At 66.3% G+C, this 114,315-nt stretch carries 104 protein-coding genes, 1 tRNA gene and 4 pseudogenes (2 of these 109 running past the window's edge); 57 read left to right on the top strand and 52 right to left on the bottom strand.

Going from position 1 to position 114,315, the window contains the following annotated elements; all coding sequences use genetic code 11:
* From J6U32_RS00825 to J6U32_RS00815, 3 genes are all read left to right on the top strand, one after another.
* Window positions 1-997: the 3' portion of an enoyl-CoA hydratase/isomerase family protein gene (locus tag J6U32_RS00825; RefSeq protein ID WP_208793137.1), read on the top strand. The gene continues 110 nt to the left of window position 1, outside the view; only the last 997 of its 1,107 coding nucleotides appear in the window; the start codon falls outside the window, past its left edge; it ends in the stop codon at window positions 995-997.
* 82 nt (window positions 998-1,079) lie between these two features.
* The gene (locus J6U32_RS00820; RefSeq protein WP_208793136.1) at window positions 1,080-1,862 is read left to right on the top strand and encodes an enoyl-CoA hydratase; all 783 of its coding nucleotides are present in this window, start codon (window positions 1,080-1,082) and stop codon (window positions 1,860-1,862) included.
* A 77-nt stretch (window positions 1,863-1,939) separates the two neighbouring features.
* Entirely contained in the window at window positions 1,940-3,541 is a 1,602-nt protein-coding gene (locus J6U32_RS00815) for an MFS transporter (RefSeq protein WP_208793135.1), read from the top strand.
* Window positions 3,542-3,548: 7 nt separating this feature from the next.
* Here the strand turns inward: J6U32_RS00815 and J6U32_RS00810 are convergent, their stop codons facing one another.
* The 3 genes from J6U32_RS00810 to J6U32_RS00800 all read right to left on the bottom strand — a co-directional run bounded on the left by J6U32_RS00810 (window position 3,549) and on the right by J6U32_RS00800 (window position 7,111).
* Window positions 3,549-5,621, bottom strand: coding sequence for a neutral/alkaline non-lysosomal ceramidase N-terminal domain-containing protein (locus J6U32_RS00810; protein ID WP_208793134.1), 2,073 nt, complete (start codon window positions 5,619-5,621; stop codon window positions 3,549-3,551).
* Window positions 5,618-6,256 carry a TetR/AcrR family transcriptional regulator gene (locus tag J6U32_RS00805; RefSeq protein ID WP_208793133.1) on the bottom strand — a complete coding sequence of 213 codons (639 nt, stop codon included), beginning with the start codon at window positions 6,254-6,256 and terminating at the stop codon, window positions 5,618-5,620. Before J6U32_RS00805 ends, J6U32_RS00810 begins: the two co-directional genes overlap by 4 nt.
* A gap of 84 nt (window positions 6,257-6,340) precedes the next feature.
* Window positions 6,341-7,111, bottom strand: coding sequence for a FadR/GntR family transcriptional regulator (locus tag J6U32_RS00800; protein WP_208793132.1), 771 nt, complete (start codon window positions 7,109-7,111; stop codon window positions 6,341-6,343).
* A gap of 203 nt (window positions 7,112-7,314) precedes the next feature.
* Between J6U32_RS00800 and J6U32_RS00795 the strand changes: the two genes are divergently transcribed.
* The 4 genes from J6U32_RS00795 (at window position 7,315) to J6U32_RS00780 (ending at window position 11,726) form a co-directional block, all read left to right on the top strand.
* Window positions 7,315-8,055, top strand: a complete 741-nt coding sequence (locus J6U32_RS00795; RefSeq protein ID WP_208793131.1) for a (Fe-S)-binding protein — start codon at window positions 7,315-7,317, stop codon at window positions 8,053-8,055.
* Complete coding sequence (locus J6U32_RS00790) at window positions 8,052-9,602, top strand: LutB/LldF family L-lactate oxidation iron-sulfur protein (RefSeq protein ID WP_208793130.1); 1,551 nt, start codon at window positions 8,052-8,054, stop codon at window positions 9,600-9,602. The genes J6U32_RS00795 and J6U32_RS00790 overlap by 4 nt, the downstream gene beginning before the upstream one ends.
* Window positions 9,599-10,228, top strand: coding sequence for a LutC/YkgG family protein (locus J6U32_RS00785; RefSeq protein WP_208793129.1), 630 nt, complete (start codon window positions 9,599-9,601; stop codon window positions 10,226-10,228). Before J6U32_RS00790 ends, J6U32_RS00785 begins: the two co-directional genes overlap by 4 nt.
* 91 nt (window positions 10,229-10,319) lie before the next feature.
* Entirely contained in the window at window positions 10,320-11,726 is a 1,407-nt protein-coding gene (locus J6U32_RS00780; RefSeq protein WP_208793128.1) for a purine-cytosine permease family protein, read from the top strand.
* A gap of 496 nt (window positions 11,727-12,222) precedes the next feature.
* Here the strand turns inward: J6U32_RS00780 and J6U32_RS00775 are convergent, their stop codons facing one another.
* Together J6U32_RS00775 and J6U32_RS00770 are read right to left on the bottom strand one after the other, a co-directional pair.
* The gene (locus J6U32_RS00775; RefSeq protein WP_208793127.1) at window positions 12,223-13,512 is read right to left on the bottom strand and encodes an HNH endonuclease; all 1,290 of its coding nucleotides are present in this window, start codon (window positions 13,510-13,512) and stop codon (window positions 12,223-12,225) included.
* 412 nt (window positions 13,513-13,924) lie between these two features.
* Window positions 13,925-15,571, bottom strand: a complete 1,647-nt coding sequence (locus J6U32_RS00770) for a helix-turn-helix domain-containing protein (RefSeq protein ID WP_208793126.1) — start codon at window positions 15,569-15,571, stop codon at window positions 13,925-13,927.
* Window positions 15,572-15,580: 9 nt separating this feature from the next.
* On the opposite strand from J6U32_RS00770, the gene J6U32_RS00765 reads away from it, so the two are divergent.
* The 5 genes from J6U32_RS00765 to J6U32_RS00745 all read left to right on the top strand — a co-directional run bounded on the left by J6U32_RS00765 (window position 15,581) and on the right by J6U32_RS00745 (window position 20,949).
* Window positions 15,581-16,084, top strand: coding sequence for a nucleoside deaminase (locus J6U32_RS00765; protein ID WP_208793125.1), 504 nt, complete (start codon window positions 15,581-15,583; stop codon window positions 16,082-16,084).
* The gene (locus tag J6U32_RS00760) at window positions 16,081-17,082 is read left to right on the top strand and encodes an isopenicillin N synthase family dioxygenase (RefSeq protein WP_208793124.1); all 1,002 of its coding nucleotides are present in this window, start codon (window positions 16,081-16,083) and stop codon (window positions 17,080-17,082) included. The genes J6U32_RS00765 and J6U32_RS00760 overlap by 4 nt, the downstream gene beginning before the upstream one ends.
* A 43-nt stretch (window positions 17,083-17,125) precedes the next feature.
* Window positions 17,126-18,058 (top strand): LLM class F420-dependent oxidoreductase, encoded by a 933-nt coding sequence (locus tag J6U32_RS00755; RefSeq protein WP_208793123.1) that lies wholly within the window; start codon window positions 17,126-17,128, stop codon window positions 18,056-18,058.
* Between the two features lie 129 nt (window positions 18,059-18,187).
* Window positions 18,188-19,606, top strand: coding sequence for a M28 family peptidase (locus J6U32_RS00750; protein ID WP_208793122.1), 1,419 nt, complete (start codon window positions 18,188-18,190; stop codon window positions 19,604-19,606).
* Between the two features lie 101 nt (window positions 19,607-19,707).
* Window positions 19,708-20,949: an oxygenase MpaB family protein gene (locus J6U32_RS00745; protein ID WP_208793121.1), complete on the top strand. Its 1,242-nt coding sequence runs from the start codon at window positions 19,708-19,710 to the stop codon at window positions 20,947-20,949.
* A gap of 16 nt (window positions 20,950-20,965) precedes the next feature.
* Here the strand turns inward: J6U32_RS00745 and J6U32_RS00740 are convergent, their stop codons facing one another.
* Window positions 20,966-21,517: a dihydrofolate reductase family protein gene (locus J6U32_RS00740; RefSeq protein ID WP_208793120.1), complete on the bottom strand. Its 552-nt coding sequence runs from the start codon at window positions 21,515-21,517 to the stop codon at window positions 20,966-20,968.
* Window positions 21,518-21,593: 76 nt separating this feature from the next.
* Window positions 21,594-22,493, bottom strand: coding sequence for a LysR family transcriptional regulator (locus J6U32_RS00735; RefSeq protein WP_208793119.1), 900 nt, complete (start codon window positions 22,491-22,493; stop codon window positions 21,594-21,596).
* 117 nt (window positions 22,494-22,610) lie between these two features.
* Here J6U32_RS00735 and J6U32_RS00730 point away from each other — a divergent pair, with 117 nt between their 5' ends.
* Entirely contained in the window at window positions 22,611-24,011 is a 1,401-nt protein-coding gene (locus tag J6U32_RS00730) for an MFS transporter (protein ID WP_208793118.1), read from the top strand.
* A complete protein-coding gene (locus J6U32_RS00725; protein ID WP_208793117.1) occupies window positions 24,008-24,766 on the top strand; it encodes a 3-hydroxybutyrate dehydrogenase in 759 nt (252 codons plus the stop codon). Before J6U32_RS00730 ends, J6U32_RS00725 begins: the two co-directional genes overlap by 4 nt.
* 104 nt (window positions 24,767-24,870) lie before the next feature.
* Here J6U32_RS00725 and J6U32_RS00720 read toward each other — a convergent pair whose 3' ends face one another.
* From J6U32_RS00720 to J6U32_RS00695, 6 genes are all read right to left on the bottom strand, one after another.
* A complete protein-coding gene (locus J6U32_RS00720) occupies window positions 24,871-27,519 on the bottom strand; it encodes an MFS transporter (RefSeq protein WP_208793116.1) in 2,649 nt (882 codons plus the stop codon).
* A gap of 77 nt (window positions 27,520-27,596) precedes the next feature.
* Window positions 27,597-28,406: a YceI family protein gene (locus J6U32_RS00715; protein WP_208793115.1), complete on the bottom strand. Its 810-nt coding sequence runs from the start codon at window positions 28,404-28,406 to the stop codon at window positions 27,597-27,599.
* The gene (locus J6U32_RS00710) at window positions 28,403-29,233 is read right to left on the bottom strand and encodes an MSCRAMM family protein (protein WP_208793114.1); all 831 of its coding nucleotides are present in this window, start codon (window positions 29,231-29,233) and stop codon (window positions 28,403-28,405) included. Before J6U32_RS00710 ends, J6U32_RS00715 begins: the two co-directional genes overlap by 4 nt.
* Entirely contained in the window at window positions 29,233-29,724 is a 492-nt protein-coding gene (locus tag J6U32_RS00705) for a MarR family winged helix-turn-helix transcriptional regulator (protein WP_208793113.1), read from the bottom strand. Before J6U32_RS00705 ends, J6U32_RS00710 begins: the two co-directional genes overlap by 1 nt.
* A gap of 214 nt (window positions 29,725-29,938) precedes the next feature.
* On the bottom strand, window positions 29,939-30,580 hold the full coding sequence (locus J6U32_RS00700) for a maleylpyruvate isomerase family mycothiol-dependent enzyme (RefSeq protein WP_208793112.1): 642 nt from the start codon (window positions 30,578-30,580) through the stop codon (window positions 29,939-29,941).
* Window positions 30,581-31,076: 496 nt separating this feature from the next.
* Window positions 31,077-32,516 (bottom strand): DUF6924 domain-containing protein, encoded by a 1,440-nt coding sequence (locus J6U32_RS00695; protein ID WP_244332451.1) that lies wholly within the window; start codon window positions 32,514-32,516, stop codon window positions 31,077-31,079.
* A gap of 531 nt (window positions 32,517-33,047) precedes the next feature.
* Between J6U32_RS00695 and J6U32_RS00690 the strand changes: the two genes are divergently transcribed.
* Window positions 33,048-34,199 carry a glycosyltransferase gene (locus J6U32_RS00690; protein ID WP_208793110.1) on the top strand — a complete coding sequence of 384 codons (1,152 nt, stop codon included), beginning with the start codon at window positions 33,048-33,050 and terminating at the stop codon, window positions 34,197-34,199.
* Here J6U32_RS00690 and J6U32_RS00685 read toward each other — a convergent pair.
* Window positions 34,171-34,587, bottom strand: a complete 417-nt coding sequence (locus tag J6U32_RS00685) for a VOC family protein (RefSeq protein WP_208793109.1) — start codon at window positions 34,585-34,587, stop codon at window positions 34,171-34,173. The two genes, J6U32_RS00690 and J6U32_RS00685, sit on opposite strands and share 29 nt — an antisense overlap.
* A gap of 120 nt (window positions 34,588-34,707) precedes the next feature.
* On the opposite strand from J6U32_RS00685, the gene J6U32_RS00680 reads away from it, so the two are divergent.
* A complete protein-coding gene (locus tag J6U32_RS00680) occupies window positions 34,708-35,124 on the top strand; it encodes a hypothetical protein (protein ID WP_208793108.1) in 417 nt (138 codons plus the stop codon).
* A gap of 100 nt (window positions 35,125-35,224) precedes the next feature.
* Here J6U32_RS00680 and J6U32_RS00675 read toward each other — a convergent pair whose 3' ends face one another.
* From J6U32_RS00675 to J6U32_RS00665, 3 genes are all read right to left on the bottom strand, one after another.
* Window positions 35,225-36,004, bottom strand: a complete 780-nt coding sequence (locus J6U32_RS00675; protein WP_208793107.1) for an SDR family NAD(P)-dependent oxidoreductase — start codon at window positions 36,002-36,004, stop codon at window positions 35,225-35,227.
* Between the two features lie 5 nt (window positions 36,005-36,009).
* Window positions 36,010-36,648: a TetR/AcrR family transcriptional regulator gene (locus J6U32_RS00670; protein ID WP_208793106.1), complete on the bottom strand. Its 639-nt coding sequence runs from the start codon at window positions 36,646-36,648 to the stop codon at window positions 36,010-36,012.
* Between the two features lie 163 nt (window positions 36,649-36,811).
* Window positions 36,812-37,717, bottom strand: coding sequence for an SDR family oxidoreductase (locus J6U32_RS00665; protein ID WP_208793105.1), 906 nt, complete (start codon window positions 37,715-37,717; stop codon window positions 36,812-36,814).
* An 88-nt stretch (window positions 37,718-37,805) separates the two neighbouring features.
* Here J6U32_RS00665 and J6U32_RS00660 point away from each other — a divergent pair, with 88 nt between their 5' ends.
* Window positions 37,806-38,384, top strand: coding sequence for a TetR family transcriptional regulator (locus J6U32_RS00660; RefSeq protein ID WP_208793104.1), 579 nt, complete (start codon window positions 37,806-37,808; stop codon window positions 38,382-38,384).
* A 365-nt stretch (window positions 38,385-38,749) separates the two neighbouring features.
* Here the strand turns inward: J6U32_RS00660 and J6U32_RS00655 are convergent, their stop codons facing one another.
* On the bottom strand, window positions 38,750-39,028 hold the full coding sequence (locus tag J6U32_RS00655) for a hypothetical protein (protein WP_208793103.1): 279 nt from the start codon (window positions 39,026-39,028) through the stop codon (window positions 38,750-38,752).
* Window positions 39,029-39,263: 235 nt separating this feature from the next.
* Here J6U32_RS00655 and J6U32_RS00650 point away from each other — a divergent pair, with 235 nt between their 5' ends.
* From J6U32_RS00650 to J6U32_RS00635, 5 genes and pseudogenes are all read left to right on the top strand, one after another.
* The gene (locus J6U32_RS00650; protein ID WP_208793102.1) at window positions 39,264-39,476 is read left to right on the top strand and encodes a hypothetical protein; all 213 of its coding nucleotides are present in this window, start codon (window positions 39,264-39,266) and stop codon (window positions 39,474-39,476) included.
* A 247-nt stretch (window positions 39,477-39,723) separates the two neighbouring features.
* Window positions 39,724-39,951, top strand: coding sequence for a hypothetical protein (locus J6U32_RS00645; protein ID WP_208793101.1), 228 nt, complete (start codon window positions 39,724-39,726; stop codon window positions 39,949-39,951).
* Window positions 39,948-40,334 (top strand): annotated as a pseudogene (locus J6U32_RS27145) (recombinase family protein); the annotation flags it as partial. The gene J6U32_RS00645 and the pseudogene J6U32_RS27145, both read left to right, overlap by 4 nt.
* Window positions 40,308-40,577, top strand: a complete 270-nt coding sequence (locus J6U32_RS27140; protein ID WP_244333052.1) for a recombinase family protein — start codon at window positions 40,308-40,310, stop codon at window positions 40,575-40,577. The pseudogene J6U32_RS27145 and the gene J6U32_RS27140, both read left to right, overlap by 27 nt.
* A gap of 1 nt (window position 40,578) precedes the next feature.
* Window positions 40,579-42,048 carry a tyrosine-type recombinase/integrase gene (locus tag J6U32_RS00635; protein ID WP_208793100.1) on the top strand — a complete coding sequence of 490 codons (1,470 nt, stop codon included), beginning with the start codon at window positions 40,579-40,581 and terminating at the stop codon, window positions 42,046-42,048.
* On the opposite strand, the gene J6U32_RS00630 is transcribed toward J6U32_RS00635, so the two are convergent.
* From J6U32_RS00630 to J6U32_RS00620, 3 genes are all read right to left on the bottom strand, one after another.
* Complete coding sequence (locus tag J6U32_RS00630; protein WP_208793099.1) at window positions 42,045-42,563, bottom strand: hypothetical protein; 519 nt, start codon at window positions 42,561-42,563, stop codon at window positions 42,045-42,047. The genes J6U32_RS00635 and J6U32_RS00630 overlap by 4 nt on opposite strands.
* A 254-nt stretch (window positions 42,564-42,817) precedes the next feature.
* Entirely contained in the window at window positions 42,818-43,897 is a 1,080-nt protein-coding gene (locus tag J6U32_RS00625) for an SIR2 family protein (RefSeq protein WP_208793098.1), read from the bottom strand.
* A gap of 201 nt (window positions 43,898-44,098) precedes the next feature.
* Window positions 44,099-44,172 (bottom strand) — tRNA-Gly (locus J6U32_RS00620).
* Window positions 44,173-44,758: 586 nt separating this feature from the next.
* Here J6U32_RS00620 and J6U32_RS27135 point away from each other — a divergent pair.
* Window positions 44,759-44,972: pseudogene (locus J6U32_RS27135) on the top strand (IS256 family transposase); the annotation flags it as partial.
* A 98-nt stretch (window positions 44,973-45,070) separates the two neighbouring features.
* Window positions 45,071-46,236, top strand: a protein-coding gene (locus tag J6U32_RS00615) for an IS3 family transposase (RefSeq protein ID WP_208793097.1) whose coding sequence is annotated in 2 segments (ribosomal slippage) — window positions 45,071-45,355 and window positions 45,358-46,236 — 1,164 coding nt in all. Because the reading frame shifts where the segments join, the coding sequence is not laid out codon by codon here.
* Between the two features lie 726 nt (window positions 46,237-46,962).
* Here J6U32_RS00615 and J6U32_RS00610 read toward each other — a convergent pair.
* The gene (locus J6U32_RS00610; protein ID WP_208793096.1) at window positions 46,963-47,226 is read right to left on the bottom strand and encodes a hypothetical protein; all 264 of its coding nucleotides are present in this window, start codon (window positions 47,224-47,226) and stop codon (window positions 46,963-46,965) included.
* Window positions 47,227-47,728: 502 nt separating this feature from the next.
* The gene (locus J6U32_RS00605; protein WP_208793095.1) at window positions 47,729-48,346 is read right to left on the bottom strand and encodes a maleylpyruvate isomerase family mycothiol-dependent enzyme; all 618 of its coding nucleotides are present in this window, start codon (window positions 48,344-48,346) and stop codon (window positions 47,729-47,731) included.
* Between the two features lie 104 nt (window positions 48,347-48,450).
* On the opposite strand from J6U32_RS00605, the gene dcd reads away from it, so the two are divergent.
* The 3 genes from dcd to J6U32_RS00590 all read left to right on the top strand — a co-directional run bounded on the left by dcd (window position 48,451) and on the right by J6U32_RS00590 (window position 52,169).
* Window positions 48,451-49,026, top strand: a complete 576-nt coding sequence (dcd, locus tag J6U32_RS00600; RefSeq protein WP_014361808.1) for a dCTP deaminase — start codon at window positions 48,451-48,453, stop codon at window positions 49,024-49,026.
* 260 nt (window positions 49,027-49,286) lie between these two features.
* Window positions 49,287-50,723 carry a UDP-glucose dehydrogenase family protein gene (locus J6U32_RS00595; RefSeq protein ID WP_208793094.1) on the top strand — a complete coding sequence of 479 codons (1,437 nt, stop codon included), beginning with the start codon at window positions 49,287-49,289 and terminating at the stop codon, window positions 50,721-50,723.
* Window positions 50,724-50,834: 111 nt separating this feature from the next.
* A complete protein-coding gene (locus J6U32_RS00590) occupies window positions 50,835-52,169 on the top strand; it encodes a hypothetical protein (protein ID WP_208793093.1) in 1,335 nt (444 codons plus the stop codon).
* Between the two features lie 34 nt (window positions 52,170-52,203).
* Here J6U32_RS00590 and J6U32_RS00585 read toward each other — a convergent pair whose 3' ends face one another.
* Together J6U32_RS00585 and J6U32_RS00580 are read right to left on the bottom strand one after the other, a co-directional pair.
* Entirely contained in the window at window positions 52,204-52,974 is a 771-nt protein-coding gene (locus tag J6U32_RS00585) for a MerR family transcriptional regulator (RefSeq protein WP_208793092.1), read from the bottom strand.
* Window positions 52,975-53,033: 59 nt separating this feature from the next.
* A complete protein-coding gene (locus J6U32_RS00580; protein WP_208793091.1) occupies window positions 53,034-53,642 on the bottom strand; it encodes a TetR/AcrR family transcriptional regulator in 609 nt (202 codons plus the stop codon).
* Between the two features lie 104 nt (window positions 53,643-53,746).
* On the opposite strand from J6U32_RS00580, the gene J6U32_RS00575 reads away from it, so the two are divergent.
* Complete coding sequence (locus J6U32_RS00575) at window positions 53,747-55,318, top strand: MFS transporter (RefSeq protein WP_208793090.1); 1,572 nt, start codon at window positions 53,747-53,749, stop codon at window positions 55,316-55,318.
* Here the strand turns inward: J6U32_RS00575 and J6U32_RS00570 are convergent.
* The 6 genes from J6U32_RS00570 to J6U32_RS00545 all read right to left on the bottom strand — a co-directional run bounded on the left by J6U32_RS00570 (window position 55,302) and on the right by J6U32_RS00545 (window position 65,591).
* Window positions 55,302-56,441, bottom strand: a complete 1,140-nt coding sequence (locus J6U32_RS00570) for a PDR/VanB family oxidoreductase (RefSeq protein ID WP_208793089.1) — start codon at window positions 56,439-56,441, stop codon at window positions 55,302-55,304. The two genes, J6U32_RS00575 and J6U32_RS00570, sit on opposite strands and share 17 nt — an antisense overlap.
* 14 nt (window positions 56,442-56,455) lie before the next feature.
* Window positions 56,456-57,376, bottom strand: coding sequence for a metal-dependent hydrolase (locus J6U32_RS00565; protein ID WP_208793088.1), 921 nt, complete (start codon window positions 57,374-57,376; stop codon window positions 56,456-56,458).
* A gap of 11 nt (window positions 57,377-57,387) precedes the next feature.
* The gene (locus tag J6U32_RS00560) at window positions 57,388-59,091 is read right to left on the bottom strand and encodes an SDR family oxidoreductase (protein ID WP_208793087.1); all 1,704 of its coding nucleotides are present in this window, start codon (window positions 59,089-59,091) and stop codon (window positions 57,388-57,390) included.
* Between the two features lie 136 nt (window positions 59,092-59,227).
* The gene (locus J6U32_RS00555; RefSeq protein WP_079931153.1) at window positions 59,228-60,481 is read right to left on the bottom strand and encodes a pyridoxal phosphate-dependent aminotransferase; all 1,254 of its coding nucleotides are present in this window, start codon (window positions 60,479-60,481) and stop codon (window positions 59,228-59,230) included.
* Window positions 60,482-60,688: 207 nt separating this feature from the next.
* On the bottom strand, window positions 60,689-63,982 hold the full coding sequence (locus J6U32_RS00550; protein ID WP_208793086.1) for a (Fe-S)-binding protein: 3,294 nt from the start codon (window positions 63,980-63,982) through the stop codon (window positions 60,689-60,691).
* Window positions 63,983-64,169: 187 nt separating this feature from the next.
* Window positions 64,170-65,591, bottom strand: a complete 1,422-nt coding sequence (locus J6U32_RS00545) for a WS/DGAT/MGAT family O-acyltransferase (protein ID WP_208793085.1) — start codon at window positions 65,589-65,591, stop codon at window positions 64,170-64,172.
* A gap of 134 nt (window positions 65,592-65,725) precedes the next feature.
* Here J6U32_RS00545 and J6U32_RS00540 point away from each other — a divergent pair, with 134 nt between their 5' ends.
* Window positions 65,726-66,328 (top strand): SanA/YdcF family protein, encoded by a 603-nt coding sequence (locus J6U32_RS00540; protein ID WP_208793084.1) that lies wholly within the window; start codon window positions 65,726-65,728, stop codon window positions 66,326-66,328.
* A gap of 28 nt (window positions 66,329-66,356) precedes the next feature.
* On the opposite strand, the gene J6U32_RS00535 is transcribed toward J6U32_RS00540, so the two are convergent.
* Together J6U32_RS00535 and J6U32_RS00530 are read right to left on the bottom strand one after the other, a co-directional pair.
* A complete protein-coding gene (locus tag J6U32_RS00535; RefSeq protein ID WP_244332448.1) occupies window positions 66,357-67,034 on the bottom strand; it encodes an SGNH/GDSL hydrolase family protein in 678 nt (225 codons plus the stop codon).
* Window positions 67,035-67,366: 332 nt separating this feature from the next.
* Complete coding sequence (locus J6U32_RS00530; protein WP_208793083.1) at window positions 67,367-68,605, bottom strand: acyltransferase; 1,239 nt, start codon at window positions 68,603-68,605, stop codon at window positions 67,367-67,369.
* Window positions 68,606-69,024: 419 nt separating this feature from the next.
* On the opposite strand from J6U32_RS00530, the gene J6U32_RS00525 reads away from it, so the two are divergent.
* On the top strand, window positions 69,025-70,425 hold the full coding sequence (locus J6U32_RS00525) for a styrene monooxygenase/indole monooxygenase family protein (protein ID WP_208793082.1): 1,401 nt from the start codon (window positions 69,025-69,027) through the stop codon (window positions 70,423-70,425).
* Between the two features lie 136 nt (window positions 70,426-70,561).
* Here the strand turns inward: J6U32_RS00525 and J6U32_RS00520 are convergent, their stop codons facing one another.
* The gene (locus J6U32_RS00520) at window positions 70,562-71,530 is read right to left on the bottom strand and encodes an alpha/beta hydrolase family protein (protein ID WP_208793081.1); all 969 of its coding nucleotides are present in this window, start codon (window positions 71,528-71,530) and stop codon (window positions 70,562-70,564) included.
* Window positions 71,531-71,630: 100 nt separating this feature from the next.
* On the opposite strand from J6U32_RS00520, the gene J6U32_RS00515 reads away from it, so the two are divergent.
* From J6U32_RS00515 to J6U32_RS00500, 4 genes are read left to right on the top strand one after another with little or no spacing between them, the layout of a single operon-like run.
* A complete protein-coding gene (locus J6U32_RS00515) occupies window positions 71,631-72,563 on the top strand; it encodes an oxidoreductase (protein ID WP_208793080.1) in 933 nt (310 codons plus the stop codon).
* A 48-nt stretch (window positions 72,564-72,611) separates the two neighbouring features.
* Window positions 72,612-74,597: a TerD family protein gene (locus J6U32_RS00510; protein WP_208793079.1), complete on the top strand. Its 1,986-nt coding sequence runs from the start codon at window positions 72,612-72,614 to the stop codon at window positions 74,595-74,597.
* Window positions 74,598-74,642: 45 nt separating this feature from the next.
* Window positions 74,643-75,536 carry a DUF1295 domain-containing protein gene (locus J6U32_RS00505; RefSeq protein ID WP_208793078.1) on the top strand — a complete coding sequence of 298 codons (894 nt, stop codon included), beginning with the start codon at window positions 74,643-74,645 and terminating at the stop codon, window positions 75,534-75,536.
* On the top strand, window positions 75,533-76,645 hold the full coding sequence (locus J6U32_RS00500; protein ID WP_208793077.1) for an FAD-dependent oxidoreductase: 1,113 nt from the start codon (window positions 75,533-75,535) through the stop codon (window positions 76,643-76,645). The genes J6U32_RS00505 and J6U32_RS00500 overlap by 4 nt, the downstream gene beginning before the upstream one ends.
* Before the next feature lie 276 nt (window positions 76,646-76,921).
* On the opposite strand, the gene J6U32_RS00495 is transcribed toward J6U32_RS00500, so the two are convergent.
* Together J6U32_RS00495 and J6U32_RS00490 are read right to left on the bottom strand one after the other, a co-directional pair.
* A complete protein-coding gene (locus J6U32_RS00495) occupies window positions 76,922-78,001 on the bottom strand; it encodes an NAD(P)H-dependent amine dehydrogenase family protein (RefSeq protein ID WP_208793076.1) in 1,080 nt (359 codons plus the stop codon).
* Window positions 78,002-78,036: 35 nt separating this feature from the next.
* Window positions 78,037-79,107 carry a Rieske 2Fe-2S domain-containing protein gene (locus J6U32_RS00490; RefSeq protein WP_208795892.1) on the bottom strand — a complete coding sequence of 357 codons (1,071 nt, stop codon included), beginning with the start codon at window positions 79,105-79,107 and terminating at the stop codon, window positions 78,037-78,039.
* Window positions 79,108-79,237: 130 nt separating this feature from the next.
* Here J6U32_RS00490 and J6U32_RS00485 point away from each other — a divergent pair, with 130 nt between their 5' ends.
* Entirely contained in the window at window positions 79,238-79,879 is a 642-nt protein-coding gene (locus tag J6U32_RS00485; RefSeq protein ID WP_208793075.1) for a TetR/AcrR family transcriptional regulator, read from the top strand.
* Here J6U32_RS00485 and trxA read toward each other — a convergent pair.
* Genes trxA through J6U32_RS00465 form a run of 4 tightly spaced genes read right to left on the bottom strand, consistent with a single transcriptional unit; the run spans window position 79,864 to window position 83,395 of the window.
* A complete protein-coding gene (gene trxA, locus J6U32_RS00480) occupies window positions 79,864-80,241 on the bottom strand; it encodes a thioredoxin (RefSeq protein WP_014361789.1) in 378 nt (125 codons plus the stop codon). The genes J6U32_RS00485 and trxA overlap by 16 nt on opposite strands.
* Window positions 80,242-80,286: 45 nt before the next feature.
* Window positions 80,287-81,894 (bottom strand): glycerol-3-phosphate dehydrogenase/oxidase, encoded by a 1,608-nt coding sequence (locus tag J6U32_RS00475; RefSeq protein ID WP_208793074.1) that lies wholly within the window; start codon window positions 81,892-81,894, stop codon window positions 80,287-80,289.
* The gene (locus J6U32_RS00470) at window positions 81,891-82,733 is read right to left on the bottom strand and encodes a phosphotransferase family protein (protein WP_208793073.1); all 843 of its coding nucleotides are present in this window, start codon (window positions 82,731-82,733) and stop codon (window positions 81,891-81,893) included. Before J6U32_RS00470 ends, J6U32_RS00475 begins: the two co-directional genes overlap by 4 nt.
* Window positions 82,730-83,395, bottom strand: coding sequence for a class II aldolase/adducin family protein (locus J6U32_RS00465; protein ID WP_208793072.1), 666 nt, complete (start codon window positions 83,393-83,395; stop codon window positions 82,730-82,732). Before J6U32_RS00465 ends, J6U32_RS00470 begins: the two co-directional genes overlap by 4 nt.
* A gap of 80 nt (window positions 83,396-83,475) precedes the next feature.
* On the opposite strand from J6U32_RS00465, the gene J6U32_RS00460 reads away from it, so the two are divergent.
* The gene (locus tag J6U32_RS00460; RefSeq protein WP_208793071.1) at window positions 83,476-84,129 is read left to right on the top strand and encodes a helix-turn-helix domain-containing protein; all 654 of its coding nucleotides are present in this window, start codon (window positions 83,476-83,478) and stop codon (window positions 84,127-84,129) included.
* A 65-nt stretch (window positions 84,130-84,194) separates the two neighbouring features.
* Here J6U32_RS00460 and J6U32_RS00455 read toward each other — a convergent pair whose 3' ends face one another.
* Both J6U32_RS00455 and J6U32_RS00450 read right to left on the bottom strand, forming a co-directional pair.
* Complete coding sequence (locus J6U32_RS00455) at window positions 84,195-84,830, bottom strand: TetR/AcrR family transcriptional regulator (protein ID WP_244332446.1); 636 nt, start codon at window positions 84,828-84,830, stop codon at window positions 84,195-84,197.
* Window positions 84,830-86,059 carry an MFS transporter gene (locus tag J6U32_RS00450; protein ID WP_208793069.1) on the bottom strand — a complete coding sequence of 410 codons (1,230 nt, stop codon included), beginning with the start codon at window positions 86,057-86,059 and terminating at the stop codon, window positions 84,830-84,832. The genes J6U32_RS00455 and J6U32_RS00450 overlap by 1 nt, the downstream gene beginning before the upstream one ends.
* A 265-nt stretch (window positions 86,060-86,324) precedes the next feature.
* On the opposite strand from J6U32_RS00450, the gene J6U32_RS00445 reads away from it, so the two are divergent.
* From J6U32_RS00445 to J6U32_RS00435, 3 genes are read left to right on the top strand one after another with little or no spacing between them, the layout of a single operon-like run.
* Window positions 86,325-87,146: an SDR family NAD(P)-dependent oxidoreductase gene (locus J6U32_RS00445; protein WP_244332444.1), complete on the top strand. Its 822-nt coding sequence runs from the start codon at window positions 86,325-86,327 to the stop codon at window positions 87,144-87,146.
* Window positions 87,140-87,904 (top strand): hypothetical protein, encoded by a 765-nt coding sequence (locus J6U32_RS00440; protein WP_208793067.1) that lies wholly within the window; start codon window positions 87,140-87,142, stop codon window positions 87,902-87,904. Before J6U32_RS00445 ends, J6U32_RS00440 begins: the two co-directional genes overlap by 7 nt.
* Before the next feature lie 7 nt (window positions 87,905-87,911).
* Complete coding sequence (locus J6U32_RS00435) at window positions 87,912-89,168, top strand: aminotransferase class III-fold pyridoxal phosphate-dependent enzyme (protein WP_208793066.1); 1,257 nt, start codon at window positions 87,912-87,914, stop codon at window positions 89,166-89,168.
* Window positions 89,169-89,197: 29 nt separating this feature from the next.
* Here J6U32_RS00435 and eutC read toward each other — a convergent pair whose 3' ends face one another.
* The 3 genes from eutC to eat are packed head-to-tail and all read right to left on the bottom strand — an operon-like array spanning window position 89,198 to window position 92,801.
* A complete protein-coding gene (gene eutC / locus J6U32_RS00430; protein ID WP_208793065.1) occupies window positions 89,198-89,974 on the bottom strand; it encodes an ethanolamine ammonia-lyase subunit EutC in 777 nt (258 codons plus the stop codon).
* Entirely contained in the window at window positions 89,971-91,377 is a 1,407-nt protein-coding gene (locus tag J6U32_RS00425; protein ID WP_208793064.1) for an ethanolamine ammonia-lyase subunit EutB, read from the bottom strand. The genes eutC and J6U32_RS00425 overlap by 4 nt, the downstream gene beginning before the upstream one ends.
* Window positions 91,374-92,801 (bottom strand): ethanolamine permease, encoded by a 1,428-nt coding sequence (gene eat / locus J6U32_RS00420; protein WP_208793063.1) that lies wholly within the window; start codon window positions 92,799-92,801, stop codon window positions 91,374-91,376. The genes J6U32_RS00425 and eat overlap by 4 nt, the downstream gene beginning before the upstream one ends.
* A 161-nt stretch (window positions 92,802-92,962) precedes the next feature.
* Between eat and J6U32_RS00415 the strand changes: the two genes are divergently transcribed.
* The 4 genes from J6U32_RS00415 (at window position 92,963) to J6U32_RS00400 (ending at window position 97,714) form a co-directional block, all read left to right on the top strand.
* The gene (locus tag J6U32_RS00415; protein ID WP_208793062.1) at window positions 92,963-94,489 is read left to right on the top strand and encodes an APC family permease; all 1,527 of its coding nucleotides are present in this window, start codon (window positions 92,963-92,965) and stop codon (window positions 94,487-94,489) included.
* 34 nt (window positions 94,490-94,523) lie between these two features.
* On the top strand, window positions 94,524-95,261 hold the full coding sequence (locus J6U32_RS00410) for an IclR family transcriptional regulator (RefSeq protein ID WP_208793061.1): 738 nt from the start codon (window positions 94,524-94,526) through the stop codon (window positions 95,259-95,261).
* 160 nt (window positions 95,262-95,421) lie between these two features.
* The gene (locus J6U32_RS00405; RefSeq protein WP_208793060.1) at window positions 95,422-96,942 is read left to right on the top strand and encodes a catalase; all 1,521 of its coding nucleotides are present in this window, start codon (window positions 95,422-95,424) and stop codon (window positions 96,940-96,942) included.
* A gap of 106 nt (window positions 96,943-97,048) precedes the next feature.
* Window positions 97,049-97,714 (top strand): nitroreductase family protein, encoded by a 666-nt coding sequence (locus tag J6U32_RS00400; RefSeq protein ID WP_208793059.1) that lies wholly within the window; start codon window positions 97,049-97,051, stop codon window positions 97,712-97,714.
* Window positions 97,715-97,746: 32 nt separating this feature from the next.
* Here J6U32_RS00400 and J6U32_RS00395 read toward each other — a convergent pair whose 3' ends face one another.
* A complete protein-coding gene (locus tag J6U32_RS00395; protein ID WP_208793058.1) occupies window positions 97,747-98,055 on the bottom strand; it encodes a hypothetical protein in 309 nt (102 codons plus the stop codon).
* Window positions 98,056-98,178: 123 nt separating this feature from the next.
* On the opposite strand from J6U32_RS00395, the gene J6U32_RS00390 reads away from it, so the two are divergent.
* A complete protein-coding gene (locus tag J6U32_RS00390) occupies window positions 98,179-99,228 on the top strand; it encodes a hypothetical protein (RefSeq protein WP_244332442.1) in 1,050 nt (349 codons plus the stop codon).
* A gap of 134 nt (window positions 99,229-99,362) precedes the next feature.
* The gene (locus J6U32_RS00385) at window positions 99,363-99,803 is read left to right on the top strand and encodes an anti-sigma factor (RefSeq protein WP_244332441.1); all 441 of its coding nucleotides are present in this window, start codon (window positions 99,363-99,365) and stop codon (window positions 99,801-99,803) included.
* Between the two features lie 10 nt (window positions 99,804-99,813).
* On the opposite strand, the gene J6U32_RS00380 is transcribed toward J6U32_RS00385, so the two are convergent.
* The gene (locus J6U32_RS00380) at window positions 99,814-100,239 is read right to left on the bottom strand and encodes an STAS domain-containing protein (protein WP_208793056.1); all 426 of its coding nucleotides are present in this window, start codon (window positions 100,237-100,239) and stop codon (window positions 99,814-99,816) included.
* 287 nt (window positions 100,240-100,526) lie between these two features.
* Between J6U32_RS00380 and J6U32_RS00375 the strand changes: the two genes are divergently transcribed.
* The gene (locus J6U32_RS00375; protein ID WP_208795890.1) at window positions 100,527-101,294 is read left to right on the top strand and encodes a SigB/SigF/SigG family RNA polymerase sigma factor; all 768 of its coding nucleotides are present in this window, start codon (window positions 100,527-100,529) and stop codon (window positions 101,292-101,294) included.
* A gap of 273 nt (window positions 101,295-101,567) precedes the next feature.
* On the opposite strand, the gene J6U32_RS00370 is transcribed toward J6U32_RS00375, so the two are convergent.
* Window positions 101,568-102,746, bottom strand: coding sequence for a zinc-dependent alcohol dehydrogenase (locus J6U32_RS00370; protein WP_208793055.1), 1,179 nt, complete (start codon window positions 102,744-102,746; stop codon window positions 101,568-101,570).
* 100 nt (window positions 102,747-102,846) lie between these two features.
* Here J6U32_RS00370 and J6U32_RS00365 point away from each other — a divergent pair.
* Window positions 102,847-103,272: pseudogene (locus J6U32_RS00365) on the top strand (SDR family oxidoreductase).
* 39 nt (window positions 103,273-103,311) lie between these two features.
* Here J6U32_RS00365 and J6U32_RS00360 read toward each other — a convergent pair.
* Together J6U32_RS00360 and J6U32_RS00355 are read right to left on the bottom strand one after the other, a co-directional pair.
* Window positions 103,312-103,758: an SRPBCC family protein gene (locus tag J6U32_RS00360; protein WP_208793054.1), complete on the bottom strand. Its 447-nt coding sequence runs from the start codon at window positions 103,756-103,758 to the stop codon at window positions 103,312-103,314.
* 29 nt (window positions 103,759-103,787) lie between these two features.
* A complete protein-coding gene (locus tag J6U32_RS00355; RefSeq protein WP_244332437.1) occupies window positions 103,788-104,495 on the bottom strand; it encodes a PAS and ANTAR domain-containing protein in 708 nt (235 codons plus the stop codon).
* Between the two features lie 249 nt (window positions 104,496-104,744).
* On the opposite strand from J6U32_RS00355, the gene J6U32_RS00350 reads away from it, so the two are divergent.
* Both J6U32_RS00350 and J6U32_RS00345 read left to right on the top strand, forming a co-directional pair.
* Window positions 104,745-105,476: a GAF and ANTAR domain-containing protein gene (locus J6U32_RS00350; protein ID WP_208793052.1), complete on the top strand. Its 732-nt coding sequence runs from the start codon at window positions 104,745-104,747 to the stop codon at window positions 105,474-105,476.
* Window positions 105,477-105,498: 22 nt separating this feature from the next.
* Window positions 105,499-105,930: a nuclear transport factor 2 family protein gene (locus J6U32_RS00345; RefSeq protein WP_208793051.1), complete on the top strand. Its 432-nt coding sequence runs from the start codon at window positions 105,499-105,501 to the stop codon at window positions 105,928-105,930.
* Between the two features lie 31 nt (window positions 105,931-105,961).
* On the opposite strand, the gene J6U32_RS00340 is transcribed toward J6U32_RS00345, so the two are convergent.
* Window positions 105,962-107,734, bottom strand: a complete 1,773-nt coding sequence (locus J6U32_RS00340; RefSeq protein ID WP_208793050.1) for a glycoside hydrolase family 15 protein — start codon at window positions 107,732-107,734, stop codon at window positions 105,962-105,964.
* A 109-nt stretch (window positions 107,735-107,843) separates the two neighbouring features.
* On the opposite strand from J6U32_RS00340, the gene J6U32_RS00335 reads away from it, so the two are divergent.
* The 7 genes from J6U32_RS00335 to J6U32_RS00305 all read left to right on the top strand — a co-directional run bounded on the left by J6U32_RS00335 (window position 107,844) and on the right by J6U32_RS00305 (window position 113,002).
* A complete protein-coding gene (locus J6U32_RS00335) occupies window positions 107,844-109,205 on the top strand; it encodes a glucose-6-phosphate dehydrogenase (protein ID WP_208793049.1) in 1,362 nt (453 codons plus the stop codon).
* 10 nt (window positions 109,206-109,215) lie between these two features.
* Window positions 109,216-109,701 (top strand): SRPBCC family protein, encoded by a 486-nt coding sequence (locus J6U32_RS00330; RefSeq protein WP_208793048.1) that lies wholly within the window; start codon window positions 109,216-109,218, stop codon window positions 109,699-109,701.
* Entirely contained in the window at window positions 109,698-110,072 is a 375-nt protein-coding gene (locus tag J6U32_RS00325) for a DUF427 domain-containing protein (RefSeq protein ID WP_208793047.1), read from the top strand. The genes J6U32_RS00330 and J6U32_RS00325 overlap by 4 nt, the downstream gene beginning before the upstream one ends.
* A 78-nt stretch (window positions 110,073-110,150) precedes the next feature.
* A complete protein-coding gene (locus J6U32_RS00320) occupies window positions 110,151-110,666 on the top strand; it encodes a MarR family winged helix-turn-helix transcriptional regulator (RefSeq protein WP_208793046.1) in 516 nt (171 codons plus the stop codon).
* Window positions 110,663-111,085, top strand: a complete 423-nt coding sequence (locus tag J6U32_RS00315) for an organic hydroperoxide resistance protein (RefSeq protein ID WP_208793045.1) — start codon at window positions 110,663-110,665, stop codon at window positions 111,083-111,085. The genes J6U32_RS00320 and J6U32_RS00315 overlap by 4 nt, the downstream gene beginning before the upstream one ends.
* Before the next feature lie 49 nt (window positions 111,086-111,134).
* Window positions 111,135-111,536, top strand: a complete 402-nt coding sequence (locus J6U32_RS00310) for a DoxX family protein (protein ID WP_208793044.1) — start codon at window positions 111,135-111,137, stop codon at window positions 111,534-111,536.
* The gene (locus J6U32_RS00305; RefSeq protein WP_208793043.1) at window positions 111,533-113,002 is read left to right on the top strand and encodes a DHA2 family efflux MFS transporter permease subunit; all 1,470 of its coding nucleotides are present in this window, start codon (window positions 111,533-111,535) and stop codon (window positions 113,000-113,002) included. The genes J6U32_RS00310 and J6U32_RS00305 overlap by 4 nt, the downstream gene beginning before the upstream one ends.
* 158 nt (window positions 113,003-113,160) lie before the next feature.
* On the opposite strand, the pseudogene J6U32_RS00300 reads toward J6U32_RS00305, so the two are convergent.
* Window positions 113,161-113,475, bottom strand: a pseudogene (locus J6U32_RS00300) (HNH endonuclease); the annotation flags it as partial.
* A 387-nt stretch (window positions 113,476-113,862) separates the two neighbouring features.
* Between J6U32_RS00300 and J6U32_RS00295 the strand changes: the two are divergent.
* A protein-coding gene (locus tag J6U32_RS00295; protein ID WP_208793042.1) for an alpha/beta fold hydrolase crosses the window boundary here: on the top strand, window positions 113,863-114,315 show its 5' portion. 54 nt of this gene lie beyond the right edge of the window; only the first 453 of its 507 coding nucleotides appear in the window; the start codon lies at window positions 113,863-113,865; its stop codon lies off the right edge, out of view.

Genomic DNA, 114,315 nt, shown 5'->3' with positions numbered 1-114,315 from the left:
GGACAACGCGCTACATGCGTGGGCGACGGACGACGCGATCGAGACCGTGGTGATCTCCGGGGCCGGTGAGCGAGGCCTCTGCGCCGGCGGCGACATCGTCGCCATCCATCGCGACGGCGTCGCACTCAGCGGCGTCGACGCCGAGGGCGGCGCCCACGACGACCACGACGCCGCGTCGAGCCCGTCCGGACGCTTCTGGCACGACGAATACCTCCTCAACGAGTACATCGCGAACTACCCCAAGCCCTACGTCGCGATCATGGACGGCATCGTCATGGGCGGCGGCGTCGGGATCTCCGCCCACGGCAACACCCGCGTCGTCACCGACCGCACCAAACTCGCGATGCCCGAGGTCGGCATCGGCTTCGTGCCCGACGTCGGCGGCACCCATCTGCTCGCGCAGGTCCCCGACCAGTTCGGCACCTACCTCGCGCTGACGGCCGCACCGATCGACGGCGCCGAGGCGATCGCCCTCGGACTCGCCGACCATTATGTGCCCGCCGAGAAACTCGACGAACTCGTCGCAGCGCTCGCCGACCGGCCGGCCGGCGAGGTGCTCGCCCGGTTCTCGATCGAACCGCCCGCCGCGGGGCTGCTCGAGCAGCGATCCTGGATCGCCGAGGCCTTCGCCGCCGACGGCGTCGATGAGATCATCGCGCGATGCCGCGCCGTCGGCTCGGACTTCGCAACGAAGACCGCCGAACGGATCGCCGTGAAAAGCCCACTGGCCCTGCGGGTAGCGCTGCGTTCGCTGCGGGAGGCGAAGCACGACGCGACACTGGCCGACTCGTTGCGCCGTGAATACCGGGTGTCGTTGCGCTCGTTGCTGTTTCCCGACCTCGCCGAGGGCATCCGGGCGCAGGTCATCGACAAGGACCGCAACCCCGTCTGGCGGCCCGCCGACACGATCGACGACTCCGTGATCGACGCGTTCTTCGCGCCGCTGCCCGACGACGTCGAACTGACCTTCGAGGTCGAATCCCGCACCGGCGCCTGACCTTTCCCGGCACGAGAGGCGTCGCCGAAGCCATTGACGAACCGAAGCCATTGACGAAGAAGCCATTGACGAAGGAGTCACCATGAGCACCACCGAACCGCAGATGATCCTGATCGAGCGCCGCGATCGCGTCGGCATCATCACCCTCAACCGTCCCAAGGCACTCAACGCGCTCAACACCGAACTGATGACCGAGGTGGTCGCCGCGGTCAAGGAGTTCGACGCCGACGCGGGTATCGGGGCGATCGTGCTGACCGGATCGCAGAAGGCGTTCGCCGCCGGCGCCGACATCAAGGAGATGTCGTCGAAGACCTACGCCGAGCTGGTCAACGAGTCGTTCTTCGGTGCGTGGGATGAGCTGTCGCGCAGCCGAACCCCCATCATCGCCGCCGTGACCGGGTACGCGCTGGGCGGTGGGTGTGAGCTGGCCATGCTGTGCGACACGATCATCGCCGGCGAGAACGCCGTCTTCGGGCAGCCCGAGATCAACCTCGGCGTCATCCCCGGCATCGGCGGATCGCAGCGCCTGACCCGTGCGGTGGGCAAGGCCAAGGCGATGGACATGGTGCTGACGGGCCGGCAGATGAAGGTCGACGAGGCCGAACGCATGGGTCTGGTGTCGCGGGTGGTTCCCACCGAGGAAGCGCTCGACACCGCACTCGACGTCGCGGCGACCATTGCGTCGAAGTCGGCGATCGCGACCGCGCTGGCCAAGGACGCGGTGAACCGCGCCTTCGAATCGAGCCTCACCGAAGGTGTTCGCGCCGAACGCGCGCTGTTCTATTCGACATTCGCCACCGATGACCAGACCGAGGGGATGGCCGCGTTCGTCGAGAAGCGGGAGCCGCGGTTCACCCACCGGTGACCCGTCGGGTCACCCGACCGGGGTGACGAGTGCGGCGATACGCCGTGAAACGGGCACCTCCGTCGTAGGCTCGACGCGTGACGACGACCGATGCCATCGACAGCGACAAGGGGACGAGTCCGCCACGGGCGGCCCTGGTACTCGGGGCGCTGATTCTCGTGGCCGGTGTCGCCAACATCAATCTGTCCGTGGCCAATGTCGCACTGCCCGATATCGGCAAGGCCCTCGACGCCAGCTCGACGCAGCTGAATCTGATCGCCGTCGGTTACTCGCTGGGACTGGCGGCGTCGGTGCTGTACTTCGGTGTGCTGGGCGACCGTTTCGGCCGACGACGGTTGCTCATCTCCGGCATGTTGTTGACGTTGCCGGCGTCGCTGATCGCCGGTTTCGCGGTGGGCCCGAACGTCTTGTTCGCCGCACGCGTCCTCGGCGGGATCTCGGCCGGTCTGGCCTACCCGACGACCCTGGCGATCATCACGGCCCTGTGGACCGGTGCCCGCCGCACCGGCGCGATCGCGGCGTGGTCGGCGATCGGCGCGGCGATCTCGGCGACCGGCCCTGTCGTGTCGGGGGCGTTGCTGGAGCAATTCGCGTGGCAATCGGTCTTTTTGGTGACGTTGCCGCTCGCCGTGCTCGCGCTGGCCGGCGCGTGGTTCCTGGTGCCCGCCGACCGCGGTGACACCGCCGTCGCCGTCGACAACCTCGGCGGCGTCCTGTCGATCGTGCTGGTGGGTGCCACCGTGCTGGCGATCAACTTCGCCCCGCTGAGCACCATGCGGACCGCGGTGTGGGTGCTCGCGGCGATCGCGGTGGTCTCGATCGTCGTGTTCGTGTGGCGCCAGCTTCGGATCAGGGTGCCGCTCTACGACTTCCGGATCGCCGCCCGGCCGACGTTCTGGGTGGCGGCCGTGGGCGGCATCGTCATCTTCGGCACCCTGATGGGCGCGATGTTCGTCGGTCAGCAGTATCTGCAGAACGTGCTCGGCTACTCCACTCTCGCCTCGGGTGCGATGGCCCTGCCCGCCGCCGCGGCGATGGTGGTGGTCGCACCGCAGTCGGCGAAACTCGTGGAGTCCATCGGATCTCGCTACACCCTGCTCATCGGGTACCTGTTCATCATTCTCGGCCTGGCACTGGCGCTGATCATGTGGCACGACACCGCGCCCATCTGGTCGGTGATCGGTACCTACATCCTGATCGGCGCGGGCGTCGGATTCGCCGGCACCCCGGCGTCGCATTCGTTGACCGGCTCGGTGCCGGTCTCACGCGCCGGAATGGCATCGAGCACCTCGGATCTGCAGCGCGATCTCGGTGGCGCGATCATGCAGTCGGTGCTCGGGGCGATCCTCACCGCCGGGTACGCCAAGACGTTGACGGCGGCGATCTCCGCCTCACCCGACGCCGACCATGTCAGTAGCGAGACCCAGGCGGTGCTCACCAAATCCTTTGCCAGCGCCGCGGATCTGGCACAACGCTATCCGCAGTACTCGCACGAGATCATCACCGCCGCACGCGAGGCCTTCGTGCACGGTGACGCCCGGGCGAACGCGGCGGCGATCGTCATCGTCGGATGCGGGGCCCTGCTGGTGGCCGTGTGCTATCCGAAGGCGGCCAAGGAGCGAGAAGCGATGCGCCGCTACGCCTCCGAACGCGGGGTATCGGCCTCCGACGACACCTGAGCGGTGCTCAGGTCACCTCGAATGCCGGGCTGACGCCGACGATTGGGCGTAGACGACCGGTCGCCGACTTGACGTCACCGAAATACCGGATGCGATGACGACCGTGTGCGCCCTGCGGGATTCGCCACGTGATGGTCACGATCGATGCCGAATCCTGACCGTCGGGGCGCTTCCAGTCGAGTTCGCTTGCCGCCCCGGTGTCGTCCTCCGTGGTGATCCAGCGTCCCCCGTCGAAACGCTCGATCACGTAATAGCCGTCGGTGGGCCGGGACCCGTCGGCGGGCACACGTCGCACACGATTGCTCGGATGTGCTCCGGAGAACGACACCGAGACCGATTGTCCGGCAACGTAGGTGGATCTCGGTGCGGAGACGACCGCACCGAAGGTGGTGCCGCGGATCGGGTTGTCGGCGGGGACCGGTGCGAGGAGGTTCGGTTGCAGCCCACTGGTGTCGGCGGGTGTCGGTCCGAGATCGCCGCGCCTGCCCGCGGCCATCGTGCGGGCCAAGCGGTCGAACTCCTGCATGTAGGCGCACAACGTGTAGCGCCCGAAGAGTGTCTCGCCGCCCTCGTACTGTTGCGACAGGAACTCCTCCGGCGTCGTCACGTACTGGCTGTAGCCGTTGGCATAGCCCTGCATCAGCACGTTCTCCAGTGGCACGCGCAGTGTGTCGGCGACGATACGCCGGATGCGCAACCCGGCGACGATGGTGAATTCGGCAGGCCCGCAAGCGAGGACGAGGTCGCCGATCCGGATCAGCTGGATCGGCAGCACCTGCTCTATCCAGGGTCGTGGGGGAAGGTAGCCGAGCGGGAACAGGTCGAACTTCGGTGCCTGGATCGCGACCGCCCACTCCGGCGGCGTCGCGCTGGTGTCGACGCCGAGGGCCTGCGCGAACGGCAGCGTCACACCTTCCTGGAGAAAACTCAGCTGGCTCCGCGTGTTGTCCTCGGTGCTGGTGGCCGCGGCGGCAGCACCCATGATCGCCGGGGTGGTGCGAGTGGGCTTTCCGTCCGGGGTGTAGTGGCCGTCGATCCGGATGTCGGAGAGATCGAGGAAGCGATAGGCGTAGCTGATGGCACCGGTCAACGGCCGAGCTGCGGCGAAAGCACGTTGTGCGGCGCGGTGCTGGCGGTCGCCGATCATCACCCGGTTGGTGCGGTGGTCGGCGGTGGGCCCGCCGGGGTGCATCTTGCGCAGCCACAGGTTCGGTGTCATGTCGCCGGCATTGGTCTGCGGAAATGCGGCCACCACACCGGGATTCGCGCTCTCGGCCAGATAGGACGCGTAGCCCTTGTTGTCACTGGAGATCAGGGTGTTGGCGTCGGTGAGCGAGGTGCCGTGCGTGGCGAACCAGGTGATCTCGCCGATCACGGTGCCGCCCTGACGCAGTCGCAGCGCGGTGACCTGTGGGTCGATGTGTTCGGGGAAGTGCTTCTGGTCGGCTGCGGGATTGCGGACGAACGCCTGCAGCGAACGGTTGGCGCTGGCGTCGTGCAACTCGCTGTGGCCGAGCTCGAGCGTTCCCGGAGCGAGACTGTTGTGTGCGGCGACGATGGCCTCGACGATTCCGTCGACCTCGGCGCGATACGAGTTCTCCCGATGCCCCAGTGCGGCAAGGACGTACGCGTAGTCCCAGGCGGTACCGCCGCACGAGTTGTGATTGTGCGTGGCGTTGATGTTGACGTTCTCGTTGGTGTAGACGTTGCCGAAGCGTTGTGCCAGCGCCTTCATCACGCCGACCCGGTGGGATTCGAAGATGCACGCGAGATCGGCGTTGACGAAGACGATCCGGGTGCCGGTGGCGGCGTCGGCGATGATGTAGGCGCGCGCCCACACGCGTTGCAGGAGTCCGGTGGCCACCTGCGAGAGATCGGAGTATCCCATCATGCCTTGTCCGGCAATGGCTCCGGTGATGTCACCGCGTCCGGCGCCGACGAGATAGCCGCCCGATGGTGCCGCCTGTGCCGAGCCGGACGGGGCGGCGACACCGGCCACGCCGAGTGCCGTGGCGCCGACCGCCGCTCCGGCCAGTAGCCCTCGCCGGCTGACCCCGGCTGCTCTCTCGGTGTCCGTCATCGTTGTCGTCCCTCCGAACCGGCCTTGCCCGCATCGTCGGCGGGCGTGGCCATCGCGGCAAAAGTGGTGGCCAACACGGCGATGTGGCGCCGCGCGGCGTCGCTGTCACGGTCGGTGAGCCACGACAGCGTCAGTCCGTCGAGCGATGAGGTGACCATGTGGGCGAGTTCGTCGGTCGGCATCGTCCACCGCAGTGACATCGTCTCGGCGATGAAGCGCAGCGCGTCGGCGACAGCCGACCGATAGACCTCCCATTGGCGACGCCCGGCTTCGGGATCGTGGCGCATCGCGTGGGTGGCAACCTCCAGCAGCGCGATCTCTCGCCTCGGATCGCTTTCCAGGAGGCGCAGGTAGGCGTCCATCGCCGCGGTCAGCACCTCGGTGAGTCCGGTACCGGGGTCGGTGAGTTCCACGCTGAGCAGCGCGCCGAGTCGTTCGGCGCTGGTGATCTCCTCGATCACGGCGCTGATCAGTGCCTCGCGCGAGGAGAAGATGTAGAACAGTGCGCCCTGCGGCATGTCGGCCTCACCGACGATCGCCCGTGTGGTGGCCGCGGCGAGTCCGTCGCGTGCGATCACCCGGATCGCGGCGTCGATCAGTTCCGCACGGCGCTCGTCGAACGTCATTCGGCGCATCGAGAATCCCCCCCCGGATCAGTTGATCGTTCGGTCAACTATGCATCACGGGTGGTGATCTGTCGCGCGGATTGCAAGAATTCGTCAGATCGTGTGGTGGTGCAGGGTGGGCAGACTGTCATAGGCGTTGCGGATGTGCCGTGCGGCGAGTCGGGACGCACGATCCGCGTCGCCGGCGGTGATGGCGTCGAGGATCTCGTGGTGCTCGGCCATCAATCCCGCGCGCAGAGCGGCCCAGTCCTCGACGTCGGTGAAGGCGGCAAGGATCGCGCGACGCTGGGCGTTGCGGATGGCGACGGTCATCGCGGTGACGAGCCGATTGCCGCCGGCTTCGGCGATGGCGGTGTGAAAGGCGATGTCGGCGTCGTTGAAGGCGGCGCGATCGTCGACGGCGGCCTCCATCGCGGCCATCGCCTCGTGGACCGGCGCGAGGCGTGCGGGATCGTGTGCCCGCGCGGCCAATTCGACGCTCGAGGACTCCAGCGTCACCCGCGCGTCGACGACGTCGGCGAACGCGAAGTTCGACAGCGCGATGTGCAGGCGCAAAAAGTGGGTCAGTGCTTCGGCGGGCATCGCGGCGACGAAGGTGCCGGCGCCGGCGCCGCTGCCGACCGCCGATCGGAGCACGCCCTGAGCCTCGAGGACGCGCAACGCCTCGCGCACCGCGGGCCGGCTGACCTGCAGGCGTGCGGCCAGATCGCGCTCGGGCGGCAGTGGATCGCCGACCCCCAGTGCACCGGAGAGGATCTGCTCCTCGATCGCGTCGATCACCATCTCGTAGGTGCGGGTACGCGCCACCGGTTGCCAGTTCGGGCTGGGTGCGGCCTCCGTCGCGGATGACCGGCCGATCGTCATGGAAACCACCTTCCGTGCGGGGTCTGGTTCCCGCGTCGATCCGGGTCGCGCTGTTGACAGGCGCGACGGGATCACCCTACCGTGAATCATGTGGTCAGACCACAGGTCTTTCCAGTTCACAGCCCCAGCCAACTCCGTGGAGTCCGCATGCGAATCCCCGAACGTGAAACCCGGCCATCGATCACGCGATCGGGACACCCGGCATGAGGGTTGCCCTGTTCGCCACCTGCTTCAACGACACGATGTGGCCCGGCACGCCCCGAGCGACCGTGCTGCTGCTCGAGCGACTCGGCGTCGAGGTCGAGTTCCCCGTCGAGCAGACCTGCTGCGGTCAGATGTTCACCAACACCGGCTACGCCGACGAGGCGATCCCCGGCGTGCGGCAGTTCGTCCAGGTTTTCGGTGAGTACGACGCGGTTGTCGCGCCCTCGGCCTCCTGCATCGGCTCTGTGCGCCATCAGCATCCGGGTCTGGCCGCCCGCTCGGGCGACCGCGGGTTGCAGGACGCGGTGGCTGCCTATACCCCGAAGGTGTACGAGCTCAGCGAATTCCTCGTCGACGTCCTCGGTGTCACCGACGTCGGCGCGTACTTCCCGCACCGGGTCACCTATCACCCCACCTGTCATTCGCTGCGCATGCTGCGCGTCGGCGACAAACCGTTGCAGCTATTGCGGGCCGTCAAGGGTATCGATCTGGTGGAACTGCCTGCGGCCGAACAGTGTTGTGGATTCGGCGGCACCTTCGCGATGAAGAACGCCGACACCTCGGTGGCGATGGGCTCCGACAAGTCCGCGCATGTCAAGGAGACCGCCGCCGAAGTGCTGGTGGCGGGCGACAATTCCTGCCTCGCCCACATCGGCGGACTACTCAACCGGGAACGCGCCGGGGTCCGGATGATGCACCTCGCCGAGATTCTCGCCTCCACCGAGAAGGAGCCCGCATGACCACCTCCCGCGACACGGTGCACGAGATGCCCGCGATGGCACCGTCACTGGCGTTGGGCTCCGGCCATCCGCACGTCGGGGTCACCTCGACCTTCGTCGGGATGCCGAAGTTCCCCGAGGCCGCCAGGACCGAACTGGCCAACACCACCCAACGTCGAAATCTCGCCCACGCCACCGGGATCATCCGCACCAAACGGGCCGGGGTGGTCGGCGAACTCGACAACTGGGAGCAGTTGCGCGTCGCCGCCGAACAGATCAAGAACCGTACCCTGCGCAACCTCGACCGCTATCTGATCGAGTTCGAGGAGAAGGCGAGCGCCGCCGGGGCCGTGGTGCACTGGGCCCGGGATGCGCAGGAGGCCAACCGGATCGTCGTCGACCTGGTTCGGCAGACCGGCGCCGACGAGGTGGTCAAGGTCAAATCGATGGCCACCCAGGAGATCGAACTCAACGAAGCCCTCCAGGATGCGGGGATCGACGCCTGGGAGACCGATCTCGCCGAACTCATCGTCCAACTCGGCGACGACTGGCCCAGTCACATCCTCGTGCCGGCCATCCACCGCAACCGCAGCGAGGTCCGCGAGATCTTCCTGCGACGGATGAAAGAGGTCGGCCGTCCGGCGCCCGACGATCTCACCGACGATCCCAAGCGGCTCGCCGAGGCCGCCCGACTTCATCTGCGCGAGAAGTTCTTACGCGCCAAGGTCGGCATCAGTGGCGCGAACTTCGCGGTCGCCGACACCGGTAGTCTCGTCGTCGTCGAATCCGAGGGCAATGGCCGCATGTGCCTGACCCTGCCGGAAACGCTGATCTCGGTGGTGGGCATCGAGAAGATCCTGCCGACCTGGTCCGACCTCGAGGTCTTCCTGCAGGTGTTGCCGCGGTCGAGTACCGGGGAGCGCGAGAACCCGTACACCTCGATCTGGACCGGCGTCACCCCCGGTGACGGACCCCAGAATGTGCACATCGTCTTGCTGGACAACCATCGCACCGACGTGCTCGCCGACGAGGTCGGCCGAGATGCGTTGCGCTGCATCCGGTGTTCGGCGTGTCTGAATGTGTGTCCGGTGTACGAGCGTGCCGGCGGACACGCCTACGGTTCGGTCTATCCCGGGCCGATCGGGGCTATCCTCACCCCGCAGCTACGGGGTACGTCGTCGGCGGTCGACAAGTCGCTGCCGTTCGCCTCCAGTTTGTGCGGGGCGTGCTTCGATGTGTGTCCCGTGCGTATCAACATCCCGGACATCTTGGTGCACTTACGAACCCGTGTCGTCGACGAGAAGCGCGGAGGGTTGCCGAGCGGTGAGGCCGCCGCGATGAAGGCCGGTGCGTGGATGTTCGCCGATCATCGGCGGCTCGAGGCGGCGCAGAAGGCGGCCACCACCAGTCACCGGTTCTTCGGCAAGCGCACGACGATCGGCGCCCTGCCGTGGCCGTTGTCGGCGTGGAGCTCGGCGCGCGACGTTCCGGTGCCGCCCGCGGAATCGTTCCGCGACTGGTGGAAACGAGAACGCGGGTACCGCGCGTCCGGGGAGGAGGACCGATGAGCGCGCGCGAGGACATCCTGAGCCGCGTCCGAGCTGCGATCTCCGACGTCGACGACGCCTCTCGCGCGAGTGGGATCGACTGGGACTACGGACAAGCGGTGCCGACCGGCGATCTCGACACCGTCGGGCGTTTCGCCGAACGCGTGGCCGACTACCGTGCCGTCGTCGAACGCGTCGGAGAGTACGACCTGGCGCAGCGGATCTCCGCGGCACTGGCCGAGGTCGACGGGCCGGTGCTCGCCGACCCGGCGTTGCGTTTGCGCCTGGGCATCGAGGGGAACTGGATCGATGACGAGACACTTTCCCCGACACAACTCGACCGGGTCGGCGCGGTGGTGACCACGGCCGCTGTCGGGATCGCCAACACCGGCACCATCGTGTTGGACCACGGCGTCGGGCAGGGTCGGCGCGCGTTGTCGCTGGTGCCCGACGTCCACCTCTGCCTCGTTGACGCCGCACAGATCGTCAGTGATGTCCCCGAGGCCGTAGCCCGGCTGATCGCCGACGGTACGGCCGCCCGCCCGCAAACCTGGATCAGCGGCCCCAGCGCCACCAGCGACATCGAACTCGACCGCGTCGAGGGCGTGCACGGTCCGCGCACCTTGCACGTGGTGATCGTCGGCTGAAGCCGGGGTGGGCGGATTGTCTCGACGTGGGCGGCGATCAACTGACAGATCGTCGGTTGCCGGGTGGAAGTGGACGCAGCACAGTATCGCCATGACAGCTACACCCGATATTTCCGTCGATGCGGCAGCCGTCGAGTACGGCGGCAAGGTTCTCGCCGTCGAGCCCGGCGGCAACGAGCCGATTCCCCTCGAGGCCCGCCACGGCAAACCCCGAGGGCTGTTCTGGACGTGGACCGCCCCGAACCTGGAGTTCGCGACGATCTTCGTCGGCGTCATCTCGGTCGCCTACTTCGGTCTGTCGTTCTGGCAGGCCGTCGGCGCCGTGGTGATCGGCAACCTGCTCGGCGCGGTCGCGCATTTCTTGCTCTCCGCCGAGGGGCCGCTGCACGGTGTGCCGCAGATGGTGTTGGGGCGCTTGGCCTTCGGTCACAACGGCAACATCCTGCCGGCGACGTTCATGGCGGTGATGTGCGGCGTGGGGTGGTTTGCCACCAACAGCGTCAGCGGCGCCTTCGCGTTGTCTACCCTGCTCGGCATCACCCCGATCGCCGGGCTCATCGTGATCGTGGTGCTGCAGACGGCATTTGCGTTCTTCGGCCACAATCTGGTGCAACGCTTCGAGCGACTGGCGGCCCCGATCCTCGCGATCGTCTTCCTCATCGGCGCGGTCATCATCTTCAGCAAATCCGACGTGTCGGCGGGATCGGCCGAGGGCGGCTTCTCGATGGGCGGCTTCCTCCTCGCGGTGGGCGCCTCGTTCGGCTACACGGCGGGTTGGACGCCCTACGCCGCCGACTACACCCGCTACCTACCGCCGACCGTGTCGAAGATGCAGACCGGCCTTTTCGCCTCTGCCGGCCTGTTCCTCTCGTGCACACTGCTGATGGTGGTCGGCGCCGCGTCGATGACGATCGGTGCGCCGACGTCGGACAACCCCACTGACGCATTCACCGCCAACTTCCCGTCGGCCATCGCCGACCTCACCCTGCTCGCCATCGCGGTGGGAGCTATCGCCGCCAACGCCATCAATGTGTATTCGGGCGCAATGGCTTTCGTGACGATGGGATTCAAACTCCCCGTTGGCGCACAGCGGGCACTGGTGTCGGTGTTCTTCGGCGTCGTCGGGTTCCTCGTCGCCTGGTGGGCGCTGGCCGACGCCGCCGCCTCCTACGAGGCGTTCCTGCTGCTGGTTGCGTACTGGATAGGTCCCTGGCTCGGCGTGGTCTTTGCCGACCGTATGCTGCGACGCGAGCCGCCGTCCCTCGAACTCCTCTATGACCGCAAATACACCAACTGGGGTGGACTGGCCGCGTTCGTCATCGCTCTCGTCGCCTCGGTCCTGTTGTTCTGCAACCAGGAACGGTTTGTCGGCTTCATCGTTCGGGCGGTGCCCGAACTCGGTGACATCGGCGCCTTCGTCGGCTTCGCCATCGCCTTCATCGCCTACCTCCTCCTGGCCCGCTCCCGGGTCGAGAAGTCGGTGCAGCAGTACGGCTGACGCGTCGGCGTAGGGTTCCAGCGTTTACTTGCGGCGGTCTCGAGGCTCGCCGCACGCGGCTTGCACCTCGACCAGCGGGGGAAGACTACTCGCCATGGAAGGATGCTCCGCCCTTCCCACCCGGCGACCCCTTCCCACTCGACAGTCCATCCCACCCGACGGTCCATCCCATCCCGATGGTCGAGGGGCCGAGGAGCGCCAGCGACGAGCCTCGAGACCCCTTGTGCCGAAAGGCTTCCGGTCCACAGTGGTTCGGTTCCAGCACTGCCGCAGGCGGTCTCGAGGCTCGCCGCACGCGGCTCGCACCTCGACCATCAGGGGAGGACGCCAATCCCGATGGTCGAGGTGCCGAGGAGCGCCAGCGACGAGCCTCGAGACCCCTTGTGCCGAAGGGATTCCGGGCCACAGACGCTCGAACACCTCGACCATCGGGTGGGGATTTCTCTATGGATTTTTCAAACAACAGATGCGGTCCCGGCCAGGCCGGGTGCGGGAATCAGGCTGCTGCGTCGTCGAGTCGCATGGTGCGTCGGTGGTAGGACGGTACAGGTTGTCGTTTCGGGTCGATGCTGGCGGGTGGGATCAGCCAGGGGTGTCGGTCGAATCCCATGATGATGTCCCACCCGTGGTGGTGCACATCGTCGTGGCAGCTGGTGCAGAGCAGGCAGCCGTTGTCGAGGTCGGTGGGTCCACCCTGACTCCAGTGAACGAGGTGGTGTCCTTGGCAGCGTCCGGCGTGGGCACCGCATTTGATGCATCCGCGGTCTCGCACGAGCAGGGCTTTCCGTTGTCCTGGGGTGAAGAAGCGTTTCTCTTCACCAACACTGAGGGGTACCCCGTTGGGATCGAGCATGATCTTGGTGATGGTGGTGTCACACGACAACAACTTGGCGGTGGCTTCGGTGATGGCACCCATGTTCTGCAAATCGCCGCCGAGCGCGGGGTTGTCGGCTGACCACGTCCACAACAACCCGTTGGTCGGTTTCGCCGAGAACGTGGTGTCCGCCAAGCCTTGTGCCGCCAACTCCACAATCGTTTCGAACGCGGCCGCACAGATCTGTTCGGGCGTCCGCGGATCCGGCGACCCATCGGGCTGAGGCTTGGGCGCCGACAAGGTTTCCATCAAAGTGCGGGTTTTCTCCCCGGCGATGATGTCGAGGTTCGCCGAGATCTCCAACCGTCCGTCGTCGGTGATGCGGTCGGTGTAGGAGTTGATCTTCTTGTCCTCGGCGGCCGGTAACCCACCCGAAGTCTCCGCGGCGAGCTCGTTGCCCAACTGCCGCGCGTAGAGGTTGATCTCGGCGGGAGTGAATCCCGCGAAGTAGTGCGACAGCAGTTTCCGCAGGTATTCGCACCGTTGAACGGTATCGAGCGGTTCGGGGGAGCGGGTGTCGATGTGCGCCAACCCGCGGACGATGGCGTCGGTGTGTTCCGACGAGATGGACCCGTCAGCGGCATGCGCCAACAACAGATCCACATCGGTGGCGGCAGCCATCCGCACATACCGACCTGCGACGGCGGGTGCGAAGCCCATGCTGATCAACAGTTCTCGCAGTCGGGTGGTCTTATGATCGGCCACGCCCAGGCGATCGATCTCGCCGGTGAGGGTGGTGGCGTGGTGATCAACCAGGTTCCGCAACAACAGGACTTGTTTCATCGCGCCGAACGCTTGGGGTCCGGTCATCTCCGGATTCCATTGCAGGTCGCTGAGTTGGGTGACGATGGCGGCGAAGACTGCTTCGGCGTCAACGGTTTCCGCGTCAAGGACTGTGGTGGATTCGATCATGGGCCCCTCCCCGGTGGCTGATCGGTGTGATGCCTCCATGGTACTCGAACATATGGATTAGGGCAAGGGTGTTCTATAAATCTGGAGAGGGAAAGATGCTTGTGGACAACGGGTTTCGGGGGTGGGCTGGCGGCAGTTTTCTGTCGGTGGGGTGTGGTAGGGGGTGCGGGGTTTTCGCTGTTGATGTTCGATGTGGTTGGGAGGCTTGTTGTCTCGCCGGGTCTCGAGGCTCGCCGCACGCGGCTCGCACCTCGACCATCGGGAGGGGGTCGTCGATCGGGGGCGCCTTGACCATCGGGAGGGGGTCGTCGATCGGGGGCGTCTTGACCATCGGGGGGTCGCTCGGGTGAGCGGGGTCCTTGACCATCGGGGGAGGGACTCCTCGACCATCAGAAGCGGACGCGCGGGGAAGTCAGCGCTGATCCGCAGTCCCGGCGTGAAAGACGTTGATGGCCAGCAATATCGATGCGTACATGGCCGGGGTGGTCGGGTCGAAGCCGAGTAAGGCGCGAATACGATCGAGGCGCTGATACAGACTCTGACGCCCGATGTGGAGAGCCTCGGCCGAGCGGGTGGCGCTGCATCCGTGAGTCAGATGGACTTCGAGGGTGTGAACGAGCCGCGAGGACGACGTCGCATCGTGGCGTACCAGCGGGGCGATGATCCGGCTCAGCTCGCCGCGTAGACCGTCTGACAACTCGCGCGCCGCGGCGTCGGAGACGAGTTCACGGCTGGTCCTGATGTCGGCGGCCGTACCGCCGGCAGAGCGCAATTCGACTGCCACACCCAGCCTTTCCGAACAAATGCGGAGTTCGTCGGCCAACGTCAGGGCAAGGCCGGGACCTGCGCCGGTGCCGGCGAGCGGGCATGGGGTCCCGACGACGACGGTGAGCCGGCCGAGGCGCCGCGGATCGTCGGCCAGTGCCGCGCGGACCTGATCGGCCGGCTCGGTGAGTCCGGCGTCGGTGGTCACGATGAGGCCGTAGACGGTCGCATCGACGGTGGCGTGGACGAGTCCGCCGAGATCCGCAGCCGCCGACAACGCCGTCTCGACCATCCGGGTATCGGGTGCGTGGCCGGCCACCGGCACGAGCACGGCCTTGTCGCCGACCGGTAATCCCGACGTCGACAGCCGCGCAAGTAGATCCGCGCGCCGCAGGGGCCGACGGTCGACGAGCTCGGCCACCAGTTGCGCGCCGATGGACGACCGCCCACCGGATCGGGTCAGTACCGCCGCCAGCGGTCCGGCTCCGACACCGAGCAGCGCCTGCACACGTGCGACGGGTATCGAGGACGCGCTCGGCCCCGCGAAGACCTGCCCGATCTCGCGGCCGCGCAACGTGATCGGTTGCGCCGCGATCGCGCCGTCGACGACGCGCCACGCGGCCCGGTCGTCGTCCACCCCGTGGACCGCCAGCAGGGCGCCGCCACCACCCACCACGACGATCGGCGTCCCGGTCACCTCGGCGATGTGCTCGATCATCGCGGCCGCGGCGCCGCGGGCGAGGTCGTCGTGCAGGGTTGCGTCGAGTCCACTGCGCAGCCGCAGGTCGCCGACCTCCTCGGACACGATCTCGGTGGTCGCCGTCCGGCACACCTCGATGAACGGCACGATCCGCGTCAGTTCGATGATCGGCAGATGCGCGGCCGAACCCTCCCGGATCATCTCCTCGGGCACCGCGTCAAAGCTGCGTCCGACCTCGAACGCCAACCCGGCAACGCCGCGTTCGGCCAGGTCACGCACATAATGGCGACGGGTACCGGCGTCCAGGCCGGCCAAGCCCAGGCCGGTGGTGAGCAATAGTTCGCCACCTGTCAACAGCGGGCCGATCTCGAAGATCTCGCTGGAATGCACCCAGCTCACCGGCGCGTCGAGCCGGTCGTGGGCGGTCAACACACGCGGCCCGGCCGGAGCGAGGTGCGTGTCGATCATGTGCCGCAGAGTGAGCGACGGTGCGGCGGGCAGCGGAGATTGAGACACGATGCCGACGATATGCCCGTTGGCGCGCGCTCGCGACCGGACGAATTGTCGGTTGAGTACGGCCGCGCCCGACGGCACTCTCGAAGCATGACCTCCACCATTGCCGACACCGGGCTCGACCCGCGATCACTTCTCGACGTCGCCTACGGCCAGGCGCAGACCGGTCTCGCCGAGGGCGGTATCCCCATCGGTGCCGCCCTGTTCGCCGCCGATGGCACCCTGCTCGGTCAGGGCCGCAATCGGCGCGTGCAGCATGACGATCCGTCGGTACACGGCGAGACCGACGCCTTCCGTGCCGCCGGCCGGCAACGGGACTACTCCTCGACGATCATGGTCACCACCCTCGCCCCCTGCTGGTACTGCAGCGGGCTGATCCGACAGTTCGGGATCGGGTCGGTGGTCATCGGCGAGACGACGAACTTCTCCGGTGGTCAGGACTGGCTGCGTGAGCTCGGAGTGCAGGTCACCATTGTCGACGACGACCGCTGCATCGCGATGATGAGCGGCTTCATCGAGAACAATCCGCACCTGTGGAACGAGGACATCGGTGTCGCCGACACCGAGTCCGACCCAGCCGAGGAGACAGCATGACCAGCGCGAACCAGACCGCGAACCCCCACACCGCCAGCCCCGTTCTCACTGTTGATCTGCAGCAGTGGCGGCAGGGCGGGGACGCCGCAGCGCAGGTGTGCGCCGCCGTCGACGAATCCCTGCAGAAGGCCGGTTTCCTGCTGGTGACCGGACACGGGATCGATCCGTTCCTTCCGGCGGCGTTGCGTGCCGCGGCCCGTGAGTTCTTCGCCCTACCCGCCGAGGTCAAGGCACAGTATGCGGTTGGCGTCGGTGGTCGCGGATGGATCGGCCCCGGTCTGGAGGCCAACGGTTACGCGGAGGGCACCGAAACACCACCGGACCTGAAGGAGACCTACAACTCCGGCGCACAGACACCGGTTGGGATTCCTGAGGTCGACGACTACTGGTTCGCCCCCGACGTCTGGCCCACCGAGACGCCCCGACTGCGGGAGTTGTTCACCGCGTGGACTTCTCAGATGAAGGCGCTCTCCGACGACCTGCTCGCGCTGATGGCCGAAGCGCTCGGAAAGGCCGATGGGGACAACCCCTTCCGCAATCTGGCGGGCAATGCCACCTGGACGTCGAACATCAACCACTATCCGCCGATGACGGTCGTCGGCGACCCCGAGCCCGGGCAATTCCGGATCGGTCCGCACACCGACTTCGGCACGGTCACCGTCCTCGACCGCGAGCCCGGCGCCGGCGGTCTGCAGGTGTACAGCGACGAAAGTGGTTGGGCCGACGCCCCGTACGATCCGACAGCACTGACGATCAACATCGGGGACCTCCTCGAGTACTGGTCGGGTGGACGCTGGCCGGCCGGACGCCATCGTGTGCTGCCGCCGCAGCCGGAGAGCCCGGAGGAGGATCTCGTGTCGTTGATCTTCTTCTACGAGCTCGATCACGACGCCGTCGTGACTCCGCTGGCTCCGCCGGTCGGCCGCGTCTCGGGGCGGCCCGATGTGATCGCCGGGGAGTTCATCAAGGAGCGGTTGGACGCGATCACCCTGGGGTGAGGTGTCCTCGGACCGGTCATCCGATGCCCGGTACGTTGGTGAGGTGGACTTCCGAATCTTCACCGAACCCCAGCAGGGCGCCGATTACGACCAGTTGCTCGCCGTGGCCACGGCAACCGAGGATCTCGGATTCGACGCGTTCTTCCGGTCGGATCACTTCCTGGCGATGGGCGACTCCGACGGCCTGCCCGGCCCGACGGATGCATGGGTGACGCTCGCCGGTCTCGCCCGCGACACCTCCCGCATCCGGCTCGGCACACTTGTCACCTCGGCGACCTTCCGGCTCCCCGGACCGTTGGCGGTCTCGGTCGCCCAGGTCGACCAGATGAGTGGTGGCCGTGTCGAATTGGGCCTCGGATCAGGATGGTTCGAAGAGGAACACCTCGCCTACGGCATCCCGTTCCCGCCGCTCGGAGAACGGTTCGACCGGCTCGAGGAATCACTGGAGATCATCACCGGACTCTGGCAGACGCCGGTCGGTGAGCGTTTCGACCACGACGGCGCGCACTACACGGTGAAGAATTCCCCCGCATTGCCCAAGCCGACGCAGTCGCCGCGGCCGCCGATCATCATCGGGGGCATGGGCCGCACACGGACGCCCGCCCTCGCCGCACGCTTCGCCGACGAGTTCAACATCCCGTTCCAGTCGCTCGACACCGTGGCCGCACAATTCGACACGGTCCGCTCGGCGTGCGCCGCCGTCGGCCGCGACGCCGACGATCTCACCTACTCGGTCGCCCTCGTGTTGTGTTGTGGCCGTACCGAAGACGAACTGTCACGTCGAGCGCAGGCGATCGGTCGTGACGTCGCCGAACTGCGTGCGAACGGCGCCGCCGGCACACCCGACGAGGTCGTCGAGACGATCAGCCGTTTCCGCGACATCGGTGCCGGCCGCGTTTACCTGCAGGTCCTCGACCTCGCCGATCTCGATCATCTCGAACTCGTGGCGAAAGAGGTTGTGCCACAAATCGGTTAGAACTGCGCAGATCGGCGGGAACCGCACAGCTCGGCGAGAACTGCGTTACCGTACCCGAGAGGATTGCCCGATTGGGGTGATCGGGTCACGACCGAGAAGGCTCTCAGGGGCCGAGAGGGCGGTGCGGGTATGCGGGTTCGGGGTCGTCGGTCGGTACGCCGTGCGGCGCTCGTGGCGGTGATCGCCGCGACGGTGATCGCGACGGCGGGAGGTGCCGCTGCCGCACCGGCTTTCGCGAGCACGCTGCCCGAGACATACGGCACCACGGTCGCCGGTGGGGTGACGGCGTCGAATGTGTCGAATCACCTTCGGGCACTGCAGGACATCGCCGACCGCAACGGCGGCAACCGTGCCCTGGGCACCGCTGGGTACCTCCGAAGCCTCGACTACGTCGAGGCCCGGCTGCGTGAAGCCGGCTACGCCCCGACGCGGCAGGAATTCACCGCGACGATGTTCGAGGAGAAGAGCCATCAGCTCAGCGCGGGTGGCGCGCAGATCGATTCGCAGGTTCTCGGCTATTCGGGCTCGAGTGCGCCGCTCACCGCGCCCGTGAGCGCGGTGCCGACCACCGACACCACTCCCGGCTGCCAGCCGGGTGATTTCCCGGCGACCGCCCGCGGCGCGATCGTCGTGGTCGATCGCGGTGTGTGCCCATTCGGCGACAAGGTCGCCAACGCGAAGATCGCCGGGGCGCGCGCGGTGGTGATCGTGAACACCGAGAACGGCCCGCTCCAAGGCACTTTGGGTGAGGATGTCCGCGATCCGTTGCCGGCGGTGGCGGTGTCACGCGACCTGGGGTCGCAGGTGCGGCAGGCAGGGTCGCTGACCCTGGCGGTCGATGCCCGCACCGCACGCGTGAAGTCGTGGAATCTCCTCGCCGAGACCCACACCGGCCTGCCGAACTCGGTGGTCATGCTCGGTGCGCACCTCGACAGCGTCCCCGAGGGGCCCGGCATCAACGACAACGGCTCCGGCTCCGCGGCCGTGCTGCAGACCGCGCTGGCGATGACCGCACTCGCGCCGGTGAAGAACAAGGTGCGCTTCGCTTTCTGGGGTGCCGAGGAGGAGGGGTTGATCGGCTCCACCCACTACGTGGAGACGCTGCCCGCCACCGGCCGTGCCTCGATCCGGCAGTACCTCAACTTCGACATGCTCGGCTCCCACAACGGCGGCTACTTCGTCTCCGACGGCGACGGGTCGTCGCACCTGCCGGACTCCTATGCCGGGCCGCGGGGGTCCGGGGAGATCGAGCGGGTGTTCACCGACTTCCTCACCCGCAGAGGAGTCGGCCCCGAGCCCTCCGGATTCGACGGCCGCTCCGACTACGACGCGTTCGCGCAGGCGGGCATCGCCACCGGCGGCATCGACTCCGGTGCCGACAAGGTCAAGACCCCGGAGCAGGCGATGCGCTGGGGCGGGACCGCGGGTGAGATCTTCGATCAGAACTACCACACCGCGCGCGACACCTTCGCCAACGTCAACCAGAAGGTGCTCGGCACGATGGCCCCGGCCGTCGCGTACGCCGCGGGGTACTTCGCGATGCTCTGACCCGGGCCGCCGCGATCGGTTACCCTGACCGCGTGAGACGAATTGTAGAATCCATCTCAGACGCTTCTCTTCCAGACGCATCGATCGCGGGCGGTGGCGACGTGGGCGCCGATGCCCTGCCGACCGCCTACCGCTGGCCGTTGGGTGACTCCGCGCATCGTCGCCTGGCCGAGCGGGTCAAGCGATGGACCGGCGTTGACCTGCTGCCCGATGAGCGCACCGCGCAGCGCTACGGCGAGTTGCTGCTCGCGGGTGACCCGGTGGCCGAGCGGTTCGTCGCCGACACCTACCGCGGCGAGCTCGGTCCGCAACGCAGTCGCGAGTTGCTCGACCGCGCGCTCGACGAGGGAATCGACGCCGTCGACGATGCACCGGAGTCCATGCGCGCGTTGTTCGCCGACTTCGACGCGATGCCCGACTGGGCCGATCCCGCCCAGATCGAAGCCGGTGCCGCGGTGTGGCGTCGGTGGGCGTACGCACTGGGCGGCGTGGGCAACGCCGGAACGATGGACACCTACACCGAGGGGTCATTGGCGGTGCCGCTGTCGTTGGCCGGAGGCTATGCCGGCGAACGCGCACTCAATCGCTATCTGGAGACCAGCCGCTGGTGGATCGAGGTCTCACGGCCGGGAGCCTTTGTGCGCCAAGGAAGTCTGGCCCGCGCGATCACCATGCGCGTTCGGGTGATGCACGTGTCGGTGCGCGCCGGAGTCCGGCGCCACGACGAGTGGGACGACCAGAAGTGGGGGCTGCCGATCAGCCAGAGCGAGATGATGCTGACGCTGCTCGGCGGTAGCGTGGGGCCAGCGATGGGGCTCTACGGATTGGGCTACCTCACCTCGAAGGCCGAACTCGAGGCATCGTTGGTCTTCAATCGCTACCTCGGCTATCTGCTCGGGGTGCGCGTCGACGACATCTATCCGCGGACCATCTCCGACGGTCTACGCCTGCTGTATCTGTTCGACGCCACCCGATCGCACGATTCCGGTTCTGCCGGAGCCGAACTCGTCGAATCGTTCGTTCCCGGCTTTGCGCCGCGACCCGATATGACCCGACGCGATCGATGGCGCGCCTGGTATCACCTGCAGGCCCAGTCGGGATATGCGCGACTGTTCATGCTGCCGCAGAATCGCCGGCGGTTCGATCTCCCGGCCGGCTGGATCGGCGTCGCGCTCCTGCTCGCGCAGGTGCCCCCACGACTCGTCGGTGAGGTGGCCCGACGACTCGTGCCCGGCGTCGACGAGCGTCTGCAGCAGTGGTCGGTGGCCCATTGGGAGCGTTGGCACACGTGGCAATCCGATCGTCCGGCGGAGTTCGCGGCGCCCTCGGAATTGCGGCGTTGACGGGCAGTGATTCCGGTCAATGAGTCGAATAGCGCAGCAGTGCAACCCCATTGGTGAACGACCTCGCTTCCAGCAGGCGTAGCTGCGGAGCCGACCCGTGCTCGGGAAACAGCCTGCGACCGCGGCCCTGCACCGCGGGGTAGACGAACAGGCGGAACTCGTCGACGAGGTCGGCCGTGATGAGCGCGTGGGTGAGCGTGACGCTACCGGTGACGACGATGTCGAGGCCGTCGCGTTGTTTGAGTGCCGCAACGGATTCGGCCACGGACGTGCCGGGCACGATGGTCGAGTTCTGCCACCCGGGTTCGGTGAGGGTGGACGACACCACATACTTGTCGACCGCGTTCAGGTAGTCGGTGATGCCCGTCGGATCATCGTGCTGGTGCGGCCAATAGCCACGAAAGTCCTCGAACGTCCGGCGTCCGACCAGGAGTGCGTCGGATTCGGCGTCCTGACGGTGACTCTCGGCCATCAGGTCCGGGGTCTGGTCCGTCGGATCGAACCACGACGTCAGCATCTCGATCGATCCGTCCAGGGTGACGTTCTGGGTGACGACGAGCTTGCGCATGACTTCTCCTCTGCCGGTGGTTGTGGCATAGAGACAGACCGCCCGGCGCACGTGAACTCATCGCGAGGGCACCCGCTCACGCCCCCAACAGCGCCTCCCGATGTGCGTCGACGACCTCACGGATCGCCTCGACCATCGCGGCCACCGCGGGCCGGCGATAGGCCTCGGTCCGGGTCACCAGCCAATAGGTCAACTGGGCGTTGACATCCGGGAGTACGCGCACCAGATCGTCGTGACGATCGGCCAGATAACAAGGGAGTAAACCGATCCCGGCGTGGGCCCTGGTCGCCTCGACGTGGACGAAGACGTTGGTCGAGGTGAGCCCCTCGGCCATCTGCGGGACCAGGGTGCGGGCGAGGTCGAGATCGTCGACCTGCAGCATCGAGTCGACGAAGTAGACGAGCGGATGCGAGTTCAGCTCCGTGGCGGTGTGCGGCATGGCGTGTTCGGTGACGTAGCGCCGCGACGCGTACAGCCCGAGCCGGTAGTCGGCCAACCGCATCGCCTCGGCCCGATGGACGTGCGGCTCGCCGACCACGATCTCGATGTCGAGACCGGTGCGGGTGTGCGAGGCCAAGCGGGTGGCGGTGACGATCTCGACCCCGATACCTGGATGCCGGGTGCGCACCGCGACCGCGGCGGGCGCGGCGAGCAGGGCGGAGAAGCCGTCGGTGGCCGAGATCCGGACCACGTCGTTGATCGACACACCGTCTCGCGCATCGGCACCGAGGTCGCGAACGGCAGCCTCGATCTGTTCGGCAGCCGCGAATGCCCGCCTGCCGAGATCGGTGAGCTCCCAACCGCCTGATCCGCGCGCCAACGCGCGGCCGCCCAAGGCCTTCTCTAGGCTCTCGATTCGCCGCGCGACCGTCGTGTGGTTGAGGCCCAACGAGTCGGCTGCGGTGGTGAAACGGCCGGTCCGCCCCACTGCCAGTAGCACCAGCAGGTCGTCGGAGCTGGGGCTGGTGGACGGCATATCTGCATGTTTGCAGATCTGATGCGACGAAGAGGTCATTGAAAGCGCATTGGCGGGCATTGATACTCGGACGAGATGTGAGTGGTATCACACCCGATGCCCGGAGGAGGAGTGATCATGGCCAACCGTGAGATCGCAGACGGGCCGAATCCCGACGCTGCGCAGACCTATCGGCCCTCGGGGCTGCGGCGGGTCGTCGCGGCGTCGATGGCCGGCACCGTCGTCGAGTGGTACGAGTTCTTTCTCTACGGCACCGCCGCGACCCTGGTCTTCAGCAAGGTGTTCTTCCCCGCGGGCGGCAACGAACTCGACGCCATCATCGCCGCGTTCGTGACCTACGCCGTCGGCTTCGTCGCCCGCCCCCTCGGCGGGGTCGTCTTCGGCCACTACGGCGACAAATTCGGCCGCAAGAAATTACTGCAACTGAGCCTGGTGCTCGTCGGCGTCTCGACATTCCTGATGGGCTGTCTGCCGACCTTCGGTGCCATCGGCTACCTCGCACCTGTACTGCTGGTGGTGCTGCGCTTCGTCCAGGGATTCGCCGTCGGCGGTGAGTGGGGTGGCGCGGTGCTGCTGGTGGCCGAACACAGCCCCGACCGCAGCCGCGGCTTCTGGGCGTCGTGGCCGCAGGCCGGTGTCCCCGTCGGGAACCTGCTGGCCACGATGGTGCTGCTGATCATGACCTCGACGTTGAGCGACGCGGCCTTCCTCGGCTGGGGTTGGCGGGTGGCGTTCTGGCTGTCGGCGATCATCGTGTTCGTTGGCTACTACGTGCGCACCAAGGTCACCGACGCCCCCATTTTCGTTCGCGCACAAGAGGAGATCGAGGACGCCAAGGCCACCTCGTTCAGCGTGCTCGAGGTGATCCGGCTCTACCCGCGCGGCGTGCTGACCGCGATGGGCCTGCGTTTCGCCGAGAACATCATGTACTACCTCGTCGTGACCTTCTCGATCACGTATCTGAAGGTCGTCGTGCACGCCGACACCGAACTCATCCTGTGGTGGATGCTGGTCGCCAACGCCGTGCACTTCGCGGTGATCCCGTTGGTGGGGCGGCTCTCCGACCGCGTCGGCCGCCGACCCGTCTATGCCCTCGGAGCGTTCGCCACCGCCTTCTGGGGATTCTTCGCCTTCCCGATGATGGACACCGGTCATCACCTGGTGATCATGTCGGCGATCATCATCGGCTTGGTGTTCCATGCCTTCATGTACGCCGGTCAGCCGGCGATCATGGCCGAGATGTTCACCACCCGGATGCGGTATTCCGGTGTGTCCCTGGGCTATCAGGTGACCTCGATCGTCGCCGGATCGTTGGCGCCGATCATCGCCGCCGAACTGCTGAGCAGCTTCCATTCTTCGGTACCCATCGCGATCTACCTGGCCGGCGCCTCGGTGATCACCTTGATCGCCGTCGCCTTCGCCCGCGAAACCCGTTGTGCATCACTGGAATCCATTGACGCCGCCGACGCCCGGGACAATCTCGGTGCGCCGCGGGCGCGGACGGAGGTCACCGCATGAGCGCCGCCGGAGTCGATCTGAGTGGCCGTCGCGCGCTGATCACCGGTGCCGCCAACGGAATCGGAGCCGCCTGCGCCCGTGGTCTCGCCGCCGCGGGGGCACAGGTGACGATCGCCGACGTGGACGGGATCGCCGCCAAGCAGGTCGCCGCCGACCTCGACGGCGAGGTGTGGACGGTCGATCTGACCGACACCGCCGAACTCGACGATCTCACCCTCGACGTCGACATCCTGGTCAACAACGCCGGTATCCAATCGGTCGCGCCGATCCAGGAGATGGCGCCGGACACCTTCCGCCGGATGCACCGGCTGATGGTGGAGGCACCGTTCCTGCTGATGCGCGCGGTGCTACCGGCCATGTATAGCAACGGTTTCGGCCGGATCATCAACATCTCGTCGGTGCACGGGCTGCGGGCATCGGCGTACAAGTCGGCCTACGTCTCGGCCAAGCATGCACTAGAGGGACTGTCGAAGGTGGCCGCACTCGAGGGCGCCGCGTACGGCGTCACCAGCAATTGCGTCAATCCCGGCTATGTGCACACCGATCTCGTCGACCGGCAGATCGCCGATCAGGCACGCGTGCATCAGATGTCGGAGACCGAAGTGGTCGAGAACGTCCTGCTCGCCGAGAGTGCCATCAAGACGATGACCACCCCGGACATGGTGGCCTCCCTGGTGGTGTGGCTGGCCTCGGAGAACGCGGCGATGGTCACCGGCGCGTCCTATCCGATGGACGGCGGGTGGAGCGCGAGCTGAGAAGGACTGCCCCGCAGACGATCCACAAAGCGACTGCGCGGTGTGCCCCTGGGGGCACACCGCGCAGTCGCTGGTGAAGGACGTCGGTTACGTCACGGGGGTGCTCACCGCACCGTCGGGCGGTCGACGCCGAGGCCGATGTCGACGGTGGTGCGCTCGCCGGTCACGACGCGGGCCTGCACCGCGGTCGGCTCATACATGTTGGCGACCAACGTGAATTGGGCGTCGGTGAGTCCCTCGATCCGGTAACGGCCGTCGGTGTCGGTGGTCACCGACGCGACGATCGTCTGATCCGGCCCGATCGCCGACACGGTCGCCCCGACCAACGGGGTGCCGTCGACGGTCCGGACCGTGCCCTGGACGCCACCGGTGGCCGACAACACGATCTCGGCCTCTGCGGCAGAACCGGTTTCGACGGTGATCAGCTGGCTCGACGGCGCATAGCCCGGTGCCGAGGCCGTTACCGCGAGGGTGTCACCGGCCGACAGACCGGTGACGGTGAACCGACCGTCCGAATCGGCCTGCGCGTTGGCGATGACCGCACCCGACTGGTCGGTGACAACCAGATTCGCGGGCAGCGGACGATGCGCGTCACGGACCCAACCCCGCAGCGACGCGCCGCCACCGAGGGCGAAGTCACGCCGGAAGACCAGATCCGCGACCACCGAGACCGCCAGCGCCCGCGGCGAGAGCCCGGGAGCCGTCGCGATCACCGTGTAGGTGCCGTCGACCAGATCGGTCACCGCATACGACCCGTCCGGGTGAACCGCGGTCGCGCCGACCTGATGGCCACGCAGATCGGTGACGGTGATCGCCGCGTCGGTGACCGGCGATCCGCCGCCCGAGGTGATCAACCCTGCGATTCGCGGTCGCACCGGTTGCGCCCCGGCCTCGCCGGCCGAGGTCAACAGATGCCGCGGAGCAGCCATCGGGCGAGTCGACTCCTCCTCGGTGACCAGTTCGGACGGTGTGCCGAAGCCGACATCACCGGCCACCGCGGCCAACTCCGCGCCCAGGGTCTCCGGGGTCGCCGGCTTCTTCTTCGAGCCGGTGAACAGCGAGGCGATGGCACCGAGGACGCAGCAGATGAGTGCGAAGGTGAATGCCGCGGTGAGGCCGTCGGAGAACGGGTCGCTGATCAGGTGGGGGAAGAAGTTGAGGCCGGTGAGGTGATCGACGCTGGACTGTGGGAGTCCTTGGAGTGCTTGGCCGGCGACTTCACGGATCGGGTTGTAGCCGAGGAATGCGGCGAACAGGATACCGACGGTGGGGATGTGGGCGATCCCGTCGGCGGCGGGTGCGGGCATGCCGTTGGCCGTCAGACCCGAGTACATGGCGTCGGGTAGGTGGGTGGAGAGCCCGGCGATCATCAACGAGAAGAACAGGCCGATCGACAGGACCATGGCGGCGTTCTGGAAGGTGGTCATCATGCCGGCGCCGGAGCCGCGGGAGGTGATGGGTAGGGAGTTCATGACTTCGGCGCGGTTGGGGGAGGCGAACAGGCCCATGCCGATGCCGTTGATGAGGAGCACGAGGGCGAACACCCAGTAGGTGAAGTTCACCGGCATCGCGATGAGCGCGCCGAAGGTGCCTGCGGTGATGAGCATGCCCATGGTGGTGAACCATTTGGTGCCGAGTTTGTCCGAGAGTGCTCCGGAGACCGGTGCGCTGATGAGGAAGCCGATGGTCATCGGGATCATGTAGATACCGGCCCACAGCGGGGTACGCGAGTAGTCGTATCCATGCTGCGGCAACCAGATGCCCTGCAGCCAGATGATCAGGATGAACTGCAAACCGCCACGGCCGATGGAACCGGCGAGGTTGGCGAGGTTACCGAAGGTGAACGACCGGTTCTTGAACAGGCTCAGTTCGAACAGTGGGCTGTCGACCTTGGTTTCGATGAACACGAACGCGGCCAACACGATGACGCCGCCGATCAACCCGGTCAACACCCAGGGGTTGGTCCAGCCCATGGCGTGGGTTCCGTAGGGCTGGATGCCGTAGGTGATGGCGATCAGGATCGCGATCAGGCCGACGGCGAAGGTGATGTTGCCCCACCAGTCCATCTTGGCGTGCTTGCGCTCACCGAGATCGTGCAGCTTCAGATACGCCCAGATGGTGCCGATGACGCCGAAGGGCACCGACACGAGGAAGATGTAGTGCCACTGGATCGGGGCGAGGATGCCGCCGATGAGCAGGCCGAGGAACGAGCCGGCGATGGCGGCGACACCGTTGATGCCCATGGCCAGACCGCGCTGGTTGGCGGGGAAGGCGTCGGTCAGGATGGCCGAGGAGTTGGCCATCAGGAAGGCGCCACCGACGCCCTGGACGATGCGCCAGAAGATCAGCCAGATCGCTGCCTCACTGCCGTCGAACCAGGTGATCGCCAAGAAGATCGACGAGACGGTGAAGATGGCGAAGCCCATGTTGTACATGCGCGCTCGGCCGAACATGTCGCCGAGGCGGCCGAAGCTGACCACGAGGACGGCGGTGACGACGAGGAAGCCCATCATCATCCACAGCAGATAGCTGGTGTTGCTGCTGTCGAGGGGGTTGACGTTGATGCCCTTGAAGATATCGGGCAGTGCGATGAGCACGATCGAGGAGTTGATGGTGGCGATGAGCATGCCCAACGTGGTGTTGGACAACGCAATCCACTTGTAGTGAGGACCGAGCTCCTCCAGCGAGCGCTGCCGGGACCGGCGTGGCGGTCCGGCAGCGGCGCCGGTCTCGGCGACTGCGGTATTCGACATGTCCTGCCTTTCAGATCAATATGTCAATTCTGTGCGGTCGGCGCTGACCGTGTCCGCGAACAACTGGGGTGACGGAGTCATCCGTCGGTCCGGACCGCCTCCACCTCGAGGGAAATCCGTGCGGTGCCGCCGATCTGGGCCACACCGCTGATGAGTGTGTCGTCGAAGCTGATGCCGAAGTCGTTGCGGTGCAACGTCCCCGTCGCACCGAAGGCGGCACGACGGCCACCCCAGGGATCGTCGACCTCGCCCTGATAACTCAGTTCCAACTCGACCGGAACCGCATGCCCGCGCAGCGTCAGAGTGCCGGCCAGGGTCCAGGTCTCGTCACCACGCGGCCGGACGCCGGTGGCCGCGAAGGTCGCGACCGGGAAGCTCTCGACATCGAAGAACGAATCCGAACGCAGGTGCTCGTCACGCGTCCGGTTGTCGGTGTCGATGCTGGCGGTCTTGATCTCGGCGAACACCGAGGACTGCTCGACCGATTCGGGGACCTCGATGTGCCCGGTGAAATCGGTGAAACGTCCACGGATGGTGGAGATCCCGAAGTGGCGCACGCTGATCTCGAGCAACGAGTGTCCCGGGTCGATCTCCCAGTGGCCGGTACTCGGGGTGGGTGCGTCGCCTGCGCGTACCGCGGTGATCTCGCCGAGACTGACCGTCCCGGCGCCGGCCACCACGGCCACCCGCGCGGTCGGCTGGTAGCCCTCGGCGGCGACGACCACGGTGTAGGTCCCGGTGCCGAGGTCGTCGGCGATCGCGGTGCCGTTGTCGTCGGAGCGGGCGACGGCCTGCTGCGCGCCGGCGTCGGACATGATCGTCATGATGGCGTCGCGAACCGGCCGTCCGGCGGTACTGACGACGCGTGCGGTGATGGTGGCGTTCATGCCTGCCCCCTTGCGCCCAAGACGAATTCGTGGTTGGCGACGCGACCCGCCGCGACGTCGATGGTGGCCGCCACGGGTGCGTAGCCGTTGGCGACGACGGTGTAGTCACCCGGGGTGAGGTTGGCGAACAGGTAGCGGCCCACCTCGTCGGTGAGGGTGCTCGCGGCCATCTCGCCGGCGTCGTTGAGCAGTGCCACCTGGCTGTGCCCCACGGGGGTCCCGGCGCCGGTGGTGCCGTCGGTGATCACGCCGGTGAGTTCGGCTGCGGTGCGCAGCACGGTGGTGATCTCGCCGTCGGCGAGGTGGACTGTCTCGGCGACCGGATCGCAGCCTGCAGCGGTGACGATGACGGTGAGGGTGTCGTCGCCGAGCCCGCCGATCTGCCAGTGGCCGGCGCCGTCGGTGACCGTGGTCGCCACGATCTGACCGGTGCGGTCGGCGATGGCGATGGTCGCGCGGGCGACCGGCTCGCCGGTGGCCGAGGTGGTCACGATGCCCGCGAGGGTCCCCATCGACGCGAGGATGATCTCGGTGTCGACCGGGGCGGTCCCCACGGTGACGGTGACTGCGGCCGGCTCGTGGCCGGCCGCAGAGACGGCGAGCACGTAGTGGCCGGCGCCGGCGACCCGCACACCGAAGGTGCCGTCGGCACCGGCGATGGTACGGGCGGCTTGGCTGCCGCCGGGATCGATGACGGTGACGGTGGCTTCGGCGATCGGGCCGCCGTCCGGGCGGTGGACCACGCCCTGGATCAGGCCGACAACCGAGTCGCCGCGACCCGAATTGTTGAGGCCTGAACCTCCGTGACCGTTGATGGCGGGTTCCATCAGGCTCCTTCCTCTGCAGTGTGTGGGGCTGTGGACGGGTGGTCGAGCTCGCAGACGGTGTCGGCGAGCAGTCGCATCGAGCGGGTGACCGCGACGCGGTCGGCGGGTTCGAGGCGGTCGAGTGCCTCCTCGAACAGGTCCGACTTCCGCGAGGTGGCACCGCGCATGTATTGGTAGCCGGTGGCGGTAGGGGTCAGAAGACTGACGCGGCCGTCGTGCGGATCGGTGGTGCGGGTGACCATGCCGGATTGCTCGAGGCACGCGACGACCCGCGACATGGTCGGGCCGGCCACCGACTCCCGCGTGGCGAGTTCGGTGGCGCGGATCGGGGCGTTTTGCGCGATCGTCCACAACGCCGACAGCTGACCCGGCGACAACGGCCCGGCGTCGGACCGGGCGCGGATGGCCCGTCCGATCCGGATGAGGTCGCGATGGATCGCGGCCGCGTCGCTGAGGGTCGCGACGGACGCTGCGCCGGACATCTCGTCCATGACTCACCACCGAACGGATTGATAGTTGACCTTGGGTAACTAATTACTTAGTTACTCTAAGCGAAGTACCCGTCAGATCGCTCGTCAGATCGGTGTGAAGTGGGTTACAAGTTCGCCGAAAGATTCTGCAGAACAGGAATATTCGGACATTCCGTACATCGATGATGTCGGGTCTGCCCGATGGGGCCGATCTTCGCTGACGTCCGAACGTGATTCAGTGGGCGACAGCGTGCGTCCGGAGCCGTGCGGCGCCCGGTCCGGTGAGAACCCCGTCGACGACCGGTCGCCCCGACACCGCGAGCAGGAGATCGATGGCCCGACCACGCACCGTGGGGCCCTCGCCGTAGAGCATCTCGGCGTCGGTGACCACGAGGTGCAGCCCATCCACCCGCTCGCGCCCGCCTCCCCAGGCGACCCGGGTGCGCGTCTGGTGGACCAGCGCGGTCATGACGTGCTCGACGGGGAGATCGGCGTCGATACCGAGGGGTCGGCGGATGTCTTCACCGTGGACGAACACCTCGACGAGCCGCGTCGCCGGTGCCGCCGGCGGGGTGCGCCGCAGCTGCGCCGACCGTGCCAGCCGGGCAAGGGTCTCCCGCGGGTCCGAAGCCTTCGCCGAGACGATCCCGCGGTCGTTATCGGCGCCGAAATCGAAGCGCGAGCGCATCATCCGCCACACGAAGGCGGCCCGCGTGGTGCGGGCGCCGTCGACCAGATGGGCCAGCACGTCGTGGACATCCCAATCCGGGCACAGCGACGGTGTGGTCCAGGCGTCCTCATCGACGTTCTCGAGTGCATCGACGAGCCGTCGGCGTTCGGCGTGCACGACCGGCCATACCTCGCGCCGAGAACCCATCGGTCACCCTCCACTGCTGTTGATCTGCCGGCGGTCTGATTTCCTGCTCCGAGGATGCTGACTCGCCGGGCGCCCAGAAGTCATCGCGGTGCGAGCCGCCGTCCGAATGACCGGCGGCCGCTTCGATCGGTGATCACGGGATCTGTGGTGGTGGCAGGGTCACGGCCGGCCCCTGTGGTGGGTTCTCGTGCCGGCCACCCGATTCCGGCCTTCGTCCTGTCCGGGGTGATCGTCGAGTGCGCACGCCGGCGGTGGGTTCGGGAGTGGGTGCCCGCCAACGGTGTTCACCATCTTCCCGAGTCAGGGTGGCCGTTACTGCCGTGGGACTTCGCACCGTTGTCCGTCGGGCGGGCCAGACGCAAGCGGGTGCGTGACGCGATGACCGGTCGCATCGGCGAGTACCCGGCGACCTACTTCCACTACACCGGGCTCCACAACAACCGGGTGAATCCGGCTGTCTTGAGAACCGCGGTGCCGCAACCCATCTGCAGATGGTTCAGGAGGGTGTGGCAGGTGGGTGTTGTCTGAGCATGGCGGCTTCGAGTGTTCCGGTCTGAGGGTCGATGACGAGATTCCAATGCCCTCCCCAGACTTGAACATGCCCAGAATGGCACAGGCCATCGCGCGCGGTCGCGACCAGATAGTCCTCGACACCCAAGCGAATCTCAGTCGATTCCGGGTCGAGCGCGATGGTGAAGTCGTACAGTTTGGCGCGCGGCGACTCGTAGAGCACCAGGTAGGGGTTGTCCAGGTCGGGTAGTTCGTCGGCGAAACGGACCAGCGCCGGGGTCGACTGGTTGGTGGCACTGAGTGCGATGAGTTCGTCGCGATGCAGTGTCGCTATGTGCGGTGGAGATGGCGGGAACCCACGGAAGACACCGTCGTCATCGACGGCGTCGGCGAAGCTGCGGAAGTCCATGTTCGCGATCGAGAGATTGTTCTCGACTGAATGCATCTGTTCGGGGACAACACGAAAGGTCCGGCCGGGTTCGTGCCCGAAGTCACTTCGCCCGCAATCGATCACGAGGATCGCCATCTCGGGATGGCTCATGGTGATCGCATCGGCGACGAACGCATAGTAGGGCGGGTCTTCCTCGCCGATACGAGCGACCAGATCGTCAACGCTTAGGCCGTCGTTATCGCGATGGTCGATACAGGTGAGCCCGGCCTGGAAGGTCGGGAATTCGTCCATACCGCTCGGTACCGGCTCCATTGACGCCAGCGCGGCCGCCCGCCAGCGTTCATCACTGCTGAAATCCGTGCGCACCAGCAACGACGCACCGCCCTGAGGGTTGTGCAGATAGTCGTCGAGGTTGCGGCCGGTACCCAGAGAAGCGACGATTTCGGCCTCGGCTGCAGCCTCGTGACGCAGTGTCGTCGCGTCACGAATGTCATCGACATCTCCGGGCGGATTCGGTACAACGACCTCAGTGAAGATGCGGTCAGCAACGTCGGGAGACATCTCGTTGTAGGAACGCAACTCAAGCGTCCATGGCCCGACCGTCGAACGCGCTCGGGGCGAGTAGAACTCCATCGAGAAACCTATCTCGGGCTCCCCGACCTCGGTTAACCAGCGGCGGATACCGAACTGGGGTGAACTCGCCGTCACCGTCACATCCAACGCACCCGATAATGGGTCCCCGTCTGCCGGTGACACGCTGATCTCCATCGGCACCCACCCGATTTGGGTGGGCGGCATGTTCATCAGCTCCTGCATTCTCTGTTCGTGTTCGAGCTGTTCGCGAGAGTCGAGGTATTCTTCGAACTCGATCGTCGCGCCGTCCCATGAAAACAGTGCAGGTTCGAAATCCTCGTCGAATACTGGTGATTCCATCTGCATCCACTGCTCGCCCTGAACCCAGGAGAGGGCGATTCCGAGTTCAGCGTCGATCACCACACCGACGGTCGGGCCGCCGTAGCGATCATCGAACTCCATGTGCCAACCCCGACGGCCCCGAACCTCGGTGCCGGTGATTCCTCTGGGCTCACCGAACCGCGGCGCTCGCCCGGTGATCTCTGCTGGGGCCCACATCTGGTAAGCGGTGAACAACACCGTTGGCGATATACCCGCCACTGCGACAAGCCGATTCGGAGACTTGGACGTGTGCACCGCGACGCCGTCCTCGCCAAATCGGTATTCATCGGTGTCATTCTCGATGTAACTGGGTGAACCATCCGAGTTCTCGATTCGCCACGACGTTGGCGGCACAAACCGCACATGGTTGACGGCACCATCGCTCGAATACGCCGTGGCACGCACCGTTCGACCCATCGTGCTGAAAGACAAACCCCGGATCTGCGGCCATGACGTCATGCCCACCAACCTAGCCGCTCGCGCCGATCACCCGTCGGCAAGAATCGCGCGACCCATCCGCCGAAGCGGCGCCGTCGGCACGTACTCGTGCGGTTCACATGCAGGTCGGCGGCTGGTGGCGCGGTGTTCACACGCGCACGGCTCACTGGGCTCATGCGCATCGTGCAACTCGCAAACTTCTATGGAGAGCGATCCGGTGGACTACGGACCGCCGTCGATCGGTGGGGTGCGGGTTACATCGGCGCCGGACACCAGGTGGTGCTGATCGTGCCCGGTGCACGATATGCCGAAGAGGTGCTGCCATCCGGCGTCGCGAAGGTGTCGGTACCCGCACCGCGGGTGCCGTTCGCCGGCGGCTACCGCCTGGCCCCACCACGACGTGTGGCCGACATTCTTGCGACGCTGCGACCGGACGCCATCGAGGTGTCGGACCGACTCACGTTGCGCGGCTTCGGAAATTGGGCCCGACGCCGTGACATCCACTCGACGATGGTGTCGCACGAGCGACTCGACCGACTCCTCGGCCTGATGCTGCCGGCCGCCGCGGCCCGAGTGCTTGCCGACCGCGCCAACCGTGCCACCGCGGACACCTACGACGCCGTGGTGTGCACCACGGCGTTTGCCGCCACCGAGTTCGAGAAGATCGGTGTGCACAACCTCGTTCGCGTACCGCTCGGCGTCGACCTCGACCAGTTCGATCCGCGTCGGCTCGATCCCGAACTGCATCAACGGTGGACCGAGCCGAATGCCGCGTTGCTGGTGCACTGCGGTCGGCTGTCGGTGGAGAAGCGCGCCGATCGCAGCATCGCCGCGGTGGCCCGACTGGACCGCGCCGGGGTGCCCGCGCATCTCGTCGTCGCCGGGGACGGGCCGATGCGAACAGCGTTGCAGCACAGCGCACGTGGTCGCGGATTACCGGTGACCTTTCTCGGTCACGTCCCCGATCGCGGACAGGTGGCGGCGTTGTTGGCCAGCACCGACGTCTCGTTGGCGCCCGGTCCGCACGAAACCTTCTGCCTGGCCGCACTCGAATCGCTCGCATCGGGGACGCCCGTCGTCGCGTCCCGCTCGTCCGCGGTCAACGAACTCGTCGACGACACCTGCGGTGCTGTCGCCGAGAACACCGGTGCCGCTTTCGCTTCCGCGATCGAGCGGGTGTTGACGGTGCCGCGTGCGCAGCGTGAACGTGCTGCTCGGCAGCGGGCCGCCGCATTCGCGTGGCCCGCGTCGGTGCGGCGGATGCTTGCCGTGCATCTCGGCGCACCCGACCCCGTGCTCAGGACTCGGCCGTATCACCCTGCATGACAGCCGGATCCATCCACGCGATCTGCCACGAGTGGCCGTCGGGGTCGTCGAAACTGCGGCCGTACATGAAGCCGTGATCCTCGGTGTCACCCGGCTTGGCGCCGGCTGCGATCGCCCGGTCGACCAAGGCGTCGACGGCGTCGCGGGACTCGCCGTCGAGGCAGATGATGCACTCCTTGGTGGTCGTCGCATCAGCGGTCGTCGCGGGATGGAAGGAACCGAAGAAGTCCCGTGTGAGGAGCATCGCGACGAAGCTCTCGCCGAGGACCACGGTGATCGCGTTCTCGTCGGAGAACTTCTCGTTGATGGTGTAGCCGAGGTCGGTGAAGAACTTCCGCGAGCGTGCGAGGTCGTCCACGGGCAGGTTCAGGAACATCATGTTGTGCATCGGAGGTCTCCTGCGGTTGTGCGGTGTCCTGTGCCGGACAGGGTCACACAGGTAGACCCGACGCGGTGACGGAATTCATCGCGACCCGGCTCCGCGCCGCATGACGGGTTAGCCTGGGGTGTGGTCTACCTCTCACTCCTCCTCGCCGCGGTCGCGGTGGGCGCGTGGGTGCTGTCGTATCGACGGTCGGCGCAGGTCCGGCGCGACCCCGACCTGTTCGTCGCACTGGCAGACCTCGACGACGACGCCGCCGTGTCGGGCAGGGAGGTGCGTGCGGCCGCGGTCATCGAGGAGAAGCATCATCTCGAGGCACGCGCCGCCTGGCCGTCCGGCGTGGTCGCCGCCCTGGGCGTGGGAGCCGCCGTCCTCATCGTCCAGGACCCGTCCAACACCGTCGACGGTGGCCGATTGTGGTGGCTGACAAGCGAATTGCTGACGCTGGCGGCGTGCTCGGCGATCTGGACGGTGTGGTGTGTCCACCGTGCCTCCCGGCTGGCGGTAGGGCAGCGGCAGCTACATCGAGGGCCTCAGGGCTGAGTGGCTGGGTCGCCTTGGCGTCGGCCGTGCGCTCATTCCCGTTGACCGTGCGCTGTTTCTCATCGATCGGGCGCTGTTTCGCGTCGATCGGGTAGAGGGTTCACCTCGACCGCACCGCACGTTCGGCGATGGCCACCACCAGTCGCCGTGGTGCGAACCGACTGGAGCCCGCGCTGAGCTTGTTGAACGCCCCGTCGACGACGCTGGGCTTGCCGGCCTCGAGTGCCGAGAGTGCGGTGTCGACGACCTGCCGGGTGCTGCGTCGTGTGCCGACGGCCGCATCGTCGGAGCCGGCGACATCGAAGAACGCGGTGTCGGTGGCACCCGGGCAGAGGGCGAGCACGCGGACTCCGTCGCGCTTGGCCTCCCACCACAGTGCTTCGCTGAGCGAGAGCACGTAGGCCTTTGTCGCTGCGTAGACGGCCATGTGCGGTACCGGCTGGAAGGCGGCGGTGCTCGCGACGTTGATGATCGAGCCGGTCTTGCGGGCCGTCATGCGCTGCAGATAGACGGTGGTGAGGTCGGTGAGAGCGGAAACGTTGAGGGCGACCTCGTCGCGGATCCGGTCGGGGTCGGCGTTGGCCAGATCGCCGTGGGTGCCGAATCCCGCGTTGTTGATCAGGAAATCGACGTCGACGCCGAGCTTGTCGACCTCGGCGACAAGCGAAGTCGCGGCGCCGGGCACGGACAGATCCGACCCGATCACGTCGGCGCGGATCCCGTGCTTGCCACGCAGTTCCTCGGCGAGGGCGCTGAGCTTGTCGACGCTGCGCGCCACCAGAATGACGTTGGCGCCCTTGGCCGCAAGCGTCCTGGCGAACTCTTCTCCGATACCGCCACTGGCGCCGGTGATGAGTGTGGTGATGGTGCGATATTCCATGGTGATCACGTCCTGTCGGGTTTGATGTCCCTGTCGGGTCTGATGTCGAGGCCGGAGGCGGCCAGCATCATGAGGATGTCGGTGTAGCGAGCCAGATCTCGATCCCGACTGTCGGCGGCCCCCGCGTCGACCAAGGTCTTGATGCCGTCGAACGCTCCCACCAGTACGGCGGCGAGGGCTTCGGGATCGATGTCGGTGCGCATCTGTTCTGCGTCTTGCCCCTCGCGAATGATGTTGGCGACGAGCGCGATCCACGCGTCCACGGGTTTGACGAAGTCGGTGTCCTCGCCGGCGAGATCACGAACCAGACGGATGACGCTCCACGCGCCCGGGTCGTTCTGGAGGTGATTCAGCATGGCCGGGATCACCTCCATGAGTTGCAGCACCGGCGTCGGCTGAGCGAGTACCCGGGTCTGCACAGCCTCGATCCACAGCTTTTCCTGATGGTCGACGACTGCTCGCGCGAGCTCGGCCTTCGACCGGAAGTAGAAGTAGAAGGCCCCCTTGGTGAGTCCCGATGCTGCGATGAGGTCGGCGAACTTGGTTGAGCTGTAACCGTTCTCGGCGAAGCGCTGGGCAGCGACCGTGAGCAGGTGGGCGCGGGTGGCGGCACCTTTGGCGGTCGATGGTTCGGCTGGACTCACGGGTCGAGAATAAACCAACCGGTAGGTTTTAACAAACCGGTCAGTATGTTTTGCGCTCTATCGGGGTGTCAGTAGCGCATGAATTGCGCGTGCCGAAGCCGTGGACGTACTCGGCTCGGGAGCGTGTTGCTTCGGTGAAAGGGGTACTCGGATCGAGCCTGGCTCAGGCGAAATAGTGTGGCTGACCGAGATCCTCGAGAAGACCTGGCTCGGTCGGCTCCCAGTTCAGCAACGCGCGAGTCGCCGACGACGAGGTCGGGTTGTCCACCCCGACGAACCCGGCGAGATAACCGAACATCTGCGGAGCGTCGTCGGGTCCCACCGACTTGACCGGGAGGTCGAGCCCGCGTCCGATTGCAGTCGCGATGTCACGGAACGGCACCCCGTCGTCGGCGACCGCGTGCAGGCGCGTTCCCGCCGGGGCCGATTCCACCGCGAGCCGATAAAGGCGCGCGGCGTCGCGGGTGTGCACCGCAGGCCATCGGTTGGCGCCGTCGCCGAGGTAGCCGGCCGCACCATTTTGGCGGGCGAAACCGATCAGTCCGGGGACGAAGCCGTGGTGGTCGAGGTCGCTGTGCACGGTCGGTGGCAGCCGGACGATCGATGACCGAACTCCCTTGTCCGCCAAGCCGATGATCAAGTTCTCGGTGTCGATCCGAGGGCCGCCGTCGAAGGCGTCCGACTCGAGCCCGGGCCGTCCGGTGATCCCCATCAACGCGAGCATCGCGGTGCCGGAGGTTCCGACCAGCGCTTTGCCTGTTCCGGTCAGTTCGTCGGCGATCGCGTTCACCGCGGCCAGGTCGGCGTCGGCGGCTCCGGCCATGTCGCCAACCTGCATCAGATCATGCCGGAACGCAAGGTGGACGACACCGTCGGCGGCTGCCGCGGCACCGCGGAGGACGTCGAGATCGCCGAGGTCACCGCGTACCACTTGAGCCCCTCGTGCGGCGACCACCTTGGCTGCCTCGTCCGAGCGCGCCAGCCCGGCGACCTGGTGTCCAGCGGAAACAAGTTCTGGGATGAGTGCCGACGCGACGTGGCCGGAAGCGCCGGTGATGAATACCCGCATGGAAGACTCCTGTGGTGAGTGATGTCATGGTCTGACATCACAGACCTTACCCGTGATGTCAGAACCTGTCATCACCTATCATCGTCACATGGGACGATGGCCGGACGGTTCTCGGGAGCGGCTGATGCTCGCTGCCCTGGATCTGTTCGTCGAGCGCGGGTTCGACAAAACCTCGGTGGCCGATATCGCCGAGCGTGCCGAAGTCACCGAGCGCACCTTCTACCGCCACTTCGGTGACAAGCGAGAAGTGCTCTTCGACGGCGGTGCCGGGCTGCGGGACGCCGCGATGTCGGCGCTCGACTCAGTGGCACCGGATGTGGGCCCGCTCGAAGCGGTGGGCGATGCCCTCGAAGCCGCGGTGACAGCGTTCTTCACCATGGAACGCCAGCCGTTCTCGCGACGCCGACAAACGGTGATCGACGCGAATCCCGAACTGCAGGAACGGGAATTATTCAAGATGGCCACCCTCACCGCTGCGCTGACCGCGGGGCTGTGCGACCGCGGCGTCGACGAGACGACGGCCCGACTCGCCGCCGAAATGGGCATCACCGCGTTCAACTCGGCGTTCGCGCAATGGATCGACGAGGACGATGGGCGGGCGATCGATGTTCTCATCCGTGCCGCGCTCGACGACGTCCGCACCGTCGCCCGACGCCTGAGTTCCTGAACACTGGCGTTCCGCGGAACGTGAAGTCGGAGTCTGTGGCACCGGAGCCTCGTTGCCGACGAAAACCCCGGCCTGAAATTCTCTGACAGGGGTTCTACTGGAGCCGATGACGGGAATCGAACCCGCGTATTCAGCTTGGGAACGTGTTTCGGCGGGCAAACGGGCGTTCGATCTACCTGCGTCTAAACGGCTCGTGCTCACATCATATGCGCTGCGTAACAGGCACTTTGACGCGGTTAGCGCGCGTTGCGGGGTGGGTCGTGGGCGGTCCATAAACACCCCGTAGTTACACCAGGCGGAGTGTCTGGGGAGTGTATGAGTGAGCCCGGAACCGCCGTGACGATTCCGGGCTCAAGGGGTGTGCGTCAGGAGCCAGTGACGGCCAACTTGCACTGCCAGCACTCGTACGACGGAGAGTCGGCGGGGACGTTCTGCTGGGCGTTGCATCGCGGACAGACAACCGAGCGCAACCCAGTGGGGACCTTCACTTGCGCGGGCAGGAGCACGATGACGAGGAGCGCTATCCACCCGAAGAAGAATCCAGCGAGAGCCCATCCGGCTTGATCGCGGTTCTTCTTCCCGGCGAGGTAGCCCACGACGAGGCACAGCACGAAACAACTCACAACCCAGAACAGAAGAAACATCGCCGTCCAGTCGGACGCGGTATCAACTCCACCCAGCACTTCGTGGAGAGAGACGCAAGGTTTCGCGCGAGACGGATCACTACGAAATTGGGCATGGAAAGCGTTCGAGCAGAAGGGAATTGGGACGATGACGAGTAATCGCGGAAAGCGTTCGGGCAGAACAAATTCGGGACGACACGACAGATTCACTGGCGACTACGGAAAGCCTTACGCGCCAAAGGGATACCCGCGATGGGTGTACGACGAGATTGTCGCGGTCAAGCGCCTCGACGACAGCGCCCTAGCTGCCGAAGCGCGCGACGAGGAAGACGACGCCAAGCCGGTGTCCGCGTCGGCCGAGTCGTCGTCGCCTCCGGCGGTTGGGCCTCGGGTGCAGAGGAAGCTGTTGCCGATGGAAGACGCCCTTGAACAGTTGCGCGCTCCGGACCAGCGCCCGCCCGCGCCATAGGCCAGCGCCACCCACGGCGAGGGGTGTCTCGGCCCTCTGACGTCGCCACCGGCGGCCTAACGACGCCGGTGCGGCACCCGCGCACCTCACGCCCTATCTCAACGGCAAAGCGAGCCAATTGCTTTGTAGGACAAAGGGTTTAGACCCCTGTTGAATTGTGATCTATGTCACTCGACAATAGGCTGAGAGGTGCAGGGGGTGCGGGCACGATCGCACCCCTCGGACACCACAGATCAAGGGAGACAACATGACTGAGTTCCACGGCGGAACGATCCCCAGCGACAAGGAAGCGTGGGCAGTTGCGTTCAGTGACGGCGTCTTCTGCGAGGAGTTGGACGTGCTCGCGCCGCTCGGCAGCGCCCCGGCCGACGTCCGCGCTATCGCCGCGCCGCTCATCGCAGCGGACTACCTGCCAGGAATGCAGATCGTGGACGTGTCGCCGTTTCGTGGCGTGACCATCTGGGGTGCGCGATGAAGGTCGTCGGGTACGTGCGGGTGAGCACCGACCGTCAGGGCGACAGCGGTCTCGGCCTGGAAGCGCAGCGCGAGAGCTTGGAGCAGGGGTGTCGGCAGCGGGGCCACGAACTGCTCACCGTCACCACCAACGTCGTGGGCGGAGCCAAGACCGACGCGATGTTCGGGCGCGAGGTTGCTGTCGCCGCTGTCGAGTCGGGCGTGGCTCAATGATTGCTCGTGCGCGCTCTGGATCGCGTCACGCGCGACCAGCTGGACGCCGCCCAGATCATGAAGCGCGCTAACGACTACGGGTGGCGGCTACTCGACACCGAAGGCGCAGACAGCGGCGACCCGAGTCAGCGTCTCGTGGCCGACGTGCGGTTGGCTGTGGCAGCCGAGGAGCGCCGCAAGATCGGCACCCGCACCCGCGAAGCCCTCGACGCCAAGCGTCGCAAGGGTCAGCCCGGACTGATCAGCGTCAGCGCGCAGCGCCGTATCCAGGTTCTCGCGTCGCAGGGCCTCGGAGCCAAGGCCATCGCTAACCGACTCACCAGCGAAAACGTTCCCACCGCTACCGGAGGCGACACGTGGTCGTACTCGTCGGTGCGGCGCGTTCTCAACCGACTCACACAGGAGGTCGCCTGACATGGCACACATCAGGACGCGCACCACGACACAGCAACACCGCAACGGCAGAACTGTCGCTCACTATGAGGTGCGGTGGCGCGAAGACGTGAGAGACGAACGCGGGCTTCCGATTCCGGTTGATCCGAGCCGTCCCGAAGGGCGGAAGCAACAGCGGACCCGGCAGAAGTCGTTCCGCGACAGGGAGGCAGCCGAGCGGTTCCGCGACACGCTCAACACCGAGCGCCACACGCCGGGCGGTGTCGTGGTTCCGCGGGACCAGCTATTTGCCCACGCAGCGGAAGCCTGGTTGGAGAGCTGCACCGACTTGAAGCCTCGGACGCGCGGAGAGTACTGGAACCTGCTCAGTCCGAAGAAGCGCGCCCGCAAGGATTCCCAGGGCAACAGCACCGCGCACCTGTCGATCATCGCCACGTTCAGTGGTAAGGCGGTCGGCAGTATCACCCGACAGCAGATCGCGGAGTGGGTGCAGGCCCTCACCGACGCCGGGAAGTCGCCGTCGACGGTCCGGCATATGTACTTCGTCGTGAAGATGGTGTTGGAGCAGGCCGTGGTGGACGGACTCCTACGCGACAACCCCGCCGATCACGTCAAGCTCCCGAGCGAGCGCACTGCCACCAGCGGAACTCCCGGCGTCGTGGACGACCCCGACATGTTCCTGACGGCCGAGCAGGTGTCAGCGCTCGTTGCCGCTACGCCCTGGCCGTACAACGTGCTGGTCCACGTGGCCGCGTGGAGCGGGCTGAGAGCCGCAGAGATAGGCGGGTTGCAGGTAGGCGACGTAGAGCTGCCACCGCGCCAGCTCAATCCCAACGCGAGGCCCAAGCCGGGCCTCCTGGGAGTAGAGCGCACCCTCAGCCCGCGCCCGACAGGTGGCTACGACACCCCGAAAACGCGGGGGAGCCGGCGACGAGTCCCGCTGCCACCGGCCACCGTGGACCTGATGCGCGACTACATGGCGCTGCATCCCCGCGCCGACGATCCGACCGCGCCGCTGTTCCCGGCGTTTCGGCTCACGCCGCCGAAGCAGACCGGCGTCGCTGTCCACCCCGGCAGGACGTCGCCTGAGCTAGCGAGTGCAAAGGCTCAGCGCAATGCCGACGTCCTAGCCTCGCTCACCGTGGACGAGGCCGAAGCGCGCCTGGAACTCGACTGGACCAGCCCCGTACGGCATCAGAACTTCTACAAAGCCGTGTTCCGTCCTGCGGTCCTGCGAGCCAACCGAGAAGTTGCAGGCCGAGCGCTACCGCCCGCGCTCAAGTTCCACGCGCTGCGCCACACGTACGCGAGTCTGTGCGTGGCGGCAGGCATTCCGCCGCTGGAGATCGCCCGATTCATGGGACACGCCAAGGTCACCACGACGCTCAGCGTCTACGCGCACCTGTTCGAGGACGACCACGCTGACGCGATGTCGGCTCTGGCGGCGATGTCGGCACTGGCAACGGAGAACGTGGTCAGGCTGCGGGGCTAGTCGCGTGGCGGTCCGCCCAGTGTCCACGCGACCACGTGCGACAACTGAACGCGCATGAATCCGGCGTCGTGTCGCGTGTGGCCTTGAAATACGACTGCGTCCTGCAAGTGGATGTAGGACGTTAGCTCCTCCCGATTGAGTGCGGCTTCGTCGTCCTCTTCGTCGCTGTTCTCGCGCAGCTCGCGATAGCGATTCGCGGGTGAATCGAAGTTCATCCTTGCCATGCTCTCCGTGACCTCGCGAGTTGTGGCGTCCGCGGAGTCCTGAATCCCTCCTCGCTGCAATGCCGCAAGACCTTCGAAGAAGGTCTCTCCGGCGATTATCGTCCCAGCGATGGTGCCTGCTGCGGTGAATAGCGTGATGCCGAATCCGGCACGGGCCTGATTAGCGAAGTAGGCGAAGTTTCGCAAGTTGTCGTCGGGCTCCCCGAACCAATCGGCCGTCTTCTGCAGGTTGCTGTAGAGAGCAAGCCCTCCGTTTAGCGGTTGCTGGGGAGTGTCGTCTTTGTCGCTCATGCCGCTGATCATGGCAGACGCCTCGGACATCCAGCAGCCTGCGTCACTTCAGTGGGTGAGGGCTGGTCGTCGCCCGAGTCGGCGTGGCAGGTGGCAGTGGACGGCGTCAATTGCCTAGACTGTGGGTAGTGCATCCCGATGTGGTCGTTGAAACACCACGACTTCGGTACCAGCATCGGGAAGGGCCTCCTCGCCCGCGCTCTAGTCGAACGGTCCCGGCCTCGCATACGTGCTTGAGGCCGGGACCTAACGAGTTATGAGGCGAAGTTTGCCCAGTCGGTCGACCCAGCCAAGTCAAATGCCCCGTCGCGATTAATCGCAAGGTTGTTTGACGCTGTCGTTCCCCGATCCCAACCGAAGGCATCTTCGATCTCAGCTTCGGTCAGGGCATCGCGGTAGGTCGAAACCAGTATGGCCGGTGGATCGCGACGGGACTCCCAACAGCGTTGCAATAGATCGTTGACACATTCATCCTTGAACGAATAGCCGACAATCAACCAATGGTCCGCATTCTTAAAGTCGGTTTCCGACACATCGTACGCGACATTGAATGGGAAGCCCTGGACATGCTGCGCCTTATCGTAGCTGTTGGCAAGTACGACAATCGGTTGAGCGTTAAACGTGTCGTAGTCTCTATAGGTCTGCCAGATCGGATTTCCGCGCAGAGTGCCAACGTTTAATTTGACGTCTTGGTCGTTCACGCGCCAATAGGTGAGAGACCCGTGCAGGTGAAGGAGTCGAAGCCTTCTCCGCTCAAGTGAGATGTACTGAGCCTCACTGCTTCGCAGCTGAACGGTCGGGTACTTGACACCACCGAAGGAGAACGAGCCCCGATAACGACCATCTGCCATGTCGCTGAGGATGGCCTCGTATTTCTCCATTAACGCAGAAAGCACGAGAGTGTCGTAATTGAGATTGGCCACAGTCACATGGTTGGTAAATGCGTCCAAAACGAGATCGAAGAACTCGATTAGGGGCTCTCTGCGCTCCCAATCTGAGTAGGTCCGCTCCATGATGATTTCTAGCGTATGTCCGATTCCTCTCCGCTGAACCTCGCTGACGAAGTCTCGGACTAGCTGGATTGCATTTGCCGTCGCTGGGTCACCGTTTTTTGTGAGTGCTGCGAACACGGCCAAGTCGTCAAGAATATCGCTCTGACCGCCGAAAGCGCCAACGAGCGCCTCGAAATCCGTGGCCGGGTCGCCAGTTGGATGGTGCTTGGCGACCCGCTGCATCGCGGTTGCGACCGCGTCGCTTCCGGTGTACTGGCGGGTCAGCCGACCTGTGAGCTCCGCGCTAATCTCGCTCAAGTGGAGCTTGGGGCTGAATGCCATACTCAGCCCATTTCCGACGAGCATCGCAAGGTTAGGGCCACCCGACATCGGAGTCTGACCGCCTTCTTCGAAGTATCAAGTCACTTGATTCTACTGACAGCCCGGAGATCTGAGTGCTGACACGCGCCACCACGTGGAGTGTATTTGTTGTCGCGGATCAGGCGTTCGGCAGCCAGAAAACCGCTCTACCTGCGGTGATGGTGGAGCCGATGACGGGAATCGAACCCGCGTATTCAGCTTGGGAAGCTGATGTTCTGCCATTGAACTACATCGGCGTTAGGGCTTTGACCTGCCGTGATGCTCCACACCGGCCGATGTGTTCGTCTCCGTGCCACGCTCGTTATCGCACAGACAACAGTGAACGTTGCACGGCGCAAGGCCTCATCCTGGGAATGAGCATACAGCCTCATAGTTAGGGACGTGTCAGCGTGTCCGATCCTTGTGGCGATCACCCGAGATGGGGACGCTCTGAAGCTGCATCAGGGTAGCGCAGGTTTGGCGAGCGTTTTGGAGCCTAACGTGTCGAATACCCGCCCTCACCAGCATGTCTCGCCAGCATCGGGCCGGCGAGTACACGTCACCGATCTCGTTCTATGCCATGTGGGAAACCGAGCGATACGCTGAGCCGGCCAGACGCGTTGACCTCGCGCGCTGCGACAGCGCGCCGCATGAAGCCTCTCGGGGATCGGCAGAGGAATGATCGAGACCTGTAGATCTGGGAGGGCATGCCTTCCCGCAAGTATGATCCCGATAGTCACTTGATAAGTCAGCGTTGCAAGGCTTGCGCACAGGCCCACCCTGTGTCGCTTTACGGTAGTCAACAACGATGACGGTTCCAACCCGTCCGACGAGAGCCGCTCGATGCTCGATGAGACCGTGCGTGCAGATGCTCGCTGCCGCACTGCACGCAGTAGTCGCCGCCTACATCAACCACGCCGACCAGGTCTACGCGAACGGCGTCGTCTCGTGGTGCGCAACGGGATACCACCATGAGTGACAGGTGATGACCGCCGCCGGTGCGGTCACGTTGAAAGCGCCACGCGTCAACGACAAGCGTGTCGATGCTGATACGGGTTAACGGAAACCCTCTTTCGTCGACGAAGGGACTGCTGCACGGATAGGTGACATCTGATCTGGCTTGCCCGAGGGGGTGGGCCTGGAAGGATGGCTATCGTGCCCAAGCCGTATCCGAAAGAGTTCCGTGATGACGTGGTCCGGGTTGCCCGCGAGCGCGAGTCGGGTGTGACGATCGAGCAGATCGCGAAGGATTTCGGGGTGCACCCGATGACCTTGCAGAAGTGGATGCGCCGCGCCGACGTCGACGACGGTAACAAGCCCGGCATGACGAGCGGGCAGTCCGCGGAGCTGCGGGAGGCGAACAAGCGAATCCGGTTGTTGGAGCAGGAGAATGAGGTGCTGCGGCGGGCGGCTGCGTATCTGTCGCAGGCGAATCTGCCGGGAAAAGGTTCTACCCGCTCGTGAGGGAGCTCGCCGCCGACGGGATTCCCGTGGCGGTGTCGTGCCGGGTCCTCAAGCTCTCCCGCCAGCCCTACTATCGCTGGCTCACAGAGCCAGTCACTACCGCCGAATGGGTCGAAGCGCACCGAGCGAATTCCCTGTTCGATGCCCATCGTGACGACCCGGAGTTCGGGTATCGGTTCCTCGCCGACGAAGCAGAAGTCGCCGGTCAGGCGATGAGTGGAAGGACGGCGTGGCGGATCTGCTGCGCCAACGGCTGGTGGTCGAGCTTCGGCAAGAAGCGTGGGAAGAACGGTACGAAGCCTGGTCCGCCGGTGCACGACGACTTGGTCGAACGGGACTTCACCGCCGACAGTCCGAATGAGTTGTGGCTGACCGATATCACGGAACATTGGACCGACGAGGGCAAGCTCTACCTCTGCGCGATCAAGGACGCCTGCTCGGGGCGGATCGTCGGCTACAGCATCGACTCGAGGATGAAGTCCCGTCTCGCTGTGACAGCGCTCAACAACGCGGTCGCCCGCCGAGAAGACGATGTTGCGGGTTGTATTGTTCACTCGGACAGAGGTTCTCAATTCCGATCCCGCAAATTCGTGTCGGCGCTCAACCGGCACGGTCTGGTCGGGTCGATGGGGCGGGTCGGTGCCGCGGGTGATAACGCCGCGATGGAATCGTTCTTCGCGCTGCTGCAGCGCAACGTCCTCGACCGGCAACGCTGGGCCACCCGCGAGCAGCTGCGGATCGCGATCGTCACCTGGATCGAACGCACGTATCACCGCCGGCGCCGGCAAGCCCGCCTCGGTCGGTTGACGCCCATCGAATACGAGACCATCATCAACACAGCCGCCTCAGCGGCATGACACCCCAACTGTCACCTATCCGTGCAGCAGTCCCTCGTCACGACCGATAGCTCAGGGCGCAACGTAGATCTACCTAAGGGCGCCGTGCAGCGCCTTCAACAGCCAATACGCAATCACGACGACGCGTACATCGGGGGCCGTCACAGGGCAGTGTGGACACATGCGGGCTCCCCCGATCACGCAGGGCTGACCTCGAATCGCTCGGAGCCCGGCTTTTCGCGAAGCGTTCACACTGATGAGGTTTGAGCGCGAGCACAGGCTCATGGGCCTCGTCAGCACACGGCGGTGTGGGTAGCCGAGTCGGGGAATGAGAAGGAACCTGCGCTCACCCCATCTATCGCAAGACGGGTAAACGCAGGTTCCTAAGTCTTGTACTGCGCACTTCGCCGCGGCCCTCTCAACCCGCATCGGTCCTACTTGGTCCCGAATCATCAGGAGTTACATGTTGTCATTCAGCCATTCAATAAAATGGTGAATCTTTTCGGGGTGCGACACGATACTCTTGCCCACACCGAAAGCGACGCCATCCAAGAACTTGTGGACAAGGCTTCGCTGACTCTGCTTGTACCTAGTTCGATAATCCTCGACATCGGGGTCGGTGTCGTTGTCTCCCTTCTTATCCCCGGAGTTCGGATTAGGAATTTCGTTAGGCTGAGACATACGTCTGCCCTCCTGCGTGACCGGGTATGACGGCCAGGTCCTTTGCCTGCCGTCACGGGCGGGTGGTCACCCCCGCACGACTTTTTCGCCCATTTCCTCCTTGAAAACGGCGATAGCATCCAGAACCAGCGCGCGAATCACTGATGCGCGGGTGGCATCAGGCGTGCCGTGCTCTTGGAAGAACTCGACAAGATCGTCGAGCGCCTTGGATTCCGAAGGTGTGAACTTCGTTTGCCCTGGGATTATGCGTTTTTCCCTTTTCTGCAATGCGACCAAGTTTTCGCGTCGACTTTCGATTTGGCTCACTGTAGACGACTGACTGATGGTCATTCTGCGTCCTTTTCGTTGCGGTTCATAAACCTCGCCTCCCACCGGCGAAGGTTCAGACCTCTGGGTATGTGGACTTCTTCAGGCTTGCAACCCGGAATGACGAGCGTCGGCAATTTCCAGTTATGGGGAAGCTAACTGGACGTATTGCTGACGTTGCCGCTACTGCTATGGGCAATGTCCATGCCGAGCGAGGTAGCTAGCTGGTCTTAGCGCGTCATGTGTGTGTCTCTTCATTTCTCTGCTCCCATGGATGGTGTCCTCGATTTCCGTCGACTCTCTGACGACTCCTCAAGAATACCCCCAGGTATACCTGCGCGCAACCCTGAAGCATCTCTGCGTGTCACTGGGGTGCAAATACGACGACTGACTACGACAAAGGGGCCGACCAGCGAGTAGCTGAGGGCCCCAGATCGCGTGTCTGCAATTACTCGTCGGTCGCGTCGACCCTCGCTAGCAAAGGATCTGTCGAGCGCGTCACAGCAGGTCGCGACATGCGGCGCGTTCAGGTCAGCGTCGCGACCCCGTCGCCGGTGAGATCGGCCATGGCGATGCCGCGGCCCGTCATGACCAGCGTCAACGACTCGGCGGGACCCCGGACCTCGGGCCCGTCGCCGAACGTCCAGTCGAGATCCGTCGCCACCCAGCGGACCGGGGCAAGACCGTCGGTGAAGCCACGCGACGCCTTGGGGGTGACGAGGAAGTCCAGGACGGTCCGGCGGCGGGCGGGATCGGTGGTCGATGGCAGACCGAGTGGTCGGCGGATGTCGGCTCCGTGAATCACGATGTCACTCAAGGGTGCAAGCGGTCCGTTGCCGGGTGGGGTGAATCGCTTGTCGGCCTTGTCGCGCAGCACTGCGGACAGGTCGTCGTAACGCTGTGCGACCTTGGCCGTCACCGCGACGTTGGCCTTGTCGAAATCGCCGAACGAACGGATCATCGCGAGGACGATCGTCGGCGTCGATACCACCAGCGGCATCACCAGATGCGCCACGACATCCCGACAGGTCCAGCCCGCGCACAACGACGGTGTGGCCCACTGTTCGTCGGTGAGGCCGCTCATTTGGTCGGCCAGACGCCGACGCTCGTCGGCGATCTCGGCGAAGAGCTGCTCGTCGTCCATGGGTGTGACCGTACGTCTTCCCGGCGTCGTAGATGTAGTAGAACGTCACTTCCTGGGCGAACCTTCTACTACGTCTGCGCACGCTGGTCCGATAGCCTCGCAGTGTGCTGCTCTCCGACCGCGACATCCATGCCGCCATCGACAGCGGGCGCCTCGCGCTGGACCCGTTCGACGCTGCTCTCGTCCAGCCGTCGAGTATCGACGTGCGCCTCGACGGACTGTTCCGGGTGTTCAACAACACCCGCTACACCCACATCGACCCCGCGCAGCGCCAGGACGAGCTGACGACGCTGGTCGAACCGGCTCCGGGGGAGCCGTTCGTGCTGCATCCGGGCGAGTTCGTGCTCGGGTCGACGCTGGAGGTGTGCACCCTGCCCGACGACCTCGCCGGCCGACTCGAGGGCAAATCGTCACTGGGACGTCTCGGGCTGCTGACGCACTCGACTGCGGGGTTCATCGACCCGGGGTTCTCCGGTCACATCACCCTCGAACTGTCGAACGTGGCGAACCTGCCGATCACGCTGTGGCCGGGAATGAAGATCGGGCAACTCTGTCTGCTGCGGCTGACCAGCGCCGCGCTCAACCCGTACGGAAGTGCCGCGGTCGGCTCGAAATACCAGGGACAGCGGGGACCGACGCCGTCGAAGGCGTATCTGAACTTCGTGCGCGACGCGGACTGAAGGGTCGTGGGCGGGTTCCGGCGTCGGTGACGGTGGTCTCGAGGTTCGTCGCTATCGCTCCTCTCACCTCGACCATCGGGGGGAGGCGTCGGCTTTCGGGTGGGGAGTGGTTCCGGCGTCGGTGAGGGTGGTTTCGAGGTTCGTCGCTATCGCTCCTCTCACCTCGACCATCGGGGAGAAGGCGGGAGTTCACCGACGCGTCGCTGCGTCGCCACGCCATGGTGGGCTGTGCGCCCGACGCCGCGCGTACGTCTACTCCTATGAAGCTCACCGTGATCGGATGTGGTTACCTCGGCGCGACGCACGCGGCCTGCATGGCCGAACTCGGGCATGACGTCCTCGGGGTCGACATCGACGCCGAGAAGGTCGCCCGCCTGCGCGCCGGTGAGGTGCCGTTCTTCGAGCCCGGACTCTCCGACATCTTGCGCCGCAACATCGCCGCCGGCCGCCTCGAGTTCTCGACGTCGATGCAAGCGGCCGCCGACCACGGCGACGTGCACTTCGTCGGCGTGGGCACTCCGCAACAGGCGCGCGGATACGGCGCCGACACCTCACACGTCTTCTCCGCCGTGGAAACGCTCGCCGGGCTCGTGCGCGGCGAGCATCTCATCATCGGGAAATCGACTGTCCCGGTCGGAACCTCGGCCGAGCTCGCCGAGAAGATCGCGGCGATCACCGGCGACCTCGCCGACGTCGAACTGGCCTGGAGTCCGGAGTTCCTGCGTGAGGGATTCGCCGTCGAGGACACCCTGCGTCCCGATCGCATCGTCGTCGGCACAGACCCGGCGCACGATCCGTCGTCGAGTGCCGCGGTCGCGGCGATCGGCGAGGTGTACCGCGAGATCCTCGACACCGGTGTCCCCATGGTCACCACCGATTGGGCCACTGCGGAATTGGTGAAGACCTCCGCGAATGCCTTTCTGGCGACCAAGATCTCGTTCATCAACGCGGTCAGCGAATTGTGTGAGGTCGTCGGCGCCGACGTCTCGGCCCTGGCCGACGCCATCGGCTACGACAACCGGATCGGTCGGCGATTCCTCAACGCCGGCTTGGGTTTCGGCGGTGGTTGCCTCCCCAAGGACATCCGCGCGTTCATGGCACGCGCCGAGGAGCTCGGTGCCGGGCGCACCTTGCGCTTCCTGCACGAGGTCGACGCGATCAACATGCGCAGGCGCGCAGCGATGGTCGATCTGATCGAGGACGCCTGCCCCGGCGATCTCATCGGTGCGAACATCGCGATCCTCGGCGCCGCATTCAAACCCGAGAGCGACGACGTCCGTGATTCGCCTGCCCTCTCGGTGGCGGGCCAGCTCGCGTTGCGGGGTGCGTCGGTGACGGTCTTCGACCCGAAGGCCTCCGACAACGCGCGTCGCATGTACCCGATGCTCCACTTCGCCGACACCGCGCGCGCCGCGGCCGCCGACGCCGACGTCCTCGCACTGGCCACCGAATGGGCCGAATTCGTCCACATGAGCCCCGACGAGTTCGACGGCGTCGTCGCGCACCGCGTCATCGTCGACGGCCGCCGATGCCTCGCGGCGGCACAGTGGCGGGCGGCCGGTTGGGAGTATCGAGCCCTCGGCGGCGAGGTCCGCCGACCATCGCCGGTGACCGCATCGGCGGAGGTCGGCGGTCCCGCCGACCGTATGACCGCTCTCTCATCGGTCCGGTCACGACGCGGTCACATGCTACGTTGACAATCGATGGGCGCAGGGGGGCGTCCGGGCGACCGGGATTCATCCCGGTTCGACCGGGGTAATCGGTCGACGAGTGCAGCGCCCCCGACGACCGCAGGAATGTCACCCACGATGATCGAACCGTCACACACCGCCATCCGCGTGATCGACGCGGCTCTCACCGAGCCGGTCCGGCAGCGTGTCTCCACCCTCGGCGCGCATGTCGCCGCGGTCGTGGACCTCGACGTCACCGGAGCGGTGATGGTGGTCGCCGACACCGTCGATGACCAGGTACTTCTGGCTGTACCCCCGCTATACGACATCACGCCGCGCGAGCTCGACCGCGCACTCGCCGACCATCTCGTCGCGGTCGGGCGGGTCAATCGCCCCACCGATGACGAGTGGCGCGACGAACTCCGCAAACTGGCCGGCCGGGCCCGCACCCGGCTCGCGGCGTCGGGCGGTGCGTTCATCATGGGTGAGCGGCAGGTCCGGCTGTTCCGCGTGACGCGACGCGACGTCGAGGTGGCCACCGCCGCGCTGGTCGCTGACCTCGCGGCACATCTCGACGCGGTGCTCGCGCAGACCGGTTCCACCGAGGCACCCGTCGTGCTCACCACCACCCACACGCAGTGGCCCGGACTGCCCGCGATGCTCGCCGACGCGCGCCGCAAGCCGGTCATCGTCGTCGACGACGAGGCCAGCCTGCACACGCCGACCCATGGCGTGACACCGACGCCGTCCGGCGATTTCCCGACTCCCGGCCCGGTCAGTGGTGACGTCGTCAGCGTCGTGGAGCCCGCACCGATCGCCGCAGCACCGATCGCCGCAGCACCGATCCCCGCAGCGCCCGCCACAGAGTCGCTTGCGGCCGAGCCGGCTGCCCCAGGGGCGCCCGCCGAGCAGGTCACGCCGGAGGGTGCGTCCACGCCCGAGGTCGCCGACGCCGTCACCGAGGAGATCCTCACGGTGACCGACAAGATTCCGGTACTACACGGCAGCGATCATCCCCACCGCGACGATCCACTTCTCGAGGATTCCCTCTTCGACGACCACGACGCGCTTGTCGGTTCGGAACCTCACCCGGCAGATCGCCGGTGGTATTCGCGCCCGCGGTGGCTGCTCGGCGGTGCGGTCGCCGGGGTGCTGCTCGTCTTCGGGGCCGCGATGGTCGTGTCGTCCGCCGGTAGCTCGCCCGCACCGTCGCCCCCCGCGGCCGCAGTCTCGACGACCACCGAGCAGGCCGCCGCGACGTCGTCGACGCCGACCTCGCCGGCACAGTTCGCCGACCCGTCCGATCTGGTGCAGGCGCGTCAACCCGCGGTCGTCTACACGACGCCGCCGCCCCCACCGCCGGTACAGACCAACTCGCGCACCCCGAACAACGCGCCGCGTCGGGCTCAGCCGCGACCGGCGCCCCGGCTGACCATCCCGATCCCCGGTCGCCCGCCCATCGTCATCCCGTGAGGCGCGCGAGCTCGGCGAGTTCTGCGCTCTCAGGTCAGTCGGCGAGCTCGGGGTCCTGGCCGGATTCGCGTGCGGCGTCGAGGTAATCGGCGAGCTGGCGTGCCATGTCCCGGTCGAGTGCGCGGTCGAGCGCGTTGTGCGCCGAAACCTGGCCGGAGCGACGAAGTTCGGTGAGGAGCCGGGTGGTCTTCTCGGACTCCTCGGCAGTCTGCGGAATCCAACCGTCGGCGTGCCCCAGCGTCACCTGACGCCGGCCCGCGGAGATGAGGGTGTTCGCTGCGGCATCCATCGCACGATCGAGTTCGGCGTGGACGTCGAGGATGTGGCTCAGCGTGAGACCGAGTGCGACGAGGCGGCCGTAGCCGGCGACGGTTTCGGGGTCGAGGATCACGTATCCCTGGGGATCGGGGTCGTCGGAATCGGGTCGGATGAGGCCGAACTCGGTGAGTCGCGCGATGTTGTCGGGGTCGGTGGTGTGCAGCATCTCGGCGAGTTCGGTGGCGCTCACCGTCGCCGATTGCGTCGTCGACCACCGTTCGGAGACCACCTCGCGCAGCCCGAGGACGTCGGCGAGGTCGTCGCCGCGCTGCACCCCGGTGAGGAATTCGCCGATGTGGCGGATCGTGAAACCACGCTTGAGCAGGTCGTTGATCACCTTTAGGCGCTTGAGGTGGGCATCGGTGTAGATGGCGATGCGACCGCGTCGGAGCGGTCGCGGTAGCAGGCCACGGTCCTGGTACCCGCGCACATTCCGGGTGGTCGTCCCGGCCGCGCGCGCCAGGTCGTCAATCCGGTATTCGGTCACGATTGCACATTCTCTCAGATGGGCCTCGACGTTCGGCCAGGTCGGCGAACTGCGAGTGGTCAGGGGTGCAGTCCTCGCGCGATCAGTGCGATCACCGCGCCATAGTTCTGTGCGGGGTCGATGAAGGGTGGGCCGGCGTCCGCCAACTCGAGGCTGACCGCGCCGTGGACACACGACCACACCTGCATCGCCAACCCCAGCGGGTCGCCCGCCCGGATCACGCCCGCGACCTGGCCGTAGCGAATGACGTCGGCGAGTGCGTCGAACGCCGACGCGGCGGCTTCGGGCGACGGATCGCAGTCCGCGGAGAACATCAGCGCGTAGAGCATCGGGTAATCCAGGGCGAACTGCCGGTAGGCCCGCCCGCTGTGGGCCAGTCGCTCGGTGGCGTCGGCCTCGGTGGTGGCGACCACCCGTCCCAACTCGACGAAGGCATCGCTGACCAGGGCATCGAGGAGCCCTTCCTTGCCATCGAAGTGGTTGTAGACACCCATCGGCGCGACCCCCGCGGCCTTCGCGACCGCCCGGACGGTGAGGCCGTTGACCCCGTCTGTCTCGAGAATGCGGCGACCGGCGCGGATCAGATTGGCGCGGACCTCGGTGGCAGGGGTGCGGCGCTGGGGTGACGAAGCGCGCGTCGAAGAACCGGGCGTCGAGGGGCTGGCCATATTGACAACCTACTAGAACAGTGTTCTTCTTGTGTAGAACAACGTGCTACAACAATGGATCGCCGTTATAGAACTCTTCTGGCCGTTTCCCGAAAGGACGTGTGATGCGGGCTCGTTGGTGGGCGCTGGGCGCCCTGTGCTTCGCCGAACTACTCGTGATGATCGACAACACGATCGTCAATGTCGCGCTGCCGACCATGTCGCGCGATCTCGACGCCGGCATCTCCGGACTGCAATGGATCGTCGACGCCTACACCCTCGTGTTCGCCGGTCTCCTCGTCACCGGCGGATATCTCGGTGATCGCTACGGGCATCGCCGGATGCTGCTTTTCGGCATCGCCGGATTCGTCGCCGTCTCGGCGCTCGCGGCCGAGTCGCAGACCCTGGGACAGCTGATCACTGCCCGTGGCGGGCTGGGACTCTTTGCCGCACTGGTCTTCCCGGCCACCCTGGCCCTCATCACCACGATCTTCGCCGAGGGTCGCGAACGTGCTGCGGCCGTGGGGGTCTGGGCGGCGACCTCGGGTGTGGCGGTCGCGATCGGCCCGGTACTCGGTGGATGGCTGCTCGAGCACTTCAGTTGGTCGTCGGTGTTCTGGGTGAACCTGCCGATGGGCGTGATCGCGGCGGTCGCCATCCTCGTCGTCGTACCCGGAACACGTCCGACGACGGTGTCCCGCTTCGACATCGGCGGTCTGTTACTCTCGATCGTCGGCCTCGGCCTGCTGGTCTATTCGCTGATCGAGGGCCCGCACTTCGGATGGGGCGATCCGCGCACCGTCGGTGGTCTCGCCGCTGCCGTGGTGGTGATCGGTCTGTTCATCTGGCGCCAACTCGTCATCGCGCACCCGATTCTCGACGTCCGACTCTTCGCCAATCGCCACTTCGCCACCGCCGCGGGCATGGTCAGCGTCGCATTCTTCGCGCTGTTCGGATTCATCTTCCTCATCACCCAGTTCTTCCAGGCGGTCAAGGGATACGGCCCGCTCGACGCCGGCGTGCGCACCCTGCCGTTCGCGGTGGTGATGGCCGTCTTCTCGCCGGTCGCGATGGCGCTGGCGCACCGCTTCTCACCGCGGCCGGTGGTGGTGGCTGGAGCACTGCTGATGGCCGGAGGCTTCGCTCTGGTCGAATTCTCCACGCGCACTTCGGGTTATTGGGAACTGATCATCTGGTCAATGTCGCTGATGGCCATGGGATTGGCGTTCATCTCCGGCCCGTGTACCCAGCTGATCATGGATGCGCTCAAGCCCGAACTAGCCGGTGCGGGCAGTGCCGTCAACGACACCACGCGGGAAGTCGGCGGCACGTTGGGGGTTGCGGTACTCGGGTCGGTGCTCACCTCGGTCTACACCTCGGGGGTCGGGAACAAGCTTGCCGCACTCGGAGTTCCCCATGCGGCGGGCGCCATCGCCGAACAGTCGGTGATGGCCGGTGTCGAGGTCGCCGGGCGGGCGCCGGGCGCCGCGGCCGACGCCATGCGCGCGGCCGTGCAAGACGTCTTCGTCGACGGGCTGCACTCGGCGGTGTGGGTCGCGGTGGCCATCACCACGGCCGCGGCAGTGGCCGCAGCGGCACTGTTGCGCGGAGCGCCGCGTGGTGTGTCGCCCGCTGCGGATTCCGTTGCTGCCGACAGTGATACCGCCGACGATGTGTTGGTCAGAGATCGAGCGTGAGGTGATCGCCCTGGGCGCGTGAGACGCAGGTCAGGATCTGACCTGCGGTGCGCTCGGGCTCGGTGAGGATGTTGTCGCGATGGTCGATCGCCCCGGCGAGGGTCCCGAGTTTGCACGTTCCGCAGAAGCCCTGTCGACACGAGTACGGCACCGACGGGATCTCGCGCTGCACAGCAGACAGCAGCGATTCGGTTGCACCGACCGTGATCTCGGCGCCGGTGGAGGCGATGGTCGCGGTGAACTCGCGGCCGTTCTCCACCGGTGGCGGGGTGAATCGCTCATAGTGCAACTCGATGTCGGGGCGGTCGGCCAGATGTCGGCGCAGACTCTCCAGCATCGGCACCGGACCGCAGCAGTACACCGCGAGACCCGATGGGGCTCGACCGGTTTCGGGGTCGGCGGTGCCGAGTAGTTCCTCCATCGTGGGCAGTCCGTCGGCGTCGTCGGTGCGGATGGTGACCTTGTCGCCGAAGCGTGCGACCTCGTTACGGAACGGGATCGACTCGGGCGAGCGGCCGGTGTAGATCATCGACCAGTCCAGACCGAAGCGTTCGGCGGCGGCGAGCATCGGCAGGATCGGTGTGATGCCGATGCCCGCGGCGATGAATCGCAGCTTTGTCGCCGCGGAACCGTGGCCGGGAAGCGAAATCGGAAATGCGTTGCGCGGTCCCTTGACCGAGAGGAGGTCGCCGACCTTCAGCGTGTCGTGCACTTCGATCGATCCGCCACCACCGTCGGGGATGCGGCGCACGGCGATGCGATAGGTGTACTGATCGGCGGGATCGCCGCACAGTGAGTACTCACGCATCCGGCCCGACGGCAACAACAGATCCAGGTGTGCCCCGGCGTGCCAGCGGTGCAGCAGCCCGCCGTCGGGGTCGGCGAAGGTCAGTGCGACGACGTTCTCGTCCTCGGCGACCACCTCACGGCCGACGATGCGCACCACGGTGATGCCGTTGTCGGCGACGGTATCGTGCAGCGGCGACAACGGCCGCCACAGTGGCCACCAGATCTTCGAGATGGCCGTGCCGACCGTCAGCAACGGGTCGTGGCGCCAGCGACCGTAGAGATGCGGTGGCGGCGAGGTCAACGTCGTCGTGTGGGGATGTGCGCGCTGGTTCATCTCGTCGCAGCTCCTCAGCTCGCGTTCCGGGCCGCCGGTGAGGCCGCCAGATAGGCGACGGCCTGTGCGGTGGAACCGATCTCGTTGGGGTGGAACCCCGGACGGAAGTAGCTGAAGGTCGAGAAGACGATCTTCCACATCTTCGGCAGGACCCCGGCCCGGACGCCGCGGAAGTAGTGGTACTCGCGCTGGAAGAAGTTGTAGTCGATCGTCGGGTCGGACTTCATGATGAACCGGAACCCACGATTGACGAGTAGAAGCAAGACCGGCAGTGCCACCAACATGGCCCGCCCGCGACGCAGGTAGCTGTCGCCGAAATACACCGCGACCTCGTGGGCGACCGCCCGATGTTCGACCTCCTCGGCGCCATGCCAGGTGAACAGATCCGTCATCGCCGGGTCGGCACCGTGCTCGACCCAGGTGTTGTTGAGCGCGAAGTCACCGAGGATGGCGGTGTAGTGCTCGAGCGCGGCGATCAGCCACAGACGTTCGATGAGGTGCTTCTGGCGTGCCGCAGGAGAGGCTTTCTCCAGTGGTCCCAACAACTTCCGGAAGATCCACTCCATCTGCCGGCAGAACGGGCGCGGATCGATGCCGTGGTGGTCGAGGAACTCCCACAGCACGTGGTCGTGGGCCTCGGCATGCATGGCCTCCTGGCCGATGAAACCGCGCATCGTCGCCGCGAGTTCGTCGTCGCGCACCAGCGGCAGTGCCTCGTTGTAGGTCTGGACGAACCACCGTTCCCCCTCGGGCAGAAGGAGATTGAGCACGCTGATGAAGTTCGACGCCACCGGATGTCCGGGAATCCAGTGCAGCGGTGTTCGGGACCAGTCGAAAGCGACGTTGCGGGCGTGCAATTCGACGGGGCCGGGATCGGATCCGTCGACGTCGACCGGCTCGCGGCTGTCGTTGATGGAATGGGCGTGTGCATGCATGTTCGCTCCTTTCATCGGCGCGTCGCGCCGACGACTTGCTGTCGTGCCATGGCACGAGAAATCCACGGGGTGAAACGGTAGATGCGGTAACCGATCTGGGCCTCCGGTGCCACCGGCACCACGGCCTTGTCGGCGCGGATCGCCGCGACGATCTGCGTGGCGACCTCGTCCGGGGACGGTGTGTCACTGACGGCGGGGCAGATGGTGCTGACGCCGATGTGATGCTCGGCGAGCTCTGCGCGCAACGATTCGCCGTAGAGCAACACCCCGGCCTTGGCTGCGGCGAAGATGCCCAGCCCCCGTTGCGGGGTGAAGGCCGCCGCGGACGCGAGATTGACGATGTGGCCGCCGGTTCCGCGTGTCACCATCTGCCGGCCGAACTCGCGGCACCCGGTGAGCACGCCGCGCAGGTCGATCTCCAACAACCGATCGACCTGTTCGTCGGTGGCATCGAGCGACGATCCGGACAGGCTGGTCGCGGCGTTGTTCACCACGATGTCGGGGACCCCGTGCTCACGCTCGACGTCTTTCGCGAACTCGATGAAGGCGTCGGTGTCGGCGACGTCGAGGTGATACACCGCTGTGGCCGAACCGCTTTCCTTGCACAGGCGGGCGGTGTCCTCGGCGCCTGCGGTGTCGACATCGGCGAGGACGACGTCGCATCCGAGTTCGGCGAGGGTCCGTGCCGTTTCGCGACCGATATCGCTGCCCGCTCCGGTGATCACCGCGAGCCGGCCCGTGAACACCTGGCTCGGGCCGAAACGTCGTGTTCGCGTGAAACTCTCGGGGACAGGGCGGTCGCCGTCAAGGGTGGCGAGGAGGTTGCGTACGTTCTCGGCGATGTAGGCGGGGTGCGTCGAGGGCAGCCAATGCCCGGTCGCGGCGTCGCGGCGCCACAGCCGGGTGACGTAGCGGTGGGTGGTCGAGAACGTCGCCGGACGGATCGCGAAGTCGCGGGTGTTGAGCAGTTCGAGAACCGGCACCGCGACCGTACGCGGAGATGGGAACAGCAGGCGCCGAACGATGTTGGCGCGGTAATACCGGACCCCGGAGTTCATGTCGCGGCGCAGCGTCGGGGCGGTGGTGATCGCATCACGCGGTGTGCCGTCCATCAGATGCAGGAACTCACGCCACACCCGCGGGGAGCCGAGAACTCCGAGAAACAGTCGAGGCAGCAGCGGCAGATGGAACAGGCCGATGTAGGTGGAACTGACCATCTGCGAGACGGAGGTGCCCAGATTGCGCGGCGTCGGATGAGTGATGTTGTGGCGCAACAACGCTCCGACATGGTCGAGGCTCGGCCCGGAGATCGAGGTGAACGACGCGATCTGCGTTGCGGCGCCGCTGCGCGAGACCGCCTCCCAACTCTGGATGGACCCCCAGTCGTGCGCGACGACGTGGACCTTGCCGCCCGGGTTGACCGCGGCAGCCACGGCGAACAGATCGTCGGCGAGATTCTCGATCCGATACGCCGACACCGGCAGCGGGCGATCGCTGTCACCCATGCCGCGGGTGTCATAGGCGAAGACCCGTGCGTGACGGGCCAGATGGGCGGCGACGCCGTCCCACACCACGTGGGTATCGGGCCAGCCGTGCACGAGAAGGATCGTTGGCGCGTCGTCGTCGGTGGCCGTGCCGGCGTCGGCGACCGCCTCGAACAGTGCGAGGTTCACCCCTGCGCTGTTGACGTTTCTGCGCCGCTTCCAACTCACCATCGACTCCTCGATCCCCTGGATGGGAGTACACGTTACCAACGGTTACAGGAATAGCCAATGGGCAGGCTCCGCATACGAGAACACCGACGTCCGAAGCTCGGACGTCGGTGTGTCGGTACCTGTGACTGCGGGTCGGCTACTGGCGGTACGAGGAGAGGAAATTGCCGATCCGCTCGATCGCCTCGCCGAGCTCACGCGCCCACGGCAGGGTGACGATCCGGAAGTGGTTGTGGTCGTCGAGGTTGAAGCCGGTGCCCTGCACCACGAGGATCTTCTCCTGCAGCAGTAGATCCTGGACGAACAGCTCGTCGTTGTGGATCTCGTGAACCTCGGGGTCGAGATGCGGGAAGGCATACAGCGCACCGCTGGGTTTGACGCAGCTGACGCCGGGGATCTGATTGAGCTTCTCCCAGGTGACGTTGCGCTGCTCGAACAGGCGCCCGCCGGGCTCGACGAGGGCGTCGATGCTCTGATACCCGCCGAGGGCCACCTGAATCGCGTGCTGGCCGGGCACGTTGGAACACAAGCGGGTCGAGGCGAGGATGCCGAGGCCCTCGATGAAGCCCTGCGCATGCTCCTTCGGGCCGGTGAGGACCACCCAGCCGGCGCGATAACCACACACGCGGTAGGCCTTGGAAAGTCCATTGAAGGTGAGGCACAACAGATCCGGTGCCAGTGAGGCGATGTTGGTGTGGACGGCGTCGTCGTAGAGGATCTTGTCGTAGATCTCGTCGGCGAGGATCAGCAGCGAATGCCTGCGCGCGATGTCGGCGAGCTTCTCGAGCACCTCGCGGGAGTAGACCGCGCCCGTCGGGTTGTTCGGATTGATGATCACCAGTGCCTTGGTGCGGTCGGTGATCTTGGCCTCGACATCCTCGATGTCCGGGTTCCAGCCGTTGCTCTCGTCGCACCGATAGTGCACCGGCTGCCCGCCGGACAGTGCGGTCATCGCGGTCCACAGCGGATAGTCCGGTGCCGGGATGAGGACCTCGTCGCCGTCGTTGAGCAGTGCCTGCATCGTCATCGTGATCAGCTCGGAGACACCGTTGCCGAGGATGACGTCGTCGACGTCGAAGTACGGGAAATCGGGGATGAGCTCGTAGCGCGTCACGACGGCCCGCCGGGCGGACAGCACGCCCGCGGACTCGGAGTACCCCTGGGAGTAGGGCAGGGCGTGGATCATGTCGCGCATGATGACGTCGGGGGCCTCGAAGCCGAAGAGAGCCGGGTTGCCGATGTTGAGCTTCATGATCCGGTGGCCCTCGGCCTCCAACCGGGCCGCGTGCGCGTGCACCGGCCCCCTGATCTCGTAGCACACGTTCTGCAGCTTCAGGGACTGCTCGAGCGGCTTGAGGTTCTGGTTCAGGTGGGATACGTAAGGCCTACTCACGGGTTCAATTGTCGCAGCCGCAGGCAAATCGATTTCTCGGGGTTGCTGAGTGCGCCGACAGCGCTCTTCCTTTCGCCGACAGCGCCCTCCATTTCGCCGACAGCGCTCCTCATGGCGCCGACAGCGCTTCGGCGAGCCGAAAGCAACGAGCCCGCCCGGAATCAACCGGGCGGGCTCGTCGCGAGCGGAGCTTTCAGGCGTCGATCGTCACGAGCGGTGACCGGGCCGCTTCTTGCCCGCGGCCAATCCGAAGCCCTTGGCCTTCGAGGCACCGACCTCGCCGATCGTCCGATCGTCCGATGTCGAGCCGTTCGACGCCGATCCGTTGGACGACGCCGCAGGGGTTTCGTCCTCGGCGGGCGCTGTCGGCTCCTCGGCGGGCGCTGTCGCGGTCTCCTCAGGCGCTGTCGGCGTTGTTTCGGGCGCTGTCGCGGGTGCGGCGGGCGTGGCGGCGGCAGCCTTCGCCCCGGGGCGTTTCTTGCCTGCGGCCATGCCGAAGCCCTTGGCCTTGGCGGTACTCGCCTCGGTCACCGCGCTCACCGAACCTGCCGACTCGGTGTCGGCGGTCGCCGCGGCGTCGGGCGCGGACTCGGCGTCGTCCACCTGGTTTTCCGCGGGGGCGGTCACTCCGGTGTCGGCAGCGGCCGCATTCGGTTGCGCGGGGGACTTTGCGGCGCCCCCGGGCTTCTTCATGGGCTTCTTGCCACCACTCATCGCAAAGCCCTTGGCGGCGGCCTTCTTCGGGGCACCGCTGGTCTCACCGGATTCGGCGGCGTCGGCGACCGCGGCCGACGACTCCTGCTCGGCCGGTGCGGGTGCCGCAGACTTCGCGGCGGCGCCGGGCTTCTTGCCGCCCTTCATGCCGAATCCCTTGGCGGCGGGCTTCTTTTCGGCGGTTGCGGCCTCGGTTGAGCCGGCGTCGGCAGCAGGCGCCGGGGCGGAACTCGCGGCGGCTCCGGGCTTCTTGCCGCCCTTCATGCCGAATCCCTTGGCGGCGGGCTTCTTCTCGGCCGCTGCGGCCTCGCCCGAGGCGGTCTCACCCGAATCCGCGGGCGCGGCCTTCGCAGCACCGGGCTTCTTGCCGCCCTTCATGCCCAGGCCGACCTTCGGCTTCGGCTTGGCCTCGGTCGTGGCAACCGCAGATGCGGCGGCCGCGGCAGGAGCCTTCTCCTCCTCGGGTTCGGGCTCCGGCTCAGGTGCGGGCTTGGGAATCGGACCGAGGAAACGTCCACCACGCTTGACCTCGGGGGCCCCACGCGTGACCGACTCCAGCAGCAACTGTGCGACGTCGACGACCTCGACCTTGCCCTCGTTCTCGGTGCCCGAGGTCCGGGCGGTCACACCGTCGGTGAGCATCACGCGGCAGAACGGGCAACCGGTGGCGACCTTCTGCGTGACGTCGCCGCCGATCTTGTCGCCGAGCGTGTCGAGTGCCTCGTCGACCCGGTCGATGTTGATGCGCTTGCCGATCTGCTCTTCCATCCACATGCGGGCGCCACCGGCGCCGCAGCACATGGATCGTTCGCCGTGTCGCGGCATCTCTCGCAGGTTCGACCCGGAGGCCGCCATCAGCTCGCGCGGGGCGTCGTAGACCTTGTTGTGGCGACCGAGATAGCAGGGGTCGTGATAGGTCACGCCCTCACCCAGCGGCGCGACGGGGACCAGACGCTTCTCCCGAACCAGGCGGTTCAGCAGCTGCGTGTGGTGGACGACCTCGTACTTTGCGCCCAGCTGCGGGTACTCGTTGCCCAGCGCGTTGAAGCAGTGAGCACAGGTGACAACGATCTTCTTGCGCTGCTGCGGAGCCGTCGAGAAGACCTCGTTCATCATCTCGATGTTCTGCTGCGCCAACATCTGGAACAGGAACTCGTTGCCCGCGCGGCGAGCCGAGTCACCCGTACAGGTCTCGCCCTCGCCGAGGACCAGGAAGTTCACCGCGGCGATGTCGAGCAGCTCGGCGACGGCCTTGGTGGTCTTCTTCGCGCGGTCCTCATAGGCGCCGGCGCAACCCACCCAGAACAGGTACTCGAAGCCCTCGAACGATTCGACGTCCTGGCCGAACACCGGGATCTCGATGTCCATCTCGTCGATCCAGTTGGTGCGCGCCGAGGAGTTCTGGCCCCACGGGTTGCCCTTGTTCTCCAGGTTCTTGAACATGCCCGCGAGCTCGGTCGGGAAGTCCGACTCGATGAGCACCTGGTAGCGGCGCATGTCGATGATGTGGTCGACGTGCTCGATGTCGACCGGGCACTGCTCGACGCACGCTCCGCAGGTGGTGCAGCTCCACAGGGTTTCGGTGTCGATGACCGCGCCGAGTTCACCGTCGATCGCCCCGGTGCCGGCCGATTCGCCGACCAGCTTGCGGGCGGCCTCGGCACGCGCCGCCTCGGGGATCTTGGCGAGCTTGGCCTCGTCGGGATTGCCGTCGGCGTCGACGAGACCCACCTCGTCGCCACCCATGTCGGTGCGACCACCGGCGATCAGGTAGGGCGCCTTGGCCTGCGCGTGGTCGCGCAGCGACATGATGAGCAGCTTGGGGCTCAACGGTTTTCCGGTGTTCCATGCCGGGCACTGGCTCTGGCAACGGCCGCACTCGGTACACGTGGTGAAGTCCAGCCACGCCTTCCAGGAGAAGTCCTCGGCCTTGCCGGCGCCGAAGGCGTCGACGTCGGGGTCGGCGGTCTCCATGTCGAGGACCTTGCCCGCCGACATCATCGGCTTGGCCGCACCCAGTGCGACTCCGCCATCGGCCTCGCGCTTGAGATAGATGTTGAAGAACGCGGCAAAGCGGTGCCAGGCCACACCCCAGTCGATGTTGGAGCCCACCACGGCGAGCCAGATCATGCCGCTCATCAGCTTGATGACCGCGGCACCGGTGACCCAGTACTCCGAGGACCCTTCGAAGAGCTGGGCGAAGTAGTGGGTGAAGAAGGAGGTCCAGATGGGCGGATCCTCGAGGCCGGCCGAGATCTTGAAGGTCTTGACGAAGACCATGCCCAGACCTTCGAGCAGCACCACCCACTCGACAAAGTACGCGGCACCGAAGCGGGAGCCGGAGAAGCGCGACAGGCGCTCGGGCACCCGCGGGTGATTGAGCTGGCGGATGATCATCAACACGGTGATGCCGATGACGGTGCCGAGGCCGAGGACCTCGTCGGCGAAGATGTAGATGTTCCAGGCGCCGATGATCGGCCAGTGGAAGTGTGGGTCGAAGATCTGCCCGTAGGCCTCGAACCAGAAGATCGCGCCGATGAGGAAGCCGAACATCACCAGCCAGTGCGCCCAGCCGACCGTTCGGAATTTCACCATCCGGGTGTGGCCGACGAACTCCTTGAGCATCGTCCACAGTCGCGGGAGGATCGGGAAGTAGCGTGAACTGTCGACGCGCTGGCCCTGTGCGATGGCGCGGATCATCGTCCACACGCCGCGCAGGAACAACGCCCAGCAGAACAGGCTGATGACCGCGGCAATCGTGCCGATGGTGATCGTCGTGGCATTCACGGCGTCACGGCCCCTCTCTGGTTGTCTAGAGACCGTCCGGCGCAGGCTGACGTGCGCGGGGTCCGACGTCTGGTACGGCTAACCGTAATTGCTGAGGTTGTGCAAGCGCTGCCAAGGCTGACCTAAGTAACGTTCGGTCGGTCTCCGGGGTTGTCCAAAAAGAGAATACTCGCCGGTAACTTACTGTCTAGTCAGTAGTGGCGGGTGTGACATTCGCGACCTTCTCGAGTTCCTCGAGGGCGGTGTCGAGATGGGTGAGCAGCCGCTGCAGGCTCGGCAACTCCTTACGCGCACCGATCAGGCCGAAGTTCACGTGCTCGGCGGTCGTGGTGACGGTGATGTTGAGCGCGAGGCCCTCCATGGCCACCGACACCGGATAGACGCCGTCGAGGCGGGCCCCGTTCCAGTACATGTGCTCGCTCGGACCCGGCACATTGCTGATGATGATGTTGAACTGCGGCGGCGTGTAGCGCACGAAGCCGGGGATGGTGGCGAACGCCAGCGATGCGATCGTCGCGGCGCCGTACGCGAGCGCCTGCAGCGGGGCGAGTCCGCGGATCACCTTCTTCGACTCGCGCATCGAATTCACCAGGGTGTGCAGCCGGCGCTCCGGATCGGGCTGATCGGTGGCCATGTTCGCCAAGATCGCGGTGATGGAGTTGCCGTCCTTGCCGTCGGGTCCGCCGAGGTGCATCGAGACCGGAACCGCAGCGATCAATGGCGACGACGGCAGGGCGTCGCGGTCGATGAGATAGGACCGCAGCGCACCCGAGCACATGGCGATGACGACGTCGTTGAGAGTGATCTCCAGCTGCTGGGCGACCGACCGCAGGCGCTCGGTGGGCCATTGCTGGGCGGCGAACCGGCGTGCACTACCGATCGGGACGTCGAGAATCGTCTTGGGTGCCGGACGGAACGGCGCGGCGAAATCCTTGTTGGTCATCGCCGTCCACGCGATCTTGGTGGTGGCGGGGACCATGCCGACGAGCTGTCCGCCGACGTCGAGAGCCGCACCCGCCAGCCCCATCGCGCCCGACAGGCCGGGGATACGGGAGGGGCTCGGCGCCTTGGGTTTACGCGAGCGTCGATAGAGTGCCGGATCCCACGGCGCCGACCCGTTGCGGTCGTCGGGATCGGTGGACAGGGTCCGTTGCAGCATCCGCAGCGCCGAGACGCCGTCGATGAGTGAGTGGTGGATCTTCGTGTAGAGAGCGACGCGGCCGTCGTCGAGGCCCTCGACGACGTGCACCTCCCACATCGGACGATTGCGATCGAGCAGCGCGCTGTGGTGTAGCGATACGTAACGCAGCAGTTCGCGGACGCGGCCGGGCCGGGGCAATGCCGCACGACGCACGTGGTAGTCGAAGTCGATCTCCTCGTCGAACGACCACGCGGTATATCCCATGACGCTGGCCGGACTGGCCGGGCGCTTGCGGAACAAGGAATGCAGCTCGGTGCAGGCGTAGAACCGCTCGACCATCTCCTCGGCCAGCTCGTTCGACGACTGGCCCTCGCGTGGGACGAACAGCTGCAGCCCTCCGACGTGCATCGGCTGCTCGCGGGTCTCGGCGATGAGAAACATCGATTCCGTGATCGGCATGTACGGCATGCGGGCCACCCCCTCCTGCTGACTCGAACTGTGGCTGGGATCACACTACCGCCTCTTGCGGCAGGCGCCCACACGAGATCCATCGACGCAGGCCAAAGGTCCTGAGTGCTGGTGGGCCGGGCTACGGTGGGCTGGTGGATCTGCGGAGCGCGGCCCGGCGTGCGATCCCGGTGGCGCTGATCGTCGTCGAACTCGTCGTCACCATTGCGGCGACGTGGGTGTTCGTCGCCGCCCACGGTCGTGTGCCGGCGCCGGATCGGGTACCGCGAGGCTCGACGGTTGTCGTCTTCGGGTCGCTGGTCTCCGACGGCGAACCCGGTGCCTACGTGCGGGGCCGTCTCGACACCGCGCTGGACCTGTACCGATCCGGTGCGGCTGCTCGGATCATCAACTCCGGCAACGGCTCTGCCGACGCCGGAGACGAGCCCGCGGTGATGCGCACCTATCTCGAACAGCGGGGTGTGCCGTCGGGGGTGATCGTCGACGATCCCGCGGGGTTCGATACCGCGGACACCTGCCGACGCCTGCACACGGTGTACGACGTCGAACGTCCGGTGCTCATCACGCAGGACTTCCACGTTCCGCGCGCAATTGCGTTGTGCCGCAGTCTCGGTGTCGACGCCACCGGGGTGGATGCGCGCTGTGAGTGTTCGGTGATCACGCAGGCGCGCAACGTGATCCGTGAGGCACTGCTCGCGCGGCCGAGGGCATTGGTGACGGCGGTGACGGGATGGTGACTGTGCCGATCTGGTTCTGCAGTGCCGATCAGGCTGTGCTGCGGGCTGATTCGGCCACCATCTCGGCGATCGCGGCCTTGCCCGCGGGACTCTCGTGATAGGGGGCCGGCCCCTGGTATCCGAAGAGCCACGGGTCGGGCGAGCACACCCCGTGGTCTCGCCCGGCCGTCGACACCGCCACGACGCGTGCGTCACCGCGTTTCGACGCGGTCGCGATGGCGGCGTTCAGCCCGCGATACACGGCGTCGGTTTCGGCCTGCTGCTCGGTGGTCAAGGGCAGCAGGTCGCACTGCGTGCCGTCGACGAGCGGGAGATAGTCGACGAACAGGACCGACGCCCGCGGCGCACGTTGGTGAATCGCACGCAGCATGCGAACCAGATCGTCGGTGAGACGGGCGAATTCGCGCGCACCCGGAGGTGGGGAGGGCTCGGCATTGCAGTGCTCCGGACGTACCCCGACGACCGGGCCGACCGCCTGGCAACTGTAGGCCATGACTCGTCCGACGTAGTGGATGTTGTTGCCGCCCACCGTGACGGTCACCAGCGAGGTGTCGGGGGTGAGCACGTCGATCTGTGGTCGACTCGCCCGTCCCGGTTGGGCGCGGTCGACCACGTCGGCCACGACGGCGCCCGAGCAACTCGCGTCGGTGAGTGTGAGTCCGATGCGCCGCGCGACCAGACTGGGATAGTTGTCGGCCGAGCGCATGCACCGCTTGTCGGTCAGCCGCGTCCCACCCGGTCCCGCCGCATATGAACTTCCCAGCGCCACATACTTCTTCGTCGGTGGCGCCGATGGTGACCGCGATATGTCCGAGGGCGATCCACCCGGCGATGATGCCGGGCCTGCCGGTTCGGGTGCGCCGCAAGCCGCGACGAGACCCGCGAGGATCACCAGGAGCGTGACGAGGTACCGAGCGGTGTGGTGTGTCCCCGATGACGTCACGGGTCCATTGTGCATTCGCGCGGCTGTGCGGACGGAATGCCTCGCCCGGAGCTGCTATCGGCCGGCGTCGGCCGTGGTGCTCGCGGTGCGCCCGGTCAGCTCTGCGACACCCGGTCCCGACGCCACGGCATCGAGATCGGCAAGCGTGGGCGTCCGGTGACGTAGAGTGACCCGGGAAGGTGACGCAGGATCTCGACGAGGAGCAGCGAGCCGGCCAGGGTCAGCAGGTACACGACGAAGGTGCTCCAGGGCTCGCCGATGAGAACCAGCATCGCGGGCCTGCCGTTCATCTGCGGGTACAGGATGAAGAACAACACCAGTACGTGGCAGAGGAACACGCTGAAGGACCGGTTGGAGGCGAACGACACCGCGCGGGCGAACCGCGGCGTCATCTCGCGCCAGTGCTCACCCCAATGCGCGGCCACCGCATACAGGCACGTCATCGCCACGACGAGAAACGGCACGAGCGCGGGGTAGAACGCGGAGTTGTTGTCGTGCACCGGCTTTCCGTCGTACCACACCCCGTAGAGGTAGGTGCCCAGGGCGAGGGCAGCCGTGGCCAACAATGCGCCGAACAGCCACCAGCCCTTACCGGACAGCCAGCGTCCGATCTCTTCGCGATGCACCGCGGCGATTGCCCCGTAGAAGATGAAGAACTGGTACGGGATGAAGGTCGCGTAGTTGTGCCACCAGTACGTGGCGACCGAGGCCGGTGGCTCCCAGTAGGTGATGGTGACGGTGATCGCGAGCTGCGCGGCGAGGCTGGCCAGCAGCACCCACTTGTGTTTGCCCACAGTGGCCCGCACCAGCCACAGAACCAGCGGGAAGAGCAGATAGACCTGCAACATCACGAACAAGAAGTACATCTGGAAGCCCGAGAGGCCCCACATCGCGAGTTTGCCGAACTCGTTGAGGCTCGTCGGGACCTCGCGCAGCCGTCCGTGTACCCACATGTCCTCGACGACCCAGTAGATGAACGACCAGATCACATAGGGGAAAATGACGAGCTTGATGCGCCGACGCCAGAAGGCGAACGTCGAGAAGTCACGCTTGTCGAAGTTCTGGTACATCAGCACGAAGCCGGTGAGCGCGAAGAAGGTGTTGCGGGTGAAGTGCAACAGCATCGAGGTGGTGTTGACCGGCAGGCTGGTGAACTCGTCGGTGGTCTGGGTGAGGCAGTGTACGAAGATGACGAGGGAGAACGTCGTCGCGCGGATGAGATCGACGTGATGCAGGTAGGCCCGCTTGGAGCGCTGCCCGACGGACGGGGCGGTGGCCGAAGGTGCCTGCGTCTGCACGCCGGTGGTGGTCGCGCGCGTGAGTGCTGTCGTCATTCCTCAACTCTCGAACGGCTGCTCGGGACGGATGATCGCCACGTTGCGCGGGGTGGTCCGCGACACGGCCGACGTGCGGATGCGTCGTCGCACCCGAAGACCGTCGTGATCTATCCGTGATCAAGCGTCACAGTATCAGCGCCACCTTGCGGGTCGCTGAGACAATTCTGGACGTACGTTCCCAAGTGAATAACATCACATGAATTTCGCGAATCCGACATGTGCTCTTCTGATGCGCGTCGCCCTGACCTCATCTTTCCCTGCAGGCGACCGATGGGATTGCACTGAACGAAATCCTGTTGCCGTTCCTGCGAACGCGGCAGGCTGGCTGGCGCCTGCCCGCTCGGGCCACTCGCGGCGCGTGATCCGCGACATCGAATCCGAGCGGACCACGAGTTCGACAAGGGAGAGGACAACACATGACAGATCAGCACACCGGGGGAGCGTCGAAGAGGTCGGTGGCCATCGTCGGCGCCGGACTGGGCGGGACCAGCGCGGCACTGGGGTTCGCCGACGCCGGCTTCGAGGTCACCCTCTACAGCGACCGCAACCGCGAAGAACTCCGTGACAAGGTTCCGCCGACAGGGGTGGGCGTGCTGTTCGGCAAGCCGCGGGAGTCCGACGCCGAGATCATCGAAGATCTCTACGAGGTCGGCAACACCACCGGCATCAGCGTTCGCCTGCACTCGGGCAGCGGGGACGAGCGCGCCGACGTGCTCGCGTTCAATCCCGACTACGGCTATGTGGCGCAGGCGGTGGATCTGCGCCTGCGGGCCGACGACCGGCTCGGCCGCTTCCTGGATCGTGGCGGGCGTTTCGAGGTGGGGCATATCGACGCCGCTCGCCTCGACGAGATCGCCGGCGCCCACGACGTCACCCTCGTGGCCACCGGCAAGGGCGGGCTGTCGGCGCTGTTCGAGGTCGACGAGTCCCGCACGCACTATCGCGAGCCGCAGCGTCGGCTTCTGCAGGTGACTCTCGAGGGTGTCGACCACGGTCCGGACACCTTCGCCTACCGCTCACGCGAGGGTGGAAAGCACTCGCTGTTCAATCTCGACAGCGACAACGGTGAGGTCTTCGTCGGCCCGTTCCTGCACAAGGATGCCGGATCGACCTGGTCGTTCATCGTCTTCGCCAAGCCCGATGGGCAGTGGGCACCGCTCATCGACAACGTCGTCGACGCGCGATCGGCACGCCAGACCGTCCTCGACATCTTCGAGAAGTTCTTCCCGAAGGACGCCTCGGTGGTCTCGCAGCTGCGGGTGATCGAGTCCGATCCGTACTCCTGGCTGACCGGTGCGGTGACCCCGACAGTTCGTAAGGCTGTCGGACACACCGCAAGTGGTCATGTCGTTGCCGCCATCGGCGACACCGCGATCGCCGTCGACCCGGTTGCGGGCCAGGGTGCGGCGAACACCCTCATCCAGGTTGCCGAACTCGTGAAGGCGGCTCGCGCCCGGTTGGCCGACGACCCGAATTCCGCCCTCGACGAGAACTGGCTGACCAGCGAGTTCGAAAAGCATTGGGAGCGGCGTGGTCACGCGGCCACCGAGGTCACCCGTCTGTACCTCGGCGACCCGGACTTCGCCACCCACCTCGAGCTGGCGTTCCCGGCGGCCGCGGTGAACACCGATATCGCCTCCGCCTTGTTCGGACTGCTGTCCGAGCCGAATCCTTTGCTGTCGTTGAAGTCTCGCGACGACGTGTTGGGATTCATCACCGCCGTCGCCGGGGAGCCCGCCGACGACGTGCTGGCCCGCTTCACCCCGGCCGGCGAGTTCAGTGCCGCTCCCGAGCAGAAGGTAACCGTCCCCGCCTGATCACCATCGTCGGTGGTCTCTCGACCGCCGCGGCCGTGTCATACGAATACAGATTCCACAAAGTTGGCCGAAAAACCCCGATTTTCGGGGTCGAGGGTCCGCTGGCGTGGAATCTGTATTCGTATGCGGCGCGCGGTCAGCGATCGTCGTGCGCCGGTGCCGTCAGGCCGGCCGCGGCGACGATCTCGTCCACGAGGCGATCGAAGGTTCTCGACGACGGTGAGACGATCGACGAATGTGTCTGTCCGGCAAAGACTATGAGCCGGGCGTTGCCGCCGGCCGCGGTGTCGGCGGTGACGTAGTCCTGGGTGAGAATCGCCGGCACGGTGGTGTCGAGGCTGCCGACGAGCCCGATCACCGGGACCTGCGGGTCGAGATTCTGGATGGGGTCGACCGCGGAGTACCGGCGCGGCACCCGTTGCGGTGGGCCGCCGAGCACCCGCACCACATTGCGATCGCCGAGCGCTGCGGCACGACGCATGTCGAGCGGCCCGGCGATCGACATCGCCACCGCGGGCCGATATCTCACCGGTACGCCGAGGACATCGACGCTGCGGTAATCGCGGGTGGCGGTCCACACCGCGAGCTGGGCGCCTGCCGAGTGACCGACCACGACGGATCGTCGTGTATCGATGATCGGGTAGTCCCGGGCCACGGCCGGGATGTCGTTGACTGCGGCAGCAACGTCGGAGAACGTGGTCGGCCAGCCACCACCGCTGCCCACCCGGCGGTATTCGACGTTGAGTACCGCCACGCCGCGGTCGGCGACGGTGGCGGCAAAGACGTTGAAGCTGCCCGCGCCGATGGTCTTGCCCCACCCGCCGCCGTGGATCAGGATGACCAGCGGTATCCGGCCCAGGTGCTGACGGTCGGGGAGATACAGATCCATCCAGTTCTGAGTCGGATCGGGGTGGGGGACCGGGTAGTCGATGCGTTCTATCCGGAGCCCGGCGGGTGCCACGGGCACCGGGGGTGGTGCCGCGTCGTGGGTGGCCGCGCAGGCCGCGAGCCCGAGTACGACGCAGAGAGCCACGACCGTATACGCGAGCGCCGACCGCACTCGCGCGACACGCGACGGCGGCGAAGATACACGCTTGGTGGGCACCTCAACATTGTGTCGCCCTCGCGTCGGGACCGCCCATCCGACACCGACATTTCGGCTGTGTGATACCCAAAGGGCACAAAACAGGTCAGGAGGGGCAGCGATGCACGGTAGGGGTTGGGGTCTGGCGGAAGCCCCCTCGCAGCGCGGGCGGGTGGCGGTGGTGACCGGCGCCAACTCCGGCATCGGGCTGGAAACCGCACGCCAGCTCGCCGGATTGGGTGCGCGGGTGGTGTTGGCCTGCCGCAATCCGCGCTCCGCCGCCGAGGCTCGTGACTCCATCGCGGCAAGCGTGGCCGACGCCGACCTCGACATCGCTCGCCTGGACCTCAGTGATCTTGCGTCGGTACGGGAATGTGCGGAGAAGCTCTGCGCCGAGTACCCGGTCATCGACATCGTCATCGACAATGCGGGTCTGATGCGGCAGCGGCGCGAGCTCACCGTGGACGGCTTCGAGATGGACTTCGGCACCAACTTCCTCGGCCACTACGCATTCAACGGCTTGTTGCTCGGCGCGGTGACCGCCGCCGAGGCCGGGCGCTTCGTGACGGTCGGTTCCAAGGTGTATCGCGCGGGCCTCATCGACTTCGACGACCTGACGATGGACCGTGGGTTCACCGCCGCGCGTGCATACTCTCGCGCCAAGTTCGCGCAGCTGGTGTACTCGGTCGAATTGCAGCGGCGACTCACCCGCGCCGGGCATCGTGCGCTGTCGGTGGCCGCGCATCCCGGCGCCACACAGTCCGGTGTCATGCGCGATCAGAACGCACTCCTGCGATGGTTGTTCACCACGCCGTCACTACGCTGGGTACGGCGCACCTTCATCATGGAGGCGCCCGGCGGGGCGCTCATCACCGTGCGTGCCGCCACCGATCCGGCGGTGCTCGGCGGTCAGTATTACGGCCCGCGTGGCGCCCTGGGGTTCAGTGGTCCGCCGGTCCAGATCCCGTTGGCCGAGAAGGCCACCGACCCGGCTCTGGGCCGGCAGCTGTGGGAGTGCGCGGAGAAGCTCACCGGGGTGCATGTCGATCTGTAGGTCGATCGGAGGGCACCGTGACGACCAGGATGCGGCTAGATTGTCGCAATGCCGACACATCTTCTGGCAAAAGGTGCAAATGTCCGGGTCGCAGACTTCTTCGGTGACCCCGACCCCTCGCTGGAAGTGACGATCAGGGTATCCCCGCCAAGTGCTCTCACGGCGGTGGATGCGAGTGTGCTCGTGTTGGGTTCCGCGGGAAGCGTGCAATCCGGTGACGATCTCGTCTTCTACAACCAGCCGGTGGGAATCGACGGCGCCGTGCGTCTCCTGGTCGACGGGCCGGTGACGGACTCGTCGGACGACGCCACGAATCTGGCCGGGGCGGTGGCACTGGATATCGCTCGGTTCCCGGACCACGTCGACCGAGTCGTCATCGCTGCCAGCGTCGATGCCGAATCGGGGGAGCACTTCGGTCTGGCCGGTTCGCTGGACATCGACGTGAATCTCGGTGGCGAACAGGCGAATTCGACACCGATCATCCGAAGTGAACTCGACGGGTTCACCGAGGAACGTGCGCTCATCGTCGGCGAACTGTACCGACATGACAGTGGATGGAAGCTGCGCGCCGTCGGCCAGGGATATCGGGACGGGTTGGCGGCTCTCGTCACCGATTTCGGGGTTGAGGTCGACGATCCACAGGAGGCCGTCGACGAGACGGACGAGGCATCGGCGCTGGTCGAGCCCTCAACCGAGAGCTCGGTCGCCCACGACGAGAACAAGGTGAGTATTCGGCGGCGCAAGCGAGTTGCTCGGATTTCTCCGGACTGGCGTACCAGGCACTCGCCGTATCTCCTGGAATCGGCGATCGCAGAGGGGTGGACGTCGGCGCGAATGTTCCCGGCCGAGAAAGCATCTTCGGCCACCGAGCAGGAGACGAGGGCTACCGCGGTGACGCTGGCCGTGATGGAGATCGTCCCCGAGTTCGGCAAACGCATTGTCGGCCAGGCCGGGGGACCCCGGGGCAAGATCGAGTGTTTCACCGAGGTCCGATTCAACCACGCGAACCAGGACCTCAGACCGGACGGACTGATCCGGGTGACCCGCGGCGACAAGCAGTGGACCGCGTTGGTGGAGGTGAAGACCGCCAAGGGGGTGTTGAGGGCCGATCAAGTCGAGGGCTACGTGAAGTTGGCCAGGGCCAAGGGTTTCGATGCGGTGATCACGATCAGTTGCGACATCATGCCGACCGCCGATGACCTGCCGGTGACGGTCGACGCGCGTCAGCTCCGCACAGTCGCGTTGCGACACCTCTCGTGGGAGCAGATCCTGGCCGAGGCTTCCGTCGTGAGCGCACACGTCGGGGTCGATGACCGCACGCGAGCACGGGTTCTCGCCGAGTACCTCCGCTATGGGTGTGACCAGCGGTCGGGCATGTGCGTTTTCGACGACATGGGCAAGCACTGGGTCAAGGTCCGGGAAGGCGTCAAGAACAGCACGCTGTCCTCAGGCGATGCCGCCACCGCGGACGTGTGTCGCCGGTTCGATCAATTGGGGAAACACCTGGCGTTCCAGCTCAGTTCACTGACCGGCCACGAGGTTACCTCCCGCCCGGCGGCCGCCCACGTCGACGCTGTCAGCCGGGCCAAGCAGCTCGCGGACTCCGGCGAAATGTTCGGCACCCTGCGCGTGTCGGGAGCGGTCTCACCGATCGTCTATCACGCCAACCTGGCCCGCGAGAGGATCAGCTGCTCGACACGAGTGCCCGCCCCGCGCATTGGCAGGCCGTCCACGAAAGTGAATTGGCTCATCCGACAGCTCGACAAGGCGCCCGCGGGTGTGCGCGTCACAGCTCACCAGTTGGGTAGCCGGACCGAGTCGGCGTCTTCGCTACTCGAAGGACTTCGGGACAGCACGGATGCGATTCTCCCGCCGCCCGGAAAGGACATCCGCGAGTTCACGGTGACACTCGAGCTACCGATGGGGTCCAAGCGATCCTCGGACAAGGGTTTTGTCCACGCCATGACAACCCTGGTCAACGGCTTCTACGAAACCGTGGTCGGTGAGGTCAGGGCGCCTCGCGATCCCGAATGACCCGTTCGGGCGTGCTCGTCGGGGTGCGCCCGTACGATCAGACCGATGACTCGATCAGCCGGCTTCCTGCGTATCGGAATCGCCTACACCATCGCCACCGTGGTCGGTCTGGTCTGGCTCTTGTGGGGTCCGCACCTGTCGATGCCATGGCTGAACGCATTGATCGCCGACGTGCTCGCGACGCTGGTGATCTTCATCTTCAGTCGAGCACACCACAATTCGAGCTTCTACGACGCATATTGGAGCGTGATCCCGCCGCTGCTGGTGGTGTGGTGGTGGGTCGAGGGCGACGCGGGAATCGCGGCGGTGCACTGCTGGCTGCTCACGGCGCTGGTCGTGGCATGGTCGGTCCGGCTGACGGTCAACTGGGCCAGGGGGTTTCCCGGGCTCCATCATGAAGACTGGCGGTACCCGATGCTCCGCGATCAGGCCGGGCGCGCCGAGGTCGTCGTCGATCTCACCGCGATTCATCTGATCCCGACGCTGCAGGTGTTCCTCGCGCTGATGCCCGCATACATCGCGGTGCGCCAACCGGATACCGAGGTGCCGTGGCTGATGATGGTCGCGCTGGTGGTCGGGGTGGCCGCACTTGGTCTTGAGACCATCGCCGATCGTCAGCTGCATGCGTTCGTTGCGACGGCCTCGGCCGGAGCGGTCATGGATCGCGGGGTGTGGTCGTGGTCGCGACACCCGAACTACTTCGGCGAGTTCGGATTCTGGTTGTCGCTGGCGTTGTTCGGGGTGGCGGCGGCTCCTTCCGACGCATGGTGGATGTTCGCCGGCGCGGTGGTGATGCTGGCGATGTTCCTCGGCGCCAGCATTCCGATGATGGAACGGCGCAGCATCGACCGGCGCCCCGACTATGCGAGGGTGATCGGCCGGGTGTCGAAATTCGTGCCCTGGCCACCACGACCGACCGCGCAGACCGATCCGGCGTGAGTAGGCCACGGGTGGTGATCGCCGGGCTCGGCGACACCGGCACCCTCACCGCGATCCACCTCGCACGTCACGCCGACGTCGTCGGGATCACGGTGGCGCCAGGCCTGATCAGCGGGCAGGAACTTGGCATGCGGTTGACCCGTCCCGAGGCGTGGGCACACGAATATGCGTTGCCCTACCGGCGATATCGCGCGCTCGACGCCGCCACGATCGTGCACGGACGCATCGCGTCATTGGACCCCGACGCGCGGCGACTCACCGTCGCCCGACCTGACGGCACGACCCTCGACGAGTCGTATGACGCCCTGGTCATCGCGACCGGTGTCACCAACGGGTTCTGGCGGACCACCCGGTTCCGCGACGAGAAGCAGGTGTCCGCGGAATTGGCCGACCATCATCGGCAGGTCCGCCAGGCACGTTCGGTGATCGTCGTCGGAGGCGGGGCGTCGGCGGTCAGTGCGGCCGCCAACATTGCCGCACACAGCCCGGATACCAAGGTGGACTTGTATTTTCCCGGTCCATCGCCGCTGCGGACGCATCATCCGCGCACCTGGCGCACCGTCGGGGAACGGCTCGAACACGCAGGGGTTCGACTGCACCCCGACCATCGCGCCGTCCTCACCGACGTCGACACAACCCGACTCGACGGGGGCGCGGTGCACTGGTCCACCGGCCAGCCCCCGGCACAGGCCGACCTCGTGGTGTGGGCGGTCGGGCGCGCCACCCCCAACACCGACGGACTGCCGACCGCACTGCTCGACGACGACGGCTTCGTGCAGGTGACGCCGACCCTGCAGAACCCGTTGTATCCGAACATCTTCGCGGTCGGCGACGTCGCCGCCACCGATCCGCTGAGGTCGTCGGCACGCAATCGCGCCGACCGGCTGGTCGCCCACAACGTCCGTGCCCACCTACGGGGCGGCCGGCTGCGGACCTATCGGCCGCCACACCGACGGTGGGGGTCGGTTCTTGGTCCGCAGAGCGATGGTCTGCAGGTGTTCGCGCCGAACGGCCGCGCGTTCCGGTTCCCCGCGTGGGCGGTCGAGAGGGTGCTCTGGCCGGTCATCGTGCGGCGCGGGATCTACCACGGTGTTCGTCGCGTACGGTGAGACCACGATCGGTGACGTCACGATCGCGTCCGTACCGTTACAGTCCGGGGTTCAACTGTCAGGTCTGTTCTGTATTCTGTGGTCCTGTCTCAAGTGAAAGGGGGAGCCATCATGATCGACAACATCTTGTGGAACGCGATTCAATCCAACGACACCGTGCTCGCTGTGCTGCAGTACATCTTCAGCGGCGTCAAGTAGAACATGACCGGACATGCCCCGATCCTCGGTGAGGATCGGGGCATGGTGTTTGTCCGACGATTCCTGCGCGCGAGGGTCTTAACCGGCGAATCGTCCGGCGAACGCCCGCAGAGGTAGGTCGGCGCTGGTGACGATACCGGGCGGCGCCGCGACGACCGCGCGGATCGCATGCAGCGCGGGCATTCCGGTGACCGTCATCCCGATCGACGCGAAATTCTGCGGATCGGAGAGATCGACGCCGGGCCGCGGGAAGATCATGTGCTTGTTGTAGACACACGGATCGCCCTGAATCTGAGTCAGGTAGCAGCCCTTGATGTCCCACGAGGGATCGGTGTGTGGCGTCATCTGCCACTCCAGGTGGGACTCCACACGCGGCACCCCGCCGACCATGCCCTGATACCGGATGTAGCTGCCGCCCAGCGATCCCTTCGGTAGCTGATACCAGCCGAGATCGACGTCCTTGGTGCAGGCGCCGAGCTCATAGCCGAATGTGACCTCGTCGAGTTGGAGGTCGAAGGCGTCGGCCATCAGATACACCGAGTCGGCGAAGACCGCGGTGTATTTGTACAACATGTCCGGCAGGCGCGGATCATCCACGGGCAGGCCGTAACCCACTTCTCGCCAGGTCTGCGCGGAGTGGTGGCAGGACACGTCGACCGACTCGGTGACGGTGATGTTCTCGATGTCGGCGACGTCGGCGGAATTGACGATGCCGAGGATCTGACAGAGCCCCGGATTCATCCCGGTGCCGTAGAAGGTTGCCCCGCCACGTGCGCAGGCATCGGCGATCACCTCACTGACGCGTCGCCCCGACGGATGCGGGTGGTTGGTGTCGCGGTGGTAGCCGGTGATCCAGTCGGCGGTGGTCACGACGTCGATCCCCGCTTCGAGGACCGCCACGTAGAGGTCTTCGTCGGGGAAGACGCCGTGAAAGGTCACCACGTCCGGGCGCGCGGCGATGATCTCCGTGACGGATCCGGTGGCGCGCACTCCGATCGGTTCCATCCCGACGATCTCACCGGCGTCGCGGCCGATCTTGTCCTCGGTGTAGCAGTGCAGCCCGACGAGTTCGAGATCCGGGTGGCGCTGGATGCGGCCGATGGTCTCGGTGCCCAGATTGCCGGTGGCGACCTGGAATACGCGGATGGGAAGGCTCATCGGGACTACCTCTCGCCGTGGTGTGGGGGTGGGGATCAGGCGCTGGTGACGTGCGCGGACGGATGCAACGGAACGATGGCACCACTGTGCGGCGTGCGTGGGTCGGTTCCCAGATCCTCGCCGTCGGGGTAGAACTGCTCGGCCCAGCGTCGAAGGGCGGTGAACCCGGCGAACTCCTTGCGGGACAACGCCGGTGGGTCGGAGTAGCGCTGGTGTGACCAGATCTCGACGTCGGCGGCGAACTGCTCGATGACCAGGTCGGCCATCGTCTGCCCGTAGGGGGTCATCCCGGTGGCGTTCTCCTCGCCGCGTTTGCGGCCGATCCACACGGTGAACCGGACGTCGCAGGTGTGCTCGTCGACCGGGGTGACCGCGGGCATCGTCCGGTTCTCGATCATGCCCCAAGACCTCGTCACCGAGCAGCCGAGCCCGGCGTTGATGGAATAGACTCCGCTGCCGGCATTCTCGAGGGTCTTACCCTCCTCGAACGCGATCGTGAAATCCACATAGGACACCGGGCCGTCGAAGTCGTGCCGGGTGAACTCCGGCATGAACGGTGTGTTGTGCACAAAGAGGAAATGCGCGAAATCGACGCCGTTCTCCAGCACGTACTGCGGGTGCAGCTCGAGCCCGCGCCAGCAGCGGATCGCCGCGGGCACCGGCGGATAATAGCGGCGCGCGGCGTCGGCGTCGTCGCCGAACGCGGTGAAGATGTCGGGCACCTCGAAATACGGTGCGCGACCGTGCTTGTCGTACCAGATCCAGATCGACTCGTTGCGCTCGACGACCGGATGGCTACGGATACGACGCCCCTTGTTCGGGCGCGCCTCGTACGGGATGCACACATTGCGGCCTTCGCTGTTCCACTGCCAGCCGTGAAACGGGCACTCGAGGTTCTCGCCTTCGACATGTCCGCCGTATCCGAGGTGGGCACCGAGATGCTCGCAGTAGGCGTCGAAGACCGAGACCCGGCCCGACGCCGACCGCCACGCGACCATCTCCTGGCCGAAATAGGTCATCCGGATGACCGCGCCGACCTCGACCTCCGCCGACCACGCGACCTGGAACCATCCGGTCGGTTCCATCGACAACGGAGTCTTGGCCACCTCGGGTCCTTCCGGCAGTTCGCCTCGCTCGCGGGCTGTCGCGAGCGGTGTTCCCACCAGAAAAGTAGAACCCTCTACGAAAAAATACAAGAGGGTTCTACGAAAAGCCTCGCGCAGTAGGCTCCAGGTCATGACAGAGGCTGCGGTGCGTCGCCCCAACAAGCGGGGGCAGGCGACGCGGGACGCGATGCTCGACGCCGCGGTGGCGTCGCTGGCCACCGGTGATCCGGGATCGGTCTCGGGCAACCGCATCGCCAAGGACATCGGGGCGACGTGGGGTGCCGTCAAGTACCAGTTCGGCGACATCGACGGACTCTGGGCGGCGGTGTTGCGCCGTACCGCGGAGCGTCGCGGGACCCTGCCGGTGCGCGCCTTCGACCACCACACCACGCTGCGCGAGCGTGTCCACGCCATCGTCGACCTGATGTACGAGGGACTCACGGCGCCGGACTCGCGCGCGATCGAGACCCTGCGCGCCGCTCTGCCGCGCGAGTCCGCTGAACTCGAACGCCTCTACCCGCAGACCGCCACCGAATTGCGCTCGTGGGCGCCGCAATGGAACAACGCCTGCCAGAACGCATTCGGCGATCTCACGATCGACCCACAGCGTGTGACGGCGTTGGCCGCCTTTCTACCCGGCGCAATGCGGGGGTTGGTCTCGGAGAAACAACTCGGCAGCTATAGCGACCTCGACGTCGCGCGTCGCGGACTTGCCGACGCCATCGTCGCCTACCTCGCGCCGACCGGGGAGAGCGGTCAGGACGAGGCCTGATCCGACTCCGACTTCGCGATCTCGGCGCGGACCTCGTCCATGTCGAGGCCCTCGACGGCGTCGATGAGCTGCTCGAACTGCGCTGCGGGCAGCGCGCCGGGCTGATTGAAGACGAGGACGCCGTCGCGGAAGGCCATCAGCGTGGGGATCGACCGGATGCCCAGGCTCCCGGCGAGTTGTTGCTGCGCCTCGGTGTCGATCTTGCCGAAGGTGATGTCGGGATGTGCTTGGGCGGCCTTGTCGAAGACCGGCGCGAACTGGCGGCAGGGCCCGCACCAGCCGGCCCAGAAATCGAGGAGCACGATGCCGTCCTGTTCGACGGTGGCTCCGAAGTTCTCGAGAGTGATCTCGTGTGTACTCATACCCCTGTCAAGGCCGACCCACCAGGGCCTATTCCCGACTCTCGGTCAATCCACCGGGACGCCCAGGCCGGCGCGCGCCTCGGCGATCTCCCGGGTGATCCGCGCCGCGTCCCATCCGAGCTCGGCGCCGGCGATCTGTGCCATCGCGGTGAGGTCGTCGTCGGCGGGCAGACCCACGGTCCCGATACCGGTGCGTCGCAGCAGCAGATCGAGCAAGGTGCGAGGCGCTTCGTGTCGCGCGGAGTGGGCCACGGCCGCCAGGGGGATGCCGTCGCGTGTCACCGGGCGCGCCAGCTCCGGGCACTCGATCGCCCGCGCCAGCACGTCGTCGGCGTCGGTGCCGTAGATCTGCTCGACGATCGCGACCGTCCGTGCATCGAGCCCGCCGGCCCGACTGCTGTGCTCGCCGGTGGGTAGACAGCCCGCGAGAAGTGTTGACGCGCTGGAACTCCGGCGTACCGACAGTCCCTCACGCTCGGCCAGGGCGGTGACCGCCTTCTGTGCGAACGCGCGCGAATTGGTGTACTTGCCGCCCGTCGCGGTGACGATGCCGGCGAGTCCGTCCTTGCGGTGGTCGACGAGTTCCGAAGCGCGACTGGCGTTGTAGGTGTCCTCACCGTTCTGCTCGGTCAGTGGTCGCAGGCCGCCGTAGGCCGCGACGACGTCGTCGAGATCGAGCCGGACCGGGACCATCGATGCGGAGTTGATCGCGTCGAGGAAGGTCTCGATCGATGCGCGGGTCAGCCGCCAGTCCTCGACCGCGCCCCGGTACGGGGTCTCGGTCGGTCCGATCAGTGAGAGCCCACGCCAGGGTGCGAAACTGAAATGTCCGTGCCCGGAGACGGTGAGCACCATCGTCGTCGACAGTTCGCGGGTGACGAGATAGATGCCTTCGGATCGGACCGTCGGCGGTGGTCCGGCGATGTTTTCGGTGAGTGGGCTGCCCGCCAACACATCACGTGCCCATGGTCCGGTGGCGTTGACGGTGACGCGTGCGCGCACCTCACCGGCCGCGCCGGTGAGCCGATCGCAGATGTGTGCCCCGACCACCCATCCGCCGCCACCGATGATCGTCTGTACCGCAACACCATTGGCGACGAGTGCGCCGTGCTCGGCGGCACTGCGCAGAAACGCCAGGGTGAGGCGTTCGGGGAAGGCCATCATCGCGTCGTGGAACAGTGCGCCGGAATGCAGGTCGGTCAGGCCGCGTGCTGCGAGCTCATCGTGATCGAGAATACGATGGCGCGGAATGCGTTTGGTGGGATCGCCGATCCGGTTGCGGTCGGCCGAGAGCAGGTCGTAGGCGGTCAGTCCGACGCGTTCGACGATGCCGGGATCGGGCAGCACCATCGGGATCGGTGAGACCAGGTTGGGAGCGATCGACATCAGGGTCCGTCGCTCCGCCAGGGACTCGCGCACCAGCCGGACATCGAACTGCTTGAGGTATCGCAGTCCGCCGTGGATCAGTTTGCCCGTCGCCGCCGAGGTCGCACCGCCGAAGTCGGACCGTTCGACGAGTGCGACGTCGAGTCCGCGGCTCGCCGCCTCGTAGGCGATCGCCGCACCGGTGATGCCGCCGCCGATGACCAGGACGTCGACCGTCGTCGTGGAAGCACCGAAGTCGTTGCGCCGCAACCGGGGTACGGGACTCATTGGTCGGTTGCGGAAGGATCGGTCCCGCAGAGGTCGGCCCGGATGCGGGCGAGAAGGTCGGTACGTTCGCTCTCGACGTTGAGCCAACCCAGGCGCAGGATGCGGGCCGTGGTCATCCACGGCGCGATCCGCTCGGGTCCGATCCCGGTGCGGCGTCGGTACTCGGTGAGGTAGAACCGCAGCATCACCCGCCGAACCGATTGGTAGACAACGCGTTGCAGTGCCGAGATACCGGGGAACAATTCGGCTTCGGTGAACAGCAGGGACGTCGCGGCGACGTCGGCGGCGGGGTCGCCGACCGCTGCGGACTGCCAGTCGATGGTGGCCAGTCCGCCGTCGTGTTCGAACACGTTGAGCGGATGGAAGTCCAGGTGCAGCACCGAATCACCGCTCGGCAGCGCGCGGATTCGACGACGCAGCGTGTCGCGTTCGGTGTCGTCGAGGTCGGACAACGGGGCGGTGTCGAGGAGCGAGACCGCCACCTCCCGCACATCGGGGAAGACGTCGCTGCGGGCGGCGTGGATGCGGGCCTGCTCGGCGGCGAGCATCCGGGCCACCGCCGGGATGCGGTAGGGGCGTCGTTCGGCGACGGTGGTGAGGGCCACCCCGTCGAGACGATCGAAGACGATTGCGTCCCGCCCGTCGTCGAGGGCGGCGATGCCGTGACAACGAATCGGGGTGATGCCCAACGTGTTCGCCTCGATCGAATCGCGGACTTCGGTGGCGATGGCCGCGTCGTCGAGGGCCCCGGTGAATACCTTGACGACCCGGTCGGGGCCCCACTCAAAGATGTCGGCGGTGCGACCGGTGGCCAGTTGACGCCCGGGCGTTGCGGTCATCCGATCTCCTTCGTGCCGCCGTATCCGATGCGCAGCGCATGTTCGATGACACCGTGCTGCTGGGTCTCGTTCAGGGTACGGGGCGCCGCGATGGCGTGTGCGCGCCAATAGATCTCACACAACCACTCGAGCAGCAGCGCGTTGTCGGCGGCGGCGGCGAGGTCGTTGCCGAGGGCCACCGCACCATGATTGGCCATCAGTGCCGCGAGGCGTCCGCTCAGCGCCGAGTGCACCGCCGTGGCGAGCTCGGGGGTGCCGAAGGTCTCGAATGGGGCGACACGCAGCGATCCGCCGAGGGAGAGCTGTTGATAGTGGATCACCGGCAACTCGGTGCACACGACGGACAGCGCCGTCGCGAATCGGGAGTGGGTGTGCACCACCCCGGACAGGCCGGCGAACTGCGGCTGCCGGTACACCCCGAGATGCAGGTCCACCTCTGAACTCGGCGACAGATGACCCTCGAGTACCGCGCCGTCGAGGTCGACGACGGTGACCTCGTCGGCGTCTGCGGAGGTGAGATCGATCCCGGATGCGGTGATGGCCACCACCCCGTCGATCCGGGCACTGACGTTGCCTGCGGTACCGATGAAGAGGCGGCGTTCGCCGAGGTAGCGGGACATCGCAGCGACGCGTTCGCGCAGACCGGTGGTGTCGACTGTCACGCACAACAGCGTGAGTGGACGGAAAACCAAAGTCAAGTTTGGTTGTGTGTCGCTCGACGTTCGGCGGATATGGTGGGCCGGTGTGTTCCGCTCCAGACGAGCCGGCTCCGGCCGCTCCGCCGAAAGACGATCTTTCGTCGGTACCCCTGAAGCGCACGCCCACCCAGTCGCGATCACGCGAGAAGGTCAGCAAGGCCCTCGCAGCCGCCGACCGGATCGCGGTGCGCGAGGGTGTCGACGCGCTGACCCTGACCCGGGTGGCCGAGGAGGCGGGGCTCTCGGTCGGCGCCCTGCATCAGTATCTGCCCGACCGTGACGCGATCGCCGCCGCCCTCGTCGCCCGCTACCACGAGCGCATCGAGAACCTGATGGACGACGTCATCGATCGCATCGAGGTCGAGGAGATCGCCGACCCGGTCGCCGAGGTGATCGGACACATCGCGGGGATCTACACCGACGAGCGCAGCGTGCAGATCGTGCGGTCCATCGCGCGGCTGCCGGGAGGGCCTGGGCGAGCACACAAGGCGCGGATGGCGGTCAAGGTGTGCGAGCTGATGCAGGCGTGTGGACTCACCGGATGCGATATGACGGTGGCGCGCACCGTGTTCGCCGCGGCCGACGCAGTGATGCACGAGGCGTTCAGTGCGGTGGGTGAGGACGGTGCGACCACCCCGGACACGGCGTTGCTGGCCGAGTTGGAGGACATGATCCGGGCGTACCTGGATCGGCGCTGACCCGGAGGGTCTTGATCGGCGCTGACCCGGAGGGTGTTGATCGGCGTTGACCCGGAGGGTCTTGATCAGCGCTGACCCAAACGGTCGGAATCGCCGACCACCTCGAGCGCCGACAATCCGACGAGCAGCGCGCGGAGACCGAGCAGAAGACTCTCGACGTCGGTGGTGTCGGGATCGGCGATGCGATGCAACGAGAATCCGTCGATCATCGCGAGCATGGCGTCGGCGGCCAGCGGGTTCTCGACACCTGCGGCATTCAGCGCGCGGCGGGCAACGTCGCGGGTGGCCTCGATGATCGTGACGACCCGCTCGCGCAGCTCCGGCTTGCGCGAGGCGTAGAGGTAGATCTCGAACTGTGCGACGGTGTGCGGGTCGTGTTCGCTGCGGATGAAGTCGACGAAGCTGCCGATCAATCGGCCCGCCGACGCGGGGCCGTCATCGAATACGCCCTCGAGTGCGCCGAGTCGGGCGACCTCGCGGTCCATAGCCTCGGTCACGGCTTCGGCCATCAGCTCGTCGATCGACTCGAAGAAGTAGCTGGTCGACGACGGGGGTAGTCCGGCCGTCGCGGCTACTGCCCGGTGGGTGACGGCGGCGAGCCCCTGCTCGGCCATGATCTCGATGGTCGCGTCGAGCAGCTTCTGCCGACGCTGACGGCTGCGTCCGCGGACGCCCCGCTCGGTGCTCTGGTGGCTGGTCATCACACCACGCTCGGTGCGGGGCGCCAGCGTGTCGTGTCGATGCGCCGCGCCAGCGGGATGACCGCGACGAGGCCGGCCGCGGGGATCAGGAATCCGAGTCCGATCCCGGAGCCCGATGCGATGGCGCCGATGATCACCGCACCGAGGATGACGCCCGCGTAGTTGAAGAGGTTCACCCGTGCGATGACCTCGTCGCGGCGTGCGGGCAGGATGCGTCCGGCCGCGGCGAAGGTCACGGGGATCAGGATGCCGCCGCCGATGCCGGCGATGGCCAGGCCCACGATCGCCCCGGCGAAGGCCGGGACGGCGGCGATCACCACACAGCCGGCGACGCCGATGCCGATCGCGGCCAGGGCCAGACGCGTGATGCCCACCCGGATCTCCAGGCGGTCGGTCACCAGGCGCGACAACAAGGTGGTGACCTGATACAGCGCATACCCCAGTGGGGCGAGGTGGGCGAGGTTGTCGAACGCGTTGGTGAGGTAGACGGTGCTCCACGTCGAGACCGCGGAGTCGAGCATGTAGATCGCCATCAGCGTAGCTCCGACGAGCCAGATCGCGCGGCGCGGCAACGGGATTCGTTCCGCGTCGGGCGCAGGTGACGGCTCGGCGTCGGGTTGGGCGTGGATCGCCTCTTGGGACGGATCGAGGCCGACGACGCCGAACACCGCGACCGCGAGTTGGATCGCGCCGGCGGTCAGCAGTGCTCCGATCGCGCCGGCCGCGGTGGACAGGAAGGCGCTCATGGCCAGCGCGCCGAGGGCGGCCGCCGCGGTGTAGGCGGCATAGAAGCGTCCGAGATGCGTTGTGGCCGTGCGGGCTTCGAGCATGGTGCCCTGCATGTTGGCGGCGGCGTCCATGGTGCCCAGGCCGATGCCGTAGACCACCACGGCTGCGATGAATGCGGCGAACACGGGCGCGAACGCCATCGTCGCGATCGCCGCCACCTGCACCGTCAGGGCGGTGCAGACCGCGACCCGGCTGCCCCGGCGTACCGAGATCAGGTCGGCGGCCACCGAGCCGATGCCGGCCATGACGCACGTGCCGAGCAGGATCACCGCGACGCCCTGGTCGTCGATTCCCCAGGTGTCCTGGAAGGTCGGCAAGGCCGTCATGACCGCGGCGTATCCGAGTCCCTGTGCGGCGTATCCGCAGGCCACCGCAGTCTTGCGGACCCGCAGTGAAGGCAGTCCCTCGACCGTGTCCGGTCCTGTCGGCGTGATCTGCATGCCTGGTCCCCCTGTCGATGTGCGGTCAATTATCACCGGCGCCGTGGCGTGGTGGACGCCGAAACCTTGCCGGACTCCAGAGTCTGGACTAATGTCCCGGTTACTCCCATTAAGAGTGCGGGAAGTCGACGCCGCAAGTGGGCAGATTCACCGTTTACGTCGATGAAACTCGAGAATTCTGCGGCAGCGTCGCCAGCCGAACGAGTCATTTGTCCAGGAATTGGGGATGTGTGTGACTGCACGCTGTCTCCGGGAAGCGGGAGCTGTGAGCGCAGATGCGCCGACGGCGCTGGTCACCGGCGCCAGCTCGGGTATTGGCAAGGGCTTTGCCGAACGGTTCGCCAGGAACGGCCACAACGTCGTGCTCGTCGCGCGTCGGGTCGAGCGATTGCGCGCCCTCGCCGAGAGTCTCGAGCGTCGATTCGGGGTGTCGGCGGCCGTCGTACCCGCCGATCTGGCCGACCCTGCCGCGCCGGGCGCGCTCGCCGCACATCTTCGCGAGGTTGGCCTCGACATCGGAATCCTCGTGAACTGCGCGGGTTTCGGCACCGCCGGTCGGTTCGTCGACGAGGACGCCGATCGGATCCTCGAGGAGATGACGGTTGATGTGGTGGCGCCGGCACTGCTCACCCGCCACCTCCTGCCCTCGTTGCTGGCGGCCGGTCCGGCGGGCGCACTGATCACCGTGTCGAGTACCGCCGGTCACCAACCGGTGCCCAATCTCGCCGTCTATGCCGCCTGCAAAGCTTTCGTGACGTCGCTGACCTCGGCCATCTGGGAGGAGAGCCGCGGAAGCGGTCTGCGCGTCCTGGCTCTCTGCCCCGGGCCGACCGCCACCGAGTTCTTCGAGGCTTCGGGCTCCGAACAGTTCAAGGTCGGTCGGCTCGGCACCGTTGAGGAGGTCGTCGATGCCGCGTTCGCCGCGCTCGACACCACGTCCGGGCCGGTGGTCACCGTCGGCCTCGGCAACCGCATCCAGGCGTTCGCCGCCCGATGTGCCCCGCGTCGGCTGGTGCTGACCGTCGGCGCCCGATCGACCACCCGGGCCGGCAGCGGCCCTCGAGAAAAGGATGGCCGCCCATGCTGATCGACGTCGACGAGCGCGTCCGCGCCGAGATCAACCTCGACGCCGTGTTCGGGGCACTGCCGACCCTGGTCGAATTGGTGCCCGACGCCCGCGACATCCTGTCGCCCATGCGCTCGGACACCACGTTGACGCTCCGGGCGCCCGGACTGAACGCGCGCTACACCTTCGGGAGCGGCGGTATCCGACCTGGTTGGGGCGCAGGCGGTCCCACGTTGTTCTTCACCTCAGCCTGCCATCTCAACGCGGTCGTCGCCGGTGACTCGTCGCCCATCCCGGCCGCCGGACCGCGCGGGCTACGATTCCTCACCAAGGTGTTCACACCGCTGACCAACCTTCTCGGTGAGTATCTGAGACCCGACCCTCAGCGTCTCGCCGACCCGCGGTTCCGGGAGATCTCCACGTTGCTGACCCTCGAGGTGGTGGCCGGCGCACTCACCGTTGTTGCCAATAATGATGACAGCGGCCGATTCTCGGCGGCGCATATGCCTGACGGGCGCATCGACATGCAGATCGGTGACGAATACACCTATCGATTCGGGGTCGCCTCGTCGTACATGCGACGCACCGACGTCACCTCTGCCCCCCCGACCGCGGTCTTGCGTTTCGCCGACCTGACCGTGGTCGGCGACGTGCTCGCCGGGCGCGAATCCTCGTTGGCCTGCGTTGGCGACGGCCGCATAGCCATGTACGGACTGATCCCGCTCATCGACAACCTCAACCGCATCCTCGACCGTGTCGGGGCCTACCTGGAGCCATGATCGCCACATGACCGACATCCAATCCCCCAGCCGCTCTTACACATACGCGGCGAGCGACGCCGCATTTGCCCGTGCCGCCAAGGTGATTCCCGGAGGTGTCTACGGCCACCTGTCGCCCACCGAGGGCATGCACATCCCGCGATCGGCTTTCCCGAAGTTCTCCTCACATGCCCAGGGCACCCGATTCTGGGACCTCGACGGCAATGAATTCATCGACTACATGTGCGGATACGGTCCCAACGTCCTGGGTTACGGTGATCCCGATGTTGCTGCCGCAGCCGATGTCCAGGCGCGCAAGGAAGATACCGTCTCGGTTCCGTCGGTGGCGCTCGTCGACTTCGCCGAGGTGATGGTCGACACCGTCGCGAGCGCCGACTGGGCATTCTTCGCCAAGAACGGTGGCGATGTGACGACGCTGGCGATCATGACCGCGCGCGCCGCCACCGCACGCCGCCGAATCGTCTTCTTCTCCGGCTACTATCACGGCGTCGACCCGTGGGCACAGAAGCTCGACTATCCCGGCGTCCTGCCGCAGGACGTCGGTGGCAACATCGAGGTGAAGTGGAACGACATCGACTCGCTCAGAGAGACTTTCGCCGAACATCGCGGTGAGATTGCCGCCCTCATTGCACAGCCGTACCAACACGGGAACTTCGCCGACAACGAACTACCAGCGCCTGGGTTTTGGGCCGCGGTTCGTGCACTCTGTGACGAACACGGAGTGGTGCTCATCGTCGACGACGTGCGCGCCGGCTTCCGTCTCGACCTCGCCGGCAGTGACCATCACTACGGCTTTTCTGCCGATCTCATCTGTTTCTGCAAGGCGATCGCCAACGGCTACAACGTGTCCGCCCTGTGCGGCCGGGAGAGCTTGCGGTCGGCGGTCAGCAGCATCACCTACACCGGTAGCTACTGGATGAGTGCGGTCCCGTTCGCCGCCGGTATGGCAACCATCGCCAAACTCAAAGAACTCGATGCGCCTGCGTTGTTCCGGGAACTCGGCACTTCTCTGACCCAAGGTCTCGTCGACGTCGCCGCCGGTCACGGTCTGACCCTTGTCGCCTCCGGCGAGCCGGCGCTGTTCTACCTTCGCATCGCCGACGATCCGTCGTTGATGTTGCATCAACGCTGGATCGCCGAATGTGTTCGACGCGGGGTGTTTCTCACCTCTCACCACAACCACTTCATCAACGCCGCCCTCACCTCCGACGACATCGTCCGAACACTGGAGGTCGCCGACGAGGCGTTCGGTGCAATCGTGTGAAGACTGTCGGCACACACGCCCGGCGTGCTTCAGGTGAGCCCCGACTGCTCTGCCGCAGCCACCGCGGCCTCACCTGCGGAGGTGTCCTTCAGGGCGACGCCCGACGCGCCGAGTTGCCGGGCACCGGCGACCAACGCCGCAACGATCCGGGCGGCGTCGGCGTACCCGAGACCGTCGGGTGGGTGGATGTTGGAGATGCAATTGCGTTCGGAGTCACGCCGACCCGGCTCGGGCGCATAGGTGAGGTAGATACCGAGACTGTCGGCGACCGACAGGCCCGGCCGTTCGCCGATGATGACGATCAGCATCTCCACACCGAGTGCCTCACCGATGTGGTCGCCGAGGGCCACCCGGGCCTGGGAGGCGAGAACCGCTGGCGCGAGGGTGAATTGCGGTGTCAGAACCGACGCCAGGGCATCGACGAGGGCGACGGCATGGGTGTCGACGGCGGTCGCCGACAGTCCGTCGGCGATGACGATGCCGATGTCGGCGCCCGACGACTCGATCGATGACAGATCCGCGGGCATCCGGCCGAGGTCGGGCCGCCGCAGATATTCGGTGCGGGAGGAGGCCCGGCTGGTCACCGCGAGCGGTTCGCCGAAACCCAACTCCCGCAAGCCCTTGCTGACGGTGTCGATGTCCATCGGGGTGTGGACGGCGTCGCGGGCGGCGGCGTGATCGGCCTGGAAGGTCAGGACGTCGTGCGTCGCCAGGGTGTATCCGCTGCGCCGCAAACCGATTCGTGCCTGTGTGGTGCGCCGCATCAGATCCCACGGGTCGTGGGCGGGGGTGTTGCCGGTGCTCATGAGGCGGCCAGTCCGCGCAGCGGTGAGGTGTGCGGATCGAGGGGGGTGACCCGTCCGCCCTCGTCGGCCATGCCGATGGTCTGCATCCACGCCTCGAATTCCGGTGCGGCGCGCAGTCCCATGACCTCGCGCAGGTAGAGCACGTCGTGAAAGGACAGGCTCTGATAGCCCAGCATGATGTCGTCGGCGCCGGGCACGGTGATGACAAACGGGCAGCCCGCCAGGCCGAGCAGACTCAGCAGGGTGTCCATGTCGTTCTGATCGGCCTCGGCATGGTTCGTGTAGCAGACGTCCACACCCATCGGCAGGCCGAGGAGCTTGCCGCAGAAGTGATCCTCGAGGCCGGCGCGGATGATCTGTTTGCCGTCGAACAGGTATTCCGGCCCGATGAAGCCGACGACGGTGTTGACCAGGAGTGGGTCAAGCGCTCGGGCCACCGCATACGAGCGGGTCTCCAGGGTCTGCTGATCAACCGGCCGACCGCCGGTGCCCAGGTGCGCACCCGCCGAAAGTGCCGATCCCTGACCGGTTTCCAGGTACATGACGTTGTCGCCGACCGTGCCGCGCCCCAACGATCGGCCGGCCTCGTTGGCTTCGCGCAGCACGGCGAGGTCGACGCCGAATCCGCGGTTGGCGCCCTCGGTACCGGCGATGGACTGGAAGACCAGGTCGACCGGCGCGCCCTCCTCGATGAGCCCGATGGTGGTGGTCACGTGCGAGAGCACACACGACTGCATCGGAATGTCGAAGCGGGTGCGGATCTCGTCGAGCAATCTCAGCAATGTGGCGGTGGCGTGCGGTGAGTCGGTCGCCGGGTTGATCCCGACCACCGCATCACCGCAACCGAGCAGCAGTCCGTCGAGCAGCCCGGCGGCGATGCCGCGCGGATCGTCGGTCGGATGGTTGGGCTGCAGCCGCGTCGCCAGGCGGCCCGGCAATCCGATGGTCGTGCGGAACGCCGAGATCACCTCGATGCGACGGGCGACGGCGATCAGGTCCTGGTTGCGCATCAGTTTGCTCACTGCCGCAACCATTTCCGGGGTCAGCCCGGGTGAGACGGCACGCAGCCGCCGTGGTCCTTCCGGATCACCGACCTGCTCGAGCAACCAGTCGCGCAGGCCGCCGACGGTCAGGTGTGACACCGGCGCGAAGGCCTCGCGGTCGTGGGTGTCGATGATCAGCCGGGTGACCTCGTCGGACTCATACGGCACCACCATCTGTTCGAGGAATACCGTCAGCGGGAGGTCGGCGAGCACCCAGGCGGCGGCCGCCCGCTCGGCGTCGGACTCCGCGGAGCACCCGGCCAGCTCGTCGCCCGAGCGTGCGGGCGTGGCCTTGGCCAGCACCTCGACGAGGTCGGCGAAGGTGTAGGTCTGTCCGCGCAGTGTCTGACGGTAGGTCACGAGAGTCCTTCTTCGGCGTCGGCGATGGCCTGGAACTCTTCGTCGGCGGTGGCGAAGACGAGCCGCTTGCGGCTGTAAAAGCCAAAATAGCCCATGATCACCGCGAACACGATCAGACAGCCGGTGGCGGCGGTGATGTCGACGAGGAAGGTCGCGATGACCGCGAGGACGGCGACGACGAGGGCGAACGAGGTGGTGACGATGCCACCGGGCGTCCGGTAGGGGCGCGCCAGTTGCGGTTCGCGGACGCGAAGCACGATGTGGCTGATCATCATCAGCACGTAGCTCAGCGCAGCCCCGAAGACCGCCATGTTCAGCAGCATGGCGCCTTCACCGGTCAATGACAGGCCGAATCCGATCAGGCCGGGCACGATCAATGCCAGCGTCGGCGCCTTGCGGGAGTTGGTGACCGACAACGACTTCGGCAGGTATCCGGCGCGTGACAGCGCGAACAGCTGCCGGGAGTAGGCGTAGATGATGGAGAAGAAGCTCGCGATCAGGCCGGCGAGGCCGATGTAGTTGACGACGGTGTGCGCCGCGCCGCTACCCAGCGCCTCGACCAGCGGGTTACCCGAATCCTGCATGGCCTCGGCGCCACCGGCCCCCGACACCAGGAACAGCACCAGCGCGCAGGTGAACATCAGCGCGCACATCGCCGCGATGATGCCGCGCGGCACGTTGCGGGCCGGGTCCTTGGCCTCTTCGGCGGCCAGCGGGACACCCTCGACCGCGAGGAAGAACCAGATCGCGAACGGGATCGCCGACCAGATGCCCAGATATCCGTGCGGGAGGAACGAACTCGCACCTGCAGCGTCGGTGGGTGCGATGTCGGTCAGGTTGGCCCACGAGAAGTCGCCGAGCGCCGCGATCGCGAAGATTAGCAGCCCGAGCAGGGCGATCGCGGTGATCACGAACATCACCTTGAGTGCTTCGCCGACGCCGGCGAGGTGGATGCCGATGAACAGTGCGTACGCGGCGAGGTAGACCCACCAGCCGTCGGTGATGCCGAACAGATGCAGGGATTCGACGTAGGCCCCGATGAACGTCGCGATGGCCGCCGGGGCGATCGCGTACTCGATGAGCACGGCGGTACCGGTGGCCATCCCGCCCCACGGCCCGAGCGCGCGACGGGCGAAGGTGTATCCGCCGCCGGCTGCGGGCAGTGCCGAACTCATCTCGGCCATGCCCAGCACCATGGCCAGATACATCGCGGCGATGACGACCGCGGCGATCGCGAGACCTCCGAAACCGCCCTGGGCCAGGCCGAAGTTCCAGCCGGAGTAGTCACCGCTGATGACGTAGCTGACGCCGAGGCCGGCGAGCAGCACCCACCCGGCGGTGCCCGTCGCGAGTCGGCGTTTGTCCAGGTAGTCGCTGGTGGCAGCGGTCGCGTCGGCGACGTGACCGCGTTCGGTGGTGCTCATGGGCGCCTCTTTCGGTGGGCGGCGAGATCGGCGTCGGTCTCGCCGGGAAGGGAACGAGACTCGACGCTACGAGGTGTGTGTCACGTCACAATGGCGCTCATGTAAGGCATGCCGAGAATCACGGACGCCGACATTCTCACACTGGTTAACACGGATGAAACATGAAAACGACGCGCGGAAACGCGCTCTCGGTCACCGTGGAGGGCGCCATGTCCTCGTCGATCTCTCGTCGTCGCGCCACCGGATCGCCACTCGTCGCCGACGAGTCGCCCGTCCGGGGGCTCACGCGTCGTCAACTCCCCTTCATACCCGTCTTCGCGCAATCGGTCGCGGCCATCGCCCCGGCCGGTACGTCGGCGGTGACGCCACTGTTCGTGATCGCGGCGATCAGTGGTTCCGGTGGCGTGCTCGCCTTCGCCGCGGCCGCCGTCGTCATCATGCTCGTCGCCGCATGCATCCGACCGATGGCCCAGCGACTGGCAGTGGTCGGCGGGCTGTATTCCTATGTGGCTCAGGGGTTCGGACCTCGTGTGGCGCTACCGACGGCGTGGTCGGCGATCCTCGGCTACGGCTCGGTGAGCATGGCCGGATTGCTTGCCGTCGGGCTGTATCTGAGCCATATCGCGGTCAGCCTCGGCGTGGCCGCCGCGCCGTCGGTGATCGCGATGTGTGTCATCGTCGTCGCGTCTGCGGCGGTGATGACGGTATTGATGGTGCGCGGGGTCAAGGTCTCGGCAACGGCAATCCTCGGCATCGAGATCGTCGCCGTCGTCATCATGGTCGGGCTGATGCTGTGGTTGGGGATCACCCACCGCGGTGCCGGATACTCGGCGGCCTTCACCTCGCACATCGACCCCGGCTCGATGGGTCTCAACATCGTCGTCGCGGTCAGCGCCTTCGTCGGATTCGAATCGGCGACCACCCTCTCCGCCGAGGCCCGACGGCCCTTCCGCAGTGTTCCCCGCACCCTGATGTGGACGCCGCCGGCCGCCGCGGTGATCTATCTGCTCGCGGTCATTTCGCAGTCGGTGGCGATGGCCGGCGCGCCCGAGCGCATCCGTGAGAGCGCCACCCCACTGGCCGCCCTGTTCCTGTCCGAAGGCACCCGCATCGCGTCGGTGATCCTCGACCTCGGCATCGCGACCTCCTTCTTCGCCTGCGCGCTGGCCTCGGTGAATGCACTGGTCCGGGTGCTGTTCACGCTCGGCCGCGAGCAGGTCGTGCCCGCCGGTTTCGGCCGGGCCCACCGACGCTTCCACACCCCGGCGTTCGCGACGGTGTGCGCGATGGGCGTCGTCGTCGCCGGTCCGCTGATCTTCCTGTGGTGCGGCGGCAACGCGCAGACCGGCATCCGCGACTTCTTGACGCTGAGCGCGCTGGGCTACATGGGCAGCTATCTCACCGCATGCCTGGCAGCGCCGGCGATGCTGCGTCGGATCGGCGAGGCGAGCCGCGCGATCACCCTGCTGGGTGCGGCGACGGCGACGATCATCGTGGTGCTCCTCGTCACCGGATTCACCACCGACGTCGGCAGCGGGCGGGTGCTGTGTGCGATCTACGTGATCTCGATGTTCGTCGTCGTCGCCGCGGTGACCGTGATCGCGCGATACACACCAACCCGATTCGGTCGCGTCGGTGTCTTCGACGCCACGAGCCGCGACGACATCCTCACGGTGACCCTGCGATGACGCGGGACCCTGCGATGACGCGGCAGGTGCACCCGTGGCGATAGGACGACCCGACCGTGCCGATTCGGTGGCTCGGGCGCTGCAAATCATCGAGGCGGTCGCCGACCTGGGGCTGGGCACCACCGGCAGCGAGATCGCCCGACATCTGGGCTTCCCGCAGGCCAGCACCTACCGGCTGCTCAACGGGCTGGTCGCCGACGAGTACCTGGTGCGGACCGCCGACCTGCGCGGCTTCGCGCTGGGTGCCCGGCTCTCGACGATGCTGTCGGGGGTGCTGCCACCACCGGTGCCCGCGCGGGCGCGGGAACTGATCGACGAGTTCCGGTCATCGGTGCGTTTCGCGGTGCACCTGGTCTACTTCCGGCCCACCACGCTACGGGTCCTCGACCCCGACCCCGACCATCCGCTGACCGGTATCGGTGAACTCATGCGCTATCCGCACGCGTCGGCGCCGGGCAAGATCCTGCTCGCGTCGCTGTCGCAATGGCGGGAGGTGGTCGGCACCTCACCGACACCACTCACCCCGGCAACCATCATCGACCTCACCCGCCTCGGCGATGAGATCGCACAGATCCGCCGGACCGATGTCGCGATCGACGACGGTGAGCTCGTCTGCGATCACGCCCACGTCGCCGTGCCGATCCTCGACGTCGACGGCGACGTCCGCGGCGCGGTGATGATCGGCGGCGTCTCCACCCGGCTCGACGCGATCCGTTCCCTGGTCGACGCGGCGAAGGGGCTCTCCTCGGCGCTCGGTCCGCTGCTGTTCTGACGCCGACCTGGACATCGGCGCCCGGCGAGCGGCTACCCTCGAAGCAGTGGTGCTCGAGAAGCCTGGCACCCTCGCGCTCGCCTTTGCGATGCGAGCCGGCGCCACAGCCCGGCGTCGGCGATGGACACAATCAATCCGGCTCAACGCCGTTGGAGGCGATATGTCCGAGAACAACGATTTCTACACCACCCGCGACTCCGGCGCCCCGGCGGGCAGCGACGAGCATTCGTTGACCGTCGGCGCCGGCGGGCCGATCGTGCTGCACGATCACTATCTGATCGAGCAGATGGCCCAGTTCAACCGGGAACGCATCCCGGAACGACAGCCACACGCCAAGGGCAGCGGCGCCTTCGGCACCTTCGAGACCACCGAGGACGTCTCGGCGTACACGTGCGCCGGGTTGTTCCAGCCAGGGGTGAAAACCGAGATGGTGGCCCGGTTCTCCACCGTGGCCGGGGAGCGTGGTAGCCCCGACACCTGGCGTGACCCAAGGGGTTTCGCGCTCAAGTTCTATACCGACGAGGGCATCTACGACATGGTCGGCAACAACACACCGGTCTTCTTCGTCAAGGATCCGATGAAGTTCCAGCACTTCATCCGGTCGCAGAAACGCCGCGCCGACAACAACCTTCGAGACCACGACATGCAGTGGGACTTCTGGACGCTCTCGCCGGAGTCGGCCCATCAGGTCACCTGGCTGATGGGTGACCGGGGTATCCCGAAGACGTGGCGGCACATGAACGGTTACAGCTCGCACACCTATCTGTGGGTCAATGCGCAGGGTGTGAAGTCCTGGGTCAAGTACCACTTCATCAGTGATCAGGGCATCGAGTTCTTCACCCAGCACGAGGGCGACCAGATGGCCGCGGCGGACACCGATTTCCACACCCGGGATCTGTTCGAGTCCATCGCCGGCGGCGACCATCCGAGTTGGACGCTCAAGGTGCAGATCATGCCCTACGACGACGCCGTGGCGTACCGGTTCAATCCGTTCGACCTGACCAAGGTGTGGCCGCACCGCGACTATCCGTTGCAGGAGGTGGGCCGGATGACGTTGCACACCAACCCCACCGACAATCACGCACAGATCGAGCAGGTCGCCTTCGAGCCGAACAACGTGGTGCCGGGTATCGGATTCAGTCCCGACCGGATGCTGCTGGGCCGGGTGTTCTCCTACGCCGACGCGCACCGCCACCGTCTGGGCGCCAACTACAAGCAGATCCCGGTCAACGCCCCGCGCAACGAGGTGCACACATACTCCAAAGACGGTGCGATGCGCATCAATCCGGTGACCGATCCGGTGTATGCGCCGAACTCCAAGGGCGGTCCGGCAGCGACGTTCGCCGGGCAGGCCGAGCCGCAGTGGGCCGCCGACGGCGACATCATCCGCAGCGCCTACGTCGATCATCCCGAGGACGACGACTGGGGTCAGGCGGGCACGATGGTGCGCGAGGTCCTCGACGATGCCGCCCGGGATCGCTTGGTGGACAACATCGTCGGTCACCTGCTCAACGGTGTCAGCGAGCCCGTGCTGGCCCGGGCCTACGAGTACTGGAGCCGGGTCGACACCGATCTGGGCGCCAAGATCAAGAAGGGCGTCACCGAGAAGGCCGACGAGCCCGACCCGAAGAAGGACGAGCAGGGCAATCCGGCGCGGTCGTCGATGCAGCAGAAGGTCTAGCTCGGCAGCCGAATACAGATACCACGTGAGCGGGCTCCGACCCCCGATTTTCCGGGGTCGGAGCCCGCTCATGTGGAGGCCGTATTCGTGGTGGGAGGATCGAGACATGGAATTCGACGACGTCATCCGCACAACCTTCGCCGCACGCGAGTTCACCGACGACCCGGTGTCCGACGAGGTGCTGTGGGAGATCCTCGACACCGCACGCTTCGCGCCCAGCGGTGGTAACCGGCAGGGCGCGCACGTGATCGTGGTGCGCGACCCGGACACCAAGCAGGCGATCGCCGAAAAGAGCAAGACCGGTGCCCGCCGCTACCTGGCCCAGCGCGCCGCGGGTGAAATGCCGTGGAATGTCGTGCATCCCAGCGCGGTCACCGACGCCGACCTCGCCGCCACCGAAGGCGTCGACGAGTTCGTCGCCCCGCTCGCCGCCGCGCCGGTGCTCCTGGTGGTGACGGTGAATCTGGAGGTCGTGGCGTCGATGGACAAGGATCTCGACCGCATCGGGGTGGTCCCCGGCGGCTCGATCTATCCGCTGGTGTGGAACATCCTCACCACCGCGCGCTCGCGCGGATACGGCGGCACGATCACCACGATGGCCGTCACCGAGGAACCCGGCGTCCGCGTACTCCTGGCGATCCCCGACACTCACGCGGTGGCGGCGGTGCTGCCGCTGGGCAAGCCGGTCAAACAACTCACCCGGCTGCGGCGGGAACCCGTCGAGGACTTCGTGACGCAAGAACGCTTCGACGGCAACCCGTTCACGCTCTAGCGGGGCGCCCCGAGATCAGTTCACCGATCCCGTCAGTCCACCGATTCGGCATGACGGTCGTCGAAAACCCGCCAGCGCCCCGACCCGCCGTCGGCCGCCCCAATGTGGTCGACCAGGCCACGATGGCCGGCCTCGCGTGCACAGTGCGCGCAGCAGAAGATGTCGTTGCCGCTCTCGAATCCGTGCCCGAGGATGCGGCACCGGCAGTGTCCGCAGTGCGGTGCGAGAGCGGCGATCGCACACTCGAAGCTGTCGAAGATCCCACCGGACTGCGCGTCACCGCCGATCGTGATCGTCATTGCCCGCGGGTGCTCGTTGCCGCACATGTCGCAGATGGCCATCGCCGTCTCCTCGTCTGAATGGTGGGGAAGACTTCCCGCTATCCGGGGATACCCGGGGACGCCGAGGTCAAACCCGTAGAACGCCGCGATTGACCCGCGTTTGCGATGGGTACCCCGGACCATATGACACGAGCAGCAGACGAGGCACCCGGTTTACGCATCATCGCCGAACCCGGCTTGCCCGCCACCATCGTGGAAAAGTCCGAGGACGAGATCCGCGACGTTCTGGAGTCCAACGCATTCGAGTACGCGGGGCTGACGGTGGCCGACGAATCGTCGCTGGAGCTGGAACCCAAATCCAACCTGGAGGCCGTGCGCTCGGGCGAGACACTCGGCCCCGAAGCGGTCGTGTTCCTCACCGAGATACCGAGATTCGCCGAGAGTCGTACCCGCACAACCGATGTGGTGTCGATCGAGGTCGACGCCGCGCGCGAGTCGGCGGTGATCTCCGCGCCTGCCTTCGGCCCGTTCCCGCGGAGGCGACTGATCGACGCGATCGGCCTCGCCGCCGACCGACTCGGTGGTCGGCGAGAGCCCCAGCCGGGCGGGCGCCGCTGGTCGACCGACCCGACAGCAGGCACCGACCGACTGCTCGACGGCGGGGGAATCGGCCGAATGCGGTTGACAATGGGCATGGTTCGGGGCAACCGGCCGTGGCGGCTGATCCCCACGCTCACCGGCATGACCGCGGCCGCGGCCGCCGCGGCCTCGTTCGGGGTGTTCTTCACCTCGATCTGGTCGATGGCCGATGCGCTGAGCGTGTGGCGGCTGCTGGGCATCTCGCTGCTGTCGCTGGTTCTCGCGACCGTCTGGCTGGTGGTCAACAATCGGCTGTGGGACACCCCGCGCCGCACGACGGCGCGGCGTGCGCGGCTCTACAACATCGCCACCGTGGTCACCGTCGCCTTCAGTGCGGCGGTGCTCTATCTGGGATTGTTCACCGCGACCCTGCTCGCCGCGGTCATCGTCATCGACTCCGGGTTCATGACGCAGACGCTGGGGGCGCCGGTCGACGCCTGGAACTACCTGAGCCTGGCCTGGCTGGCGACGTCGTTGGGAATGTTCGCCGGCGCCATCGGGTCGAGCGCCGACAGTTATGACGATGTGCTGCGGGCCACGTACGGATATCGTGAGCGCACCCGGCGGCAAGCGCAGCGTGCTCGGTGCGGATGACGGCGCCTGCAGCCGGGTCGGACGAACCGTCGCGGTTTGCAGGTTTTGGCCAACCGAGTGCGGGGTAAGCGCCGGGTCAGAGATGACGATGACTTCAGACGACGACGAGTTCAGACTCTGTGAGGAGAGGGAACGTGGGAGACAGTGGTGTCACAGGAGGTCATGCGGTGATCATGGACCTGCTACGGGCAACGAACGAGCCGGTGGAACTCACGGTGAGTGCCGACGTCAGTCGTCTGTCGATCATCCGCTCGGTGGTGGAGCGCACCCTCTATCTCGACGACTGGACGGTCGACGAGGTCACCGACGTCAAGATCGCCATCGACGAGATCTGCTCGCAGCTCATGTCCGCCACCGTGCCCGGTGGACGCCTGCGCGTCACCATCTCGGTGGGCCCCGAGGGGTCGGTGGCCGAGGCGGCGGGCTCGGTGGTTCCCGGGTTCGAGATCGACACAACGGGTTTCGGGTGGCGGGTGGTGACCACGCTGAGCGATGCACAAACCATCGCCAGTGTTGATCAGCGCGACCACCGTGATCTCACCGTGGTGTTCGGCAAGTCGCGCATCGCGGGCTGAATGGCACCCGTCACCGTCCGGCGGCGCTGATCACCACGGCCCATCCGGCACTCTCCAACGAATCGTGGATGTCGAGGGTAGAGGTCGGGGCGCATGCTCGTAGGGGTCGGGTCACCGAGATGCCGCCGACGACGGCTACCGGCAAGCCGAGGCGCGCGGCTTCTTCGCCGAAGCGAACCAGTACGCCGAGACCGGAGGCGCTGAGGAAGGTCACACGCTCGAGGTCGACCACCACACCCTCGGGGCGCTGACCCAGAATTCGATCGAGTGCTGCGACGAAATCCGCCACGGTGTGCAGATCGATCGTGCCGGTGAACTGCTGGACGCAGAACGAGCGTCCGGAGAGCATTGGTGATTCAGGTGAATCCCGGTGTGGTGCCGATGATTTCGACCTGTTGACCGGATGATAGGTGAGGTTGGTGTCGAGCTGTTTCATGTGCAGCCTCCGTCTCGTTCGAGGACACCGGAGTACGACGAGATGGATGATCCAGTCTCTGACGTCCGCAGCTGCTTGACTGAACCGCTGAATTCAACCGTACGGGTATGCGAGACGGTCTTCAAGTGGTGTTTGACATGACGCGTCCGTGGGTACGGTCGAGATGAGGCAATATCGCCCGGCCACTGGTCGATGCGACGCTGTGTGCCAACGGAGGGGTTTGTTTGTCGGAGTCTCGAGGACCGGACGAGCGTCGGCGCGACGACGAGTACTCCGACGTGGCCCCGATGCTCGCTGATCTGGCGGCCGAGACGGACGGGCACCGGCGTGCTGTTCTGCGCGATCGGGTCATCGAGCGGTGTCTACCGTTGGCCGACCACATTGCGCGGCGCTTCGCCGACCGGGGAGAGGCTTTCGACGACCTGGTTCAGGTGGCGCGTATCGGCCTGGTCAACGCCGTGGATCGCTTCGATGCCGATCGAGGAGCGGGTTTTCTCTCGTTCGCGGTACCGACCGTCATGGGAGAGGTCCGCAGGCACTTCCGGGACAGCACGTGGAGCATGCGGGTGCCGCGGCGCACGAAGGAGAACTCGCTGCGCATCGGCCGGGCGAGTGAAGAATTGTTGCAACGGCTCGGACGTTCACCGCGGCCCAGTGAACTCGCCGAGTACCTCGATCTGCCCGTCGAGGATGTCATAGACGGATTGATGGCGCGCTCGGCCTACAACTCGGTGTCCATGGACGCCGAGACCGACGCGCAGCGACGCCCGTTGGGTGAGACCATCGGTGGCGACGACGAGCATCTGGCCCAGGTCGACGACTACGTCACCCTGGCCCCGGCGATGGCCCGGCTGCCCGAGCGTGAGCGAACCATCTTGTCGCTGCGCTTCTTTCACGCAATGAGCCAGAGCGAGATCGCGGCCCGGGTGGGTATCTCGCAGATGCATGTCTCCCGGTTGCTCACGCGGACCCTGCGGTCGTTGCGGGAAGAGCTGGCCGATCCCGACGATCACGACGCCGACACCGCATCGCCCGGAGGCATGCCTCCGGCCTGATCAGAGAGGTAGTGGCACATGCAGATGGACCATTCACGTGCACCGTTGCTGGAGGCATTGGCGGCCTACCGATCCGAGGGCCGCCACGGGTTCATACCGCCCGGGCACAGGCAAGGACGGTTGTGCCCGGGGAGGAACTCGATGAGGCGGTCTTGACCTATCTGCGTACCGGGCTCGCGGCCGGGATGAATCTTCCCGATGCCACGGACTCCGAGCTGAAAAGCATCAAAGTCGTGAGCGCCGGCCAACGGCACACCCGCGTTCGGCACATCGTCACGGCTTGAGAATGATCTTGACCGCGCCGTCCTGCTTGTTCTGGAAGATGTCGTAGGCGTGCGGCGCATCGTCCAGTGGGAGTTCATGGGTGGCAAAGGAATCCACGCCGAGCGGGTCGTCGTCGCCGAGGAGTGGCAGGATGTCGGGAACCCAGCGTTTCACGTTCGCCTGGCCCATCCGGAGCTGGATCTGCTTGTCGAACAACGTGAGCATCGGGATCGGATCGGCGGTTCCGCCGTAGACGCCGCTCAATGAGATGGTGCCGCCGCGGCGTACGGCGTCGATTGCGGTGTAGAAGGCGGCCATCCGGTCCACACCGGCGTGCTGCATGAGTGGCTCGGCCACCGCGTCGGGCAACAACCCCACGAGACGCTGGACCATCTGGTTCACCGGCGAGCCGTGAGCCTCCATACCGACGGCGTCGATCACCGAGTCGCTGCCACGACCGTCGGTGCGTTCGCGCACGGCTTCGGCGACGTCGTCGACGGCATCGAGATCGATGGTGGTGATCCCGCGGGCTTCAGCACGGGCCAGTCGTTCGGGTACCCGGTCGACGGCGATCACCCGCGCACCACGATGTGCCGCGATGCGGGCGGCCATGTCACCGATCGGCCCGAGGCCGAGCACGGTGACGGTGCCGTTGTCGGGGATGCCCGCGTACTCCACGCCCTGCCAGGCGGTCGGCAGCACGTCGGACAGGTAGACGTAGCGGGAGTCCGGCGCGTCATCGGGCACCTTGATGTGGGTGAACTGCGCCTGCGGAACACGAAGGTACTCGGCCTGCCCGCCGGGCACCGACCCGTACAGCTTGGAGTAACCGAACAGTGCCGCGCCCATCCCCTGATCGCGCACTTGCGTTGTCTCGCACTGGGTGTAGAGACGGTCGTCGCACATCCGGCAGGTGCCACAGGAGATCTGGAACGGTATCACCACGCGGTCGCCGACTCGTAGGTCGCCGGTGTCGGCGCCGACTTCCTCCACCACGCCCATCGCCTCGTGCCCGAGGATGTCCCCGGCATTCATGAAGGCGCCGAGTACCTCGTACAGATGCAGATCGGAGCCACAGATGTTGGTGGAGGTGACCTTGACGATCGCGTCGGTCGGTTCCTCGATCTTCGGGTCGGTCACGTCGTCGACCGACACCTTGCGCTTGCCCTGCCATGTCACCGCTCGCATCTGTTCCTCCTCGTTGTCGATGTCTCGTCATCCGGTGGTCTTGTTGTGGTGTGCCCAGCACGGTGGTGGATGAAACCAATCTGCTGGCCGGGAGGCGTTCATCACCGGCGGGGATTCGGGCATAGGGCGGGCTGTCGTCGCCGTCGCCTTCGCCAAGGAGGGGGCCGATGTCGCGATCGCGTACCTGTCCGAGCGTGACAATGCTCGACACACGGTCGAACTGGTAGAGGCCCAGGACCGTGTTGCCCGCGAGTACATCGGCGACCTCGCTGATCCGGAGCAAGTTGCCCGGACCGCCGACGAACTCGGGGGACTCGACACCCTGGTCAACAACGCGGCATTCCAGAGCCCGGTGGAGGACTTCCTGGACCTCACCGCAGCCCAGTGGCGGCCCGTTGATCCCGGCGACCATGCCGGAGCAGAAGGTCGCGCATTTCGGCGAACAGACCCATACGGTCGTGCCGCTCAGCCGGACGAGATCGCGCCGTCCTACGTCTTCTTCGTTGCCGAACAACTGTCGTCGTAATACACCGGCGAGGTCTTGGCGCCGCTCGGAGGCGAGACGTTACCCGGGTGAGGAGCGCGCATGGCCCTCGGCCATCGACGCCAGCCGGCGTAGACATTCGCGTAGTCGCGGAGCCATCACCATGTGCTGGACATCGTCGGGTAACCAGCTCATGGGCGCGGTCTCGGCATGCTCGGCCATGGTCAATCGGGTGCCATCGGGGTCGGGGAGTATCTCCAGCAGGATCCGGGCGCGGCCGAACGGCACGGCGGCCGCCGACAGTTCGAGGGTCGTCTCACCGGCTCCCAGCGAGCGCGTCTCGTCGTTGATCAAGCCCGGCCACACGCCGACCGAATGGTGGATACGACTGCCGATGGCCGGCCAGCTGTCGTCGGCCGCACGAATGCGAGCGGCACCGACCACCCACGACGAGTACAGCCAGCCGTCGGAGAGCACCGCCCAGATGTGCTCCGGAGCAGCGGTAGTGTGCACGGTCACGGGTTTCATGTCTGTGCCTTACCCGTGCGCCGGAGCCGTTAAACGCGCAGGTCGCCGCCGTCGGCGGGTTGGCCACCGGCCGTGGGTTCCTCATGGTCGACCGACTTGTGTGCGGTGAGCAGCAGATGGTCGAAGGATCGCCGCACTGCTTCGGGTACCTCGATCGCCTGGGTGCCGGTGAGGATGCTCCGGCACAGGCTGCTGACCTTCACGTTCGTGGTCTGTGATCGCCATTTGAGGACTTCGAAGGCCTGCTCGGCGCTGACCTGGTAGGCGAACATGATCATGCCCTTGGTTTGTTCGATGACGCCTTGGCTCTCCCGGAAACGACTGATGTGGTGGTCGATCTGATCGTTGGCGACGTTGGTCTCCCAGCCGTCCATGTCGAGATAGAAGCCCTCGGTTCCGATCGGTACACCCGACTCGTCGACCATCGGCTGGCCGATCACCACCACGTGGTGCACCGTGCCGTGGGTGTCGATGATGCGGTGCCGGCTGGAGAACGGACTGTGGTCGGAGAGCATCCGCGCCACGAGCTGGTCGAAGTCGTCACGGTCGTCGGGGTGCTTGTGACGGGCCAGCAATGCGGTCGTGGGCTCCACTTCTCCAGGGGAGTAGCCGTGCAGGGCCGCGACCTCGTCGGACCATTCCCACCGCTGCGTGGCGAAGAAGAAACGGAAACTCCCGACATTGTGAACGCGCGCCGAGGCATCGAACGCTGCGTCACGTCCAGCATCATCGAGCACTGAGAACCTCCACACGCATAGTCCAACGGATGTGCCGGCGGTCTCGGGCAGGATTACTTTACTCAGCGGCGGTGACCGCGTCACCTCCGCGACCATCGCGCATCCGCGGTGTCCAGCCGGTTTGCTCGCTGCGGGGCGCGAATCGGGACCTTGGTCCCGCTGCGGCCTGCGCCGGGCCACGAAAGCGAGTAGTGAAGAAGGGGTGAAGCACACCACCAACCCACACACCGCGGTCCCGATGAGCGTCCGATGACCGGTCCGGGTGAGGGAGTCTACTCGAAGATCGCCGCCCTTGCCCGCGAGATCCACGGGGTGTCCGAAGCCGAGTTCGATCCGGACCGCGTCATCCGCCACGTCACCGAGTCGGCGGTACAGATCCTGCCCGACGTCCATCACGCCGGGTTCACGATGGTCGTACGTGATCCGGCGGGAAAACTGACGCTCGAGTCCACCGCCGAGACCGATCTGGTCGCCCGGCAGTTCGACGTGTTGCAGCACGAGTACGGCGACGGTCCGTGCTTCGAGGCCATCTGGAACGAGCGGATCGTCGGCATCGACGACGTGGAGACCGAGCAACGGTGGCCCGAACTCATGCGGGCGGTGCGCGAACGCACACCGATCCGGTCCAACCTGTCGATCCAGCTGTATGTGTCCGGCCGCGAACTCGGCGCGCTCAACCTGTTCTCCGGCACCCCGCACGCCTTCGACGAGGAGTCCCGCGATCTGGCCGAGACCCTCGCGACGCATGCGGCGATCGCGCTCAACAGCGCGCACCGGGGCGAGCAGTTCCGCAGCGCACTGGCCAGCCGAGACCTCATCGGGCAGGCGAAGGGCATGATCATGGAGCGCTTCCGCGTGGACGCGGTCCGGGCCTTCGAGATCATCCGGCGCCTCTCCCAGGAGTCCAACACCCCGGTCGCGGAGGTGGCGGCACGGATCGTTGCGGCCGAGGAGTTCGACGATCGGGAACGCAGTTCGTGAGAGCCGGGTAGCGTCGGACGCCATGGATGCGCAGCGCGTGGCCGACACGCTGGAGATTCAGCAACTGTTGACCGGGTACGCCAGGGCCGTGGACACCGGCGACTGGCAGCGATACCGCTCGCTGTTCACCGCCGACGCGACGATCGACTACCGCTCATCGCCGTTCGGGACCGTCGGGTCCGTCGACGAGGTCGTCGAGTGGCTTCAGGCGGGACTCTCGGCGCTGCCGATGACCATGCATTACCTGATGAACATCGATGTGATCGTCGACGGCGACACCGCCACGGTCACCGCGCAGTTCTACAACCCGATGCAGATACCCGGCTTCGACGAGTTGAGTACCTGCGGCGGCTATTACCACCACACAATGGTCCGCACCGCCGACGGCTGGCGCAGCAGCGGCATGCGTGAGGAGATCCTCTGGTTCGTCAATTCGCCTGTGCCGCAGCAATGATCATGGTCGGCCGCCACTCTCGCGGGCACGTTCAGTCGACCGCACCCGCCAAGGCATCAGCGGCGCGCACAAAGGCCAAGTGCGACAAGGCCTGAGGGACGTTGCCCACCTGTCGCCGGTCGCCCGGGTCGTATTCCTCGGAGAACAACCCGAGGTCACTGGCGGTGTCGCAGGCCCGGGTCATCAATGTCTCGGCGTCCTCGACCCGCCCACTGCGGGCGTACTGTTCGACGAGCCAGAACGTGCACGCCAGGAATGGATGTTCGGTGCCCGAGACACCGTCGACGCCCGATTCTGAGCGGTAGCGGGCCACGAGTCCGTCGGGCATCAGGTCGCGTTCGATGCGCTCGACGCAGGCCAGCATCCGCGGGTCGTCCGGCGCGCAGAAGCCCACCTGCGGCAGTTGCAGTAACGCCGCATCGACCTCACCGGTTCCTTCGTACTGGACGAAGTACCCGCCGTCGGGATCGACCATCCGTTTGTCGATCTCCGCGCGGAGTTCGTCGCGGTGACGTTTCCACTTCTCGAGTGGGCCGGACAGTCCGAAGTCCTCGATCGCCTTGACCCCGCGGTCGAATGCGGCCCACTCCATGACCCGGGAATGGGTGAAGAACTTCGGCTGCCCACGCATTTCCCAGATGCCCTGGTCGGGCTGGTCGAGGTAGGCCTCGACGCGTTTGAGCAGATGCCGTTGCAGCGGCCAGGAGTAGTCGGTCTCCGGGAGACCCGCGTCGCGCGCGGCATGCAGAGCGCACATCACCTCGCCGAGCGTGTCGGCCTGAAACTGATCGACTGCGGCATTGCCGACCCGGACCGGGGCGGAATCCTCATAGCCGGGCAGCGAGAGCTCACGCTCGGGGAGGTCACGCTCTCCGGCAATGCCGTAGAGGATCTGGACCCGCTTGGGGTCGCCGGCGATCGCGCGCATCAACCAGGTGCGCCAATGGTCGGCGACATGGACGAAGCCGTGGCAGATCAGTACGTCGAGAGTCAGTGCGGCATCCCGCAGCCAGACGTAGCGGTAGTCCCAGTTACGTTCTCCGCCGACCATTTCCGGGAGTGAGGTGGTCGCGGCTGCGACGATGCCCCCGGTATCGAGATTCGACAGGGCGCGCAGGGTGATCAACGATCGGACGACCCGATCATGATGTGGACCTTGGTGCTCGATGTGTCCGGCCCACTGTGTCCACCACTGTCGGGTCTCCGACAGAGCGGCGTCGACGTCGAGGGCGTCGGGCTGGGGTCGGTAGGAGTGGAACCAGGTCAACACGAGGTCGCGGTGATCGCCGGATTCGACGGCGAAGTCGGCGCGGTGAACGTGATCGGTGGCATGCAAGGCGACGCCGCGGATGAGGACGGCGTCGGGGCCGGCGATCGCGAGCAGGCCCGGCTGTTCGCCTTCGCCGACCTGGCGCACCCATGGAACCGACCGCGCGTAGTCGAAGCGCATACGCAGGGAGGTGGTGAACTCCACGGTGCCGGTGATCCCGACCACCCGGCGGACCAGGTCGACGCGGCCGCCGTCGATCGGCATGAACTCGTGCACCTCGGCGACCCCGGATTCGGTTTCCCACCGCGTGACGAGAATCATCGTGTCCCCGTCGTAGTGACGGTCGGCCACGGTCGCCTCACTCGTCGGCTTCAGCGACCAGCTGCCGTGTTCGTGCGAGCCGAGCAGGGCAGCGAAGATCGACGGTGAATCGAAGCGTGGCACACACAGCCAGTCCACGCGTCCGGACCGGGAGATCAGGGCTCCCGTCCGGCAGTCACCGACAAATCCGTAGTCCTCGATGCGGGTGGTCATCAGACGATTCTGCACGGACTCGCGCCGCTCCGGGTGTGAGTAGGCTTCGGACGAGGCCTGTTGTGTCCACCGGTCCGGTGTTCACCGGACATGATCACCAGGAGAAGCCATGACGGACACCACCCTGATCATCTTCGGAGCCACCGGTGATCTGACCAAGCGGCTGCTGCTGCCCGCCCTGGGGCAGCTGCTCGACCGCGAGCCGGATCGCCGGGTACATCTCATCGGGGTCGGCCGATCGGAGCGTGACGCCGACACCTGGCGCGGCGAGGTACGTGAGGCTTTCGGTGACGATGCCGGCGCCACTGCGCGGGCTCTTGCCGAGGAGACCGTGTATCGGCAGGGTGACCTGACCAGCTCCGACGATCTGTCGCGGCTCCTCGGCGAGGCCAGAGGACGTCCCGTGCTGTACTTCGCGGTGCCGCCGGCGGTCACCGAGAAATCGTGTGAAGCGTTGCGGGATGTGGACATTCCGGACGGAACGATCCTCGCTCCGGAGAAGCCGTTCGGCACCGACGAGGCCAGCGCGCACGCGCTGAACCAATTACTCACCCAACTCGTCCCCGAGGAGCAGGTCTTTCGCGTCGACCACTTCCTCGGGCAGTCGGTGCTGCTCGATCTGCTGAGCGTGCGCTTCGCGAACCGGATGTTCGAGCCGGTCTGGTCGGCCGACCACATCGAATCCGTCGTCATCCGCTACGACGAGGATCTCGGGTTGGAGGGGCGCGCCGATTTCTACGAGGGCACCGGCGCATTGCGGGACATGGTGCAGAGCCACCTGTTGCAACTGCTTGCGGTGGTGGCGATGGATTCGCCGGCGACACTCGGTGAACGTGACCTGCGTGATGCGACGGGCGCGGCGCTGCGTGCGGTGCAGATCTGGGACGACGACGCGGTCGCCCATTCCCGTCGGGCGCGCTACACCGCGGGAGAGGTCGACGGCAAGCAGTTGCCGTCCTACGTCGACGAGAAGGGTGTCGACCCCGCGCGGAATACCGAGACGCTGGCCGAGGCGACGTTCGGCGTGCGCACCGCACGCTGGGATGGGGTGCCGTTCACGTTGCGCTCCGGCAAGGCCCTGGCGCCTCCGGTCAAGGAGATCGCGCTGACGTTCCGGCCGGTGCGCCATCTACCCGAGCAGTTCGGCGCCGAGGTGGCACCGAATGTGTTGCGGCTCAAGCTCGGTCCGGATGTGATGAACGTGCAGCTGAACATCCACGACGGTACCAACCCGTTCGCCGTCAAGACCATCGACTTCGACGCCGACCTTGGTCACGGGTCGGTCCGGGCCTACGCCGAGGTGCTCTCGGGCATCCTCGACGGCGACGCCACCCTCGCGGTCCGCGGTGATGCGACCGAACAATGCTGGCGCATCGTGCAACCGGTGATCGACGCGTGGGAGGCGAACAGGGTGCCGCTGGAGGACTACCCGGCGGGCAGTGCGGGCCCGCAGTCCTGGCCCGCACTCTGACGGCGTCGGGATGAAACCGACGTCCCGCCTGCAGATCGCTGATGTGACAGTGCACTTCGATGTCGCCTCGGAGGTTGCATACGACTACCTCAGCGATCCCGGCCGCCGCGCCGAATGGCAGGCCAGCCTGCTCCGGGTGGCCGACGAGGTCGATGTGGGTGAACCGGGTGAGGCCGGCTCGAGTTGGATCGATGTCACCGCGGTCCCCTTCGTCCGGCCGACGATGGAGGTCGTGGAGAGTCGCCGCGCACAGCGCTGGCGCGAGATCGGACGGTGGGGGCCGGTCGATGCGGCGCTGACTCTCGACTTCGAGGCGCAGGGCCAAAATTCGACGCTCGTGCGGGCACGTGCCCATCTGACCGTGCCGTTGGTCGCCGCTCCCGGGTTGCTCGGTGTCCGCGTCCTCGCTCCCGCCGCGCTCGCCGCCGACCTCCGCACTGCGGCAAGGCTTCTCGAAGACAGGCAGATAACCGATCCGCACCAGGAGGCATCATGAGCGACCGACCACGACTCACCCCGGACGCCACCCATCCGATCACCGTCGAACCGACGCCCGGCCGGGTACGGGTGTGGCTGGGCGAGCAACTCATCGCCGACACCACGCATGCGATGACGCTGCGGGAGGCCACTTATCCACCGGTGCAGTACATTCCGCGCGATGACGTCGTCGCTGACGTGCTGACCGCGAGTGCGCACAGCACGTACTGTCCGTACAAGGGTGACGCCGGCTATCACGGTCTGCGCGGAGCCGACCGTACCGAGGCCCCGGACAAGGCATGGTTCTATGCCGAGCCCTATCGGGCGGTGGCCGAGATCGCCGATCATCTGGCCTTCTATCCCGATGCGGTACGCGTCGAGGTCGAGTGAGGGCGGAAATGGTTTTTCGCAACTAGGTTGTGCAACACCTAGTTGCGTGGCACCTAGTCGAGGGTTATCGTCAGACCCATGGCGACTCCTCGTCTCGACGATCAACTGTGCTTCGCGCTGTACGCCGCCTCGCGTGCGGTCATCGCCGCGCAACGGCCTGGGCTGCAAGAACTCGGACTGACCTATCCGCAGTATCTGGTGATGCTGGTGATGTGGGAGGAGCGGTCGGTGCCGGTCGGCCGGCTTTGTGAACGTCTGCACCTCGATTCCGGAACCGTGTCGCCACTGGTCCGCAGGCTCGAGGGGGCCGGTCTCGTCGAACGCAGACGTTCGACGGAGGACGAGCGGTCGATCATCGTCGAGCTGACGCCGGCCGGGTCGGCGTTGGGGGAGCGGTCGGATTGCGTTCTGGCGGCACTGCTGGAGGGTCTGACCGCGGCAGCCGACCAGTCCGTGCAGCCGGAGTTCGTTCCCGACGACGTCGTTCCGCTTCGATCGTTGCTCCACAATCTCATCGGAGAGCTCGACAGGCTCAACAACCTCGACAAGTCCGACAAGACCGATAAGTCCGACAACAAGGGAGTATCAGCATGAACCATCTCTATACCGCCGAGGCGCTCGCCACCGGTGACGGCCGAAACGGGCACGGACGCAGTGCCGATGGCCGTCTCGATCTCGATCTGGCCACGCCGAAGGAACTCGGCGGAAGCGGCGAGGGCACCAATCCCGAGGAACTGTTCGCGGTCGGTTATGCGGCGTGTTTTCACAGTGCACTGCGGATGGTGGCGCGGTCGGAGAAAGCCGACGTCACGGATTCGGCTGTGGGCGCACGGGTATCGCTGGATTCCGACGAGGCCGGGAGGTTCGGTATCTCCGTGGATCTGGAGATCAGCCTGCCCGCGGTGGACGCCGCTGCGGCCCGCGATCTGGTCGAGAAGGCGCATCAGGTGTGCCCGTACTCGAACGCGACCCGCGGCAACGTCGAGGTCACGCTCTCTCTGGCCGACGACTGAGAACGGGCCACCGATGACCTCGACGCGTAGTCTGCCAGCCCCTTCCCCGATGCCCCAAACCCGTGGCCGTGCCGTCGCCCGAATCGCGTTGGGTGCTGTTCTCGCGCTTGCCGGCATCGGACACATGACCTTCCAGCGCAACGAGTTCCAGGCGCAGGTTCCCGACTGGGTGCCCCTCGGCAAGGATGCCACCGTCCTGGCGTCAGGCGTGGTGGAGATCGGTCTGGGTGCGGCGCTCATCGCCCTGCCGAGGTACCGGCGGATCGTTGCCGGCGTCGCGGCGCTGTTCTTCATCGCGGTGTTTCCGGGCAACATCCACCAATATGTTGCGCACATCGACGCTTTCGGACTCGATTCGGATGCCAAGCGATTGGGGCGCCTGTTCGGTCAACCGGTGCTGGTGCTGTGGGCACTGGCTGCCGGCGACTATGGGGCGCGTAAAGGCCGATGAACTCCGACGGCCGCGGTGATCAGTCGGGCACGCTTGCCGCTGCGTCGGCGCGCGGCCGCTGGCTGATCGTCGCGGCCGTACTGGGTTCCGGCGTCGCGTTTCTCGACGGAACCGTGGTCAACGTCGCCTTGCCGGCGATCGCGCGCGACCTCGACACGGATCTGCGCGGGCAGCAATGGGTTCTGGACGGGTACATGCTCACCCTGAGTGCGTTGCTCCTGGTGGGCGGGGTGGCCGGTGATCGATATGGCAGGCGGGCGGTGTTCGTCGGCGGGCTCGTGCTGTTCGCGGTCGCGTCGGTGGGTTGCGCACTCGCTCCGGGTATCGAGTGGCTCGTCGTCGCCCGGCTTGTGCAGGGCGTGGGAGCGGCCGCCGTCGTTCCGGGCAGCCTCGCGTTGATCAACTCGGAAATCGCACCCGACGATCGAGGTGCCGCGGTCGGCCTGTGGGCCGGGATGTCCGGGGCCACCAGTGCGCTGGGGCCGTTCGTCGGCGGGTGGCTCGTCGATTCGGTCTCCTGGCGTGGGGTGTTCTATCTGAGTGTCCCGCTGGCGCTGGGAGCGATATGGATTGCGCTGCGCCATGTTCCGGAGTCGCGTGATCACACCGAGCATGCACGGCTCGACGTGCTCGGTGCCGGCACCATGATTCTGGGGCTGGCAGGAGTCATCTATGCGCTGATCGAGGGACCTGCCCGTGGCTGGTCTGCGCTGTCGGTCGGCGCCGCCGGAGTCGGGCTCGTGGCACTGGTTGTTTTCGTGATCGTCGAGCTGCGGGTGCGTGATCCGTTGTTGCCGCTGAGCCTGTTTCGGTCGCGTCAGTTCACCGGAGCCAATCTCACGACCCTGCTCGTCTACGCCGCGCTCGGTGGAGCGCTGTTCCTGCTCGCCCTGCAATTGCAGCAGAGCATGGGGTATTCGGCGTTGGAAGCGGGTGCCGCGATGTTCCCGAGCACGGTGATCATGCTGTTCGGGTCGCCGCTGGCGGGAAAGCTCGCTCAGCGCACCGGGCCTCGCCTCCCGATGACCGTGGGACCCCTTGTGGCCGCAGTCGGATTGGGACTGATGGCGCGTGCCGTACCCGGAGTCGGATATCTCGGAGGTGTGTTGCCCGCGGTGGTGATGTTCGGTCTCGGTATGACGATCACAGTGGCACCGTTGACCTCTGCCGCACTGGCCGCTGTCGACGACAGCCGTGCGGGCACCGCCTCCGGCGTCAACAATGCAGTCGCCCGCCTCGCCGGTCTCCTCGCAGTCGCTGTCCTACCCGCAGTCGCCGGCCTCGACGCCGGACCCGGCCAGCCGCTCGGAAGCGGATTCCAGGTCGCCATGATCATCGCCGCAGCATTTTGCGCCGCAGGCGGTCTCGTCGCGCTACTGACCATTCGGAAAGGTACCGGCTTCCGCCCGCAAGTCATGCCCGCGGTCAACTCTGCATGCCAGGACGCCACGACCCGAACCCGATAACCACCGTGTGGGCGACAACCCTTCCCTCGATGGTCGACGCGCCCTCCCTCGATGGTCGAGGGCCTTTTTCATGGTGGTCGAGGTGCGACGAGCGCAAGCGAGGAGCCTCGAGACCCGTTGAGCCACAGCTGGTTCCATCCCACAGCGAAACCCCGTAACCGCGGATAGGTGACAATCACCTGCCCCGTCCGTCGGCTCCGCCACTCCACCCGCCGGTCCGTGTACAACGTTGCGTTGGTGATCGGCCCGACATAGCGGGATCAGGTCACCGAGCACTGTCCAGCCTCCGGCCTCGGGGTCGGTGTGGTTGAACGGTCGCCAATGATCGAGGTCGCACAGGTGCGACGGCATCCCACAGTACGGGAACGGCACCACACATCATTGGCCAACACCTCAGCGCGCAAGGCGGCGCTGGGTGCATACGTCAATGCCCCAGGGGGTGGCACGGTGTGACCACCGTGTCCGGTCGGATCCTTTCCGGTGGTCGAGGTGCCGATGAGCGCCAGCGACGAGCCTCGAGACCCCGCTCGCCGATGAGTATCCGCCCCACCTGTCGAACCGAACCAGCACCGGCACAGGCGTTCTCGAGGCTCGCCGCACGCGGCTCGCACCTCGACCATCGGGGGAAGCGGCTATCGACCATCGGGGGAAGCGGCTATCGACCATCGGGGGAAGCGGCTATCGACCATCGGGGGAAGGGGGCTATCGGCTACCGGACGGGAGCGGCTCTCGACTACCGGAAGGGAGCGGCTGTCGACCACCGGGAAAGGAGTTCTTAAACGTCGGGAAGGCGGTGCGATGAGTTTTGTCGGTCCCGGTGGTCAACCTTGTGAGCAACTCACCGACGCAAGGGGGCCATCATGACCAGACGACTGTTGTTTCTGCACGGTGCGGGCGGGTTTGTCGAGGACGCCACGCTCGCCGACGAACTCGGTGCCGCGCTCAACACGGAGGTCCGTTATCCGCGGATGCCCGCGGACGACATGTCCTACGAGAGCTGGGCGAAGTCCGTCCGTATCGCGCTCTCGCGCATGCGCGCCGATGACGTCGTCGTCGGTCATTCCTTCGGAGCGTCGATCCTGCTGCGGGTTCTCGCCGAGACGGTCCGACCGACCCCGGCGTCGGTGATGTTGTTGGCCATGCCCAACTGGGGTCCCGACGGCTGGGATCTCGCCGAATACGCACTCGCGAGTCCACAGCCCTCGATCGCCGCCTCGTTGCATCACTGCCGCGATGACATGGTTGTCGGCGCCGATCATCTCGCCCTGAATGCGTCGCTGCTGCCGTCGGGCCGCGTCCATGAATATCCCTCG

Origin of the sequence: Gordonia polyisoprenivorans, assembly GCF_017654315.1 — a bacterium.
Classification (GTDB): Bacteria; Actinomycetota; Actinomycetes; order Mycobacteriales; family Mycobacteriaceae; genus Gordonia; species Gordonia polyisoprenivorans_A.
This window is presented reverse-complemented; position numbering and strand designations above follow the sequence as displayed.

Bases quoted from the DNA above. Each gene is read 5' to 3' on its own strand.
- J6U32_RS00820 (WP_208793136.1), top strand. From the start codon at position 1,080: ATGAGCACCACCGAACCGCAGATGATCCTGATCGAGCGCCGCGATCGC.
- J6U32_RS00810 (WP_208793134.1), bottom strand. From the start codon at position 5,621: ATGACGGACACCGAGAGAGCAGCCGGGGTCAGCCGGCGAGGGCTACTG.
- J6U32_RS00805 (WP_208793133.1), bottom strand. From the start codon at position 6,256: ATGCGCCGAATGACGTTCGACGAGCGCCGTGCGGAACTGATCGACGCC.
- J6U32_RS00800 (WP_208793132.1), bottom strand. From the start codon at position 7,111: ATGACGATCGGCCGGTCATCCGCGACGGAGGCCGCACCCAGCCCGAAC.
- J6U32_RS00795 (WP_208793131.1), top strand. From the start codon at position 7,315: ATGAGGGTTGCCCTGTTCGCCACCTGCTTCAACGACACGATGTGGCCC.
- J6U32_RS00790 (WP_208793130.1), top strand. From the start codon at position 8,052: ATGACCACCTCCCGCGACACGGTGCACGAGATGCCCGCGATGGCACCG.
- J6U32_RS00785 (WP_208793129.1), top strand. From the start codon at position 9,599: ATGAGCGCGCGCGAGGACATCCTGAGCCGCGTCCGAGCTGCGATCTCC.
- J6U32_RS00780 (WP_208793128.1), top strand. From the start codon at position 10,320: ATGACAGCTACACCCGATATTTCCGTCGATGCGGCAGCCGTCGAGTAC.
- J6U32_RS00775 (WP_208793127.1), bottom strand. From the start codon at position 13,512: ATGATCGAATCCACCACAGTCCTTGACGCGGAAACCGTTGACGCCGAA.
- J6U32_RS00765 (WP_208793125.1), top strand. From the start codon at position 15,581: ATGACCTCCACCATTGCCGACACCGGGCTCGACCCGCGATCACTTCTC.
- J6U32_RS00760 (WP_208793124.1), top strand. From the start codon at position 16,081: ATGACCAGCGCGAACCAGACCGCGAACCCCCACACCGCCAGCCCCGTT.
- J6U32_RS00750 (WP_208793122.1), top strand. From the start codon at position 18,188: ATGCGGGTTCGGGGTCGTCGGTCGGTACGCCGTGCGGCGCTCGTGGCG.
- J6U32_RS00740 (WP_208793120.1), bottom strand. From the start codon at position 21,517: ATGCGCAAGCTCGTCGTCACCCAGAACGTCACCCTGGACGGATCGATC.
- J6U32_RS00735 (WP_208793119.1), bottom strand. From the start codon at position 22,493: ATGCCGTCCACCAGCCCCAGCTCCGACGACCTGCTGGTGCTACTGGCA.
- J6U32_RS00730 (WP_208793118.1), top strand. From the start codon at position 22,611: ATGGCCAACCGTGAGATCGCAGACGGGCCGAATCCCGACGCTGCGCAG.
- J6U32_RS00725 (WP_208793117.1), top strand. From the start codon at position 24,008: ATGAGCGCCGCCGGAGTCGATCTGAGTGGCCGTCGCGCGCTGATCACC.
- J6U32_RS00720 (WP_208793116.1), bottom strand. From the start codon at position 27,519: ATGTCGAATACCGCAGTCGCCGAGACCGGCGCCGCTGCCGGACCGCCA.
- J6U32_RS00715 (WP_208793115.1), bottom strand. From the start codon at position 28,406: ATGAACGCCACCATCACCGCACGCGTCGTCAGTACCGCCGGACGGCCG.
- J6U32_RS00710 (WP_208793114.1), bottom strand. From the start codon at position 29,233: ATGGAACCCGCCATCAACGGTCACGGAGGTTCAGGCCTCAACAATTCG.
- J6U32_RS00705 (WP_208793113.1), bottom strand. From the start codon at position 29,724: ATGGACGAGATGTCCGGCGCAGCGTCCGTCGCGACCCTCAGCGACGCG.
- J6U32_RS00700 (WP_208793112.1), bottom strand. From the start codon at position 30,580: ATGGGTTCTCGGCGCGAGGTATGGCCGGTCGTGCACGCCGAACGCCGA.
- J6U32_RS00695 (WP_244332451.1), bottom strand. From the start codon at position 32,516: ATGGAGTTCGATGATCGCTACGGCGGCCCGACCGTCGGTGTGGTGATC.
- J6U32_RS00690 (WP_208793110.1), top strand. From the start codon at position 33,048: ATGCGCATCGTGCAACTCGCAAACTTCTATGGAGAGCGATCCGGTGGA.
- J6U32_RS00685 (WP_208793109.1), bottom strand. From the start codon at position 34,587: ATGCACAACATGATGTTCCTGAACCTGCCCGTGGACGACCTCGCACGC.
- J6U32_RS00675 (WP_208793107.1), bottom strand. From the start codon at position 36,004: ATGGAATATCGCACCATCACCACACTCATCACCGGCGCCAGTGGCGGT.
- J6U32_RS00665 (WP_208793105.1), bottom strand. From the start codon at position 37,717: ATGCGGGTATTCATCACCGGCGCTTCCGGCCACGTCGCGTCGGCACTC.
- J6U32_RS00660 (WP_208793104.1), top strand. From the start codon at position 37,806: ATGGGACGATGGCCGGACGGTTCTCGGGAGCGGCTGATGCTCGCTGCC.
- J6U32_RS00655 (WP_208793103.1), bottom strand. From the start codon at position 39,028: ATGTTTCTTCTGTTCTGGGTTGTGAGTTGTTTCGTGCTGTGCCTCGTC.
- J6U32_RS00645 (WP_208793101.1), top strand. From the start codon at position 39,724: ATGACTGAGTTCCACGGCGGAACGATCCCCAGCGACAAGGAAGCGTGG.
- J6U32_RS00635 (WP_208793100.1), top strand. From the start codon at position 40,579: ATGGCACACATCAGGACGCGCACCACGACACAGCAACACCGCAACGGC.
- J6U32_RS00630 (WP_208793099.1), bottom strand. From the start codon at position 42,563: ATGAGCGACAAAGACGACACTCCCCAGCAACCGCTAAACGGAGGGCTT.
- J6U32_RS00625 (WP_208793098.1), bottom strand. From the start codon at position 43,897: ATGGCATTCAGCCCCAAGCTCCACTTGAGCGAGATTAGCGCGGAGCTC.
- J6U32_RS00610 (WP_208793096.1), bottom strand. From the start codon at position 47,226: ATGACCATCAGTCAGTCGTCTACAGTGAGCCAAATCGAAAGTCGACGC.
- J6U32_RS00605 (WP_208793095.1), bottom strand. From the start codon at position 48,346: ATGGACGACGAGCAGCTCTTCGCCGAGATCGCCGACGAGCGTCGGCGT.
- J6U32_RS00595 (WP_208793094.1), top strand. From the start codon at position 49,287: ATGAAGCTCACCGTGATCGGATGTGGTTACCTCGGCGCGACGCACGCG.
- J6U32_RS00590 (WP_208793093.1), top strand. From the start codon at position 50,835: ATGATCGAACCGTCACACACCGCCATCCGCGTGATCGACGCGGCTCTC.
- J6U32_RS00580 (WP_208793091.1), bottom strand. From the start codon at position 53,642: ATGGCCAGCCCCTCGACGCCCGGTTCTTCGACGCGCGCTTCGTCACCC.
- J6U32_RS00575 (WP_208793090.1), top strand. From the start codon at position 53,747: ATGCGGGCTCGTTGGTGGGCGCTGGGCGCCCTGTGCTTCGCCGAACTA.
- J6U32_RS00570 (WP_208793089.1), bottom strand. From the start codon at position 56,441: ATGAACCAGCGCGCACATCCCCACACGACGACGTTGACCTCGCCGCCA.
- J6U32_RS00565 (WP_208793088.1), bottom strand. From the start codon at position 57,376: ATGCATGCACACGCCCATTCCATCAACGACAGCCGCGAGCCGGTCGAC.
- J6U32_RS00560 (WP_208793087.1), bottom strand. From the start codon at position 59,091: ATGGTGAGTTGGAAGCGGCGCAGAAACGTCAACAGCGCAGGGGTGAAC.
- J6U32_RS00545 (WP_208793085.1), bottom strand. From the start codon at position 65,591: ATGCCGTACATGCCGATCACGGAATCGATGTTTCTCATCGCCGAGACC.
- J6U32_RS00535 (WP_244332448.1), bottom strand. From the start codon at position 67,034: ATGCGCTCGGCCGACAACTATCCCAGTCTGGTCGCGCGGCGCATCGGA.
- J6U32_RS00530 (WP_208793083.1), bottom strand. From the start codon at position 68,605: ATGACGACAGCACTCACGCGCGCGACCACCACCGGCGTGCAGACGCAG.
- J6U32_RS00525 (WP_208793082.1), top strand. From the start codon at position 69,025: ATGACAGATCAGCACACCGGGGGAGCGTCGAAGAGGTCGGTGGCCATC.
- J6U32_RS00515 (WP_208793080.1), top strand. From the start codon at position 71,631: ATGCACGGTAGGGGTTGGGGTCTGGCGGAAGCCCCCTCGCAGCGCGGG.
- J6U32_RS00510 (WP_208793079.1), top strand. From the start codon at position 72,612: ATGCCGACACATCTTCTGGCAAAAGGTGCAAATGTCCGGGTCGCAGAC.
- J6U32_RS00505 (WP_208793078.1), top strand. From the start codon at position 74,643: ATGACTCGATCAGCCGGCTTCCTGCGTATCGGAATCGCCTACACCATC.
- J6U32_RS00495 (WP_208793076.1), bottom strand. From the start codon at position 78,001: ATGAGCCTTCCCATCCGCGTATTCCAGGTCGCCACCGGCAATCTGGGC.
- J6U32_RS00485 (WP_208793075.1), top strand. From the start codon at position 79,238: ATGACAGAGGCTGCGGTGCGTCGCCCCAACAAGCGGGGGCAGGCGACG.
- trxA (WP_014361789.1), bottom strand. From the start codon at position 80,241: ATGAGTACACACGAGATCACTCTCGAGAACTTCGGAGCCACCGTCGAA.
- J6U32_RS00475 (WP_208793074.1), bottom strand. From the start codon at position 81,894: ATGAGTCCCGTACCCCGGTTGCGGCGCAACGACTTCGGTGCTTCCACG.
- J6U32_RS00470 (WP_208793073.1), bottom strand. From the start codon at position 82,733: ATGACCGCAACGCCCGGGCGTCAACTGGCCACCGGTCGCACCGCCGAC.
- J6U32_RS00455 (WP_244332446.1), bottom strand. From the start codon at position 84,830: ATGACCAGCCACCAGAGCACCGAGCGGGGCGTCCGCGGACGCAGCCGT.
- J6U32_RS00450 (WP_208793069.1), bottom strand. From the start codon at position 86,059: ATGCAGATCACGCCGACAGGACCGGACACGGTCGAGGGACTGCCTTCA.
- J6U32_RS00440 (WP_208793067.1), top strand. From the start codon at position 87,140: ATGCTGATCGACGTCGACGAGCGCGTCCGCGCCGAGATCAACCTCGAC.
- J6U32_RS00435 (WP_208793066.1), top strand. From the start codon at position 87,912: ATGACCGACATCCAATCCCCCAGCCGCTCTTACACATACGCGGCGAGC.
- eutC (WP_208793065.1), bottom strand. From the start codon at position 89,974: ATGAGCACCGGCAACACCCCCGCCCACGACCCGTGGGATCTGATGCGG.
- eat (WP_208793063.1), bottom strand. From the start codon at position 92,801: ATGAGCACCACCGAACGCGGTCACGTCGCCGACGCGACCGCTGCCACC.
- J6U32_RS00415 (WP_208793062.1), top strand. From the start codon at position 92,963: ATGAAAACGACGCGCGGAAACGCGCTCTCGGTCACCGTGGAGGGCGCC.
- J6U32_RS00405 (WP_208793060.1), top strand. From the start codon at position 95,422: ATGTCCGAGAACAACGATTTCTACACCACCCGCGACTCCGGCGCCCCG.
- J6U32_RS00400 (WP_208793059.1), top strand. From the start codon at position 97,049: ATGGAATTCGACGACGTCATCCGCACAACCTTCGCCGCACGCGAGTTC.
- J6U32_RS00395 (WP_208793058.1), bottom strand. From the start codon at position 98,055: ATGGCCATCTGCGACATGTGCGGCAACGAGCACCCGCGGGCAATGACG.
- J6U32_RS00390 (WP_244332442.1), top strand. From the start codon at position 98,179: ATGACACGAGCAGCAGACGAGGCACCCGGTTTACGCATCATCGCCGAA.
- J6U32_RS00380 (WP_208793056.1), bottom strand. From the start codon at position 100,239: ATGAAACAGCTCGACACCAACCTCACCTATCATCCGGTCAACAGGTCG.
- J6U32_RS00375 (WP_208795890.1), top strand. From the start codon at position 100,527: ATGCTCGCTGATCTGGCGGCCGAGACGGACGGGCACCGGCGTGCTGTT.
- J6U32_RS00370 (WP_208793055.1), bottom strand. From the start codon at position 102,746: ATGCGAGCGGTGACATGGCAGGGCAAGCGCAAGGTGTCGGTCGACGAC.
- J6U32_RS00360 (WP_208793054.1), bottom strand. From the start codon at position 103,758: ATGAAACCCGTGACCGTGCACACTACCGCTGCTCCGGAGCACATCTGG.
- J6U32_RS00350 (WP_208793052.1), top strand. From the start codon at position 104,745: ATGACCGGTCCGGGTGAGGGAGTCTACTCGAAGATCGCCGCCCTTGCC.
- J6U32_RS00345 (WP_208793051.1), top strand. From the start codon at position 105,499: ATGGATGCGCAGCGCGTGGCCGACACGCTGGAGATTCAGCAACTGTTG.
- J6U32_RS00340 (WP_208793050.1), bottom strand. From the start codon at position 107,734: ATGACCACCCGCATCGAGGACTACGGATTTGTCGGTGACTGCCGGACG.
- J6U32_RS00335 (WP_208793049.1), top strand. From the start codon at position 107,844: ATGACGGACACCACCCTGATCATCTTCGGAGCCACCGGTGATCTGACC.
- J6U32_RS00330 (WP_208793048.1), top strand. From the start codon at position 109,216: ATGAAACCGACGTCCCGCCTGCAGATCGCTGATGTGACAGTGCACTTC.
- J6U32_RS00325 (WP_208793047.1), top strand. From the start codon at position 109,698: ATGAGCGACCGACCACGACTCACCCCGGACGCCACCCATCCGATCACC.
- J6U32_RS00320 (WP_208793046.1), top strand. From the start codon at position 110,151: ATGGCGACTCCTCGTCTCGACGATCAACTGTGCTTCGCGCTGTACGCC.
- J6U32_RS00315 (WP_208793045.1), top strand. From the start codon at position 110,663: ATGAACCATCTCTATACCGCCGAGGCGCTCGCCACCGGTGACGGCCGA.
- J6U32_RS00310 (WP_208793044.1), top strand. From the start codon at position 111,135: ATGCCCCAAACCCGTGGCCGTGCCGTCGCCCGAATCGCGTTGGGTGCT.
- J6U32_RS00305 (WP_208793043.1), top strand. From the start codon at position 111,533: ATGAACTCCGACGGCCGCGGTGATCAGTCGGGCACGCTTGCCGCTGCG.